We start from the raw sequence: 112,065 nt of genomic DNA, 5'->3' as shown, positions 1-112,065 counted from the left end.
CTTGGCCAGGATGTCGGACATGGCGCCCTCCGCTAATCAGCTGTTGGAGACGGCGATCAGCTGCTTCAGCCGCGCCGCGGCGGCGCCGCTGTCGAGCGAGTCGCGGCCGATCGCGACGCCGTCCTTGAGCGTCCTGGCGCGGCCTGCGACGACGAGGGCCGCGGCGGCGTTGAGCAGGGCCACGTCGCGATACGGGCTCGGCAGGCCGTCGAGTACGCTCTGCAGCGCCACGGCATTGGCCTCGGCGTCGCCGCCCTTGAGCCCGTCACTGCCACACAGGCCGAGCCCGGCTTCCTCAGGCGAGACCTCGAAGGTGCTGATACGGCCGTTCTCGAGCGCAGCCACGAAGGTCGGCCCGGTCAGGGTGATCTCGTCGAGCCCGTCGGAGCCGTGAACGACCCAGGCTGCTTCGGAGCCGAGATTCTTCAACACCTGTGCCAAGGGCTCGACCCACTGCCGCGAAAACACGCCGACCATCTGCCGCTTGACACCGGCCGGATTGGACAACGGTCCCAGCAGGTTGAAGATGGTGCGGGTGGCGAGTTCGACGCGGGTCGGGCCGACGTTCTTCATGGCCGGATGGTGGGCGGGCGCGAACATGAAGCCGATGCCGGCCTCGCGCACGCATTGCCCGACCTGATCCGGCTTCAGATCGATCCTGACGCCGAGCGCCGCGAGCACGTCGGCCGCGCCCGATCGCGATGACAGCGCGCGATTGCCGTGCTTCGCAACCGGTACGCCGGCGCCGGCCACGATGAAGGAGGCGCAGGTCGAGACGTTCACCGAGCCCGAGCCGTCACCGCCGGTGCCGACGATGTCGACTGCGGTTGCCGGCGCATCGACCCGTAGCATCTTGGCTCGCATCACGCTGACGGCGCCGGTGATCTCCTCCACCGTCTCACCGCGCACGCGCAGCGCCATCAGCAGCGCGCCCATCTGCGACGGCGTGGCCTCGCCCGACATCATGCTGTCGAAAGCGGACGCGGCCTCCTCACGGGACAGCGGCGCTCCCGTCGCCACCTTGCCAATGATCGACTTCAGATCGTTCATCACGCGTGCCCTTGGCGATCCGTCATTGATTGCTGCCGCCGCCGACCACCTGGGCCACCGCGGCTTCGTTGATCGACGTTCCGATATCCTTCTCGAGCTTCATGACATAGGCCGTGCCTTGCTCGTCGGCCAGCGCGCGTTGCAGCGTGTCCTTCAGCTTCTTGATGTCTTCGGACGCCAGGTCGACCTTCGGCTCGACGATGTCGGTCACCCGGAACACGATCCATTGCCGGCCACCATCTGCTTCGGTCTGGCCGACCCCATCCTTGGCGGTGCGGAACGCAGCCGTGATCGCCCCGGCGGGGACGCCGGGCAGCGAGGCGTCGCGCTTGAACGTGCTGGCGGTCTCGACCTTGAGGCCGAGCGACGCCGCTTCATCGGCGAGCTTGCCGCCGTCGTTCAGCTTCTTGACGAGCTCGGTGGACTTCGTGCGCAGTTTGGCCGCGACCTCGTCGTCGCGCCAACGGGCCGCGACTTGGTCCTTGACCTCGTCGAGCGTACGGTCACGCGGCGGGGTTGTGCCAAGGACTTCGAACCAGACGTAACCGCCACGGAACGAGATCGGCTCGTTGTCGACACCGACATCGCTGTTGAAGGCCTGCGCGACCACGTCTAGACCGAGCGGGATGTTCGGCACAGGCTGGCCATTCATCTGGCGCCCCGAACGGTCGACCGCCTCGAGCGTCACGGCATTGAGGCTGAGCTTCTTGGCGGCCTCGGCCACACTGGCACCGCCGCCACGCTCGTCTTCCATCTTATCGCGCAACGTCGCCACCTCGGAACGGGCGCGCTCAGCCGCGATCTCCTTCTTGATGTCGGCAGCAACGCTCTCGTAAGCCGGCTGCTGGCCGGGCTGGATCGCACTGACCTTCACCAGCGCCACGTTGAACGCACCCTTGATCGGCTGGCTGACCTCGCCGGTCGGCAGGGAGAAAGCGGCATCGGCAACGGCCGGGTCGAGAATGGCCGATTTCGTCACCAGTCCGAGATCGAGATCAGCCGGGTTGAGGTTGCGTTCCTTGGCCAACTCGTCGAACGTCACTTCGCCCGTTGCAATCCGTCCGCGTGCCGCCTGTGCCTCTTCCAGGCTCGGGAAGGTCATCTGCTGGACCTGGCGCTTCTCCGGCGTCCCCATCTGAGCCTTGCGCTGGTCGAACAGCTTCCTGGCGTCTTCGTCCGACACAGTCGTCCACTTGCCGATTTCCTCGGGCGTCACCAGGACGAAGGAGATCTTGCGATACTCCGGCGCCTTGAACTGGGCTTTGTGCTCATCGAAATAGGACGCGAGAACCTCGGGCGCCGGGGCGTCGATCGTACCGGCCTGCGCCGCGTCGAGCTTGATGTAGTCGATCGACCGCTGCTCGTTCTGGAAGCGGCTCAGCACATCGAGCATCGCGTTGGACGGTTCCAGCCCGGCCGAGATCGTACCGGTGATCTGCCGGCGCAGCGACACCCGGCGCTGATCAGCCAGATAGCGCTGCTCGGTGAAGCCGAAATTGCGGATGATGGCCTGGAAGCGCTGCGCATCGAACGCGCCGTTCGGGCCCTTGAAGTTGGGATCGCTGAGGATCACCCGCATGGTCTCGGCATCGGATTGGCCAAGACCGAGACGGCGGGCCTGCTCGTCGAGGGCGGCTTCCGCAATCGTCTGCTGCAGCACGGAGCGATCGAGCCCGAACATCCGGGCTTGGTCCGTCGTCAGGGGACGGCCGAGCTGGCGGCCGATCTGCTGCAGCCGGTCGGTGTAGATCTGGCGGAACTCGTTGATCGAGATCTCGGTGCGCCCCACGGTTGCAGCCGTCGACTGCCCGAAGCCCCGGAAGATGTCGGCGATGCCCCAGACGCCGAAACTGACGATCAAGACGCCCATGACCACCGCCATGATGGTCTTGCCGAGCCAGTTTGATGAGGCCTTGCGTAATCCTCGAAGCATGGGTCCAATCTGTCTGCAGGAAAAAGGATGAAGAGGACGCGCCTTAAAGCAGATTCCGCGAAAGGGCGTCACCGAGTTGAAACGGCTTATAAAGAGGCAGCCGCCCCGTCGCAACCTCGGCACTGAGGCGGATTGAAGCGGTGGGAAGACCGTTCGCGCTCTGGTACTCCTTGGAACGCTCTGCTAGCCGATGTCCGTCACAACGTTTGCTGGAATCCTGCCATGACCGACCGCATCCGGCCCCTGATTGCCGGCAACTGGAAAATGAACGGCCTGAAGGCGTCGGCCGCCGAGTTCGAAGCGATGCTGGCGGGAGCCGCCGAGGTGGCGGGGAAGGCCGATCTGCTGGTGTGTCCGCCGGCTACGCTGTTGGCGGCCTTTGCCGAGACGGCGCGCGGCACGAAGGCGATCGCCGTCGGGGCTCAGGATTGTCATGCCAAGGCTTCGGGTGCCCATACCGGTGACATCGCAGCGGAGATGCTGGCCGATGCCGGGGCGACTGCCATCATTGTCGGCCATTCCGAGCGGCGCGCCGATCATGGTGAGAGCGACGTCGTGGTGCATCAGAAGGTCGAGGCGGTGTGGCGCGCCGGACTGGTCGCGATTGTCTGCGTCGGCGAAACCCAGCATCAGCGCGATGCCGGCCAGACACTGGATATCCTGCGTGGTCAGCTGAACTTGAGCCTGCCGCAGAGCTCGCGGGCCGACAATCTCGTCGTCGCCTATGAGCCGGTCTGGGCGATCGGCACCGGGTTGACGCCGACCACCCAGGATGTCGAGCAGATTCATAGGTTTATCCGCGAATTGCTGATCGAACGCTTCAACCAGGAGGGCAGCCGGATGCGCATCCTCTATGGCGGCTCGGTGAAGCCCTCGAATGCCGCCGAGCTGATGGCGGTCGCGAATGTGAACGGCGCGCTGGTCGGCGGCGCCAGCCTGAAGGCGTCGGACTTTCTCGCGATTGCGAAAGGCTGTTGAGAGGCAATCTGAGGAATCAGCGCGAATGCGCTGGTGTCAGATCGTTTCCCCAAGGCGTTTCCAATAGATCTTTGTCCCGGTGAGGCCGCCATGCGGCTTCAAGGCATAGTCCGGAATGATTCCGGTAAGCTGGAAGCCCAAGCCCTCATAGAGCTGTGAGGCTCCTCCATCGACGGCGGTATCGAGCACCAGCATCATGCGCCGGTGCTCGCGGGCCATGCTCTCGGCCGCGTGCAACAGGGCGGTTGCGATCCCGCGGTTGCGATGGCTGACCCGCGTCATCATTTTCGCGATCTCGGCGCGATGCGGCTGGTTCGGCGGCAGCTTGAGCTGCAGCGTCACTGTGGCGACCAGGTCCTGGCCGTCATGGGCGCCGAGCACGATCCGCTCGCCGCGTTCGGCGGCCGCGAGCGAATCCTGCCAGAACGCGTCCGCATCCTGCTCCGTGAGCGGATGCATGAAGCTGACCGAGCCGCCATGGGCCACCGTCTCGATCAGCATCGCGCTCAGCGCGGCCCGGATCGGGGGCGAATCTGCCAGGGCCGCAATTCGAATCGGGGCCATTCTCAACTCCGGGCGAGGGCGACGACGTAGACGCAGGGCGCGTCCGTCTCATTGGCGAAGGTGGTGTCGATCGGGGGGCCGAAACCGAGGCAGTCGCCCGGGCCGAGCAGGTGGCGCTCGGCCCCCTCCGTAATGGTCAGGCGGCCGCTCTGGACCCAGACGAGCTGGCGGATGTGGACGTAGGACGAAGTCGGAAGCGTTACGCTGCGCCTGGCGGGCATCTCGACGGTCACCAGCTCGATCGGATGATCTGGCCGCAGGAAGACCTGCCGCCTGATGTAACCAGTGTCCGGATCGCGCCAGATCGGCTGATCGCTGGCCCTGGACAGGCGCTCGGACTGTGCCTCCGCGCGCAGCATCAGGCCTGCCAAGGTGAGATCGAAGGCGCTCGCCAGCTTGACCAGGATGACCGCGGTGGGGCTGACCTCGGCCCGCTCGATCTTGCTGATGGTTGCCTTCGAGACGCCGGACCGCTCGGCGAGGTCGGCCAGCGACCAGCCCCGGCTGTCCCGTTCCAGGATCAGCCGACGCGCGAGACGCTGGCTGAAATCGTCCACAATTTGATCCATTTGTCTATAATACTGGAAATTGCTCGATCCAGCAAGCGAGCATGTCCAGGGTGAAATCGGCTGCTTGTGTGGAGCGTGCTTGCGATTATCTGCGGGGGTGGCGTTGCCCGGTCCGATCGTGTAACACCGCGCAAATTTCCGAATAGCCCGCGAAGCTCTCGCGATCCCGGCCGTGCGGTCGGGGCCTGTGCGAGCTTGTGACGGAAGGTCACCATGCAGACTGTCTTGATCGTCATTCACCTCATGATCGTCACCGTCCTGATCGGCGCGGTGCTGTTGCAGAAGTCCGAAGGCGGAGGCCTCGGCATGGGCGGCGGCGCCGGCTTCATGTCCAGCCGCGGCACGGCCAACCTGCTGACCCGGACCACGGCGCTGCTGGCGGTCGGCTTCTTCATCACCAGCCTGGCGCTGACCTGGCTGGCCGGCTACGACCGCAAGCCGACCTCGATCCTGGGCAACATGCCCGGCCAGACTCAGTCGGGCGGAGCGACCCCGGTGGCGCCGACCGGCGGTGGCGTCCTCGATCAGCTCAAGAAGGCCGATGAGCAGCAGGCGCCCGCGGCCCCGGCCGCGCCGCAGGCCCCACAGTCGCAATAACGCGGGGAAGCCATGCAGGAACGCAATTGGCGCCCTGCATCATGAGGCGGTCTCAAGCAACTGAGACTATTCATGTTTTGACGTAACCCACAGGCCCGCGACAGCGTTGCGGGCTGCAAGCGATTCGTTTTGGCGAATCGAGCGCGCGGCATTAAAGGTAGGGTCCCATGGCGCGGTACATCTTCATCACCGGCGGCGTGGTTTCCTCGCTCGGAAAGGGTCTGGCTTCAGCCGCGTTAGGCGCGCTGCTGCAGGCCCGCGGCTACAAGGTCCGGCTTCGCAAGCTCGACCCCTATCTCAACCTCGATCCCGGCACGATGTCGCCGTATCAGCACGGCGAAGTGTTCGTGACCGATGACGGTGCCGAGACCGATCTCGATCTAGGCCATTACGAACGCTTCACGGGCCGGCCGGCGACCAAGGCCGACAACATCACCACAGGGCGCATCTATCAGGACATCCTGACCAAGGAACGCCGCGGTGACTATCTGGGCGCGACCATCCAGGTCGTGCCCCACGTCACCAATGCCATCAAGGATTTCGTGCTGTCGGGCAACGATGAGTACGACTTCGTCCTGGTCGAGATCGGCGGCACCGTCGGCGACATCGAGGGCCTGCCGTTCTTCGAGGCGATCCGCCAGCTCAAGAACGAGCTGCCGCGCGATCATGCGATCTACATTCACCTGACCTTGCTGCCCTACATTCCGAGTGCCGGCGAGTTGAAGACGAAGCCGACGCAGCATTCGGTGAAGGAGCTGCGCTCGATCGGCATCCAGCCGGACATCCTGCTGTGCCGCACTGACCGCGCGATTCCGAAGGAAGAACGGCGCAAGCTCGGCCTGTTCTGCAACGTGCGCGAGAGCGCCGTGATCGAGGCGCGCGACGTCGACAACATCTATGCCGTGCCGGAGGCCTATCATGCCGCCGGCCTGGACGACGAGGTGCTGGCTTCATTCGGCATCGAGCCTCGGGTGCCGCCGGCGCTGGCGAGCTGGCACACGATCAACGAGCGTGTCCGCAATCCGGAAGGCGATGTCACGATCGCGATCGTCGGCAAGTACACCGGCATGAAGGATGCCTACAAGTCGCTGATCGAGGCGCTGTCGCATGGCGGCATCGCCAACAAGGTGCGCGTCAAGCTCGACTGGATCGAGAGCGAGGTGTTCGAGAACGAGGACCCCGCGCCGTTCCTCGAGCACGTCAACGGCATCCTGGTGCCCGGCGGCTTCGGCCAGCGCGGCGCCGAGGGCAAGATCCGCGCGGCGCAGTTCGCCAGGGAGCGCGACGTGCCGTATTTCGGCATCTGCTTCGGCATGCAGATGGCCGTGATCGAAGCGGCGCGCAATCTGGTCGGCATCTCCGGAGCGAACTCGACCGAGTTCGGTCCGACGCCCGAGCCGTTGGTCGGTCTGATGACCGAGTGGCTGCGCGGCAACGAACTGGAGAAGCGGTCCAAGAGCGGTGATCTCGGCGGCACGATGCGGCTCGGCGCCTATCCTGCGGCGCTCAAGCGCGGCAGCCGCGTCTCCGACGTCTATGGCGGCGCGACCGAGATCTCCGAGCGTCACCGCCACCGCTACGAGGTCAACACCGCCTACAAGGACCGGCTCGAGCAGCATGGCCTGAAATTCTCCGGCCTGTCGCCAGACGGCGTGCTGCCGGAGATCGTGGAATACGAAGACCATCCCTGGTTCATCGGCGTGCAGTTTCACCCCGAGCTGAAGTCGCGGCCGTTCGAGCCGCATCCGCTGTTCGCGTCGTTCATTCAGGCCGCGATGGTGCAGAGCCGGCTGGTTTGAGCCGGCTCACGGCACCGATGGCGCTGACCGCGGCGGCTCAGGCGGGCGTGGCGCAGTCCTCGCAGGCGTCGTGCTCCTTCGCGACCGAGGAGACGCCTGCATCGGCCGCCGGCGCGGCGTCGCGCATCAACAGCCTGTATTGTGGCCGTCGCGTCAGCCGGTAGACCGCGGCCGGCGGCACATTGAGAAGCGCGCGATCGACCAACGTGGCGCGCAGGCCGAGCCGGTCGAGGATCGGCCGCGGCACCGGGCAGCGCATCCCGTAGGTGAATTGATAGAACGTGCCGCCCGGGCGCAGATAGCTGAAAGCGCCGCCGACGATCGAGATGATCTTGCGCGGCGACATGTTGAGCAGCGGCAGTCCGCTGATCACGGCGCCGACTGGGGAGCCCTGGTAGAGCTGCTCAGAGCCCAAACGCGCCGCATCCATCCACAGCACGCGCGCGCCGGGAAAGCGAAGCTGCAGCAGCCGCATGAAATCGGAGCCGTACTCGATCAAGGTCAGATCCTGCTGGCGCACGCCGCGCTTCAGCAGCTGGTAGGTGAACGCGCCCGTGCCCGGACCCAGCTCGAGGATCGGGCCGGTGTTGGCGGTGATATCCCGCGTGATCAGCTCGGCGAGCGCTGTGCCCGAGGGCGCGATGGCGCCGACACGGCGCGGCGCCGCCATCCACGCCGTGAAGAAGGAGAGGAAGTCGTGTGACATTGGCATTCCCAGCAAGGTGTCATCGCGCCTCGGCTCGATTGCGAAGCGTGCTCTCTTCTTTGCGGGGGTTGCGTTGCGACAACATTGCGCGTGTGCGCGTCACTGCACGAAGGGGGCCGGCGGCAGCGTCAGGCGGAAGCAGGCGCCGCCCTTCGGCCCGTCGAGCACCGACACGTGGCCGCCGTGCAGCCTTGCGATCTCGCGCACCATGTTGAGGCCAAGGCCGGCGCCGCGATCGAGCGACGTCAGGCGGTAGAACGGATCGAAGATCCTGTTACGTTCGCTGGGCGGAACGCCGTCGCCTTCGTCGGTGACGTCGATCGTCGCGGCGGAGCCGACATGAATGGTGATGGGGCCGCGCCGGCCGCCGTGCTGGATGGCGTTCTGCACCAGATTGGTCAGCGCGCGCTCGAGCGCGGCGCGGTCGCCGAGCGTTTCGGTGTGTTGGGACGCCGTATCGAGCGACAGCTCATAGCCGGCAGCGATCGCAAGCGGCGCAAGATCCGCCGCGACACTGCGCGCCACGGCGACGAGATCGACGCGGACGAACGGATTGCGGCACTGGTCGAAGCGCTGAATATCGAGCAGTTGCTCGGCCAGCGTCGCCAGCCGCGCCGAGTCTTCGAGCAGCCGGATCTTGTCGGGGCCTGCGGGCAGCGATTCCAGCCGCGTGTTGAGGATCGCGATCGGCGTGCGCAACTCGTGCGCAGCATCGGCCACGAAGCGCTGGTGACGGGAGTAGCCGTCATCGAGCCGCTTCAGGGCATCGTTGACGGCGGCCACCAGCGGCGCCACTTCCAGCGGCAGGTGGTTTGCGGACAGCCGGCTGCCGTGCCGGCGGAAATCGATCCGGCGCGCTTGCTCTGCCGTGGTGTCGATGCCGGCGAAGGCGCGCTTGATCACCATCGGCGTCGCCACGAAGGTCGCGGCGGCCATCAGCAACAGGCCGGGTGCGGTGACGGCGAGGAAGGTCAGGGATGCCGCAAACAGCGCCTTGGCGCCGGACAAGCGCCCCTGTGCTGCGGTGATGATCTGGACGTTGCCGACATCGGTGTTGACGCGCTTCATGCGCGCAGGGGATTTGCGCGGATCGTCCTCGAACATCTGCCAGCCGAGCCGCGCCTGGCTGATATGGTCGAGCGCGCCGCCGATCTTCGTGAACTCGTCCGGCACCTTGCCTTCGGAAAGCGTGTCGCCCTGCCGGTCCCGTACGAAGAACCAGAGGTCGGACGTTTCGTCGCGCAGTTGCTTCAGCTCCGCGGTCGGGCGCAGCACTAGTCTGCCGCTGCCGTCACGCCCGAGCGACCCCTGCACGACGTCCATCACGCGGTCTTCGTCGCGGTCGAGGACGGGCAGACCACTTCCCCACAGCCCACCCAGCACAAGTGCCATCGTGGCGATCAGCAGCGCAGCCTGCAGCATCACCAGCCGCCAGGTCAATTTCGAGCGCAGGCAATAGTGATCGGCCGTCTCGCTCATGGCGTCTGCTTCAACAGGTAGCCGACGCCGCGGATGCTGTGGATCTCGACGCCGCCATCGGCGTCGGCGAGTTTGCGCCGCAGCCGCGAGACATGCGCATCCAGCGCGTTCGATTGGATCTCGTCGTCGAAATTGTAGACCGCTTCCTCCAGCGTCGCGCGCAGCACGGTGCGGCCCATCCGCCGCAGCAGCGTCTCCAGCACCAACAGCTCGCGCCGCGGCAGCTCGAGCGGGCGGCCGTCGACGCTGGCCTCGCGATGGCCGCAATCGAACGCGACGCGGCCGGCCTTGATGATATCGAGCTGCAGGCCGGCGGGGCGACGCAACACGGCGCGCAGCCGCGCCATCAGCTCCGCAATCGCAAACGGCTTTGCCAGGTAGTCGTCGGCGCCGCCGTCGAGGCCGGCGATGCGGTCGACAAGATCGCCGCGGGCCGTCAGCACGATGATCGGGACGCCATCGGCTTTGGCGCGCAGTTTCGGGATCAGCGTCAGACCGTCGCCGTCGGGAAGCTGGCGGTCGAGCAGGACCGCGCCGTGGACATCGGCGCAGATCGCCTCCTCGGCCTCGGCAAGGCTCGGCACATGGTCGACCACCATGTCATAGCCCTTCAGCGCCTGTGACAGCGCCGTCGCCATTTCGGCCTCGTCTTCCACCAGCAAGATCCGCATGTCCTCGATATCCAGGTCCTGGAACGGCCGGCCCTCGTGTCGTTGAGTTCGAGTCCGATGCCGCGTCGGGCATGCGTTCGGAAACGGAGTTCTAGGCCCATTAACATTGCAGCAACATTGCGGGAATGGTCCGGCCGTGGGGAACAAGGGTGCCATGTCGTCACCCCCTCAAGACATCCCGAGACCCGCTCGCTATAACCGCCGCACAACAACCGGGAGGACCGCCAATGATCTACGAGAGCCGCATCTATCGCTGCATTCCGGGCCGGCTGCCGGCGCTGCTGAAGCGCTTCGAAACGACGACGCTGAAGCTGTGGGAGAAGCACGGCATCCGCCCGGTGGGCTTCTTCACGACCCTGATCGGCGAATCCAACCAGGACCTGACCTATTTCATCGCCTGGGAATCGCTCGCCGAGCGCGAGACGAAGTGGGCCAAGTTCATGTCCGATCCCGACTGGATCGCCGCACGCGCCAAGAGCGAGGAGGACGGCCAGATCGTTGCCAACATCACCAGCCAGTTCCTGGTGCCGACGGCGTTCTCGGCGCTGAAATAGAGCCCGGGCAGGGGCGGGGATGACCGATCCCCGCAACCCTGCTATTCGCAGGCAAACGCCGGTTGATCCGGCAACCGGCGCTGGGCCATGGTCGCGCGCTCTCATGAGGATGATGTCGTGAACGCTTCGATCTCTGCCGCGCCGGTCGTCACGCTGGGCTCCGTCAGCTTCGGCAATCAGCTGCCGCTCGCAGTCATTGCGGGGCCGTGTCAGCTCGAGAGCCGCGCCCACGCGCTCGAGGTGGCCTCGGCGCTGAAGGAGATCGCGACGCGCCTGAACATCGGCCTCGTCTACAAGACCTCGTTCGACAAGGCCAACCGCAGCAGCGGGTCGGCTGCGCGCGGCCTCGGGCTTGCGCAGTCGCTGCCGATCTTCGCCGAGATCCGGTCCTCGCTCGGTCTGCCCGTGCTGACCGACGTTCATGACGCCAGCCAATGCGCCGAGGTCGCGCAGGCCGTCGACGTGCTGCAGATCCCGGCCTTCCTGTGCCGGCAGACCGATCTGCTGCTCGCAGCCGCCGCGACCGGCAAGGTGGTGAATGTGAAGAAGGGCCAGTTCCTGGCGCCGTGGGACATGGCCAATGTGGTCGCCAAGATCACAAGCTCCGGCAATCGCAACGTGCTGGTCACCGAGCGCGGCGTCTCGTTCGGTTACAACACGCTGGTCTCGGACATGCGGGCGCTGCCGATCATGGCGCGCACCACCGGCGCGCCTGTCGTCTTCGATGCCACTCATTCGGTGCAGCAGCCGGGCGGCAAGGGCACCTCGTCGGGCGGCGAGCGTGAGTTCGTGCCGGTGCTGGCGCGCGCGGCTGTCGCGGTCGGCGTCGCCGGCGTCTTCATCGAGACCCATCCCGATCCCGACCATGCGCCGTCCGATGGGCCGAACATGGTGCCGCTGGCCGAGTTCGAGGGTCTGTTGCGCACGCTGATGGGCTTCGACCGGCTGGCCAAGGCGCAGACGGCCGCGGACGCCGCGCGCTGATGCACCAGACCGTGGCCAAGCCGTCGCAGCAGCGCTTTCCTCCCGCCGTCAACATCATCGCGCTGGCCGGCTTCTCGGCGGCGCTGTCGACGCGCGCGCTCGATCCGGTGCTGCCGCACGTCGCCGAGGATTTTGCGATCAGCATCACGACCGCGGCCGGAATCGCCGCGGGCTACGCGCTGATCTATGCGCTGATCCAGCCCGCAATCGGCGCCGCCGCCGATCTGTTCGGCAAGGCGCGGCTGATGACGCTGTGCCTGGCGCTGCTCGGTGTCGCCAGCATCCTCGGCGCGCTCGCCACCTCGTTTCCGCTGCTGTTCGCCTCGCGCATTCTCGCCGGCATCGCCTCGGGCGGCGTGTTTCCGGTGGCACTCGGGCTGACCAGCGACCTCGTCGCGCCCGACAAGCGCCAGGTCGCGATCGGCCGCACCTTGGCAGGCTCGATGGCCGGCAATCTGCTCGGCGCCACGGCATCGGGCATCATCGGTGATCTCGTCGGCTGGCGCGGCGTGCTCGCCATCCTCGGCGCGCTCGGCCTGATCGCCTCCTTCGCGGTCGCTGCCGGCTTCCGCGGCGCCAGCGTGACGCACGTGCCGACCACCGATCTCGCCGCGCTGAGGAAGGGCTACCGCACCATCTTCACCAACCCGAATTCGCGCTTCTGCTTCTCGGCCGTGTTCGTCGAAGGCTGCTGCGTGTTCGGGCTGTTTCCGTTCATCGCCTCGTTCCTGTTCGATCTCGGCGAGACCTCGCTGTCGATCGCCGGCATCGTGATCGCGGGCTTCGCGGTCGGCGGCCTGTTCTACACCTTCACGGTGTCGAACTTCCTGCCGCGGCTCGGCGTCAAGGGCATGATGATCACAGGCGCGAGCCTGGTCGGCCTGCAGCTCGCCGCGCTCGCCTTCGGTCCCGGCTGGAAGCTGCAGATCGGCTGCATGCTGCTGATGGGCTGGGGCTTCTACATGATCCACGGCTGCCTGCAGGTGTTCGCCAGCGAGCTGTCGATCGAGGCCCGCGCGACCGCGATGTCGCTGCACTCGTTCTTCTTCTTCATGGGCCAGACGGTCGGCCCGATCGCCTATGGCTTCGGCCTGGTCCATGGCGGCAAGCAGCCGACGCTGATCATCGCTGCCGCGCTCATGGTCGCACTCGGCTTCGCCTGCGCCGCGCTGCTGCGGCAGCGCCCGCCGGCGGATGCGGCAACGACGTCGCAGCCCTCTCGAAGCTGAGCCGGGAAATCCGCTTTCGAAGTCGGTGCTGAAGCTGCGCGGCTGACACATGTCGGGATTGGCACTTTCGTTGCCGGCGGATGCGATGCCGCCGTCTCGCGGCGCATGTGCGTCCGAGCTTTGCTCTGACGTCATTGCGAGCGAAGCGAAGCAATCCAGAATCGTGTGCGCGACTCTGGATTGCTTCGTCGCCGGAGCCTGTCATCGGGCTCGCCGGAGGCGAGACCCGGTGGGCTCCTAGCAATGACGGCTGTGAGACATGAGTTCACCTTCTCGCGGCGCATGTTGCGTCCGAGTCTTGCTTATGGGCCGCCCTCTTCAAGGCAGAGGGCACGGGGAATGCCGGGAGCTGGCCGCCCCCATGGCCCGCCTGCGAAAAAAATGCAGGCGGCAGGTACCACAGGTTCAGCCGAGACATCCCGGCATTCCCCGCGCGATGGTTGGGCGGCTTATACGTACTCTCCCCGGGGACCGGGCTGTCTTGCCCCCGTGACCGGCGGATCATCACCGCCAGCGTGGCCTCAGCGTCGGGAGGCCAGGACCATACGATTTCGCCGGCGCATCAGGCTCGTTCGTCCGCATGAATGATCACGCTGCGACCCGACACACCCACCGCATCCCGCCTCAACGTCCGTGACGACCGCGAAGCGCCCCTCTGATCGAGACGGGACGGACGCATCAAAGCACATATTCTGAAAAAAAGAAAGAAAAAATTTGGGCTGCAGCACCCTCTGGACATGCCTCAGTTGCTCGCCAAATTCGCACTCAGTCGGATGCCGGTGGCACCTAGGGGCCTCACGGGGATGGGCAGTGGGCTCGTGACGCATTAAGATCTCCCCCGGCGGGAGTGTGAGATGATGAAAGACATCCGGACGACCACGATGCGACAACGGCTCGTATGCGAATTCGCCGCGGCATCAGAGTCTTCGAGTGGATCGAGGTCGAGCCTGATTAGGTCGCTCGTGAGCTGTTTGGTCTGTGTTGTCCTGATTGGGGCCGCGACGATCTCGAAGGCGACAGCCGATGGCTTGCTCACCTACTTCTCGGACGACGTGCCTCAAGAGATACGGAAACCCAAGGCTCTGGCAGACGATCACGTCGTGTTGGCCAGAGTGCGGGTGTTGAACCGGCCTGCATATCTCATCGGGGAAAACCAATCTGGGCAGCCCCCGCGTAACGTTCCCCACGAGCGCTGGTCAGCCTGGTTGCAAGTGCTTGACGTGATCCGCGGCAAGCGACCGGAGTTGGAGCGCATAAACGTGACCTTCGGAGGTGATGTCACCTATGCTCGAGGTCCCAGAACACCGTATCAGCTCGCGCAGGAGTATTTTGTTGCGATGTACGAAGATTCATCGGGCTATCATCTGATCGGCGTTCCCATCAGCCCCGCAAAGTATAACGAGTGGCAGCGAGTGATTACTGAGTCCGATCTGGAGCGAGCCGGGTCGCCTTTGAAATGATCGGCTTGTTTTAATCTGTCGGAAACAGGAAATGGCCTAGGCGTTACGTGGCAGTGCCACTTGACCTGCCACCGGGCCTCCCATCGCTCCGGTCGGATTACGGTGACACGGATTACGGTGACAGTGCACTCAGCCTGTCGCCGGGCGTCCCATCGCTCGGGTCGAATTTGTGTGTACTGTCACCGTATTCCCGAGATTATCGTGTCTCAGTTGAGGGGGGCAGTCCAGTACTGTCACCGTAATCCACCAGTCTCACCCGCTTCGCCTCATCGTTGTGAGTCAAGGCGACACACCAGCTTATCCCGTCATCGAAGATGCAGACGTCAAAATCTTGCCAAGGCTCCCGAGCTTTCAGAAACTGAAGCACGGCCGGCGCGGTGGTACGAATCATGGTTTCGTAGTTCTCCATATAGACGATCACAGCTTGAACTCCAGAGAACCAACTTTCTTGAAGTTCATCAGCACGCTCCGTTGGCTCAATTCTGCAAGCGATCGGAATTGCATCCGAGCGGTCCGAAAAGAAATAGCCCTCAAGGCGCGCCAGAAGACGTGCACGTATTTGCTTCGCTTCCGTATCGGGCACCAACGGCCCCAGATGACTGAAGTCCATGCTAGAAGCCCCCGTTGACAGAATCGAAGTAGACGTGCCCTTCGGCACCGGCTCCCTTGCCCCCCTGACCAATCCCACCACTTGATATGCGGTAACTCGACCTGCCGCCCAGGCGCAATGCCGCTTCCATCCACAGGGTGAACTCCTGCTCCGACCTTGGTCTTCGGGGATCACGGTGACAGTGCACTCAACCTGTCGCCGGGCGTCGCATCGCTCGGGTCGAAATCGTGTGCACTGTCACCGTATCGTTCTCGCCTTTGAAGGACCGGACGCAAAACAATCTCGAGATTCCGGGTTCAAGGCCTGCGGCCTTGCCCCGGAATGACGGTGGTTGTGACGCAGGTGGGCGAGCAATCGGCCGCCTCACCCCCGCCCGCGATACGGCGCCACACCCTGGTCCGGCACCCACAGGCCCTTCGGCAGCTTGCCCGTCTGCCAGAACACGTCGATCGGGATGCCGCCGCGGGGATACCAGTAGCCGCCGATGCGCAGCCATTTGGGCTTGATCTCGGCCGCCAGGCGTTTGCCGATGGCGACGGTGCAGTCCTCGTGGAACGCGCCATGGTTGCGGAAGCTGGCCAGGTAGAGCTTGAGTGACTTGGATTCCACCAGCCACGGGCCGGGCGCATAGTCGATGACGAGATGGGCGAAGTCCGGCTGGCCCGTCACCGGGCATAGCGAGGTGAACTCCGGCACCGTGAAGCGGGCCAGATAATCCGTGTCCTTCTGCGGATTGGGCACGCGGTCGAGCTTCGCCGTATCCGGACTGTCGGGCTGAGGCACCTCACGGCCAAGTTGAAGCCCCGCTGATGTCTCGGATTTGGTGGGTCTTTTCGCCATGTGTCACGTCACGGATGCCGGGAGGCGCCGTCTTAGCCAATCGGGAGGCCGGCGTCATCCGCTTCGTGATCTCGCCGCGACTTGATTTCAGCGCGACTTCATTTCAGCGCGACTTGGCCTTTTCGCCCCCGCGGGCTTGCGGTAGAAGCAGCGCAACAACGCTCACCCAGAAAAGCCTGCGAGAGGACCTCATGACCGCCATCGTCGACATCATCGGCCGCGAAATCCTGGACAGCCGCGGCAACCCCACGGTCGAGGTCGACGTCGTGCTGGAGGACGGCTCGGTCGGCCGCGCCGCCGTGCCGTCGGGCGCCTCCACCGGCGCCCACGAGGCGGTCGAGCTGCGCGACGGCGACAAGCACCGCTATCTCGGCAAGGGCGTGCTGAAGGCGGTCGAGGCCATCAACGACGAGATCTATGAAGCCTTGAGCGACATGTCGGTGCAGGACCAGGTCCAGATCGACCAGATCCTGATCGAGCTCGACGGCACCGAGAACAAGAGCCGGATCGGCGCCAATGCCATCCTCGGCGTCTCGCTCGCCTGCGCCAAGGCGGCGGCGATCTCCTACGACATGCCGCTTTATCGCTATGTCGGCGGCACCTCGGCGCGCACCTTGCCGGTGCCGATGATGAACATCGTCAACGGCGGCGTCCATGCCGACAACCCGATCGACTTCCAGGAATTCATGATCATGCCGGTGGGCGCGCCGAGCTTCGCCGAAGCGCTGCGCTGCGGCTCGGAGATCTTCCACACCTTGAAGGCCGAGCTGAAGAAGGCCGGGCACAACACCAATGTCGGCGACGAGGGCGGCTTCGCGCCGAACCTGCCGTCGGCGGATGCCGCGCTCGACTTCGTCATGAGCGCGATCGGCAAGGCCGGCTACACTGCCGGCGAGGACGTCATGCTGGCGCTCGACTGCGCCGCGACCGAGTTCTTCAAGGACGGCAAGTACGTCTACGAGGGCGAGAACAAGTCCCGCTCGCGCTCCGAGCAGGCCAAGTATCTCGCCGACCTCGCCGCCCGCTATCCGATCTGCTCGATCGAGGACGGCATGTCCGAGGACGACATGGACGGCTGGAAGGAGCTGACCGACCTGATCGGCCACAAGTGCCAGCTCGTCGGTGACGATCTGTTCGTCACCAACGTCGATCGTCTGGCCGACGGCATCAGGAACGGCCGCGCCAATTCCATCCTCATCAAGGTCAACCAGATCGGCACGCTGACGGAGACGCTGGCCGCCGTCGAGATGGCCTACAAGGCCGGCTACACCGCCGTGATGTCGCACCGCTCCGGCGAGACCGAGGATTCGACGATCGCCGATCTCGCGGTCGCCACCAATTGCGGGCAGATCAAGACCGGCTCGCTGGCGCGCGCCGACCGCACCGCCAAGTACAATCAGCTGCTGCGCATCGAGCAGGAGCTCGACGCGCAGGCCAAATATGCGGGCAGGGCGGCGCTGAAGGCGCTGGCCTGATCGCGCGCCATACGTCACGCACCAAGGGAGATCGGCATGAGCGACGCAAGCCATGGTCTGCAACTGCGCACGTTGATCAAGCGCAGCGGCGAGCTCGAACTCTCGCTGGTCGACGTGCCGACCCCGGAGCCAGGACCGGATGAGGTCGTGGTCCGCATCGCGGCGGCGCCGATCAATCCGTCCGATCTCGGCCTGCTCGTCGGTGCCGCCGACCTGTCGACCATGCAGGCGTCCGGCACCAAGGACCTGCCCGTGATAACGGCCAAGGTGCCGGAGGCAGGGATGCGGGCGATGGCCGGCCGGCTCGACGAGTCCTTGCCGATCGGCAACGAGGGCGCGGGCGTCGTGGTCAAGACCGGATCGTCCGACGCCGCCAAGGCGCTGATGGGCCGCACGGTCGCCGCCATCGGCGGCGCAATGTACAGCCAGTATCGCTGCATGAAGGTCTCCGAATGCCTGCCGCTGCCGGCCGGGACGACCGCGGCGGAAGGCGCATCCTGCTTCGTCAATCCGCTGACCTCGCTCGGCATGACCGAGACGATGCGGCGCGAAGGTCATACGGCGCTGGTGCACACCGCGGCGGCATCCAATCTCGGGCAGATGCTCAACAAGATCTGCCTCAAGGACGGCATTGCGCTCGTCAACATCGTGCGCAGTGCAGCACAGGCCGAGCTGCTGCGCGGCATCGGCGCCAAATACGTCGTGGATTCGACGTCGCCGACCTTCATGGATGACCTGACCGCGGCGCTGGTCGAGACCGGCGCCACCATCGCCTTCGACGCGATCGGCGGCGGCAAGCTCGCCGGCCAGATCCTCAATGCGATGGAGGCCGCGATCAACAAGTCCGGCAAGCATCCCTACAGCCGCTACGGCTCGAACGTGCACAAGCAGGTCTACATCTACGGCGGCCTGGACACGCGCCCGACCGAGATCACGCGCGGCTTCGGCATGACCTGGAGCGTCGGCGGCTGGCTGCTGTTTCCATTCCTGATGAAGATCGGCATGGCGGATGCCGGCGGGCTGCGCCAGCGCGTGGTCGACGAGCTGAAGACGACCTTCGCCAGCCACTACACCAAGGTCGTCTCATTGGCGGAGGCGCTCGATCCGGCCAACCTCGCTGTCTACGCCAAACGGGCCACGGGCGAAAAATTCCTCATCGACCCGAACAAAGATAAGTGACGTAACGTCGCTCCTCCGGTCCGGCCGACAGGCTTGCGTTTGGCCCGCGGCCGGAGACAATCCGCCCGTTTTGGTTTTGGGGGGCGGTGTCCGCCGCAAAGCGCTGAGGAGAGATTTGTCATGACCAGTATTGATCGTCGTCGTTTTATGGCCGGCGCAGCCCTTGCCGGGGCGGCCGTTACGTTGCCACCCCTCGCGGGCCGTGAAGCGCGCGCTGCGGTTGCGCCCGCCGGCGCCCAGGCGCCTGGCTTCTACCGCTACAAGGTCGGCGACTACGAATGCACCTCCGTCAATGACGGCGCGCGCACCCTCCCGATGCCCGACAAGTTCGTCGTCAACACGGCCAAGGACGACGCGCTGGCTGCCGCCGAAGGCGCCTACATGCCGAAGGGCATGATCACGATTCCCTTCAATCCGCAGCTGATCAACACCGGCTCGAAGCTGATCCTGATCGACACCGGCAACGGCGTCGCCAACCTCGAGCCGAGCAAGGGCGCGGTCGGCCGCACCCTGCAGAATCTCGCCGCAGCCGGCGTCGACGCCAAGAGCATCGACATCGTCGTGCTCTCGCACATGCATGGCGACCACATCAACGGCCTCAAGCTCGCCGACGGCTCGCTGGCGTTTCCGAACGCGGAGATCAAGGTGCCGGCCGTGGAGTGGGCGTTCTGGAACAGCGACGACAACGCCGCCAAGGCCCGGTCCGAGCTGATGAAGGGCAATTTCGCCAACTTCAAGAAGGTGTTCGCCGGGCTCGAGAACAAGGTCACGCAGTACGAATGGGACAAGGAGGTTGCGCCGGGCATCACCGCGCTCGCAACGCCCGGTCACACGCCGGGCCACACCTCGTTTGCCGTCGCTTCGGGCAACGCCAGGGTCCTGATCCAGTCCGACGTCACCAACGTCCCCGAGCTGTTCCTGCGCAACCCCGATTGGCACGTGATGTTCGACACCGATGCCGAGATGGCGCAGGCGACGCGGCACAAGTTCTACGACATGGCCGCGGCCGAAAAAGCCAAGGTGATCGGCTTCCACTTCTCCTTCCCCTCGATCGGCTATGTCGAGAAGGACGGAGCCAGCTACCGGCTGATTCCCGCGCCGTGGAATCCGGTGATCTGAAGCCGAGCGGGGTCATGCTTGCGGGCCATTGTTTCATGCAGTGGCCCGTTCGCATCCGCGCTATGGATTCGCGGCTTTGCTTCCTGTACATTCGCTCAGAGGTTGAGCGCCGCGGCTGATGGGGCAGGGCGATGAAGGGGTGGTCGAAACCGGTGCGCGGGCTCCGCAGCAGATTCGACCATCTCCGGATGTCCGCCTTCAGCCTCGCCTTGCTTCCACTCCTGCTGGTCGGCGCATCGTGGCCCGCTTGGGCCGACATCAAGATCGGCATCATCGGCGACCAGACCGGAGCCGCCGATCTCGACAAGTCCTATGCCGTGCTCCAGCAAGGCGTGGACGCGCTGCGGCGCGAGCTGCCCGACGTCGTCCTGCACGCAGGCGATCTCATCGAGAGTCTGCAGACGCCGGAGCAGATCGCGGCGCGGTTCGCGCAGGCCTCTGCCATTCTGGGCCGGCTTGGCGCGCCCTGGTATCTGACGGCGGGCGATCACGATGTCAGCCCGCCGAACTTCGTGCAGGATTCTCCTGACAGATCGCGCGAGGTCCTGTTTCGGCAATTGTACGGGCGGCTCAATCCGTCGGTTCAAAAGCGCCTCTATTACAGCTTCGACGTCAAGGACTATCATTTCATCGTGCTGTATTCCTCCGAGGCGCTCGACACCGATCCGCGCTGGGGCAACGTGTTCTACGCGGGCATCTCCGATGAGCAGTATGACTGGCTCGCCAAGGATCTTGAGCTGCACGCCGGCTCTCGCGGCATTTTCGTGCTGCTGCACCAGCCGCTCTGGTACATGTGGTCGACATGGGACCGCGTGCACCGGCTGCTCGCAGGCTATCCCACGCGCGCGGTCATCGCCGGACATTTTCACTACCATCAGGCCGACCTCCGGATCGACAACATCGCCTATCAGGTCGTCGGCGCGACCGGTGGCGACACCAAGCAGGGCAGTGCCAACGCCGGTCAGCTGCAGCACGTGACCATGCTGACCGCACGTGACGACGGCAGTCTGGATTTCCGCATGATCCCTCTGGCGCCATACACGCAGATCGGCTGGACCAGCCGCACAATCATGGATCGCATCCAGGCGCAGGATGTGCTGCTCGGCAATCTTTTCAGCTTCGCCACTGATAGTCCGGTCTTCATCAAGAACGGTCAGCTCGTTGCCAATTGCGACAGTGCCGCGCCCGCGCGCCTGGTCCTCGGTCATCTCGGCAATGCCGACGCCGTTCCCGTCGACGTCAGCCTTGACATCACGGCTCCCGATATGTCCGTGACCGGCACGTTCGATCCGCAACTCTGCGCGCAGATGCTGGGACCGCTGAGCTGCAGGATGAAGGCGTCGGCGGGAGTTGCCGTGTCGAACAATTCCGTCGTCCAGCTTGCCGAATTCCCACCGCCGCCGCCGTTGTGGACCGGGGTTGTCAAGACATCTGGAGCCGCGCCGCCGCCGACGACGCCGATCGGCGTGACGGTCACGATGTCCTTCGTCGCGGACAACCAGCGGTTCGCGCTGTCTCGCGCTGCGGCGACCACCGTGAAAGCGTGCAACTGAGGCCCGGATTGAACCAGATCGATGTCCCCTGACCGGCCATGATCTCGATCATCACAGGCTCGGACGCCTTTTGCCTTTAGGACTTCTTGGCATTCGAGCTACAGCCTCTAGAAGACTATTTGGCAAAAAGCATACGATACTGATCTACAAAGGAGAGAATCTTATGGCTCTCGACGATGCAGTAATCTTCAAGATTGAAGAGTTGAAAGAGATTGGCCATGAGCAGCGGTACCGTGAACAACTCATGGTACAAGAATTTGGGCTATCGATGACAGCAACGGCCGTCCTGGCGGGCGTGATTTCTGCAAAATCAGGAACGATCTTTGCTTTTGTTGTTCAGATGTTTGGCCTCGCATTTCTTCTATTACTTACTCTGCACCTTCGAAATATAAACCAAGACCGCCACGAGGCCCTCAAACTTAAAGAGAGTGTTCGTGAGGCGCTCGGTTTTCAACCTATCCATCAGAATATTGGAGGAAGGGAGCGGAAGTTGATTTCCCTGAGCGCGCCTAGAATGATGGTTTGGTACGCGTTCGCCCTGAGTGTTGGTTGGGCGATTTGGACGTTCATCGAAGGCACGGCCGTCCACTAAATTTCAAACTGAAACACTACCCGGCCGGGGCGGTCCCCGCGGGAAGGCCGGTATGCCGTGGTGTCTGTTCTCGGGCCGCCAAAGGCTGATGTAAGCTGGCCTGAATCAGCTAGGTCCTGCATGTCGAATCCTCCACCTCCCTCCAGCGCCGATCTCTCCAACTGGCGCACCGCGCCGTTCAGCCGCTGGGCCTTCCACAACATCCGGTCGATCCTGCCGGTCGCCGACATCGAGAGCGCGCCGGGCAGCGCCTGGCCGCTGCCGGCCAGTCCGGTCTCGTTCGACGGTTTCAGCCTGCGACTGCCCAAGGGTGGCACGCTCGATCTGGACGGCTTCCTGAAGGCGACAGCCACTGACGGGCTGCTGGTCCTGCATGACGGCCGCATCGTGTTCGAGTTCTATGACGGCGGCACCGACCGCGACACGCCGCATATCCTGATGTCCGCGACCAAGTCGATCACCGGCCTCATGATCGGCATTCTGGCCGGTCGTGGCGAGCTCGACGTCGACGCCGAGGTCACACGCTACGTGCCGGAAGTGGCAGCCACGGCCTATCGCGGCGCCACGATCCGCCAGCTCGTGGACATGCGCGCCGGCATCGTGCTCGACGGCGCGGGCCTGCAGGCCTATGCCGATGCCAGCGGCTGGGAGCCGGTGGCTACAGGCACGACGCCGAACCTGCACGACTTCTACGAGACGATGCGCGCGCGGGCCGAGCCGCATGGCGGCGCCTTCAGCTACGTCTCCGCGAACACCGATCTGCTCGGCTGGGTGGTCGAGCGTGCCACCGGCCGCAGCTTCGCAAGCCTCGTCAGCACGCTGTTGTGGAAGCCGATGGGGGCGAGCGGCGAGGCCTTCATCACGGTCGATCGCAAGGGCGCCCCGCGCTGCACCGGCGGCTTCTGCGCCACGCTGCGGGATTTCGGTCGCCTGGGTCAACTCGTGCTGTCCGGCGGCCGGCGCGATTCGAACCCGATCATCCCCTCGTCATGGATTGACGACGTCAGGCACAATGGCGACGCGCAGGCCTGGCGCGATGGTCAATGGCGCGACAGTTTCGCCGCCATCAGCCGTAACATGCACTACCGCGGCGGCTGGTATGTCATCGACGACGAGCCGCAGCTGATGTTTGCGATGGGCATTCACGGCCAGAACCTGTTCGTCGATGCGGCCAACAAGATCGTCATCGCGAAGCTGTCGTCATGGGCCCAGCCGGTCGATGGCCAATCGATCTGGCTCACGCATCAGGCCGTGGCAGAGTTCACCCGCTGCCTCAAGACAACGGATTGAGTTCGCCGAAGCGATAAGGCGAGGAACATTCGTGCGTTTCTCACGATGAAACGCTGAGTTTCCTGCCACGCATGGTTCATGCACTTGCATGTTCCTGCCGCCGCCCCTTAAGTGCTGCCCACACGTCATCCTCAAAGGACAGTCTCATGCCAGCTCCGTATTCCGTCGTCGCGCTCGTCGGGAGTCTCCGCAAGGAGAGCTTCACCCTCAAGATCGCCAAGGCGGTGGCCAAGCTGGCTCCGGCCGACCTGAAGATCGACGTGGTGACGCTCGAAGGCCTGTCGTTCTTCAACCAGGACCTCGAGGGCAATCCGCCGGCCGACTGGCTCGCGCTGCGCGAGAAGCTGAAGGCCTCGAGCGGCGTGCTGATTTTGACGCCCGAATACAACCGCTCGATTCCCGGCGTGTTGAAGAACGCGATCGACATCGCCTCGCGGCCCTATGGCAAGAGCTCGTTCCTCGGCAAGCCGGTCGGCCTCATCGCCAACTCCCCGGGCCCGCTCGGTGGCGTCGCCGCCGCCAAGCATCTGCAGAACATCATGCCTGGCATTTCCGGCCCGGTCATGGGGCAGCCGGAAATCTACCTGAACGGCGTCGGCGATGCCTTCGATGAGAAGGGTGAGCTGGTCAAGGATTCGCTGAAGACGGTGCTGCAGCAATATCTGGACGCGTTCGCCGCCTTCGTGGCCAAGCAGAACGGCTGACCACGTTCGCTGCCGGGCGCCTGCCGCGGCCCCGGTCGCCATCTGCATGACGGGTATGATCCGGGCAGGGCGTTGACGCGCCTTGCCCGATCCGTTTCAAGGCAATGCCGGACCTGCGCAAGGATGCGCGTTGCCAAGGAAGCACGATGGCCCATTCGTTCACACCCGTGTCGTCGTCGAAGCCCGGCCCGAACCAGCCGGATCTTGAATCGGAGGCGGTCTGGCAGGCACGGGTCGACCTTGCGGCCTGCTTCCGGATGGCCGCACGGCACGGGCTCGAGGAGGGGATCTGCAACCATTTCTCAGCCCTGGTGCCCGGTTACGATGACCTCTTCATCGTCAATCCCTACGGCTACGCCTTCCGCGAGCTGACGGCATCGCAACTCCTGGTGTGTGACTTCGACGGCAACGTCATTGCCGGTGAGGGCCGCCCGGAGGCGACCGCCTTCTACATCCATGCCCGTATCCACAAGGCGCTGCCGCGGGCCAAGGTCGCGTTCCACACGCATATGCCGTATGCGACGGCGCTCTCGATGACGGAAGGCGCGCCGCTGATCTTCGCCGGACAGACCGCGCTGAAGTTCTACGGCCGCACCGTCGTCGACGAAAACTACAACGGCCTCGCGCTCGACGAGCGGGAAGGCGATCGGATTGCCGGCGCGATCGGTGATGCCGATATCGTCTTCATGAAGCATCACGGCGTCATGGTGTTGGCGCCGACGATCGCGGAGGCCTGGGACGATCTCTATTATCTCGAACGTGCCTGCCAGGTGCAGTGCCTGGCGCTGTCGACCGGGCGCAAGGTCGTCGCGGTCGAGCCGGCCATCGCGCAAGCCGCCTCTCGGCAGATGCGCGAAGGCGATGCGGAATCGGCTCGGTTGCATCTCGAGGCCGTCAAGCGCATGCTCGACGGCGAGGAGCCGGTCTACCGGAGCTGAGGACTGATCGTCTGGACGCTGGTTCGATGCCGACATTGGATCTCACTGCCGAGCAGCGCGCAGCGTTGGATCGCCCCGTCTGGTCAGCCCTGACCACCGGGCACCGGACGCTTGCGGAAGGCGCCGCGCATGCCCGTCGCTATCCGGCGGCGATCGCACCATTTGCCGCCATGTCGGACGAGAGCGATGCCGCGTGGTCCGAGCTCGCCGACCTCGCCAAGGATGCTGTGGTTGCGATCGTGACCCCGGCTCCGCCGGGCGATCTGCGGGGCCTTGAGGCCCGGCTCCGCGCCGACATCCGCCAGATGGTCGCCGTAGAGGCTGTCGACCCTGTCGGAGATGCCGCGGTCGAGATGCTGGACCGTCGCGACGTTCCGGCGATGCTGGAGCTGACGGCGTTGACCAAGCCCGGGCCGTTCCTGGCCAGGACCCACGAGCTCGGCCGCTACATCGGCATCCGCGACGGGGAGCGCTTGGCTGCCATGGCCGGGGAGCGCATGCGCCTGGACGGGTTCACGGAAATCAGCGCCGTCTGTGTCCATCCAGACTATCGCGGCCGTGGCTACGCTCAGCGGCTGGTGCTGACCTTGATGGCAGCGATCAGGGGCAGGGGCGAGACGCCGTTCCTTCACGTCATCGACGACAATCATGCGGCGATCGCGCTGTACGAGCGCCTCGGTTTCGTGTCGCGAACCAGCTTGTGTTTCACCGTGCTACGACGATCCGCCGCGCCAGCGACGGGCGATGGGACCTTCGGGAAGAAGCCGTCAGGCGCAGATTAGCAGATCCTTAACCAAGGCGTTCCATCTTCCGGCCCATGGTCTCCCGCGCGCGGCTCAAATCGTTTCTCACGGGGCTCGCCCTCTACACGATGGCGGCGGCCATCATCGGCTATTTCGGCATCAACGCCTACACCGGTCGCTATGGCCTCAATGCGCGCCAGGAGCTCGACCAGGAGATCATCTCACTGACCTCCGAGCTCGCCCGTCTCAAGCAGGAGCGGACGGAGGGCGAGAAGCGGGTGTCGCTGTTGCGCTCCGACCGGGTCGACCCGGACATGCTGGACGAGCGTGCGCGCTTTCAGCTCGGCTATGCCAACCCGCATGATTTGATCCGGATCAACCGCCCGCAGTGACGGGGTGCGACGTCGCGGGCGACGGCCTGACGCTGCACAATTTTTGACGGGGCGCCTCAAATTTCAAAAACGCGCGATATCGATATTGAATATTTCGCGCTTGGTTGCAGTGCGGCAAAGCAAAGCCGCGGCGGAAGAGGCGTGATGTCACGCAGTGCTTTTACGTCCCCTGGAGTTGAGCTAGAGAGGGCTACTTTTTTCTCTCATCCGGAATTGCCATGGCCGCACCCAAGAAAACCGTCGCAAAGGAACAAGGGCAGGACAGGGACAACGGCCCGCCGCCGGAATTCACCAGAGAACAGGAATTGGCTGCGCTGCGCGACATGCTCTTGATCCGTCGCTTTGAGGAGAAGGCGGGTCAGCTTTATGGCATGGGTGCGATCGGTGGCTTCTGCCACCTCTACATCGGCCAGGAGGCTGTGGTCGTCGGCATGCAGATGGCGCTGAAGCCCGGCGACCAGGTCATCACCGGCTATCGCGACCACGGCCACATGCTGGCGACCGGCATGGACGCCAAGGGCGTCATGGCCGAGCTCACCGGGCGCCGCGGCGGCTATTCCAAGGGCAAGGGCGGCTCGATGCACATGTTCAGCATCGAGAAGAATTTCTTCGGCGGCCACGGCATCGTCGGTGCGCAGGTGTCGCTGGGGACGGGCCTGGCGCTCGCCAACCGCTATCGCGGCAACGACTCGGTCAGCATCGCCTATTTCGGCGACGGCGCGGCGAACCAGGGGCAGGTCTATGAGAGCTTCAACATGGCGGAGCTCTGGAAGCTGCCGGTGATCTACGTGATCGAGAACAACCGCTACGCGATGGGCACGGCGGTGTCGCGCGCCTCGGCGCAGACCGACTTCTCCAAGCGCGGCATCTCCTTCAACATTCCGGGCGAGCAGGTCGACGGCATGGACGTCCGCGCGGTGAAGGCCGCCGGCGAGAAGGCGGTCGCGTGGTGCCGCGAGGGCAAGGGTCCGTACATTCTGGAAATGCAGACCTACCGCTATCGCGGTCACTCGATGTCGGACCCGGCCAAGTATCGCACCCGCGAGGAGGTCGAGAAGGTTCGCCACGACCAGGATCCGATCGAGCAGGTCCGTAACCGCCTGCTGGCGGCAAAGGTGAGCGAGCAGGATCTCAAGGCGATCGATGCCGACGTCCGCAAGATCGTCAACGAAGCCGCCGATTTCGCGCAGGCCGATCCCGAGCCTGATGTCGCCGAACTCTACACCGACGTCTATCGCTAAAGCGCGCGCAAGCTGTTTTCTCTGGAGCTGATATGCCAATTCAAGTTTTGATGCCTGCGCTGTCGCCCACGATGGAGAAGGGCAATCTCGCCAAATGGCTGAAGAAGGAAGGCGAGGCGATCAAGTCGGGTGACGTGATCGCCGAGATCGAGACCGACAAGGCCACGATGGAGGTCGAGGCGACCGATGAAGGGACGCTCGGCAAGATCCTGATTCCCGAAGGCACCGCCGACGTCGCGGTCAACACGCCGATCGCCACCATCCTCGCCGACGGCGAAAGCGCCGCCGATCTCGGCAAGACCGCAGCACCCGCGGCCGAGACGAAGGCCGCGCAGTCGGCTCCTCCGGCTGCTGCTGATGCAATTCCGGCCTCGCCGGCCGTTGCCGCGCCGCAGAGCGTGGCGCAGCCCGATCCGGATGTGCCCGCCGGCACCGAGATGGTGACGCAGACCATCCGCGAGGCGCTGCGCGACGCCATGGCGGAGGAGATGCGCCGCGACGGCGACGTCTTCATCATGGGCGAGGAGGTTGCCGAATATCAGGGCGCCTACAAGGTCACGCAAGGGCTGCTGCAGGAGTTCGGCGCACGCCGCGTGATGGACACACCGATCACCGAGCACGGCTTCGCCGGCATCGGCGTTGGTGCGGCGATGGCCGGCCTGAAGCCGATCGTCGAGTTCATGACCTTCAACTTCGCCATGCAGGCGATGGACCAGATCATCAACTCGGCGGCCAAGACCTTGTACATGTCCGGCGGCCAGATGGGCTGCTCGATCGTGTTCCGTGGCCCGAACGGTGCTGCCGCCCGTGTCGCCGCCCAGCACAGCCAGGACTACTCGTCATGGTTTTCGCACGTGCCCGGCTTGAAGGTCGTCGCGCCGTATTCCGCGGCCGACGCCAAGGGCCTGCTGAAGGCTGCGATCCGCGATCCGAATCCGGTGATCTTCCTCGAGAACGAGGTGCTCTACGGTCATTCCGGCGAGGTGCCGAAGCTCGACGACTACGTGATCCCGATCGGCAAGGCGCGTATCGCGCGTGCCGGCAAGGACGTCACGCTCATCTCCTGGTCGAACGGCATGACCTATGCGCTCAAGGCCGCCGATGAGCTTGCCAAGGAGGGCATCGAGGCCGAGGTGATCGACCTGCGCACGCTGCGTCCGATGGACACCGAGACCATCATCGCGTCGGTCAAGAAGACCGGCCGCGCGGTCACGGTGGAAGAGGGCTGGCAGCAGAGCGGCGTCGGCGCCGAGATCGCTGCGCGCATCATGGAGCACGCCTTCGACTATCTCGATGCGCCGGTCGTGCGCGTCTCGGGCAAGGACGTGCCGATGCCCTATGCCAACAATCTCGAGAAGCTCGCGCTGCCCTCGGCCGCCGAGGTCGTGCAGGCCGCCAAGTCCGTCTGCTACCGGTAACGCCGCCGAGGAATCCCGAAAATGGCCGGACCCAAGGAGCAGCCGCTGCCGCCAGACGTGATCGGCCGCGAGGACGCCACCGAAGTGTTGCGCGCCTTCGTGCTCGATGGCGGGCTCTCGATCGCCTTCCAGCGCGCCTTCGAGGAGCCTGACGTGTGGGGGCTGCTCCTGGTCGACGTCGCCCGTCACGCCGCGCGCGCCTATGCGCGCGAGAGCGATTATTCCGAAGACGAAGCGCTGCAGCGTATCGTCGAGATGTTCGAAGCCGAGCTGGCTCGGCCGACCGATATGGGCACCACCAGCCCCAGGTCGAAACAAGGTCACTGATCATGCCGATCAACATTCTGATGCCCGCGCTGTCGCCGACGATGGAGAAGGGCAACCTCGCCCGTTGGCTCAAGAAGGAAGGCGACCAGGTCAAGTCCGGCGATGTCATCGCCGAGATCGAGACCGACAAGGCCACCATGGAGGTCGAGGCGGTCGACGAAGGCACGCTCGCCAGGATCGTGGTCCCGGAAGGCACGCAGGACGTGCCCGTCAACGACGTCATCGCGGTGCTCGCGGGCGACGGCGAGGACGTCAAGGCCGCCGGAAGCGCGCCGGCGGCGGCGCCCAAGTCTGAGGCGAAGCCCACCGCGTCAGCAGCCCCCGCCGCGGCGACCCCACCGGCCGCAGCGCCGGCGCCGAAGCCGGCTGCAGCTCCGGCTGTCGCGGCGCTGGCGGCCGCGCCGCAGCCGGACGGCCAGGCCCGCGTGTTCTCGTCGCCGCTGGCGCGCCGGCTTGCCAAGGATGCCGGCATCGATCTCGGCCGCATCACCGGCACCGGTCCGCATGGCCGCGTCATCGCCCGCGACGTCGACGAGGCGAAGTCGGGCAAGGGCCTCAAGGCCGCGCCGTCGGCCGCTCCCGCCGCTGCAGGCGCCCCCGCGCTGGCGCCGTCGATGTCCGACAAGCAGGTCCTGGCGCTGTTCGAGCCGGGCTCCTACGACATCGTGCCGCATGACGGCATGCGCCGGACCATCGCGCAGCGCCTCACCGCCTCGGTGCAGACTGTTCCGCACTTCTATCTCACGATCGATTGCGACATCGGCAAGCTGCTGGCCGCGCGCGAGGAGATCAATGCGGCGGCCCCGAAGGACAAGGAGAAGAAGCCGCTCTACAAGCTCAGCGTAAACGACTTCGTCATCAAGGCGATGGCGGTCGCGCTGCAGAAGAAGCCGGACTGCAACGTCAGCTGGACCGAAGGCGGCATGCTCAAGCACAAGCATTCCGATATCGGCGTGGCGGTGGCGATGCCGGGCGGCCTGATCACCCCGATCATCCGCAAGGCCGAGACCAAGACGCTGTCGGCAATCTCGGGCGAGATGAAGGACTTCGCCGCGCGCGCCCGGGCCCGCAAGCTCAAGCCGGAGGAATATCAGGGCGGCACCACAGCGGTGTCCAACCTCGGCATGTACGGCATCAATCATTTCACGGCGGTGATCAACCCGCCGCACGCGACGATCCTCGCCGTCGGCACGTCAGAGGAACGCCCGGTGGTGCGGGGCGGCAAGATCGAGATCGCGAGCATGATGAGCGTGACCTTGTCGTGCGATCACCGCGCAATCGACGGCGCGCTCGGTGCCGAGCTGATCGGCGTCTTCAAGCAGCTGATCGAGAATCCCGTGATGATGATGGTGTGATCTTGCTTTCCGGAACGGAATGGCAAACGGGGCCAGCGCATGCGGATCAGAACGCGATGGCCCTGGATCACGGCGCTGGCGAGCGCCGCGTTGTTCGCCAATCCGCTCGGGATCGACGTTATCTATTCTGCCTTCTTCTCCGGCGAAGCGCTGTCGCGCGGCATCTGGGCGCCGATCGCGCTCGCCGGATTCGCTATCTGCGCCGTGCTGATGCTGCTGGAAGCCGTGATGCGAGCCATGATCTGGCGACGCTCCGTCCGCAGCATCACCACCGTCTGATTTCCGACTGCTTAAGTTGAACGGGAGCCGTCATGGCCGACACATCCTTCGACATCATCATCATCGGCTCCGGCCCGGGCGGCTATGTTGCCGCGATCCGCGCCGCGCAGCTCGGGTTCAAGACCGCAATCATCGAGAAATCCTATCTCGGCGGCATCTGCCTGAACTGGGGCTGCATCCCGACCAAGGCGCTGCTGCGCTCGGCCGAGATCTACCACTACATGCAGCACGCCAAGGATTACGGTCTCTCTGCCGAGAAGATCTCCTACGATCCGAAAGCGGTGGTGGCCCGCTCGCGCGGCGTGTCGAAGCGGCTGAACGACGGCGTCGGCTTTCTGATGAAGAAGAACAAGGTCCAGGTGATCTGGGGCAAAGCGGCGATCGACGCGCCCGGGAAGATCACCGTGACCAAGTCCGACGTCGAGTCGCCTAAGGGCGCGCTGGGCGAGGGCACCTATCAGGCCAAGCACATCATCGTCGCGACCGGCGCGCGCCCGCGCGTGCTGCCGGGCCTGGAGCCTGACAAGAAGCTGGTCTGGACCTATTTCGAGGCGATGGTGCCGGACAAGATGCCGAAGTCGCTCTTGGTGGTCGGCTCCGGCGCCATCGGCATCGAGTTCGCCTCGTTCTTCCGCACCATGGGCTCGGACGTGACGGTGGTCGAGGTGCTGCCGCAGATCCTGCCCGTCGAGGACGCCGAGATCGCCGGCCTGGCCCGCAAGCAGCTCGAGAAGCAGGGCCTCAAGATCATGACCGGCGCCAAGGTCACCAAGCTCGACAAGAAGAGCGACAGCGTGGTGGCGACGATCGACGACGGCAAGGGCAAGACCGAGGCGGTCGAGTTCGACCGCGTGATCTCGGCGGTCGGCGTGGTCGGCAACATCGAGAGTCTCGGGCTCGAGAAGCTCGGGGTGAAGACCGATCGCGGCTGCATCGTCATCGACGGCTACGGCAAGACCAACGTGCCCGGCATCTATGCCATCGGCGACGTCGCCGGTCCCCCGATGCTGGCGCACAAGGCCGAGCATGAGGGCGTGATCTGCGTCGAGGCGATCAAGGGCCTGCATCCGCATGCGATGGACAAGAACCTCATTCCCGGCTGCACCTATTGCCATCCGCAGGTCGCCTCCGTCGGTCTCACCGAGGCCAAGGCGAAAGAGCAGGGCCGCGACATCCGCGTCGGCCGCTTCCCCTTCGTCGGCAACGGCAAGGCGATCGCGCTCGGCGAGGACCAGGGCCTCGTCAAGGTCATCTTCGACAAGAAGACGGGACAGCTGATCGGCGCCCACATGGTCGGCGCCGAGGTCACCGAGCTGATCCAGGGCTACGTCGTGGCGATGAACCTCGAGACCACCGAGGAAGAGCTGATGCACACGGTGTTCCCACATCCGACGCTGTCGGAGATGATGAAGGAAGCCGTGCTCGACGCCTACGGGCGTGTGCTGAACATGTGACGTGGGATAAAACAGGAGCATCGACATAAAAGCTCTCGAAAGCCCCGACGGCAATGAGCGTGTGCTGATTTTGCAGCGCCCAGATGGCCACTATACATATCGCAGGCAATGGCGTTCCACTGCCTCACAGTTCACGAACCTGGATGAAGAAGGGTGGGGACCGCCAGGTCCCGATTGCGGAATTTATGACTCGGCGGATACAGCCGAGACCGAGGCACGACAACGTGTGCCGTGGCTCAAGCGCCAATTTCATTGAGGCGTGAGCTGAAGTCAGACTTAAGCGAGAGGCCACGATCTTGAAATCCAGCGACAACCTCACCATCGAACGCCCGACCTTCGTCACCCATCTCGAATGCGCGATGGAAGGTGATCATTATCCGGCGGACCAGATTCACAACCTGTCCAAGGCCGGCAAGCCGCTGCTGGTGCGCTACGACCTCGCCGGCGTGAAGCAGGCCCTCACCAAGGATGCGCTGGCCGCGCGGCCGGCCGACATGTGGCGCTATCGCGAGCTGCTGCCGGTGCGCAAGTGCCAGGACATCGTCAGCCTCGGCGAGGTCATGACGCCGCTGATCAGCCTGCCGAAGCTGTCGAAGAAGCTCGGCGGCGGCGAGATCATCGTCAAGGATGAGGGCCGGCTGCCGACCGGCTCGTTCAAGGCGCGCGGTCTCGTCATGGCGGTGTCGATGGGCAAGGCGCTCGGCATCCGGCACATGGCGATGCCGACCAACGGCAATGCCGGGGCTGCGCTCGCGGCCTATGCGACCTCCTGCGGCATCAAGACCACGATCTTCTGTCCAGCCGATACGCCCGAGGTCAACGTCAGCGAAATCGAGCTGCAGGGTGCGACGGTCTACCGCGTCAACGGCCTGATCGACGATTGCGGCAAGATCGTCGGCGAAGGCAAGGCCAAGGTCGGCTGGTTCGACACCTCGACCCTGAAGGAGCCGTACCGGATCGAGGGCAAGAAGACGATGGGGCTCGAGCTCGCCGAGCAGCTCGGCTGGGACGTGCCCGACGTGATCTTCTATCCGACCGGCGGCGGCACCGGCCTGATCGGGATGTGGAAGGCGTTCGACGAACTCGAGAAGATCGGCTTCATCGGTTCGAAGCGCCCGCGCATGGTGGCGGTGCAGGCGTCCGGCTGCGCCCCGATGGTGCGCGCCTTTGAGGCGGGCGTCGAGCATGCGCCGCGCTGGGAGGACGCTCACACCATCGCCTCCGGCATCCGCGTGCCGCAGGCGATCGGAGATTTCCTCATCCTGCGTGCCGTCAGAGAGAGCAAGGGTTTCGCTATTGCCGTCGATGACGAGAAGATTTCTCTCGCGCTCAGCGAAGTCGCCCGCGAGGAAGGGCTGTTGCTCTGTCCGGAAGGTGCTGCGACCTACGCCGCCTACAAGCAGAGCCTGGCTGACGGACGCGTCACGAAAAACGACCGTGTGATGCTGTTCAATTGCGCCACGGGACTTAAATATCCGCTGCCGCCGGTCAACCGCGCGCTCGATCGTCACCAGCCGATCGACTACGGGCAATTCTAACGACGATTTGCACCGCGGCCTCGAGCTGGTCTGGCGGCGAACGCGCACAGCGTTGGCACGTCAGGCCGCGCCATAAGGGGGAAGCGATGCGACGTTGCGTGTGCGCCGTTCTGTTGATGCTGCTCGCTGTCATCCCGGCGCGGGCCGAGACGTATCCGGCGCGCCCGATCACCGTGATCGTGCCGTTCGCCGCCGGTGGTCCGTCGGATGCGATGATGCGCATTCTTGCCGAGCACATGAAGCAGACGCTCGGGCAGGCCGTGCTGGTCGAGAACGTGACCGGCGCGGGCGGATCGATCGGCGTCGGCCGCGCGGTGCGGTCCAAGCCCGACGGCTACACCGTGAGCTTCGGACATCTCGGCACCCACGTCGCCAACGGCGCCGTCTATCGGCTCGGCTATGATCTCGTCGCCGATCTCGAGCCCGTCGTGCTGCTGCCGAACAATCCGATGATCATCGTCAGCCGCAGCAACGTGCCGGCGAACTCGCTGCCGGAATTCCTCGCCTGGCTGAAGTCGCAGCCGAACCCTGCATCCGCGGGCACGGCCGGCAACGGGTCCGGCAGCCACATCGCGGGGCTCTATTTCGAGCAGGTCACCGGCCTCAAGCTGCAATACGTGCCCTATCGCGGCACGGGTCCGGCGATGAATGACCTCATCGCGGGGCAGATCGATCTGATCGTCGACCAGACCTCGAATGCGATCAACCAGGTTCGCGCCGGCACGATTCGGGCCTATGCGGTCACCGACGACAAGCGCCTCGACGGTGCGCCGGAGATTCCGACCACCGACGAAGCCGGGCTGCCCGGCTTCCACATGACCTTGTGGTCGGGGCTTTGGCTGCCGAAGGGCACGGCCAAAGAGATCGTCGCCACGCTGAATGCCGCCGCCGTTGCCGCCCTGAACGAGCCGGGGGTGCAGGAGCAGTTGAAAAACCTGGGGTTGCAGATGCCGCCGGCAGATCAGCGCACGCCGGAGGCCCTTGGAACCTTGCAACGGGCCGAAATCGGCAAGTGGTGGCCGATGATCCGAGCGTCCGGGGTGGTGCCGGAGTAAGCCGACGGTATCCCTGGCTTTCCAGGATGGTGGCGCAACAGTCACGATTGTTGCGACCTCGCCACAGTTTACGAAGTTTTGGTAACAATCTCGGGCGCTCCGCAACTGCGCCGCTTTTTGGCCACACCTGATCGTGAAATACTTTGATCAGAAGAGTACCAGTGCGTGTGAGGCTGCAGAAAATCCCTTTCTAGGAAGTGGTTTCGAAGTCTCGGCGGCACCGGGGAAGGCCAGAACAGCGATGGACGCGAAGACCGACCTCAAGCGCAGGCTGCCCAGCCGTCACGTGACGGAAGGGCCCGAGCGTGCGCCGCATCGGTCCTATCTCTACGCGATGGGCCTGACGACGGCGCAGATCCATCAACCCTTCGTCGGTGTCGCATCGTGCTGGAACGAAGCCGCGCCCTGCAACATCGCCCTGATGCGACAGGCCCAGGCGGTCAAGAAGGGCGTGGCGCACGCCGGCGGCACGCCGCGCGAGTTCTGCACCATCACCGTGACTGACGGCATCGCCATGGGCCATGACGGGATGCGCTCGTCGCTGCCGTCGCGCGAGGTGATCGCGGATTCGGTCGAGCTCACGATTCGCGGCCATGCCTACGATGCGCTGGTTGGCCTCGCCGGCTGCGACAAATCGCTGCCGGGCATGATGATGGCGATGGTCCGGCTCAACGTACCCTCGATCTTCATCTATGGCGGCTCGATCCTGCCCGGCAATTTCCGCGGCCAGCAGGTCACGGTGCAGGACATGTTCGAGGCCGTGGGCAAGCATTCGGTTGGGCAGATGTCGGACGACGACCTCGACGAGCTCGAGCGCGTCGCCTGTCCGTCGGCCGGCGCCTGCGGCGCTCAGTTCACCGCCAACACGATGGCGACCGTCTCGGAGGCGATCGGGCTGGCGCTGCCGTATTCCGCCGGCGCGCCGGCACCCTACGAGATCCGCGATGCCTTTTGCATGACGGCCGGCGAGCAGGTGATGGAGCTGATCGCGGCCAACATCCGTCCGCGCGACATCGTCACCCGGGCCGCCCTCGAGAATGCGGCGGCGGTGGTCGCGGCATCCGGCGGATCGACCAATGCTGCGCTGCATCTACCTGCGATTGCGCATGAGGCCGGCATCAAGTTCGACCTGTTCGACGTCGCCGAAATCTTCAAAAAGACACCTTATATCGCGGATTTGAAGCCGGGTGGCCGCTATGTCGCCAAAGACATGTTTGAGGCTGGTGGCATTCCGCTGTTGATGAAGACGTTGCTCGACCATGGCTATTTGAACGGCGACTGCCTCACAGTCACCGGCCGGACGATCTCCGAAAACCTCAAAGGCGTGAAGTGGAATCCGCACCAGGACGTGGTGAGGCCGGCCGATCAGCCGATCACTGCAACCGGAGGTGTCGTCGGTTTGAAGGGTAATCTCGCGCCAGAGGGCGCGATCGTGAAAGTCGCGGGCATGTCGAACTTGAAATTCTCCGGGCCGGCCCGCTGCTTCGATCGCGAGGAGGACGCCTTCGAGGCCGTCCAGAAGCGCACCTACAAGGAAGGCGAAGTCATCGTTATTCGCTACGAGGGACCGCGCGGCGGACCGGGCATGCGGGAAATGCTGCAGACCACGGCTGCGCTGACCGGCCAGGGCATGGGCGGCAAGATCGCGCTCGTCACCGACGGTCGGTTCTCGGGCGCGACCCGTGGCTTCTGTATCGGCCATATCGGACCGGAGGCGGCCATCGGCGGGCCGATCGCCCTGGTCGAGGATGGCGACATCATCGAGATCGACGCAGTCGACGGTATCCTTAACGTCAAGTTGAGCGATGCCGAATTGGCTGCACGCAAGACCAAGTGGACGCCGCGTGAGACCCATCACACGTCAGGTGCACTTTGGAAATATGCCCAGCAGGTCGGGCCGGCCGTCGCAGGCGCCGTGACCCACCCAGGTGGTGCGCAAGAGAAGTATTGCTATGCGGACATCTGATCGGATCATTTTCGCATTGATGCTGGGCGTTGCCCCGCTCGGATGGGCGGCGCCGTCGTTCGCGTTCGATGGCGCGCCGGTCAACCAGGAGCCGGCAATTGCGGTTGCTGGACCGCAGTCGGGCGTCGGCGCGTTGCGCAAGGCTGTTCCCGCGACGACGTCCTCCACGTCGCCGACGCAGTCCCTCACGGCTCTGCAATACGCGGCTGAGGAAGGTCACCCGGTTGCGCAATGGAAGCTCGGCCGGATGTATGCCGCCGGTGACGGCGTCGCGCGGGATGATATCCGCGCCTTCGACTATTTCAGCCGCATTGCCAATGCGCATGCCGAGGACTCGCCGTCGGCGCCGCAGGCGCAGATCGTGGCCAACGCCTTCGTCGCGCTCGGCCGCTATTATCTCAGCGGCATCCCGAACTCGAAGGTCAAGGTCGACCCGGATCGCGCGCGGGAGATGTTCTCCTATGCCGCCTCCTATTTCGGCAATGCCGATGCCCAGTACGATCTGGCGCGGATGTACCTGAAGACCGCGGACGCCTCGCGCGACGACTTCCGCTATGGCGCACGCTGGCTCGGGCTTGCCGCGCAGAAGGGCCAGCATCAGGCCCAGGCGCTGCTCGGGCAGATGCTGTTCAACGGCGACCGGCTGCCGCGCCAGGCCGCGCGCGGCCTGATGTGGCTCACCTTGGCGCGCGACAGCGCCGGTCCGGACGAAGCCTGGATCAAGGAGAGCTACAACCGTGCCTTCTCCAAGGCGTCGGATGACGACCGCGCAACGGCGCTGCAGATGCTCGAGAGCTGGGTGCAGGGCAAGCGCGAGTAGCAGGGCGGCAATGCATCGCGTTCCGCCGATCGAGGTGGGAACGCGATGATCATCCGGGACGCGACAGCCGACGACGCCGAGGCGGCCTGCGCCGTGCTGCGGGCCTCGATCTCCGAATTGTGCTTGGCCGATCACCGCGCGGACGCGGAGATTCTCCGGCGCTGGCTTGCCAACAAGACGCCGGCGAACGTCGCCGCCTGGGCCAATGAAACAGGGCGCTCGCTGCTCGTCGCGGTCGAGGATGATGCGATTCTCGCCGTCGGTGGGCTTGCGCATCCCGGCGAGATCACGCTGAACTACGTCGCGCCCGATGCCCGCTTTCGCGGCATCAGTTCCGCCATGCTCGCGGCGCTGGAGCAACGCGCGATGGAGCAGGGCGCCACCCGGTGCACATTGCTGAGCACCGAGACCGCGCACCGATTCTATCTCGCGCGCGGCTACGTCGACGCAGGCGCGCCGGCGGGAAAGTTCGGCACCACCTCGTCCTATCCGATGACAAAGCCGATCCGCGGGCCGGTTCGCTCCGGAGCGTGCTGATCCGCGGCCCCCAGCGGACGAGCGCATTCGAGGGATGACGCCGGTTGCCTAGGGAATGGGCGGCTGGCCGCCGCTCTCTTGATCATGCGCGGCCAGCCATCCTCGATTCGGCGATCTCTCGTACACAAACGACCTGCCCGGCGGGGAATCGGCTGTTGGCATGATTCGTGAGTGCAGCTTCCGGGAAACAGCGGAGGCGCCACGGTTTGCGCAGCGTTCGGATCGGTCTTCTCGTTCCCTTGAGCGGCTCGGCGGGCCTGTGGGCGCCCTCCGCCGAGGCCTGTGGGCGACTGGCCGTGTCGGAGCTGAACCACGCCTCCGGGATCCTGCGGCGCCCGATCGAGCTGCTCGTCATCGATGCCGGCGAGACCGGGCGGAGCGCGGGGTGCGCCGCGCGCGAGGCGGTGGATGACCTCGCCGTCGACGGCCTGGTCGGCATGGTGCCGAGCTATGCGCGCGATCCGATCGCTGCTGCAACCCGCGGACGGGTTCCGTTCGTCTACACCCCGCAATTCGAAGGGCTCGCGCCGGACGGCGACGTGATGACGACGGGGGAGACCGCGGACGAACTGATGGCGCCCGCCATCCAATGGTTGTCCGAATTCAAGCGCGCCCGGCGCTTCTTCCTCTGTGGCAACGACTACATCTGGCCGCGCTCGTCGCTCCAGATTGCCAAGCGGCTGATCGCCCGTTTCGGCGGCACGGTCACCGGCGAGTGCTACGCGCCGGTCGGCGTCCACGACTTCGACGAGATGCTCGATCGTATCAAGGCCACGCGCAGCGACGTGGTTGTGCCTGTCTTCCTCGGGTTCGACTGCATCGCGTTCAGTCGCGCCTTCTGTGCCGCAGGTCTCAGTCGCCATGTGCTGCGCTTCTCCCCGGCGTTCGACGAGACCATCGTCTACGGTCTGGACAGCAGCGAGACCGAGAACCTCTTCGTCGCGTCGAGCTATTTCGCGTCGCTGCGGTCGCGCAACAACGGCGCGTTCCTGGAACGCTACTACACGGCCTTCGGCGACAATCCTCCGCCGGCCAATGGCTACGGGGAATCCTGCTACGAAGGCATCCATGCGCTTGCGGCACTGATCGAGCGGGCCGCGAGCTTCGATGCGCGTCATCTGAAGCGCTTCTACGGGCGCACCCTCCAGGGACGGACCGCCCGCGGCGTCGAGGCGCAGCCGGTGGTCGGTGGCCGGCATCCCGTCTACCTGGCCGAGCTCGACGGCTACGATTTCGCCGTCGTCGCGTCGCGCTAGGGCCGGGCTCGCGCCAGAAATAGCTTGCCTTTTCAAATATTGTAATTTTAAACTTCGCGCGGCTCGTGAAACAGCATCATCAACCCATGGGGAGCTTTATGACCTTTACCCGCCGTCGTTTCCTGCAGCGCTCGGCCATCGCGACGTCGACCTTGATCGCGGCACCTGCGGTGTTCCGTTCGGGTGCGCTCGCGGCCGAGAACCCGATCACGGTCGGCAGCCTGCACGACCAGTCCGGCCCCATCGGGACCTCCGGTACGCCGATGGTCTATGCGCTGCAGCTTGCCGTCGACGAGATCAATGCCGGCGGCGGCCTGCTCGGACGGCCGCTGAAGGTGATCCATTACGACACCCAGTCCAACATCCAGCTCTACTCGCAATACGCCCAGCAGCTGGCGGTCAAGGACAAGGTCGACGTCGTTCATGGCGGAATCACCTCGGCCTCGCGCGAGGCGATCCGGCCGACCTTCGATCGCTTCAAGGTGCTGTATTTCTACAACACGCTGTACGAAGGCGGCGTCTGCGACCGCAACACCTTCTGCACCGGCACGACGCCGGCGCAGACGGTGGAGAAGCTGGTGCCGAGCGCAATGAAGAAGTCCGGCAAGAAGGCCTACATCATCGCGGCCGACTACAATTACGGTCAGATCACCGCGAAGTGGATGACCAAATACATGAAGGACAATGGCGGCGAGATCCTCTCGACCGACTTCTTCCCGCTCGACGTCACCAATTTCGGCTCCACCATTTCGAAGATCCAGGCGGCGAAGCCCGATCTCATCCTGTCGGCGCTGGTCGGCGGCAACCACACCGCGTTCTACCGGCAGTGGACCGCGGCCGGCATGAAGGGGAAGATCCCGATCGCCTCGACCACCTTCGGGCTGGTCAACGAGCCCTCGACGCTCGATGCGGCCGAAAGCGACGCGGTGATCGGCGCCTACGGCTATTTCGAGGAGCTCACCACACCGGCCTCCAAGAGCTTCGTCGAGAAGATCAAGAAGGCGCATCCGGATACGCCTTACATCAGCGAGCTCGCCGCGTGCACCTATGAAGGCGCGATGCTCTGGGCTGCCGGCGTCAAGAAGGCGGGCAGCATCGACCGCATGAAGGTGATCGAGGCGCTCGAAAGCGGCATCGTCTTCGACGGTCCGAGCGGCAAGGTCTCGCTGGACAAGCCGACCCATCACACCGTCCGCAACGCGTTCCTCGCCGAGGTGAAGGACCGCAAATGGTCGGTTCTGGAAACCTACACCGATGCCAAGCCGGCCGACACCGCGAGCGTCTGCGACCTCGTCAAGAACCCGAACGACGTCAAGCAGTACATCATCAATCTCTGACGCCTGCCGGGTCCCGCCGTCCGGCGGGGCCCGGTTTCATTGCACTGCCTTGAAAGAATCTGACGCATGGCGATCTACGTCATCCTCGCGCTCGACGTCCTCAACGGAATCTCCTCGCTGTTCCTGTTGTGCCTCGGGCTTGCGATCATCTTCGGCATGATGAAGATCATCAATCTCGCCCATGGCGAGTTCATCATGCTCGGGGCCTATGCCACCGTGATCTCGGCGAATGCCGGGGTGAACATCTGGATCGCGATGCTCGTCGTCGCACCATTGTTCGTCGGCGTCGTCGGCCTCGTCATCGAACGCTGCCTGATCCGCTTCCTGTACGGGCGCCTGGTCGATTCGATGCTCGCGACCTGGGGCCTCAGCCTTCTCATCATCGGCATCATCACCACGATCTACGGCAACACCCAGCAGGGTGTGCCGACGCCGCTCGGCGGCTTCTCGATCGGGTCCTATCAATCGAGCTACTATACGCTGTTCCTCGCCCTGATGGCGGCGGTGATGATGGCCATCGTCTACGGCGTGATGCGTTACACCCGCTTCGGCCTCGTCGCGCGCGCGACGATGCAGAACCCGGCGATGGCGGCCACGCTCGGCGTCAATCCGGCGCGCGTCTACATGAGCACCTTCGCGCTCGGTGCTGCGGTCACGGGCTTGGCCGGCGGGCTGCTGGCGCCGGTCTCCGGCATCACGCCGGGCATGGGCGGCGCCTATGTCGCCAAGGCCTTCATGACGGTGGTCGGCGGCGGCGCCGCCATCCTCTCCGGCACGCTATCGGCGGCGAGCCTGTTCGGCTCGGTCAACCAGATCGGTGCCTATTTCACCACGCCCGTCTACGGCGAGGTCATCGTCTTCACCACCGCGATCGTGCTCATTCGCTTGCTGCCGCAGGGCATTTCCGGGCGCTTCTTCAAGGGGAACCTGTGATGCCCAAGCGCTACCGTCTCATCGCCCAGGCCATCGCGGTCCTCATCGCGATCGTCGCCATCGCGATGATGCCTGGAGTCATCGAACTGTTCGCGCTGATGCAGCTGACGCTGTTCGCCGCGATGGCGGTGCTGGCCTTGAGCCTCGCCTTCATCTGGGGCTTTGGCGGCATCCTGTCGTTCGGCCAGACCGCGTTCTTCGGCCTCGGCGGCTACGCCTATGCGATCGCGGCCATCAACTTCCAGGACTCGACGCCGGCGATCCTGCTGGCCATCGTGATCCCGGCGCTGTTCGCGGCGATCCTCGGCTACTTCATCTTCTTCGGCCGCATCTCCGACGTCTATCTCGGTGTCATCACCCTGACCGTCACCTTGATCCTGTTCAACTCGGTCAACTCGACCTCCGGCGACGCCTACAAGATCGGCACCGCGCTGCTCGGCGGCTTCAACGGCATGCCGGCGGTGCCGACCTTCAACATGCCGTTCGATCCATCGACGGTGCTGTCGCCGGAGCAGTCGTGGTGGACCACCGCAGGCGTGCTGCTCGCCGTGTTCCTGATGCTGCGCTTGCTGTTGGCGTTGCCGGCGGGGCGCATCATCGTCGCCGTGCGCGAGAACGAGGTGCGGGCCTCGTTGCTCGGCTACGATCCGCGGCTGGTGAAATGCCTGACCTTCATCCTCGGTGGCGCCGTCGCAGGGCTCGCGGGCGCGCTCTATGTCAACTGGGGCGCCTTCGTCAGTCCGACCATCTTCAGCCTGTCGCTGTCGGCGGAGATCATCATCTGGATCACGGTTGGCGGTCTCGGCACCTTGCTCGGGCCGATCATCGGCTGCGTGGTGATCGAATACATCGTCGCCTATATCGGCTCGCAGCAGCTGCTGAATTCCAACCTCGTGCTCGGCGGCGTGCTGGTCATCTTCGTGCTGCTGCTGCCCAAGGGCCTGGTGCCGACCGCGCGCGATCTCCTGTTGCGGCTGATCCCGGAGTCGAAGCGGAAGACCAATGGTCCCTCGGTTCAATCCGCGGTGGCGCCGCACCCTGCTGGAGCCGAATGACGATGGCCGAACTCGTTCCCCTGCTCAAGGCCGAGCACCTGACAATGCGCTTCGGCGGTGTCGTGGCCAATGACGACATCACCTTCACCTTACAGGAGATGGAGCTGCGCTGCCTGATTGGCCCGAACGGCGCCGGCAAGAGCACGTTCTTCAAGACGCTCACGGGACAGCTGGTGCCGACCTCGGGCAGCATCGCGTTTCGCGGCGTACCGATCGCAGGCAAGGCGTCGCACGAGATCGCGCGCATGGGCATCGGCATCAAGACCCAGGTGCCGAACGTGTTCAACGGCCTGTCGGTGCGCGAGAACATCTGGATGGCCGTGCGCCGCAAGGCGACGCCGCGCCAGCAGGGCCCGGCGGTCAATGCCGTGCTGGAGATGATCCGGCTGACCGACTACGCCGACAGCATTGTCGCAACTCTGTCGCACGGCCAGCGGCAATGGGTCGAGATCGGCATGGTGCTCGCCGCCGAGCCGGAGCTGATCCTGCTCGACGAGCCCGCCGCAGGGATGACCGACGAGGAGACGTTCCACACGGCCGCGATCATCCGCGAGATCAACCAGACCCGCGCCATCGTCGTCGTCGAGCACGACATGGAGTTTATCAAGCAGATCGCCAAGCGCGTGACTGTGTTTCATCAGGGACGCGTGCTGGTCGAGGACACTGTCGATAAGGTGCTCGCAGACCAGCGCGTGCGCGACGTCTATCTCGGGAAGAAGGTGGCCGCATGAGTGCGCTCCTTGAGGTCAAGGGTCTCAAATCCGGCTACGGCCGGATCCCGATCCTGTTCGGCATCGACATGACGGTGCAGGACGGCGAGTATCTCGGCATTCTCGGCCACAACGGCATGGGCAAGACCACCGCGCTGCGCACGCTGATGGGGCACCTGCCGACCACCGACGGTTCGGTGGTGTTTGCCGGCAAGACCATCACCCATCTGAAGCCGCACGAGCGCTCGCGGCTCGGCATCGGCCTCGTGCCGCAGGGCCGCGAGATCTTTCCTGATCTGTCGGTGCTGGAAAATCTGCGCATGGGTCTCGCATCCGCGCCCAAAGAGGACCGCGGCGTCATCGACACCGTGCTGCAGGATTTTCCGCGGCTCGTGCGTCTGCTCGACCGCCGTGGCGGCGCGCTGTCCGGCGGCGAGCAGCAATTGCTGGCGCTGGCGCGCTGCCTGTGCACCAAGCCGAAGCTGATCCTGCTCGACGAGCCGACCGAAGGCATCCAGCCGTCGATCATCGAGGAGATCATCGAGACCCTGCTGGCGCTGAAGACGCGCTGGAAGATGTCCTTGATCGTGGTCGAGCAGAACCTCGAATTCATCACGTCGTTGTCGGATCGCATCCTGCACATCCAGAAGGGACGTATCACCGAGGAACTCGACCGTGAGACTCTCCTGGCCCGGGAAGGTCAGATGGTCCCGAGCTAGAGCCCGTACCGGCGCGCCAGCGCCGGCCCATTGAACTGACAATTTGCTGTCTCTGCCCAGCTTGTCCTCACAAGAAAGGATGACTCATGTCCATCAAACGCCCGAATGCCGAGGAAGTCGCCGATCTCGCCGCCAGCCTGCACATGAACATGACGGTCGAGGAGGCCGCCGAATATCTGTCGCTGATGGGCGGCATGTTCGATCAGTACGACATCATCGATGAATTGCCGAACCCGTTGCCGCCGGTGAAATATCCGCGCACGCCCGGCGCCAAGCCGCCGGCGAAGGAGAACAAGTACAACGCCTGGGCGATCAAGACCGAGGTGAAGGGCGCGCCGTCCGGTAAGCTCGCCGGCCGCACCGTCGTGCTGAAGGACAACGTCGCGCTCGCCGGCGTCCCGATGATGAACGGCTCGACCACGCTCGAAGGCTTCATTCCAGCCGCTGATGCCACCATCGTCTCGCGTATCCTCGATGCCGGCGGCACCATCGTCGGCAAGGCCGTGTGCGAGCACTTCTGCCTGTCCGGCGGCAGCCACACCTCCAATCCCGCGCCTGTGCACAATCCCTGGAAGATGGGCTATTCGGCCGGCGGCTCGTCCTCGGGCAGCGCGGCGCTGGTGGCGGCCGGCGAGGTCGACATGTCCATTGGCGGCGATCAGGGCGGTTCGATCCGCATCCCCGCGTCCTATTGCGGCATCTACGGCATGAAGGCGACCCATGGTCTCGTGCCCTACACCGGCGTGATGCCGATCGAGTCGACGATCGACCACACCGGACCGATGACCAAGACGGTCGCCGACAATGCATTGCTGCTCGAAGTGCTGGCCGGCGCCGACGGTCTCGATCCGCGCCAATACGCGCCGAAGGTGTCGGCCTACACCGAGGCGCTCGGCAAGGGCGTCAAGGGTCTCAAGATCGGCGTGCTCAAGGAAGGCTTCAGCGCACCGAACATGGAAGAGGGCGTGGTCGCCAAGGTCAAGGCGGGTGCGGAGCGCTTCGCCAAGCTCGGCGCATCCGTGTCCGAGGTCTCGATCCCCGAGCACATGCATGCGCTGGCGGCGTGGAATCCGATCACGCTGGAAGGCTTCCTGGTGCAGATGATGCTCGGCAACGGCATGGGCTTCAACTGGAAGGGCCTCTACGACGTCGGCCTGCTCGATGCGCATTCCGGCTGGCGCACCCGCGCCGATGATCTGTCGGTGACCTTGAAGCTGACCATGCTGGTCGGGCAGTGGGGCCTGGAGCACTATCGCGGCCGCTACTACGCCAAGTCGCGCAACATCGCGATCCAGGCCAAGGCCGCCTATGACGCCATGTTCGGCTCCTACGATCTCCTGCTGATGCCGACCTTGCCGTGCGTGGCGACGCCGATTCCGGCCAAGGGCGCGCCGCTCGCCGAGGTCGTTCAGCGTGCCTTCGAGATGACGGCGACGACGAGCCCGTTCGACGTCACCGGTCATCCGGCGATGACCCTGCCGTGCGGCCTCTCGGACGGCTTGCCGGTCGGCCTGATGTTGATCGGCAAGGACTACGGCGAGTCCACCATCTACCAAGCGGCGAGTGCGTTCGAGGCCGATGGCGACTGGAAGAAGTTCTGATGATCACGATCACCGCGGTCATCAGGGCCAAGGCGGGACATGAGGCCACGATGCGCGACGCTCTCGTCGCCGTCGCGGCCCATGTTGCGGAGAGCGAGCCGGAGACGATCGGGTTCTTCATCTCGCAGAGCGAGACCGAGCCCGCTCTGTTCACCACCTACGAGCGCTTCGCCGACAAGGCCGCGATGGACCGCCACAACGGCTCCGCCGCGGTGGCGACCTTCTTCGGCATCGCCAAGCCGATCCTCGACGGCGAGGTCATCCTTGTGACCTCGCAGGAGGTGTCGGCGACGTTGCGGTAGCGCGCGGCGATAGCGAATCCACCAACCGTCCTTCGAGACGCCCGCCAAGTGGCGAGCTCCTCAGGACGAGGGCGGAGGGTGTGGCGAGGTGGCGCTTGGTGCGAGAGGGCTTCGTGTCGCTGGGGAGTGCGAGCATACACCGCCAGCGCCATGCGACCTGGGACACTCTTAACCCTCATGGTGAGGAGCCCGCCACTTGGCGGGCGTCTCGAACCATGAGGCCCCAATGCTGTGAACTGACGAACAAAGAGGACCACCGCCGATGCTCCGTCTGCACGGCATCATGGGACGCGCCGACGACAGGGCTTATGCCCGGCAGCTCCACGCGCTCGAGCACCGCGGTGGCATCGAGCTGTTGTTCGTGCCGCCGGAGGACGCCGGCCGCAAGCGGTTCCGCCTGACCACCGATCGTGGCACCGACTGTGCCGTCAGCCTCGACCGCGACGAAGAGCTGATCGACGGCGCGCTGCTCCATCTCGACTCCGATCGCGCCATCATCGCCCGGTTCGGCGAGCCGCAGGTCTGGCGCCTGCGCGCGCGCGACGAAGCGAGCGCGCTCAAGCTCGGCTGGCACGCCGGCAATCTGCATTGGCGCGTGCGCTTCGAAGGCGACTGCCTGGTGGTGCTGCTCGATGCGCCGCTCGCGACCTATCGTGCGCGTATTCGGCCGCTGCTCGACGCCGGCGAGGTGGTGGAGCGCGACCATGTTTGATCGGGCCGAGGCGCTCGCGCTGCTGCAGCTCGGTGACAGCGCCTTTCCGGCCGGCGGTTTTGCATTCTCCTGGGGCACCGAAGGCCTCGCCGCCGACGGCATGGTGTCCGATCGCGATGATCTCGACTGCGTCATCGCCGATCACCTCGCGCAGCGCTGGGCCTCCATGGACCGCATTCTGCTCCGGCGCGCCTGGCGCGCGAGCGACGTCGCCGCGATCACGGCGGTTGATCGCCTGGCGGAGGCCACGACGCCATCGGCCGAAATGCGCGAGGGATCGCGGCGCGCGGGCAGGGCGCTGCTCGGCGTCTGGGTCAAGCTCGCCGGTCCCTTGTCGGTTTCCTATCGCGCCTGCGTTTCGGCGGACGCCCGGCTCGGCCATCTCGCCGTCGTGCAGGCCATCGCTGGCCGCGATGCCGGCCTCGGTCTCGATGCGGCCGAACTTGTCTCCGGCTGGACGCTCATCACGGGCCTCGTCAGCGCCGCCGTGCGGCTTGGCCTGATCGGCCATATCGATTCCCAGCGCAGCCTCGCGCGCGCCCGCGCGCTGCTCGCTGATCTGCTCACCGAGACGCCCAACGACGACGCGATGCCGTCGAGCTTCACGCCCTTCATCGACATCGCCGTGTCGCGCGGTCCGCTGCGGCACGTGCGCATGTTCACGACCTGACCGAGGTATTACGCATGATGAACCTGTCGCCGACCGAGATGGATCGTCTCGTGATCTTCAACGCCGCGCAGATGGCGCGGCGCAACCGCTCGCTCGGCATCAAGCTCAGCCATCCCGAGGCCGTCGCCTACATCACTGACGAAGTGATGACTGCGGCGCGCCGCAATCTGCCCTATGCCGATATCCGCGACATGGCGGGCCGGCTGCTGACATCAGATGACGTCGAGCCTGGCGTCGCCCAGATGATCCCGATGCTCTATGTCGAGCTGATGTTCGCCGAGGGCACCAAGGTGATGGCGCTGTTCGAGCCGATCCAGCCGGCCGAAGGTGCTGCGCCCGATGACATCGTGCCCGGCGAGATCATCGCCGGCGGTGCCGACATCGAGATGTTCACCGAGCTGCCGTTCGTCACACTCGACGTCGTCAACACCGGAGATCGCGACATCCAGGTGCGCAGCCACACCCATTTCTTCGAGATCAATCGTGCGTTGTTGTTCGACCGCGCCGCCGCCTGGGGCATGAAGATCGACCGTCCCGCGGGCCTCGGCATCCGTTTCGAGCCGGGGGTTACGAAGTCGGTACGGCTGGTGCCGATCACGGGCGACCGCATCGTGCGCGGCCAGGCCGGGCTCGTCAACGGCCCGCTCGATGCGGCCGGCGCGCGCGACGAGGCGCTGAAGCTGGCGCAGTCGCGCGGCTATCTGGGAGCTTAGACCATGGCCACGCTGACCCGCCGCGCCTATGCCGAGCTCTATGGCCCGACCAAGGGCGATCTGGTTCGGCTCGCCGACACCAGCCTGCTCGCCGAGATCGAGCACGACTACACGACCTATGGTCATGAGCTCCTGGTCGGCGCCGGCAAGAATCTGCGCGATGGCGAAGCCATCGCCGGCCATCGCACGTCGTCCCACAAGATTCTCGACGTCGTCATCAAGAACGCCACCATCATCGATGCCGTCGCCGGCATCGTGAAGGCCGACATCGGCATCCGCGACGGCCGCATCGTCGGTATCGGCAAGGCCGGCAATCCCGACGTGATGCCGGATGTGCACCCGGACATGGTGGTGGGTCACACCACCGCACCGATCGCCGGCGGCCCGTTCATCGTCACCGCGGGCGCGATCGAGAGCCACGCGCATCTGATCTCGCCCGAGCAGTCCGATCATGCGCTGGCCGGCGGCACCACGACCCTGGTCGGCAACGGCTCCGGGCCGGTGTTCGACGTCGGCAGCGGCTCCGGGCCGAACTTCGGTCACTTCCTCAAATCCATCGAGTTCTCTCCGCTGAACTACGCGCTGTTCGGGCGCGGCGGCTCCAACCTCGAAGCGGTTGAGGAGGCCGTCGCCGCCGGCGGCATGTCGGTCAAGATCCACGAGGATTTCGGCGCCGCGCCTGATGTCATCGACAAGAGCCTGATCGCCGCCGATCGCAACGATTTCGCTGTCCACCTCCACACCGACTCGATCAACGAATACGGCTTCTGCGAGGATACGATGGCCGCGGTCGATGGCCGCACCATCCACATGTATCACGTCGAAGGCGCCGGCGGCGGCCATGCGCCCGACCTGCTCAAGGTCGTGTCGTGGGACAACGTGATCCCGTCCTCGACCAACCCGACCAATCCCTATACTTCGTATGGAATGGAAGAGGGCGTGCCGATGACGATGATCTGTCATCAGCTCAACTACAACGCGCCCGAGGACGTCATGTTCGGCGAGGCGCGGGTGCGGGCGCAATCGATGGCCGCCGAGGACTTCCTCCACGACATGGGCGCGATCTCGATCTTCGGCACCGACACGCAAGGGATGGGCCGGCTCGCCGAGAACGTCGCCAAATGCTGGCAGCTTGCCAGCGTGATGAAGGACCGCATCGGCCGGCTGCCGGAGGAGGCGACCGCGCGCGCCGACAATGAGCGCATCAAGCGCTACGTCGCCAAGCTGACGATCAATCCCGCGATCGCGGTCGGCATCGACCATGTCGTCGGCTCCATCGAGGTCGGCAAGATGGCTGATCTGGTGCTGTGGCCACGCGCCTCGTTCGGCCTCAAGCCCTACATGGTGATCAAGGACGGCTTCCCGGTGTGGGCCGCGATGGGCGACGGCAATGGCAGCCTCGGGCTGTCGGAGCCGATGATCCAGAAGCGGATGTGGGGCGCGCTCGGCGCCGCCCCGCAGCGGCTCGGCGTCAACTTCATGTCCAAGCTCGCGGTCGAAGCCGACATCCGCCGCAAGCTCGGGCTGGGACGCGAGACCGTGCAGATCAGGAACGTCCGTCGCTTGCGCAAGACCGACATGGTGCGCAACGCGGCCATGCCGCAGGTCGAGGTCGATCCACAAACCTTCGAGGTCCGTGCCGACGGCAAGCTCCTGATATGTCCGCCGGCCACCACCGTCCCGCTCGCCCGGAGGTTCATGCTGCGATGAGCCGTCTCGCTCTCACGGGTTATGCGCCTGACCACCCGATGACCGCCGCGCGCGTCGGCATCGGCGGTCCCGTTGGCTCCGGCAAGACCGCGCTGGTCGAGCGCTTGATCCCGGCGCTTCAGGCGCGCGGCATCGACATCGCCATCATCACCAACGATCTCGTCACCGCCGAAGATGCCGAGCGCGTCCGCCGCTCCGGCTTGATTGATCCTGCGCGCGTCTCGGCGGTCGAGGCCGGCGCCTGCCCGCACACGGTCATCCGCGAGGATCCGACGCTCAACATCGAGGCCGCCGACGAATTGGAGCGGCGCTTTCCCGGCGTCGAGCTGATCCTGTTGGAGAGCGGCGGCGACAATCTCGCCTCGACCTTCTCGCGCGACCTCACCGACTTCTGGATGTTCGTGATCGACGTCGCCGGCGGCGACGACATCCCGCGCAAGCGTGGTCCTGGCGTGATCCGCGCCGATCTGCTCGTCATCAACAAGGTCGATCTCGCTGTTCATGTCGGCGTCGATCTCGATCGCATGCAGCGCGAGGCCATGGACGTGCGCGGCGGGCGGCCGGTGCTGCTGACGAATTGCCGGCGCGGCGAGGGGATCGATGCGATCGTCGACCTGCTCGAGCGGGAGGTGCTGTTCCGCACGTGAGCGATCTCGTCCCAGATCGGCTGCGGCTCGATCTCGCCTTCGTCCGGCGCGGCGGCCGCACCGTCATCGACCGCCGGCTGTTTGCCTGGCCGTTCGTGCTGACGCGCAGCTTCCACACGGATGCAGAGCGGCCGGATCGCCTCAGCGTCATCCTGCAGACCGGCAGCGGCGCCGTGCATGGCGAGGACCGGCTGACGCAGCGCTTCACGCTCGGTCCCGGTGTCGCGGTCTCGGTCACGACACAGGGGGCGACCTCGGTGCATCGCGCCGAGGAGGGCATGCGCGCCGTGGAGCGGGTGCAGTTGCACGTCGCGGCCGGCGCGTCGCTCGACTACCGGCCCGAGCCGCGCATCCTGTTTCCGGATGCGGCCTTGTGCCAGGTGCTCGAACTGGACTGCGCGCACGATGCTTCGGCGCTCGCCACCGATGCCTTCACGATGCACGATCCGGACGGGCGAGGGCGCCTGTTCCGTGAGTTCGACTCCACGCTGATCGTCCGCCGGCCGGGGGAAGATCCGTTCCTGATCGACCGCATGCATCTTAGCCGTCCGGACGCCGCGCTGTTCAAGGGCCACCGCGCCTTCGGCTCGGCGCTCCTGGTGCTGCCACCGGGGCATGATCCCGGCGGGGTGAGCCGGCGCCTCGGCGGCGCGCTCGCGCGCATCGATGGCCTGTACGCTGCGGCGAGCCTGTTGCCGGCCGGCGCGGGCATCGGCGTGCGGCTGGCGGCCCGGGAGATGCGGCGGCTGCGCGCCGGCTTCGATCAGGTCGCGGCTGTCTATCGCGAGATCGAGATCCGCGCACGTGGGATTGCGGTGACCGGTGCTCAAGCCCCGAGCGCGGTTGCCACGGCGCGGCCGACCGCCGCGTGAACGGCGTTGCGCTTGTCGTCGCTTGCCGTGCTCTCGGTCAGATAGCTGCTCACGATCACCGGCGCGCGCCCCGCGGGCCAGATCACCGCGACGTCGTTGCTGCTGCCGTGCGCGCCCGTGCCGGTCTTGTCGCCGATGCGCCATTCCTTGGGCAGGCCGGCACGCAGCCTGGCACCGCCGGTCTGGCAGCCGATCATCCAGCCCGTCAGCAGATCGCGCGACGCGGCTGACAGCGCATGGCCCGTCGTCAGCGTCGCCAGGGTCTGCGCCATCGCTGCCGGCGTCGTCGTGTCCCTGACGTCGCCCGGCTTGGCTTCGTTGAGGTCGGGCTCGGTGCGATCGAGCCGGCTGATGGCATCGCCGAAGGCGCGGATCGCGCGGGTGAGGCCGGCGGGACCGCCGAGCGTCGCCAGCAGCAGGTTCGCCGCCGTGTTGTCGCTGACGGTCACGGCCGCCTCGCACAGTTCGGCGACCGACAGGCCCGATGTCCCGACATAGATCTTGGTGACCGGCGCGTAGGCCAGGATGTCCGCCTGCGTGATCGGAATGCGCCGCGCCAGCTGTTCGGTGCCGACGTCGACCTTTGCGAGCACGGCCGCCGCGAGCAGCGCCTTGAACGTGCTGCACATCGCAAACCGCTCGTCGAGCCTGTGACCGCTGAGGCTGCCGCTCGCGGTGTCCAGCAGCGCAACGCCGAGCCGCGCGCCGCTATACGCCTCGATCTCAGCGATGTCGGCCTGCAGATCGGCGGCATTTGCCGGGGTGGTGGCTGAGCTCAACCCCAACAATGGCGCCAGCGCCACCGGAAACAATTGCCGCCGTGTGTACATCGTCATGTCCGGCCTCCGTAGGGCCTTGCGGATCACGCCGTCTCGAGATCGAAATCGGCCCACACCGGCACGTGATCCGACGGCTTCTCCCAGGCTCTCACATAGCTGTCGATGCCGACCTCGACCAGCCGGTCGGAGGCTTGCGGCGACAGCAGCAGGTGATCGATGCGGATTCCCATATTCTTCTGCCAGGCCCCGGCCTGATAGTCCCAGAACGTGTATTGCCCGGGTGCATCCGTTACCGCGCGCAGCGCGTCGGTGAGGCCGAGGCCCAGCAGTGCCTGGAAGCTCTCCCGGGTCTCCGGGCGGAACAGCGCATCCTCGACCCAGGCTTCGGGATTTGAGACGTCGGCGGCCTGCGGAATGACGTTGAAGTCGCCCGCCAGGATCAGCGGCTCCTCGGTCTTCAGCCGTTCACGCGTGTAGTCACGAAGCCGCGACATCCATTTGAGCTTGTAGGGATATTTATCGGTGTTCGCGGGGTTGCCGTTGGGCAGATAGAGGCAGGCGATGCGGACCACGCCGCTCTTGAGACTGACCACCCCCTCGATGAACCGCGCATGCACGTCCTCGGCATCGCCAGCGAGTCCCGACCGGGTCTCGTCGAACGGCAGCTTCGACAGCAGCGCGACGCCGTTGAAGGTCTTCTGGCCGTGGGTGACGACGTTGTAGCCGAGCGCCTCGATCTCCAGCCGCGGAAACGCGTCGTCCGTGCACTTGATCTCCTGCAGGCAGACAATGTCCGGCGAGCACTCCTTGAGCCAGGTCACGAGGTGCTCGATCCGTTGCCGGACCGAATTGACGTTCCAGGTGGCGATGCGCATGGTGAAGTTCCCGGGCACTGGCGAAGCTCGTCCCGCTTAGACCAAGCCGCGGGGCGCGCGGTCAAGGGCGTCGGCACCGCAATCCAGATGACGACCGCAAGGTTTCCTGTGGAGCGCCGGCCGGAGGCGCCGCGCCCGCAGCGCCGACACGTTTGACGGCGACATCCGACCAGCGGTAGCATCGCCATCGATCGTCACGTGGCCGCGCTCCGGTCATTCTGGAGCCGCCACAACGGGGGGCATCGACCCCGGACCGATCGGCGGTTGAGCCTCACGACTGTGCCGGACCCGCAGTCTTCAATGTGACGATGTTTGGCTCACTAAGTCGTCCCGGCGGACCGCGTTCTCTTCCTGTTGAACCATAGGGTAGGCCAGGGCGCGAAGCGACGTGCCCACCGCGCCACGCCCATCAGATCGTCCAGCCCTCGGCAGGATAGGCCAGCGCGTCGCTCGGCAAAATCTCGGCGCCCAATCCGTTGCGGAAGCGGCTCGCGTAGAAGGCGAGGGGCAGGCCGTCCTGGTGCCGGCACCAGCGCACCTCGCCGATGAACAGCGTGTGGTCGGCGATCTCGATGGCGCTGACGACCTCGCAGCCGAACTGCGCGATCGCCTGCGGCAGCAGGAAGAAGCCCTCGCAGTCAATCAATGATGGTGCGCCTTGCGACAGCGGCGCCCCGGCGAAATGCCGGCAGATTGCGACGTCGTCCGCGCCCAGCACATTGACCGCGTAGCGGCGGGACTCGGTCACCGCCTGCCACGTCCGGCCGCGCTTCAGCGAGACCAGGACGGTTGGCGGCTGCATCGAGACCGTGGTGAAGCTGTTCGCGGTCATGCCAGCCGGCGCGCCATCGGCGGATCTGCTGGTCACGACGGTGACCCCGGTGGAGAACCGCGACGCCGCCGCGCGAAAACCGGCGGGGTCCGGATGATGGCTCATGTCGCGGCTCCCGTCGTATGACGTCAGGCTGCGAGCCTGGTCCTGTCGTCGATCCAGGCATGAATGCGCCGGTCGCTCGCCAGCCGGTCCCACTGCCGTTCCGGATAGTTGAAGTTGTCGGTGAACTCGTCGCAAAGCTCGCGATTCCCAGCCATGGTGAAGATCAGCCGGCCCATCGCCTCGGACGGCGGCTGCAGCATCAGGTTGGTCCAGCGCGCGGCGGCGAGCACCCGGTTCTCGCGCGCGCGATCGACCGTCTCGACGAAGCGGTCGTCGAACGCCACCGCCTCGGTGATCGCCTTGCCGAGTTCGAATGCGGCATAGGACGCCATGTTGGCGCCCTGGCCCATCAGCGGATCGACCACCGAGTGCACGTCACCCAGCGCGACGGCGAGCTTGCCGTCATCGAAGCTGACCGAGGAGCGCCGCACCGTCGGCACGACCGCGCCCTGCAGCAGGTCGAGCGGCTGCACCAGGTCGAAGCGGTTGATATCGATGCGATTGTAGGTGTGCGGATGGTGCGTCTCGAGCTTGTCGAGCAGCGTCTGCCGGAAGGCCGCCGGATCGGCGTCGTAGTTGAGCGACACCAGATCAGCCATGTCGCCGCCGGGAATATTCTCCATCAAGAGCGCGGTCTTCATGCCGCCGAACGTCAGGGTCGGGATCACGATCATCTCGCCATGCCCCGGCGAGACCGACAGCGTGACGCCGCGCGGGTCGCCGCCATCCGGACTGCCGTGATCGACGCCGTCATAGAGGCCGACGCAGAGCAGGCGCTGCGGCTGATTGTAGGGTGACAGCTCGGGCCGGTGATTGAACATACGGCCGAGCGCGCCCTTGCCGGTCGACACCACCAGCAGATCGAAGCGCGCGACCAGCGCCGGAACGTCGTCGTCCTGAATGCTGGCATATTCGATCGCGCCGCCGCGATCCTCGAAATCCTTCATCAGCGCCGGCAAATAGATCCGATAGTCGACCGCGCGGCTCGGCTGCTTGAACGCGCCGCGGAACAGCAGGGGGCTGCCCGGGAAATTGAAGAAGTGATCATGGTGATGATAGACGACGTCAGGATCGTCCCAATGGTTCACGCCCAGCTCGTTCTCGCGGGCGACCGTGACGCCGTGGTGCGCCACCGTGTTCATCAGCCGCGTTGCTGCATACTGCTCGGGGGCGCGGTCGGTCAGGACGGTCGGCTTGATGCCGTGCTGCTGCAGATAGAGCGCCAGATGCAGCCCGCCGATGCCGGCCCCGACGATGCCAATCGACTTCTCCATGGTCTCCCTCCCGTATTTTTTTACAGGCTAGACCAGTCCTCCTCCTGACGTATACGGAATGGCAAGAATAAAACTCATTCCGGGGAGGAATGGATGGACCGGATCGACGCGCTGCAGACCTTCATCCGCGTCATGGAGGCCGGCAGCTTCACCCAGGCCGCGGCCGATCTCGGCTTGGGACAGCCGGCGATCACCAAGCGGATCGCGCTATTGGAGGAGCAGTTCGGCTGCCGGCTGTTCGTCCGCACCACGCGTAAGCTGCGTCCGACCGCGGAGGCCGATCGGGTCCTGAAGCTCGCCAAGGACATCGTCACCCTGTTCGAGAGCGCGGGTGTGCCGGCGCCGCGCCGGGCCGGCGCTCCCTCGGGCACCCTGCGAATGACGGTGCCGACCTCGTTCGGCCGCTATTTCTTCAGCGACATCTTTGCCGAGTACGGCCGCCGCTATCCCGGGGTGCGGCTCGACATCCGGTTCACCGAGCAGTTCGTCGACCTCGTCGAGACCGGAACGGAACTCGCCATCCGCATCGGCGTGCTCAGCTCTAGCTCGCTGGTGGCGCGACGTGTCGGCACCGTGAAGCGACTGCTGGTCGCGGCGCCCACGCTGCTCGCCCGGCACCGTCAGCCGCGACTGCCCAACGATCTGCGTCAGCTGCCGTGCGTGACCTATTCGCGGCTGTCGCCGAAGAACGAGTGGAGCTTCGAGTCCGAGACCGGCCGTCACGTCGTCGGCATCACGCCATCGCTGACCTGCGACGATGCCGACATCATGACCCTGGCCGCGCTCGAGGGTCTGGGCGTCGCCGTGCTGCCCGACTGGTGCGCGGTCGGCCACATCGCGTCGGGCAAGCTGATCCATCTGCTGCCCGACTACGACGTGCCGTCGCTGCCGCTCCACGTCGTCTATCCCGACCCGCAATGGATGTCGCACCGCGCCCGCCTGTTCCGCGACCTGATCATCGAGCGCGCCGACGTGTTCGCGATCGCCGCGCCGCAATGAGAGAATCGTAGGGTGGGCAAAGGCGCGCAGCGACGCGCCAGCGTCGCGAGCACCGTGCCCACCGCGACTGGGCGTGACCCAAGTTGGTGGGCACGCGATCGCCTGCGGCGCTCGCTTTTGCCCACCGACTGATTAGCTTAGCCAGTGTCACGCTGCACGATACAGCGCCCTCTCCCCTTGTGGGAGAGGGCATCGCCGACCCATCCACGCACGCGGTCGGGTGAGGGGTATCTCTCCGCAGACAACGCGCGCGGAGGCAGACCCCTCACCCGAACGAGCTCGCCGCGCTGTCCTGCATGCCCTCTCCCGCAAGGGGAGAGGGCGCAGTCACGAGCACCGCATGCCATGCGTTTAATGGTTGCTACGAACGACGACGATTGGTCCGACTGCGTCATATCCACCGTCAATACGGGGCAAGGCCTTGAACCCGGAATCTCGACATTGTCTTGCGTTCATTCCGGGCATCAATCGTCAACACGCCTTCGCATTGACGATTGCCCTGGAATGACGGCGGACATCGCGACCGCTCGGCTCGCTGGAATCAGTAAGATCAGTGATGGTTACCGCCTCCAGCGGCATCGCTGCTGACGTGATGACCATCGCCGCCGTGATCCATCGACGCTGAATCGCTGTGAAAAAAGCTCCAACGCTCCGCATCGATCACCATCGACGTGTAGAGCGCTCTCACCGTGTTGTATTCAGGGTCCGATGGATTGTAGCGAGCAAGCAGCTCGCGCACGCGTGCCAGCTCTCTCAACCTGACATGCTTGTTGAACAGCCAGTAGACGGCGATGCACAGCATACCCAGCGCAGCGAGGCCGAACAGCGTAACGAAGGCGGCGGCGGGTCCGGCGAACACTCCCACCATGCTTCTGTCTCCTCAGGGGGGCGACGATAAGGTGCCTCGCGGCGAGATTGGCATAGCTTCAATTGCTCTTCAACGCGAACGGGGCGTCTCGAGCGCGGGTGCCGACGGGGTCTCGTGCCTCATCAATAGATACGTTCAAACTCTCATTAACGCTGAGCACGAATTCGTCGGCAGTTCGATTGACGCGCCGGCCCGTCTCCGCACAATCTCCGCGCGATTGCGAAACAGTCATATTGCAGGGACAGGGGATCGATGGACACGGTTGCTAAGGCTGGCATTCCGCTGTGGTTCAAGCTCGCCTACAGCGCGTTCTGCGCGGTGCTGGTACCGACCTATCTCATGGCCTACGGCCCCACCAACTTCCTCTATTTCTGCGACGTTGCGCTCTTGACCACGCTCGCCGCGGTCTGGCTGGAGAGCCCGCTGCTGGCGTCGGCGCCCGCCGTCGGCATCCTCTTGCCGCAGGCGCTGTGGGTCGTCGACTTCCTCGGCACCGCCGCGGGCGTGCCGCTGACCGGCATGACGTCCTACATGTTCGACGCCAAGCTGCCGCTGTTCACGCGCGGCCTGTCGTTCTTCCATTTCTGGCTGCCGTTCGTGCTGGCCTGGCTGGTGTGGCGGCTCGGCTACGACCGGCGCGCCTTCGCGGTCTGGACGGTCGGCGCCTGGGCGCTGCTGTCGGTCTGCTACTTCCTGATGCCGCCGCCGCCCGCCGCGGGCAATCTGCCCGTCAACATCAACTACGTGTTCGGACTGAGCGATGCCGCGGCGCAGAGCTTCATGCCGGGGACGGCGTGGTTTGCGCTGCTGTTGATCGGCTTGCCTCTGGTGATCTTCTATCCGACGCATCGGTTGCTGCTGCGCTATGCTGGAAGGACTCCGATGCTGGCGACCGTCTCCACGCGTGCTTGATAGGCGCATTCCGTAGGGTGGGCAAAGGCGTGCAGCGACGCGACGGCGTCGCGAGCACCGTGCCCACCGTTCCATAGTCGGACAGATGGTGGGCACGCGCCGCCTTCGGCGGCGCTTTGCCCACCCTACGTTTGCGCCGTCATTGCGAGCGAAGCGAAGCAATCCAGGGCGACGCAAGGATTCTGGATTGCTTCGCTTCGCTCGCAATGACGAAAGATGATAGAGCTTTGTCCCAACTGATTCAGATACGAATTGCGGGCGTAGGAGTTGTCCAATGAGGCTGGCCGTGATTTCCGACGTGCATGGCAATCTGCCCGCTTTGGAGGCCGTGCTCGCCGACATCGAAACGCGCAGCGTCGATGCCACGGTCAATCTCGGCGACTGCGTGACCAGCCCGCTATGGCCGCGCGAAACCTTCGAGCTGCTGCAGTCGCTGGCGCTGCCGACGGTGCGCGGCAATCACGACCGCTGGATCGAGGAATGGCCCGAAGAGAAGCTGTCGCCGGCAGGGCGCTTTGCGCGCGCGGCGCTCACCGTCGAGCAGCGCCGTCGGTTGCATGCGCTTCCCGCGCGAGTCGCGCTGGAGCAGGGCATCCTCGCGGTTCACGGCACACCCGACGACGACAGCACCTGCCTTCTGGAAGAGATGCTCGACGACGGCCGCTACGTCCCAGCGCGCCGCGACGTGCTGACCACACGTCTCGTCAACCTGGATGGCGCCGCGCTCGTGCTGTGCGGGCACAGCCATCGGCAGGCGGTGGTGCAGGTGCCCCGCGGACCCATGGTCGTCAATCCCGGCAGTGTCGGCTGCCCGGTGTTCGGCGACATCCCGGTCGCGGCCCAGCTCGAATATCGCTCGCCACACGCGCGCTATGCCGTGCTGACGGAGCGGCGGGGGCATTGGCAGGCGGAGCTGCTGGCGCTGACCTACGACTGGGATCGCGCAGCCGCGCGCGCGATGGAGAACGGCTTTCCGCACTGGGCCTGCGCCTACGCATCGGGTGCCGTGATCTGAGGGATCTGCCCAGGCGCGGCGCGACGCTGCGCCGTCGTGCGTGCCCGTCGCGCAAATCCAATTGGTGCGGCATTGTTTGTCTTGCGAACTTCGGCCGGTGCCGACGACGTCGAATCCGTCTGCGCGCACAAACGATTTTCATCAGCTCCTTCAAGCTGATTTGGCCTGTCCAGTCCCGTGGCGAAAAATATCGCGCTTTCTTTTTATCAGAAATTGTGGTTGTCTCATGCCGTCCCGCCCCGGCACGAGGGGCGTATCGCGATCGTCACGGAACGCGGGGTGGGATGCGGTGGGCGCTTCGGGTCGCAGCATGGCTTTGCCGTGCGGACGAACGGCACGAGGCGCACGTCGAAAACGTATGGTCCTGGCATCCCGACGCTGATGCTACGCCGGTGGTGATGATGATCCGCCGGTCACGGGGGCAAGACAGCCCGGTCCCCGGGGAGAGTACGCATAAGGCGTAAATCCATCGCGCAGGGAATGCCGGTTGACCGGCTGGACCTGTGGTGACTGCCGCCTGCTTTTTTTCTGCAGGCGGGCCATGGGTTGCGGCCAGCACCCGGCATTCCCTGCGCCCTCGCTTGTCATGAGGGTGAATTCAACACGCAAGACCTCGGGCCGATCATGCCGCGAGAATGCGGACCCGCGTTCGGTGGCCCGTCAGCTCACGGTCGAACCGGAGCAGACCGCGGCAATTGCGTTGCGCTGACGATCGCAGAGGGTCGCAGATCGTCTTTTCCGTAATTCTACGGGCGAGACAATTAACGTGGCTGAAGCAGCCGATGAGGCATTGGCAAGAGGATCACACGGAAGGTTCTGCACCCTCATGAATTGGCCTGGGGATCCCTCGACCTCGAAGCGAACTGCCGGCGGCAGTCCGCTGGGTGCCTTCTTTCTTTGGATCGGCGGCTTCGGCGCCATCGAAGGTCTCGACGACGAAGCTCTGACCGAGCGCGACCGCCGTCGCATCCGCGCGCGGCAGATCGATGCCGTCGCGCGCCTCGTCCCGGTGACCATCGGTATCAATTTCGCGAACGCCGCCATCATTCTCGGCGTGTTCTGGAACACCGTCTCCAATCCCTTTCTCATCGCATGGGGTACTGCGATCGCCGTGGCGGGCGGCATGGCGATGCGTGGCTGGTGGCGCGCGCGCAAGTCGCGGCCGCAGGAGGCGTCGGAACGCGCCATCCGTCGCATGACGCTGCAGGCGTTCTTCCTCGCCTGCATCTGGGGATCGCTGCCGCTCATCGTGATGCCGCAGGTCGATGCGCATCTGCAGATCATCGTGGGCTCGCTGATGACCGGGATGATCTCCGGCGGCGCCTTCGCGATGTCGAGCGTGCCGCGGGCAGGCCTCGCCTACACCTGGACCTTGATGCTCGGCTCGGTGGGGTCGCTGTTTCTGTGCGGCGGCGCGCCCTATCTCGTGCTCGTCGTGTTCCTGCTGCTCTACACGTCCTTCATGGTGCGTCACCTGGTGTCGCACGGCAACGTGTTCCTGGAGAACCTGAAGGCGCAGATCCGTCACGAGCGGCAGAACGAGACGATCTCGCTGCTGCTCAAGGAGTTCCAGGAGAACGCCTCGAGCTGGCTGTGGCAGACCGACTCCGAGGGCCGCCTGATCGACGCGCCGCAGCGCTTTGCCGATGTGGCGCAGCTCCCGCTCGATCAGCTCAAGGGCGAGCGGCTCATCGACACGCTGAAATATCTCTGCCCGACGGATACGGCGACGCTTTCCACGTTTGCCGACCGCATGACCAAGCGGCTCTCGATCCCTGAGATCCTGATCCATGTCGTCGTGGCCGGCGGCGAGCGCCGCCGCTGGGCGCTGACCGCGCGGCCGGCGCGCGACTATGACGGCAAGTTCGCCGGCTATCGCGGCTTCGGACGCGACGTCACCGAGCGCTGGCGGGCCGAGCAGGCGGAGGCCGAGAGCAGGGCCAAGTCCGACTTCCTGGCGATGATGAGCCACGAGATCCGCACCCCCATGAACGGCGTGCTCGGGCTCGCCTCGACCTTGCTGGAGACCAAGCTCGACGACGAGCAGCGCCACGCCGTCATGACCATCCGTGAGTCCGGCGACAATCTGCAGCGCATCCTCAACGACATCCTCGATCTGTCCAAGCTCAACGCCGGCAAGCTGGAGTTCGAGACCGTCGATTTTTCGCCGGCCGCTCTGGTCGAGGCGGTGACCGCCATCATCGGCGTCAACGCGAAATCGAAGAGCCTGCTGGTCAATTCGGACATCGATCCGAAGCTGCCGCCGGCGCTCAAGGGCGACGTCGCGCGCATTCGCCAGGTGCTGATCAACCTCGCCTCCAACGCGGTGAAGTTCACCGAGCAGGGCGGCGTCACCATCGCCGTTGCCTGCCGCACCCGCGACGATCACAAGGCGACGATCGAGTGGCGCGTCTCCGACACCGGCATGGGCATTCCCGCCGATCGTGTCGGCAAGCTGTTCACCGATTTCGCCCAGGCCGATGCGTCGATCAACCGTCGCTTCGGCGGCACCGGGCTTGGGCTGGCGATCTCCCGGCGCATCATCGAGCAGATGGGCGGATCGATTGCGGTGTCGTCGGTCGCGGGCGAAGGTTCGACCTTCCGCTTCAGCCTGACCTTGCCGTGGAGCGACAAGCAGGTGTCCGATCAGCGCGGCGACCGGGTCGGCGCCGGTGACCTCAAGGCGCGGATCGAAGCGCTCGGCCGTCCCTTGCGCGTGCTGATCGCGGAGGATGACGCCACCAACCGCATGGTGGTGTCGAAGATGCTGCAGGAGTTCGCGGTCGACAAATGCATCGTTCCGGATGGCTTGCAGGCGGTGAAGGCGGCGGACGAACAGGAGTTCGATCTGGTGCTAATGGATGTCCGCATGCCGGAGATGGACGGCATCACCGCGACCCGGACCATCCGGGCCAAGGGTGGGCGGCTTGCCGAGCTGCCGATCATCGCGCTCACCGCGAACGCCTTCCCTGACGACATCAAGCAGTGCCGCGAGGCCGGCATGACGGACTTTTTGGCCAAGCCGCTGCGCAAGCCGGCCATGGTCGCGGCGATACTGAAGGCGATCGGGACGCCTGCATCGAGCGTCGAGGCGCCCAGTCTTGCGCCGTCCGACAGCCCTGTCGTGGCCGCCGAGGCCTGAGCCGAGACGAAGGGGAGTTTAGACCGAAAAGCTGGTGCCGCAGCCGCACGAGGCGGTGGCATTGGGATTGTTGATCCGGAACGAGGCGCCCATCAGGTCATCGACGAAATCGACCTCGGAGCCGGCGAGAAACGGCACCGAGGCCGGATCGACCAGGACGACCGCGCGGTCGCGCTCGATCACCAGATCGTCGTCGGCCTTGGCGCGGTCGACGTCGAACTTGTACTGGAAGCCGGAGCAGCCGCCGCCTTCGACCGAAATGCGCAGCATGGCGCCGGCCGTCTCCTTGCCGAGGATTTCCCCGATGCGGCGGGCGGCGCGTTCGCTGATGGTGACGGGGCCGGTCGAGGCTTCAGTCATGGCAAATGGTCTCCGGGAGGCTCGTCATGCCCTATTCATTTGGTGTCGGGCACTCCCCATAGTTAAGTGGCTCGCGTCGAGGAATCAAATCTCAAAGGGAACAATCGCCCGTGTCGGTTGGAATGGCTGCCCCCCGCGCTCCTTATTCCTGCGATCCCGATCGCAGCCGGGGCCGGTTGTTCGCCGAGCCGCCGTCCCGCACCCGCAGCCCCTTTCGCCGCGATTGCGACCGGGTCATCCATTCGACCGCCTTCCGGCGGCTCAAGCACAAGACCCAGGTGTTCGTCTTCCACGAGGGCGACCATTACCGGACCCGCCTGACCCATTCGCTGGAAGTCGCCCAGATCGCCCGCGCGCTGGCGCGCCAGCTCGGGCTCGACGAGGATCTCACCGAGACCCTGGCGCTGGCGCATGACATCGGCCATCCGCCATTCGGTCATGCCGGGGAGCGGGCGCTCAACCGCTGCATGGAGGCGCATGGCGGCTTTGACCACAACGCCCAGACCCTGCGAATCGTCACCGCGTTCGAGCAGCGCTATCCGGATTTCGATGGCCTCAATCTGACCTGGGAATCGCTCGAGGGCATCGTCAAGCACAACGGGCCGTTGCAGCAGCCGGTCCCGCAAGGGATTGCCGAGTTCAATGCCCGCTTCGACCTGGAGCTGCGGAGCTACGCCTCGCTCGAGGCCCAGGTCGCGGCCTTGTCCGACGACATCGCCTACGACGCCCACGACATCGACGACGGCCTGCGTGCCGGCCTGTTCACCGTGGACGACCTCAGGGAGGTTCCGCTGCTCGCCGCCATGATCGCTGAGATCGACCGCCAGTATCCGGGCCTCGACGACATCAGGCGCGGCGCCGAACTGGTGCGCGAGCTGATCTCCTATCTGATCGCGGCCGTCGCCGCCGAGGCCCAGAGCAGGATCGAGCGGACGCAACCGCTGTCGCCGCACGACGTGCGGCGGCACGCCGGCCCGCTGGTGGCGTTTCCGGGCGAGGTCGCCGGGCACGAGGCCACGATCAAGGCCTTTCTCTGGCAGCGGATGTACCGGCACGAGCGGGTGATGCGGGTGATGCGCGACGCCGAGCGAATCGTGGCCGACCTGTTCGGCCGCTATCAGGAGGACGGCGCGACGCTGCCGGCCGGCTGGCTGGAGGGCTGCGAGGGCGAGGGGGATCGCGCCCGCCGCATCAGCCATTTTATCGCCGGGATGACGGACCGTTTCGCCCTAACCGAGCACCATCGTCTTTTTGACTCGACCCCGGATTTGCGTTAGGCGGCGGCATGGTCGAACAAGCTTCCAACCTCCACCTTTTCGCGGACATGCTCGCGCGCGTGCATGCCGTCTGCGCCGCGCTCGCCAAGGACGGCGGCTGGCCGGAGGGCATCGATTTTTCGCGCGTGGTCGTCGAGCCGCCGCGCGATCCGAGCCACGGCGACATGGCGACGAATGCCGCCATGGTGCTTGCCAAGGAGGCAAAAGCCAAGCCGCGCGATCTCGCCGAGCAGATTGCCGAGCGGCTACGCGCCGACGCGCTGGTTGCGAAGGTCGACGTTGCCGGCCCTGGCTTCATCAATTTGACCCTGCAGCCGGCCGTCTGGGCGGCGGCGCTGCGCACGATCCTGCGCGAAGGCGAGGGATACGGCCGGATCGCTCCGGTTCCGGGCGCGCCGAAGGTGAACGTGGAGTACGTCTCCGCCAATCCGACCGGGCCGATGCATGTCGGCCATTGCCGCGGCGCCGTGTTCGGTGATGCGCTGTGCAGCCTGCTGCAGTTCGCCGGCCGCGACGTCACGCGCGAGTACTACATCAACGATGCCGGCGCCCAGGTCGACGTGCTCGCGCGTTCCGCCTTCCTGCGCTATCGCGAGGCGCTCGGCGAGGACATCGGCGCCATTCCGGAAGGACTTTATCCCGGCGACTATCTGAAGCCGGTCGGGCAGGCGCTCGTGGCCGAGCATGGCGACAAGCTCAAGGCGATGCCGGAAGCGCAATGGCTGCCGGTGGTGCGCGACAAGGCGATCACGATGATGATGGCCGAGATCAAGGACGATCTCGCGGCGCTCAACATCAGGCATGACGTGTTCTTCTCCGAGCGCTCGCTCATCAAGCAGGGAAACAACAAGGTCTCCGAGACCATCGATTTCCTGCGCGAGCGCGGCGACGTCTATGAAGGCCGCCTGCCGCCGCCGAAGGGCGCGGCGGTCGAAGACTGGGAGGATCGCGAGCAGCTCCTGTTTCGCGCCACCGCATATGGCGACGACGTGGATCGTCCGCTGATCAAGTCGGACGGCTCCTACACCTACTTCGCATCCGACATCGCCAATCACCGGCACAAGTTCGAGCGCGGCTTCGCCGACCTGATCGACGTGTTCGGCGCCGATCATGGCGGCTACATCAAGCGCATGCAGGCGGCGGTGAAGGCGGTGACGGCCGGGCAGGCGGTGCTCGACGTCAAGGTCGTCCAGCTCGTCAAGCTGTTGCGCAATGGCGAGCCGGTGAAGATGTCGAAGCGCTCCGGCGACTTCGTGACGCTGCGGGAAGTTGTTGATGAAGTGGGGCGCGATGCGGTCCGTTTCATGATGCTCTACCGCAAGAACGACGCCGTGCTCGATTTCGACCTCGCCAAGGTCATCGAGCAGTCGCGCGACAACCCGGTGTTCTACGTCCAGTATGGCCACGCGAGGGGACATTCGATTTTCCGCAATGCGCGGGAGATCTTCCCCGACGTTCCCGAGGATGCCGGCGCGCGGTTCGCGTTCCTTGGCCAGGCCAGCCTCGAAAAACTGTCGGATCCGGCCGAATTGAACCTCTTGAAACAGTTGGCGCTGTACCCACGTATTGTTGAGAGCGCGGCTCTGGCTCACGAGCCGCATCGGATCGCCTTCTATCTTTATGATCTTGCAAGCGAATTTCACGCCCTCTGGACTCGGGGGCGGGATTTGCCCTATTTACGCTTCATTATCGATGATGATGCAGAATTGACCAGGGCGCGCTTGGCCATGGTTCAGGGCGTCATCTCGGTTCTGGCGTCGGGACTTGCGATCTTGGGCGTTAATGCTCCTAATGCAATGCGCTGATTGGGGGAAACACGCGACTTCAGTTGGGCGCCTCGATCTGGCAGGGTCCGCCTTAGAACGCATGTGCGGCTCACCCGCAGGGACGCTTCATTACGATGGCTGATCGTTACCAGGACAGACCCTTTCCCGCAGATGGTTACGGCCGCGGTGGAAACCAGCAGGCCGATGCCGATCCGCTCGCCGAGCTTGCCCGCCTGATCGGGCAGAATGATCCTTTTGCGCAGTCGGGCCGCGCTACCCCGCGTGCGGCCGCCCGGCCCGCGGCTCCTCCCCCTGAACAGCCGGCCGCCGGCATGCCTCCCGCTGGTGCACCGGCATGGATGCAACGTGCGCCGAACCTGCCGCCGCAGCCCGCGGCCGCCAACCCCTTCGCCGATATGGGACGTGAGCCGCAGGCCGCACCCGCGCAATCCTTCCAAGGCGGCTATCAGGATCCGCGCGGCCGGGAGCCAGGCTATCCCGACCAGAATTTCGCACCGGGCGCAGGCTCCCGGCAGCAGGGCTATCCGAACCAGGAGTTTGCCGACCAGTTGTCCAAGCTCGATGACAGCGTCGGCGAGCAGCGTCACCGGTTTGCCGAGAACGACGCCGATTACAACCGCGGCTTCGATGACAACGAGCAGGACTCCACGCGCTATGACGATGCGCTGTTCGGGCAGGTGGGCTCCGATCAGCAGGGGTACCAGGGCGACAACGAGTTCCAGGACGGTCAGTACGGCTACCAGGACGGCTACGACGAGGGCGAGGAAGAGGAGCGTCCGCGCCGTCGCGGCGGGATGAGCACGGTCCTTGCGGTGCTGGCTCTGGCGGTCGTGGGTACCGGCGGTGCCTATGGCTACAAGACCTATCTGTCCTCTGCCCGGACCGGCGAGCCTCCGATCATCAGGGCCGATAACAGCCCGACCAAGATCATGGCGCAGCAGGATACGACACCGAAGGTGCCGGACCGGCTGCTCGGAAACGACGGCGGCGAGAAGCTGGTGTCGCGCGAAGAGGCGCCGATGGACCTCAATACCCGCGGCGGCAATCCGCGGGTCGTGTTCCCGCAGCTGAGTCAGAATGGAGCTCCGACGTCGCCTTCAAGTGCTGCATCGAACGGGATGCCCTCGCAAATGGCGAACGCGAACGGCATCCTGCCGAATAGTGATCCGCGGCCGATCAAGACGCTGTCCGTGAGCGGTGGCAATCAGCCGGCGGCCGATCCGGGCGGTGCTGCCATGGCGACGCCGCCTGCCACCAGGCCGGCGAAGGCAGGCAAGAAATCACCTGCCAATGCCAATGCGTCCGCGACCAACGACACCCCGATGTCGCTCACGCCGCAACCATCGATGCCGGCGACCACGCCCGCCCGCATCGCCACCGCGGTTCCGGTGACGGAGCAGACGACGAGCGGCGCCACCGGCGGCTATCTGGTGTCGATCTCGTCGCAGGCCAGCGAGACCGAGGCGATGACGTCGTACAAGGCCGTGCAGGACAAGTACGGCGCCGTGCTCGGCAAGTACGAACCGATCATCAAGCGCATGGACCTGGGCGAGAAGGGCGGTGTCAAGTACCGCGCGGCTGTCGGCCCCTTCGCGACGAAGGAAGAGGCCAACAAGATGTGCGGAACGTTGAAAACTGCCGGCGGACAGTGTTTCCCGTTTAGCAACCAGTAAGGCTTGCTTGACCGCCCCCAAGGCGGGGTCTATGCGGCCGGCATGACCATGCGGGCTTTCATTACCGGCACCTCCGGGCTGCACCTCAGCGAGGCCGAGCGCGACTTCATCCGCGACTTCAGGCCCTGGGGTTTCATCCTGTTCAAACGCAATGTGCAGTCACCGGAGCAAGTGACTGCACTCGTTCAAGAATTGCGGAATTGTGTCGGCCGTGCCGATGCCCCGGTCCTGATCGACCAGGAGGGCGGGCGGGTGCAGCGGCTGGGCCCACCGCACTGGCCGAGCTATCCCGCCGGCCGCGTGTTCGACCGGCTCTACGATCTTGATTCGGCGCTCGGCCTCCGCGCGGCCTGGCTCAGCGCCCGCCTCATCGCCGACGATCTGCATCGACTGGGGATTACGGTGGATTGTCTGCCGCTGGCCGACGTGCCGGTCGCCGGCGCCGATGCCGTGATCGGGGATCGCGCTTATGGCACGACGCCCGACAAGGTGGCGGCGATCGCCCGGGCGGTCACCGAAGGGCTGGCGCAGGGCGGCATCCTGCCGGTGCTGAAGCACATTCCGGGGCACGGCCGCGCCACCGCCGACACCCATGTCCGGCTGCCGACGGTGGACACGCCGGAAGCGGAGCTCGACGCGACCGATTTCGCCGCCTTCAAGGCGCTCGCCGACCTGCCGATGGCCATGACTGCACATGTTGTGTTTAGCGCGATCGACGGCGCCCATCCGGCCACGACTTCTGCGACAATGATCGAACGCGTGATTCGCGCACGGATCGGGTTCCAGGGTTTGTTGATGAGTGATGACGTCTCCATGAATGCCTTGGCTGGATCGATCGCCGAGCGCACGCGCGCGATCTTCACGGCCGGATGCGACATGGTTCTGCATTGTAACGGAAAGCTCGACGAGATGCAGGCCGTGGTGGCCGAAACGCCGGAGCTTGCCGGGGAGGCCCTGGCTCGGGCCGATCGCGCACTTGCGGCGCGCAAGGCACCCGCAGGTTTCGACCGGAGCGCCGTACGTGCCGAGCTCGATGCCTTGATCAACCGGCTGGGACCAGCGAGCGTATGACTGCGGAAATTCTGTCGTTTGAGACCGGCCGGCCCGCTGAGCTGGCCGAGGCCGAACCCTCATTGGTCGTCGATGTCGAGGGCTATGAAGGTCCGCTGGACCTGCTGCTCGCACTGGCGCGGCAGCAGAAGGTCGATCTCGCCAAGATGTCGATCCTGGCGCTCGCCGACCAATATCTCCAGTTCATCGAGGCAGCCCGCAAGATCCGGCTCGAACTGGCGGCCGACTATCTGGTGATGGCAGCGTGGCTCGCGTTCCTGAAATCGCGCCTGTTGCTGCCGGAGCCGCCGGCCGCGGAAGGGCCGAGCGCCGAGGAGATGGCGACCGCGCTGGCCAACCGCCTGCGCCGGCTGGAGGCCATCCGCGAGGCTGCCAACCGCCTGATGAACAGGCCGCAGTTCCAGCGCGACGTGTTCCCGCGCGGCAATCCGGAAGCGATCGCGGAAGTCCGTCATCCGAAGTTCACCGCGACCCTGTTCGACCTGCTGTCGGCCTACGCCATTCAGCGGCAGTCGCGCGTCGTCACGTCCGTCCATATGGCCAAGCGCACCGTCTGGTCGCTCGCCGAGGCGCGCGCCTCGCTCGAGCGGCTGGTCGGCATGACTGAGGTGTCGGACGACTGGGGATGTCTCGACGACTACCTTTTGGACTACGTCGCCGAGCCTGCGCAAAAGGCCACCGTCTTCGCATCGAGCTTTGCAGCCGTGCTGGAGCTGGTCCGCGAAGGCAAGCTTGAGCTGAACCAGAAGCAGGCGTTCGCGCCGCTGTATTTTCGTAAGCGTCCACCGATCCAGTCCGGCGCCATGGCTGCGCCGGACTTGACGGTTGAGTAACGAACAAGGAGACCCTGCCATGGCAAGCTTGGCGGAACTGCGCATGGAAGAGCCCGACGAGATCGTGGCAAACGAGCCGGAGGCGCGCCCCGAAGAATTGCGCATCCTCGAGGCGCTCCTGTTCGCCTCGGCGGAGCCGCTCGAGCAGGCCACGCTCGCCAAGCGCATGCCCGACGGCGTCGACATCAAGGCCGCGCTGGCGCAGCTGCAGGCAGAGTATGCCACCCGTGGCGTCAACCTCGTGCGTGTCGCCAACAAGTGGACCTTTCGTACCGCCGGCGATCTTGCCTGGTTGATGACGCGTGAGAGCACCGAGACGCGCAAGCTCTCGCGCGCGGCGATCGAGGTTCTGGCGATCGTCGCCTATCATCAGCCGGTCACACGGGCCGAGATCGAAGAGATCCGCGGCGTCGTCACCTCCAAGGGAACGTTGGATGTCCTGCTGGAGACCGGCTGGATCAAGCCGCGCGGTCGCCGCAAGAGCCCGGGCCGGCCGTTGACCTTCGGAACCACCGATGCCTTCCTGACCCAGTTCAGCCTGGAGACGCTGGGTGACCTGCCCGGCCTGGAAGAGCTGAAGGGCACGGGCCTGCTGGATTCGCGGCTGCCGACCGGCTTCACGGTTCCCACGCCGTCGGACGATCCGACCCTGCGTGAGGACGAGGAACCGCTTGATCCGGGTGATCTCGATCTGGCGCTCGCGCCAGCTGTCGAGATCGAGTCCGGCGAAGCCGGGACCGCAGAGGGCGAAACGGCACCAGTGGAAGCCGCCATCGCCGAAACTGCGGAGGTGGGAACAGCAGGGGCGGACCTGGCCGCTAAGGAAGACGAGGCCGCCTCGCAATTTGCCGTCGGCGATGTCGAGGTCTCGAGCGTCGACGCTGAAGCCGAGATCGCCGAGGTGAGCGTTACCGTCGAGGAGTTCGTCGCCGATCAGGATGACGAGGCCGTTGCCGAGCTGGTTGATCTTTCGGCCGAGGCTGAAGCTCCGGTTGAGGAAGAAGCCGAGGCCGAGGTTGAGGTCGACGGAACTGATGACGGCGGCGACCTCGATACCGACGAGGACGGTTCGTCGCACCAGGAAGGGTAGCGGCGCCGCGGCCGTTAACACTCGCGTTATTGCGTAGGTTCGGCCGCGATTTGACGGGGCTGAAGTGCTTGTTTTTGGGGGCGCCGACGCCTACCTTCCGGGCCAGAATGGGCTATCCGCGAGCTGATTTTGGTCCAGTTCGTGTTGCTGTTTCGCAACCGAATGCTAGAAGCGAAATGACGCGGTCAAGTCCATGGGATATGGCGCGACTTCGGCGGTAACTTCGACGAGCAGTCGTCGAAGGGCCGTGCCGATGTTTGGAGGGTTGCAGGATGGGTTCGCTTAGCATTTGGCACTGGATCGTGGTGATCGCGGTCGTCCTGCTCCTGTTCGGGCGCGGCAAGATCTCCGATCTGATGGGCGACGTCGCGCAGGGGATCAAGGCCTTCAAGAAAGGCATGCAGGACGACGACAAGGCGCCGGAGAAGACCGAGCCGGTCAAGTCGATCGATCATGGCGCGACGCCTTCGGCCACCCGCACGGATGTCGGCAGCAAGGCCGTTTGATCTGCGCGTGAAGGGCGCGGGCGGCGCGCGCTCCCGCACGGACGGGACCTGCTCGGACAGGCCCGGGCAAGGCGGGATGTTAGGGCGTCGTCGCGTAGGCGGATTGTTTCATGTTCGATATCGGGTGGAGTGAACTGCTCGTCATTGGGGTCGTCGCGTTGATTGCGATCGGTCCCAAGGAGCTACCGGGCGTTCTGCGCATGGTCGGGCAATGGATGGGCAAGGCCCGCCGGATGGCGTCCGAGTTCCAGGGCCAGTTCCAGGAAGCCATGCGCGAGGCCGAAATGGCCGACCTCAAGAAGAGCTTCGATGAGGTCAAGGAGGCTGCGAGCGGTTTCTCCCCCACCGGCCTGATGACGTCGCTGCAGCGTGATGTCGACAAGGCGCTCGACATCGAGGGGGTCGACAAGCCCGCCGAGGCGTCTGCGCCCGCCACGGACGCGGTCGCCGCTTCGCCCGAGACCCCTGTGATTCCCACCACTCCTGAATCTGCGCGTCCCGAAACCTTCGTGGAAGCCGAGGCTCATCAGGCGGCGAGCGAGCCATTGGCGATCGTGCGCGAGATCACCCCGGAGCCGCAGCCGGAAGTGCCGGCACCGGCAGAGGCCGAACGTCTGAAGGACGCCAAAGCGTCATGACCGTCGACGACATCGAGGCCAGCAAAGCCCCATTGATGGACCACCTGATCGAGCTGCGCTCGCGGCTGATCAAGGCGCTGCTCGGCTTCGGCGTGGCCTTCATCTTCTGCTTCTTCTTCGCCAAGCAGATCTACAACATCCTGGTGCTGCCGTTCGTCTGGGTTGCAGGACCGGAGAACAGCAAGTTCATCTACACGCAGCTGCTCGAATATTTCATCACGCAGCTGAAGCTCGCGATGTTCGGCGCCGGCTTCATTTCGTTCCCGATCGTGGCCGGGCAGATCTACGCGTTCGTCGCGCCCGGGCTGTATCGCCACGAACGCAATGCGTTTCTACCCTACCTCATTGCGACCCCCGTCTTCTTCGTGCTCGGCGCCATGCTGGTCTATTTCGCGGTATGGCCGATGATTGTGCGCTTCTCACTGGGCATGCAGCAGCTTGGCGGCCCCGAGACAGCGCAGATCGCGCTGATGCCCAAGGTCGGCGAATATCTGTCGCTGATGATGTCGCTGATCTTCGCCTTCGGCATCGCCTTCCAGCTGCCGGTGATCCTGACCCTGCTCGGCCGCATCGGCATCGTCACCTCGAAGATGCTCAAGGAGAAGCGGCGCTATTTCATCGTGATCGCCTTCATCATTGCTGCGGTGCTCACGCCGCCGGACGTGCTGAGCCAGGCCTCCTTGGCGATCCCGCTGCTGGCGCTCTACGAAGGCGCCATCATCGCGGTGGGCTTCGTCGAGAAGCAGGCAGCTGCCGCCAAGTCCGGCTCCGGGTCCGGCTCTGGCCCCACGTCCGGCTCCGACAACCCGCCGACCAATCCGGCCGGGTAGGCGCCAAGCGTAGCGGGCTCGGCTCGCGCCCGGTCCCGGGCGTTGCCTGTTCCCATCCGCGGCCATTCGCGGTAGTGCAAGCCGCTCCGCGCGCCGGGGCGACTCGCCCCTATTTTTCGTTCCCAGGACCGAACGACCATGCACGACATCAGATCGATCCGCGACAATCCGCAAGGTTTCGATGCGGCGCTGACGCGCCGGGGTCTGTCGCCCCAGTCGTCGCAACTGCTCGCCATCGACGAACGGCGTCGTGCCGCGATCCTGGCGTCGGAGCAGGCGCAGGCTCGGCGCAACGCCGCCTCGAAGGAAATCGGCGAGGCCAAGAAGGCCAAGGATGACGCGCGCGCGTCAGCGCTGATGGAGGAGGTTGCCAAGCTCAAGACGACGATGCCGGAGCTCGAAGCTGCCGCGAAGCAGGCCGACGATGAGCTGGCGCGCGAGCTGTCGGCGATTCCCAACCTGCCGCTCGACGAGGTGCCCGACGGCAAGGACGAGCACGACAACGTCGAGCGCCACGTGTTCGGCGCCAGGCGCAACTACGCCTTTGCGCCGAAGCCGCACGACGATCTCGGCGCAGGTCTCGGCACCATGGACTTCGAGTCCGCGGCGAAGCTGTCGGGCGCCCGGTTTGTCGTGCTGAAGAAGGGATTGGCGCGGCTCGAGCGTGCGCTCGGGCAGTTCATGCTCGACCTGCATACGACCGAGCATGGCTACACCGAAATCAATCCGCCGCTGCTGGTGCGCAACGAGGTCATGTTCGGCACCGGGCAATTGCCGAAGTTCGAGGACGATCAGTTCTGGGCCGTGAAGGGCGAACTGATTGCGGCGCCGGATGAGCGCCTCAAGACCGAGCGGCTCGGCCTCATACCGACGGCAGAAGTCGCGCTGACCAATCTGGTGCGCGAATCGATCGTCGACGACAAGGAGCTGCCGATGCGGCTCACGGCGCTGACGCCGTGCTTCCGCGCCGAGGCGGGCGCGGCCGGCCGCGATACCCGCGGCATGATCCGCCAGCACCAGTTCACCAAGGTCGAGCTGGTGTCGATCACGACGCCGGAGACCAGCAAAGACGAGCATGAACGCATGCTGGCCTGCGCCGAGGAGGTGCTGCGCCGGCTCGATCTGCACTATCGCGTCATTACGCTGTGCACGGGCGACATGGGCTTCTCCTCGCAGAAGACCTACGACATCGAGGTCTGGATGCCCGGGCAGGGCGACGGCGGCGCTTTCCGCGAGATCTCCAGCTGTTCGGTCTGCGGCGACTTCCAGGCCAGGCGCATGAATGCGCGCTATCGCGGCAGCGACGGCAAGCCGCGTTTCGTGCACACATTGAACGGCTCCGGTACCGCGGTCGGCCGTGCGCTGATCGCGGTCATGGAGACCTATCAGCAGGCTGACGGTTCGATCGCGGTGCCCGATGTGCTGCAGCCCTACATGGGCGGCCTCAAGCTGGTTGCTGCGGAGCCATAAGGCCGCGACAAATCGCGTCCGGGCCGATCGCCGCCGTTGCGCGGCGACCGGTGAGTCGTATCCTCTGGTTCTGTTCAGCCATCGCTTTTCAGAAACCGGCGCCATGGCCCTGCATCGGGATATCTTCTGGATCGGACGCCAGTGGGCCGTGACCGGCCATGGCCTGCAGGCGGTCGATCAGCGCCTCAAGGGAGCGTTCGATATCGATCGGTCGAGGGTCTGGGACGACGGTCTGCTCGACCCTCTGCGGAAGCAGGCCTGGTTCAACGAGGTCGATTTCGAGAAGGCGCTCGGCACCGCGCGGGCGCGTTTTCCGGCGGCAGAGCAACCGGGGCAGGCGCAGCCTCCCGCAGCACCCGACCAGCCTGTCTCAGCGCTCCGCCTGTGCACGCGGGGACGGCTCGCAAGATTCCTGCCGCAGTGGCGGATTCGGTACTGAACCGCGAATTCGGCCGGGGCGGCAGGTTTGCCTCGATGCTGCGCAGCAGATAAGACACCGCGGCAATTGTTTCGAACGGGGATGGATAAAGGTGGCCATGCGGATTCTCTGCACCAACGACGACGGGATCCATGCGCCGGGCCTCAAGGTGATCGAAGAGATCGCGCGCGCTTTGTCCGACGACGTCTGGATCGTCGCTCCCGAACTCGACCAGAGCGGCGTATCGCATTCGCTCTCGCTGAATGATCCCTTGCGGCTGCGCGAGGTCGGTCCGCGGCATTTCGCGGTGCGCGGCACGCCAACGGACTGCGTCATCATGGGAGCGCGCCATATCCTGGGGGCCAAGCTGCCCGACCTGGTGCTGTCCGGCGTGAACAAGGGCCGCAACGTCGCCGAGGACGTGGTCTATTCGGGCACGATCGCCGGCGCACTCGAAGGCACGATCCTCGGTCTGCCGTCGTTTGCGCTGTCGCAGGAATTCAGCATTGCCACGCGCGACAAGCCGTCCTGGGATACTGCGCTCAAATTCGGCCCGCAGATCGTGCGTAAGGTGCTCGAGGCCGGTGTGCCCCGGAACACGGTGATCAACGTCAACTTCCCGTCCTGCACGCCCGACGAGGTCAAGGGGATCGTGGTGACCCGCCAGGGCAAGCGCAATCTCGGTTTCCTGAAGGTCGACGAGCGCCGCGACGGTCGCGGCAATCCCTATTTCTGGATCGGCTTCGACCGCGCTGCAGCATTGGACGTGCCCGATGAAGGGACCGATCTGGCGGCGCTGGCCGCGCACTACGTGTCGGTGACGCCGTTGCGGCTGGATCGCACGGACGAGGCGTTCTCGGGCAAGCTCAGCGACATTCTCGGCTGAAGGCGCTGTCTTCTCTACCGCGGCGGCTCCGCGCCACGCAGCGCGTGATCGATGGCCTTGCTGAGCGTCTCGAGCTGGAATGGCTTCTGCAAAGCCGGCCGGTCGCGATACTCCTCGGGCAATCCCGACGAGCCATAGCCGGTTGCGAAGATGAAAGGCCGGTTGCGCGCCTTGATCACATCGGCCACCGGCGAGATCACCTTGCCGTTGACGTTCACGTCCAGGATCGCGAGGTCGAAATAGGTACTCTCGGCCAGCCGCATCGCTTCGCCGATCTCGCCGGCTTCGGCCGCGACCGTGTAGCCGAGCTCCTCGAGCATGTCGGCGACCATCATCCTGATCATGACTTCGTCTTCAACCAGAAACACGGAGCCGCGTGGCGGCCGTGGTGCAGTCATGATGTCAGTCCTTGCCCATACCGATTCGACGTTCGCAAATAACGGCTTATGGCGCAACGTCAACAATCTCGTCTGGTTCGCCATAGCCTCGTCGCGCGGGGACATAACCGCCCCTTGTTTAACAAAACCGTTCTGCAATGGTTCCGCTTCAGGAGGAGCTTCCGGGGCGATGTCCGGCGCGTACCATCCGTAGTCGCGGGGGATGAACGGAAAACCTGTGCGCAACGCGCGGATGATGATCTAGATTGCGCAGAGGTGAACAACCGATAGCGTGATGGCCAGCCCTCCTCCCGAGAAGATGATGTTTCAGCTGACCCTGCGTCGGCGCGGGATCAGTGATCAGGCGGTCCTGCGCGCGATGGAGGAGGTGCCGCGGGAGGAGTTCGTTCTGCCGGGCGATCGTGTGCACGCCTACCGCGACAGCGCAATGGCGATCGCCTGCGGGCAGACCATCAGCCAGCCCTTCGTCGTCGCCTACATGACCGAGCAGCTGAAGCTGCAGAAGAACCACCGCGTGCTCGAAATCGGGACCGGGTCGGGATACCAGGCCGCGATCTTGTCCCGGCTCACTGCCAACGTCCTGACGGTGGAACGATTCCGTACGCTTGCCGACAAGGCGCGTGAGCGGCTGGAGAAGCTCGGCTGCTTCAACGTGGAGGTGATGCTGGGCGATGGCTTCGCGCTCCCCCCCGGGGCCGGCCAGTTCGACCGCATCATCGTGACCGCCGCGATGGAGGAGATTCCCCAGAGCCTGCTCGATCGGCTGGAGCCTGACGGTATCCTGATCGCGCCGGTCGGCCCTCATCATGGGGTGCAGACGCTCGTGCGGGTGACGCGAACGGGCGATCGTTTCGATCGCAGGGAGCTCGTCGACGTGCGATTTGTGCCGGCAATTCCAGGGATTGCGCGCGAACTTTAAACGAGCGGATCAGCAGGTCCCACAACGCTTTATTTGCGGCTTAAGCGCTTATTTACCGCGGCTGTGTTTACTCGAATTCGTTGTTTGTTGCGTACGAGTGAGTAACCATGCCCGTCATCGTCGAGTTGCCTCGCTCGCGCCGCCTGCCGCAGATCGCGGCGCTGGCGCTGATGTCGTTCGGCGTTGCCGGCTGCAGCGCCGACATGTCGACGCGGTTGTCCCAGGCGCAAAGTCCGTTTTCGAATCCCTTTGCATCGGACGCGACCGGTTCGGTGCAGGCGCCGCCGGCCGCGGCACGGCCGCAGCCGCAATACGCTCCGGCCCCGGCGCCCGCCTATTCGTCCTCCGCGCTGCCCCCGCCAGCTGTCGGGGCACCCCAGTCCTATCCATCCGGCGGCGGCGTATCGTCGGGAGGGCGCGGCGTCGCGTCTTATGCGCCACCGGCCTCGGTTCCGGTGCCTCAGACCTACGCAGCGCCAACGCGCGCCTATGCGCCACCGGCACAACCGCAGCTCGAGACCACCGGCGCCGTTCCGCCGCGCTCGGTCGTAGCCGCGCGTCCGGCCGGCGGCACCAAGATCATCGTAGGCACCAGCGATACGCTCGATATCCTCGCCAAGCGTTATCGTGTGACGCCGGCTGAGATCATGGCCGCCAACGGCTATAAGGGGCCACGTGCCCTGTCGCCCGGCCAGCAACTGATCATTCCGCATCCGGGCATGGTCGCCGCTGCGCCGGCAGCGCAGCCCGTCGCCGCGGCGCCAATGGTGGCGCCGAGGCCGGTTGCGGTCACGGCACCCGTGACGCCCGCCACCGTTCATTTCGTCAATCGCGGCGAAACGCTGGCCGGTATCGCGCGCCAGAACCACGTCTCGCCGGCTGAGCTCGCGCGCGCCAACAATCTCGACCAGGCTTCGCCTCTGAAGCTCGGTGCCAGGCTGACCGTCCCTGGCAAGACCGCAGCGGTCGCTGCGCCCGTGGCTCCGGTCGCGACCGTTCCCCAGGCGGTTGCGACCGTCCCGGCGCCGGCGCCGACCACGCGGGTGGCGACGGCAGGCCAGGTCCAGAGCGTCCGTCTGGCCCAGGCCAATCCGGCACCCGAAAAAGAAGAGGAGCCGGTGCGGCCGGCCGAGACCACGAGTTCGTTGCCCACCTTCCGCTGGCCGGCACGCGGCAAGGTGATCACGAGCTACGGCGCGAAGACCAACGGCAAGTCCAATGACGGCATCAACATCGCAGTGCCCGAGGGCACGCCGGTGAAGGCTGCCGAGGATGGCGTCGTTGCTTACGCCGGTAATGAATTGAAGGGCTACGGCAATCTGGTCCTGGTGCGGCATTCCAACGGCTACGTCACCGCATATGCCCATGCGAGTGAGCTGATGGTGAAGCGCGGCGATCCGATCAAGCGCGGCCAGATCATTGCCAAGTCGGGTCAATCGGGAGAAGTCGGATCGCCGCAGCTCCACTTCGAGATCCGCAAGGGGTCGTCGCCGGTTGACCCGCTGCAATTCCTCAACGGGGCGTGAGGCCGAAGAGGTCATCCCATCTGGGGCAAGCTGTCGCGTCAGAGACGCTGTCATCGCCCGCGAAGGCGGGCGATCCAGTAAACACTGGCTTCTCGAGTCTCACGAACGCCCCCGGCGTACTGGATGCCCCGCCTGCGCGGGGCATGACGATCTTGGTGCGGAGATCACCGCCTGCGCGGGCATGGCGGCAGAGATTGTTATTTTGTGCTCAGCCGCACGCCGAGCCGGCCTGCGAGATCCTGCGTGAACTGCCAGGCGACGCGACCTGATCGTGAGCCGCGCGTCGTGGCCCATTCCAGCGCCTCGCGCTCCAGCTCGTCCTCGGCCACCGCAATGCCGAAATGGCTGCAATAGCCTTTGACCATCGCGAGGTACTCGTCCTGGCTGCAGCGGTGGAAGCCGAGCCACAGACCGAAGCGGTCGGACAGTGAGACCTTCTCCTCGACGGCTTCGCCCGGATTGATCGCGGTCGAGCGCTCGTTCTCGATCATGTCGCGCGCCAGCAGATGGCGCCGATTCGAGGTCGCGTAGAGGATGACGTTTTCGGGACGCCCCTCGATGCCGCCTTCGAGGACGGCCTTCAGCGACTTGTAGGACGCGTCGTTGCCGTCGAACGACAGGTCGTCGCAGAACACGATGAAGCGGAACGACGACGCGCGCAGGATGTCCATCAGTGCCGGCAGGCTCTCGATGTCCTCGCGGTGAATCTCGATCAGCTTCAACCGGTCGGCGGGCTTGCGCGCGACGTTCAGGCTGGCGTGGGCGGCCTTCACCAGCGACGATTTGCCCATGCCGCGCGCGCCCCATAACAGGGCGTTGTTGGCGGGCAGGCCGTTGGCGAAACGCTCAGTGTTCTCGATCAGGATGTCGCGCATCCGGTCGATGCCCTTGAGCAGATCGATCTCGACGCGGCTGACGCGCGGCACCGTCGACAGCCGGCCGTTCGGATGCCAGACGAAGGCATCGGCTGCATCCAAATCCAGAGCTTGTGCTCCACCCGCACCGGTTGCTGCCAGGTGCGCCGCAATCGCCTCCAGCGCACGGGCGATCCGCCCAGCGGTGTCGTCGGAAGGAGGGGCGGCGGGACGTTTTGCCGCGACCTTGGCCGGCTTTTGCACGGAGGGCTTTGCGACGGGCCTGAAGACGGTCTTGGCGGAGGTTCGGGAGGGGGCTTTGGCTGGTTTTTTCGACATGCTGCAAGTTCCTGATGGGGCAGCCATATCGGGCCTCGCCGGCGGCCGCAAGCGGGGGTGAAATGGCGGGGCCGGACGCATTGCAATTAGGGCCGCGGCAGCTATATTCCGCGCGAAATTCGCAAGAGGCCGGCCCGCGCCGAGAAAAGCGTGGTTCGCCGGCTATTCCCGTCTCACGAGGCACAGGCCTACGAGGATCGACCGCATGCTGTTTACCCCTGCCTATGCCCAGGCCGCCGCCGGCGCCGGCGACACCAACAGCATGCTGATGTCGCTGCTGCCCTTCGCGCTGATCTTCGTGATCATGTATTTCCTGATCCTGCGGCCGCAGCAGAAGAAGGTCAAAGAGCACGCCGACCTCGTCAAGAACGTGCGCCGGGGCGACACGATCGTGACCCAGGGCGGTCTGGTCGGCAAGGTCACCAAGGTCGTCGACGACGATCAGGTGGAGTTCGAGATCGCCGACGGCATCCGCGTGCGGCAGATGCGGCAGATGATCACGGGTGTCCGCGCCAAGGGCGAGCCGGCAAAGGCCGAGGTCGCCAAGGACGACAAGAAGGACGAGAAGGCGGCGAGCTGATCGCGGCTTGGCCGATCTATCGCTTTCTTTCGGCTGATCTTTTCTTCGAAGTCCCGATTTGAAGGGCCGCCTGCGGCTCTGACCGACCACCTCACGGACCCACTCTCATGTTGTATTTCACGCGGTGGAAGGCGCTGGGCATCATCCTCACGGCGCTCGTGGTGTGCCTGTGCGCGGTGCCCAATTTCTTCCCGGAAGCGACGGTCAAGACCTGGCCGGCCTGGGCACAGCGTCACCTCGTGCTCGGCCTCGACCTGCAGGGCGGCTCCTATCTGCTGCTCGAGATCGATGCCAATTCGGTAAAGAAGGACCGGCTCCTGGCGATACAGGATGATGCGCGCCGCACGCTGCGCGACGCCAAGATCCGCTTCACCGGGGGTGTGGTCGTACGCAACGACGCAGTCGAGGCGCGCATCGCCGACCCGGCGGACGTGCCAAACGCGCTCGCCAAGCTACGCGATCTGTCCCAGCCGCTCGGCGGCCTGCTTGGCTCCAGCGGCCAGCGGAGCCTAGAGCTCACTGACGCTGGCGGTGGCTTGATCCGGATGACGATTCCGCAGGCCGCGATCACGGAGCGGATTCGTCTGGCCATCGAGCAGTCGATCCAGATCGTCGAACGCCGCATCAACGAGCTCGGTACTGTCGAGCCGCTGATCCAACGCCAGGGCACCGATCGTATCCTGGTGCAGGTCCCGGGTTTGCAGGACCCGACCCAGCTGAAGGAAATCCTTGGCAAGACCGCCAAGATGGAATTCCGTATGGTCGACTCGTCGGTGCCGCCCGACCAGGCGCTGCAGGGCAGGGTGCCGCCTGAATCCGAAGTGCTGCAGAGTGCGACGTCGCCCAACCAGCCCTATGTCGTGAAGAAGCAGGTGCTGGTTTCCGGTGGCGACCTCTCCGACGCGCAGACCGGTTTCGACCAGCGCAGCAACGAGCCGATCGTCAGCTTCCGCTTCAACAGTGCCGGCTCGCGCAAATTCGCGCAGGCCACGACCGAGAACGTCGGACAGCCCTTCGCGATCGTGCTCGACAACAGGGTCATCTCGGCGCCGGTCATCCGCGAGCCGATCACCGGCGGCTCGGGGCAGATCTCGGGCAATTTCACCGTGCAGTCCGCCAACGAGCTCGCGATCCTGCTGCGCGCCGGCGCGCTGCCGGCGCCGCTGACCGTGATCGAGGAGCGCACCGTCGGACCCGGTCTCGGCGCGGACTCGATCGCCAAGGGCGAGCTCGCGGCCTATGTCGGCTCGATCCTCGTCATCGTGTTCATGCTGGTGACCTACCGGCTGTTCGGCGTGTTCGCCAACATCGCCGTCGCCATCAACGTTGCCATGATCTTTGGCGTGCTGTCCCTGTTGAATGCGACGCTGACCCTGCCGGGCATCGCCGGCATCGTTTTGACGGTCGGTATCGCGGTCGACTCCAACGTGCTCATCTATGAGCGCATCCGCGAGGAGCTGCGCGGCGGCCGCAACGCGATCTCGGCGATCGACGCCGGCTTCAAGCGCGCGCTGTCGACCATTCTCGACTCCAACATCACGACCTTCATCGCCGCGGCGGTGCTGTTCTACATCGGCACCGGTCCGGTGCGCGGCTTCGCTGTGACGCTCGGCATCGGCATCCTCACCACGGTCTTCACCGCCTTCACGCTCACCCGCCTGATTGTGGCGGCCTGGGTGCGGTGGAAGCGGCCGCAAAGCGTGCCCATCTAGGAGCTAAAGTGACACATTGGATTCTCATCGGGCTTGGCATCCTGATCGCGGTGCTGACGGTGGTCAGCGCGCTCGGCCTGCTGCCGTCGCTGCGCATCGTTCCCGACGACACGCATTTCGATTTCACGCAGTTCCGCCGCATCAGCTTCCCGATCTCGGCGATGCTGTCGATCGTCGCGATCGTGCTGTTCTTCACGCATGGCCTGAACCTCGGGATCGACTTCAAGGGCGGTACCTTGCTCGAGGTCCGCGCCAAGTCGGGCACTGCCGACATTGCCGGCATGCGCTCGACGCTGGGCGGCCTCAATCTCGGCGAGGTGCAACTGCAGCAGTTCGGCGGTCCCGCCGATGTTCTGATCCGCGTCGCCGAGCAGCCGGGCGGCGAGAACGCGCAGCAGGAGGCCGTCAATAAGGTGCGTGCCGCCCTCGGCGATGCTGTCGAATACAGGCGTGTCGAGGTCTTAGGCGCCCGCGTCTCCGGCGAGCTGCTCGCCTACGGCATGCTCGGCCTGATGCTCGCGATCGTCTCGATCCTGATCTATCTCTGGTTCCGGTTCGAATGGCAGTTCGCGCTCGGCGCCATGATCGCCAACGTCCACGACATCGTGCTGACGATCGGCTTCATGTCGGTCAGCCAGGTCGATTTCGACCTCACCAGCATCGCGGCGCTCCTGACCATTCTCGGCTATTCGCTCAACGACACCGTCGTCATCTACGACCGGATCCGCGAGATGCTGCGGCGCTACAAGAAGATGCCGATGCCGCAGCTGCTCAACGAGTCCATCAACTCGACGCTGTCGCGCTCGATCATCACCCACGTCACGGTGACCCTGGCGCTGCTCGCGCTGCTGCTGTTCGGCGGAACCGCGATCCACAGCTTCACCGCCGTGATGATGTTCGGCGTCGTGCTGGTCGGCACCTACACCTCGATCTTCATCGCCGCGCCGATCCTGATCTATCTCGGCGTCGGAGCCGTTCGCGGTGATCAGGCCGACGAGCCGAAGAAGAAGTCGTGACCAGCCGTTGGACCCGAACCGGGGCTGAAAGGTTGGTCTCGGATGGCAGCTTCTGACGATACACCGCATTTCCCGCGATCGGCGTCGATCGACGGCTACGGCAACGGTGGCTTCGCCTTTGCCGACATGTCGCATCGCGGCTCGCTGTTGTGCCTGCCCGATTCGATCTGGGCCTGGGACGTCACTCAGCCTGGTCAGATCGACCGCTACTCGCTGCAGCGGATCTTCGACGCCGCGAACAGAATCGACACGCTGATCGTGGGAACCGGAACCGAGGTCTGGATTCCGCCGGCGCCGCTGCGCGCGGCGCTGCGCGGCGTGAACGTCGTGCTCGATGCCATGCAGACCGGGCCTGCGATCCGCACCTACAATGTCATGATCGGCGAGCGTCGGCGGGTTGCGGCGGCGCTCATTGCCGTCCCATGATCGAGAAGAGCTTCGGCAGCGACGCCGCATTCTGTGCGGGCCTGGTGCGCGAGCATGATTTCGACCGCTATGCATCGACGCTGTTCGTCGCGCCGGAGATCCGGCGTGCCTTGCTGTCGCTGTATGCATTCAACGTCGAGGTGACCCGGATTCGTGATCTCGTGTCCCAGCCGCTGCCGGGTGAAGTCCGTCTGCAATGGTGGCGCGACACGCTGGCCGGCGACGAGCATGGTGGGGTCGAGGGCAATCCGGTGGCTGCCGAACTGCTGCTCACGGTGCAGCGCTTCTCGCTGCCGCTTGAGCGCCTGACACGCCTGATCGACGAACATCAGTTCGATCTCTACAACGATCCGATGCCGACCATGGCCGCGCTGGACGGCTATCTCGGCGACACTCGAGGAGCCCTGTTCGCGCTCGCTGTGCGGATCGTCGCGCCGCCCTCGGCAGATACAGACCATCTGGCCCACCACGCCGGCATCGCGCAGGGAATTCTGCAGGTGATCGCCTCACTTGCGCGGGATGCTGCGCACCGGCAGCTCTACGTACCGCTCGATCTTCTCGCGCGACACGATGTCAAGCAGGAGGAGATCTTCGCGGGCAAGGCAACGCCCGCGATCCGGACGATGTTGACCGACCTGCGCGGCGAGGCGCGCCAACATCTCGATCGCGCGCTGGAGCTGGCGAGCGAAGCGCCGCCCTCGGTCCGCACCATCCTGCTGCCGCTCGCACTCGTGCGTCGTGATCTCGCACGCGCCGAGCGACATCGCGATGATGACCCGTTTCAGCACCAGGCACGCTCGCACCTGGCGACGCTATGGACGCTGTGGCGCGCCGCGAGGACGGCGCGTTTTCAACGGCGTTGAGGCTCCGATCACTCAAGCTGATGGGATCGAATCCCACAGTGGCGGGCTGTGCCGCAGCATCGGCATCTCCGGCTGCTCCCTCCGGTGGATCGTGCAGCGGGTGTCCCACACGACCAGATCCCCGGGGCGACACGCATAGGCCCAAGTGAATTCGGGCCGCTCGGCAAGCTGCCAGAGGTCGTCGAGCAATGCGTCCGATTCGGCGAGCCCGAGTCCGACGGCATAGGCGTTGCGGCGTTGACCGAGTGCCAGCATCGAGCGGCCGGTGTCGGGATGAAGGCCGACGAGCGGATGAACGGCACCTGCGAAGGTGGTGCGGCGACCGTCATCGGAGACGTCGCTCGACAAATGGCGAATTTTCAGATGAGCCACTTGGCTGCGCAATGCGGGCGACAGCGCATCATAGGCGGCGTAGAGGCTGCAGAACGATAGCCTGTCGCCCTGCATGGTGCCGTGGGGCGTGTAGAGCAGGTCGGCATGACCGAAGCGCCGGCTGAACGCGGCGATGTCGCGATCGCTGAGACGCTGGCCGCGCACGAGCAGGACCTGGTGCTTGAGCAGGGCGCGCATGAACGAGGCGAACGCCCAATCGTCGAACGATCTGAGATCGACATTGCAGACTTCGGCACCGAGCGACTTTCCTGTCGGGATGACCTTGATGAGGCTGCTTTCGGCGCTTCGAGCAACGTTGCTTCTGAGACTCACTTGCGTCATCTCCCAAGTTTCACCAGCGCTGCAAATCAACCACCGTAATTTGTCGGGGTTGTTTCGGCTCGGAGGCAATTCGCGGAAGGATCGCGGCACGATCTGCCGATTGTCGGCACAGTCTGCCGCTCTGAGTCAGAAGTTGGACGCTTCAAGGCGGCGCTCGGAGAAATATCGAGCAACCTGCAACTCAATCGCAGGCAACGTGCTGCGCGAACGGGCGCCAAGCCTCGCTCTGACGAATCAGTGTGGGCGCTCGGCGCCCTTGATCTGGGTTCGATGCATGATTCGCCGCGCATGATCATCGAACGGATCACGCCGATGCATCGTGCAGCGGTTGTCCCAGATGACGAGATCGCCGACCTTCCACGCATGCTCCCAGGCGAATTCCGAGCGCGCGACATAGGTCCACAACTCGTCCAGCAGCGCTTCCGATTCGGCGAGGTCGAGACCCACCAGATACGCGTTGCGCCGGCGGCCGAGATAAAGCATCTGGCGGCCGGAATCGGGATGGGTGCAGACGAGCGGATGGATCGCGCCCGGCGAGGTCCGCGGATCGTCGGTCGGCGTCACGCCCTGGCGCACGAAGCCGCCGCTGTTGTAGGTGCCGTCGTGCTTGATCTTCAGATCTGCGATACGGCGCTTAAGGTCAGATGGAAGTGCATCGTACACGGCGTACATGCTGCAGAACGAAGTGTTGCCGCCGACCGGCGGAATCTCCAACGCATACAGCGCGCTCGCGATCGGCGGGGTGTCGAGATACGACATGTCAGTGTGCCACACGGCCTCTCCCGCGCCCAGACTGCCGATCGCCTCGCCATCCACCTTCACATTCGAGACGATGTAGATTTCGGGCAGACCGTCGACGAAGCGCCGGCCGTTCTCCTGCACGGGCGCCCAGTCGAGATCGCCAAAGCGGCGGCTGAAGGCGATGAGATCCTGATCGGAGAGACTCTGTCCGCGCACCAGCAGCACCGAGTGCGCGTGGAAGGCGCCGAGAAGGGCTGTGAACGCCGAATCGTCCAGATGCTTCAGATCGACGTTGCGGATTTCGGCGCCCAACGGTCCGCCCGTCTGGACAATCTCGACAGGTGAGGAATGGGAGGCTGCTTGCACGCTGGTCTCAATGTCCATCGCCCGTGTCCTCGCCAATCGATGCCGTGTGGTCTGAATATATAGCGGCTTCTCCCCGAAATCACAGGCCGCCGGATCATCGGGGCACGTCGCTCAGGCCGACGGCAGCTTCAGGTCCGCTTCGAAATTGAACCGGTCGCGCAGGTTCTTCCGGGAGTCGAGGATGTCCTTGAGGAACGCGCGATCGCTGTCGCTCGTGATCATCGGCTCGATCAGGTCGAGCTGGTTCATCGCGACCAGTTGCAGGAGCTCGGTGCGCGGCCGGCCGCTGGCGTCGCGCGGCAGGGCGTGCACCACCTGGATGTGCTCCGGCGGTTTTGGGCCCTTGGCCGACGCCAGCTCGTTTTGCAATTGAGTTTCAAGCGCAGACTGTTCCGCCTCGACGAAGGCATAGAGGCCCACGCCGGTGCGGCGGTCGGCGAAGGCGACGATCGCGGCATCGCGCACGCCGGGATTTTTGCGAATCATTTCCACCAGGACCGGTGCGTCGTTCACAAGGCGCCGTCCTCCGCCCTCGCGGTCGGTGAAGTTGAAGATGCCGCGCGTGATCCCGCGGTAGACCTTCTTGCCGGTCATCAGCCAGATCCGCGCGAACAGCGATTTGCGCGCCAGGATCTTGCGTTCCCTCGGCGTCAGCGCTTCGGGCGCGTAAGTCCGCTTGTGCTTGAGGAGATGGCGCAGGTCCTCATAGGCCGCGATCCGGAACAGCCGGCTGCGGCTCGAGAAGCACGCCGCCAGTTGAAAGTCCGTCACGTAGCAATGGCCGTCATGGCCGACCAACCAGTTCTGTTCCTTCGCAAGGTCGTTGTGCGTGATGCCGGCGCGATGCAGCCGGCGCATCATCTGCTTGGCCGAGCGGAAATAGGCGACGTTGCCGTGCGGCTTGGCGAGATGCAGCGCCACGCCGTTGATGAAGCCGCGCACCAGGGCACGATCTCCCGCCCACAACAGATCGGGACCGGCATTCAGCCCCTTGGCGCGCGTCAGCGCTTTGCGCTCGCGTGCGAAGAGATGGCGCGCCAGCACGAACGACCACCACGGCACCTCGTCGAGCCGGCGCAGCACGGCGTCCACCGCGCCGCTCTCGCGGACGAAACGGCCGCGCTCGACGGTCGAGAACACGTCGCGCTTGAGCAGCACACCTTCGCTCCAGCGCGCCGCCAACAAGGCAGAGTCATTGTTCGGCAAGCTCATCGTACTCTCACGCAGCGGCCGCGACACGCAGATGGTCGGCGATCCAGCGATCGAGATCCGCCAAGGCGCGGGCACTCAGCGCCTGCTTCTTGGCGACCGTCTTCTCGTTGCCTTTCAAGCGCGTGCCGTCCGGCTTTTTGGTGGGGGCCGCCGCCAGCGGCGGGAACAGGCCGAAATTGATGTTCATCGGCTGGAACGAGCGTGTCGCGCCATCGATCGTCTCGATATGGCCGCCGGTGATGTGGCCGAGCAGGGCGCCGAGCGCCGTGGTCGGCGGCGGCGGCAGCAGATTTGTGCTGCGCGACTCAGCAGCGGCGTAGAGGCCCGCAATGAGGCCGATGCTCGCCGACTCGACGTATCCCTCGCATCCCGTCATCTGGCCGGCAAAGCGCAGCCGCGGCTGCGCGCGCAGGCGCAGCTGCACGTCGAGCAGTTTCGGCGAGTTGAGGAAGGTGTTGCGGTGCAGGCCGCCGAGCCGCGCGAATTCCGCGTTTTCGAGACCGGGGATCGTTCGGAAGACCTGCTGCTGCGCGCCGTATTTCAGCTTCGTCTGGAAGCCGACCATGTTGTAGAGCGTGCCGAGCTTGTTGTCCTGGCGCAGCTGCACGATCGCGTAAGGTTTGACCGTCGGATTGTGCGAATTGGTGAGGCCTACCGGCTTCATCGGACCATGGCGCAGCGTCTCGTGACCGCGCTCGGCCATGACCTCGACCGGCAGGCAGCCGTCGAAATAGGGGGTATTAGTCTCCCAGTCCTTGAAGTCGGTCTTCTCGCCCGCGAGCAGTGCCGCGACGAAGGCGTCGTACTGCTCCTTGGTCATCGGGCAGTTGATGTAGTCAGCGCCCGTGCCGCCCGGGCCGACCTTGTCATAGCGCGACTGGAACCAGGCGACCGACATGTCGATCGTGTCCTTGTGCACGATCGGCGCGATCGCGTCGAAGAAGGCGAGTGCGGTCTCGTCCGTCAGCGAGCGGATCGCTTCGGCCAGTGGCTGTGCGGTGAGCGGCCCGGTGGCGACGATGACGTTGCCCCATTCCGCAGGCGGCAGGCCTGTGATTTCGCCGCGGCGCAGCTGGATGCGCGGATGCGCCTCCAGCGCCGCTGCCACGGCTGCCGAGAAGCCCTCGCGGTCGACTGCCAACGCGCCGCCGGCCGGGACCTGATTGGCGTCAGCGGCGCGCATGATCAGCGAACCGAGTCGGCGCATCTCGGCGTGCAGGAGGCCGACCGCGTTATTTGCGGCATCGTCGGAGCGGAACGAGTTGGAGCAGACGAGCTCTGCCGGAGAGGCGGTCCGGTGCGCCTCGGTCATGCGCTCGGGCCGCATTTCGTGCAGAACGACGTCGACGCCCGCTTCAGCCAGCTGCCACGCGGCTTCGGATCCGGCGAGTCCGGCGCCCACCACGTGAACGGAATTGGAAGGTGATTTGGTCCCTGTCATGCGCGGGACAGGTAGCGCTTTTCCTGACCGGTGCAAATGCGCCAGTGACTTCCAGCGCCAAGAAAGCGGGGCCGCCTGCCAGCCGCTTCGCGCGAGGCCTAGAAACGGCAACGCCCGCAGCGAGGCGGGCGATGTCGGGTAGAAATCGGAAACGGGCTGATCAGCCGTTGTAGTGTCCGGCGGCAACGCGCGGAATGTCCGACCGGTCGAGACCGATGTCGGCAAGTTCGCGGTCGCTGAGCTGCGACAGCTCGGCAACGTTGCGCTGATACTCACGGAACGCCTGAACCATGCGGATGAGCGAGAGCAACATGGGAATTTCTCCTTAGATTCACGATTCAACTCTTCGTCAGAGCCTCATCGTTGGAATGAACATAGGAGAGATTGTTGCGATGCAGAAGCGCTGATGTTGCGATGCAGCTAAACCGTCGACGCATAGCTTGCGTAACTCTTGAGTAAGAATCGGGCAGGGGCGCCCGGCGGCTGGGCTGGGCCCGAAAAGCCCCGTATTCATGCGTATTTGCAATCGTGAGATCGCATTTGCTGATGGAGCGACTGTCTCCTGCGCCCTGGAGCGGTGAGGACTTACCGACTCTCCGGGCCACACGGGCGCATGGGTATGCGCGTATGAATTATTATTCACTCTTTAAGCCTGCGCCTTTGAACAACTGTTCCTGATCACGCATTTCTCGCGGCGAGTTCATTCGTGATCCTCGGTTGGGCATGCGACAAAGTGTCGCGGCGTCCGGCAATGATGCCGACGCCGTCGCACCAGCGAGGAAGAACAATGATGAGGAAACTGTTGGGGGCCGCGCTCGTGACCGCGGCGATGGCCGCGTTCGGGCCGGTCCAGGCGGCGAAAATGCACAGCGCCGGCTGCAGCGGGGCCAATCTGGAAAAGACCGAGACGGCCATCGAGGCGATGGCCGATGGCGATGCCAGATATACGGCACAGAAAGAGATCGCGGCTGCCCAGGACGCGCTGCTCAGCGGCAAGATGGGCGCCTGTGGCATGCACCTCACCAAGGCCATGCACGCCGGAGAGATGAAGTAGCAGCTGCATCTCGCACATCATCGAACGACCGGCCGGTCGCGCCAACGCGATCGGCCTCTTTCATGGATGATCCAGCTACGGCGCGCGCGCCAGTTGGGTCGCGAAGGTCGCGATCGTTCGCGCATAGACGTCGCTCTTGTTCCACTGCTGGATGACTGCGAAGTTGGGGCTGCCGGGCTCCCAATCCTTGCCGCGCTGCCAGCCGTAGCCCTTCAGATAGTTCGCCGTCGAAGCCAGCACGTCGGGCGCGCTGCGGATCAGGTCGCGCCGCCCGTTGCCGTCGAAATCGACCGCGTATTTGATCCAGGATGATGGCATGAACTGCGTCTGGCCGATCTCGCCAGCCCAGGCGCCGCGCATCTCTGACGGCGCCAGATCGCCGCGATCGAGGATGCGCAGCGCATCCAGCAACTCGCCGCGGAACTGCTCCGCGCGACGGCAATCATAGGCCAGCGTCGCCAGCGCGCGGATGGTCGGAAACTTGCCGACATTGACGCCGAAATCGGTCTCCAGTCCCCAGATCGCGACCAGCACCTCGCCGGGCACGCCGTAGCTCTGCTCGATCCGCGACAGCACGGAGCCATACTGCTTCAGCATGTTGGAACCCCGGGTGAGGCGCGGCGGCACCATGCGGCCGGAGAACTCCTCGAAGGTCTGGCTGAATACCTTCTGGCCATGGTCGCGGTTGAGCACGGTCTGGTCGGGCGTCAGGCCGGTCAGCGCCGCGTTCAGCGCGTTTTGCGAGATGCCCTTGCCCGCGGCCTCAGTCTTGAAGTCGGCGAGCCAGGCATCGAAACCGCCGGTTCCGCAGGCACCAGCCGCACGCGCCGGCACGGAGAAGGTCATCAGGACAGCGAGGCAGGCAAACGCAGCGGCGGAGCGAGCGGAAATCATCGAAACACCTGGACGGCAATGGATTCAAAAAGGATATGGGGAGAACTCCATGTCGGGCGTAACCGCGGCAGCAACAAGGCCTTTCGATCACATTGGCGTCGGTTTTCGTGAGGCCCTGCGCGCCCTGCGGCTTCCAGCATCCTTTTCGAGGGCCGGTATGGCGACCGCCGGCCCATGGGCCGGCGGCAACCACGACTCCGTCCGTTGATCTTGCTCACATCCGGTCGCGCGACCGCCACGGGAACAGGTTCGCCGGGAAATCGGCCGCGGGCTTGGATCCCCGTGGGGCCGGCGGCAGCATCGGCGCGGCGTCGGGATGGATCGCGATGGCCTCGCGATAGAGATGCCAGGTGGCGTGGCCGAGGACCGGGATCACGACGGCCAGTCCGAGGAAGAACGGGATCGTGCCTGCGACGAGCAGCGCGGCCACGATGAGGCCCCAGGCTGCGACCGGTATCGGATTTTGGGCCACCACCCGCAGCGAGGTCACCATGGCCTCGAGCGCGCCGGCATGGCGGTCCAGCATCAGCGGAAACGAGACGACGCTCAGGCACAGGGCCAGCAGTGCAAACAGGAACCCGGCGCCGCAGCCGACCGCGATCAGCCACCAGCCTTGCGGCGTCGTGAACACGCGTACCAGGAAGTCGGTGGCGCTGGTCGCGCCGCCATAGCCGAACACCGCCACGTAGATGGCCTGCGCCGTCGCCACCCAGGTGACGAACAGGGCGAGGAGCAGCGTGCCGAGCCCAAGCATCGAGCCGAACGACGGCGAGCGCACCACCTCGAAAGCATCCCAGGCGCTGGCCTCCTCGCCGCGGTCGCGGCGGCTGCTGAGTTCGTAGAGGCCGAGTGCCGCGAACGGACCGAGCAAGGCAAAACCGGCCGCCAGCGGGAACAGCAGCGGCACCACCGCATAGCCGAACACTGCGCGCGCCAGCACGAGGCCGAGCACGGGATAGATCGCGCACAGCATCACGGCGTGGCTCGGAACGGCCTTGAAGTCGTCCCAGCCGAGCCGCAGCGCGCGCATCAGGCTCGAAAAGTCGATCGTGCGGATCGTGATCTCGGCTGCGACCTCGTCCGCAGGCCGAACGTGTGCAGCGACATTGCTGTGATAGGTGGCCATCGTCGTTCGCTCCCTCATGTGTCATGGGGCGCTTCCCAACCACGCAAGCCGGGCTGCGCTTGTCGTTGGACGGAGTCGCGAACGGCCAGACGCGACGAACCTCGGGACGGCCATTCGCGAACGGAAGCTATAAAGATAGTGACAAACGGTGCTGCGCCTACTCACGCCTCGGTGAGCGCTGTGAATGCCGCAGTGCATTAGACCGGCGCACCCGCGCAGAAGCGGCCCATGGCCCGATAAAGTCATTCCGCCGTCATTCCGCCTTGGGTAAGCTTCACATTCGTCGCCGTGTTCGCGTTGGCAGGCCACGGCGGTGGGCGGAGAGGCTCCGACGGGCGTCTCTGCAACGGAACACCGCCGGCCGAGTTCTTCATACGATCACTATCCATTGGGAGCCATTGATGAGCGTTTTCGGAAAGATCATGGGCGCGATTTTCGGCCATCACGCCGAGGCTGCGCCGGCTGGCGGCAGCACGCCGGCCGCGGGCGGCAGCGCGCCGACGGCGGACAGCACGGCTGCTGCAGCGCAAAACGTCGACGTGGCTGCGATCGTGGACAAGGCCGCGGCCGCCAAGCACGAGAAGCTGGAATGGCGAACCTCGATCGTCGACCTGATGAAGGCGCTCGACATCGACTCGAGCCTCGCGGCGCGCAAGGAGCTCGCCAAGGAGCTCGGCTACAGCGGCGACACCAACGATTCCGCCAGCATGAACGTGTGGCTGCACAAGCAGGTCATGAGCAAGCTCGCAGCCAATGGCGGCAAGCTGCCGCCCGAGATCAAGCACTGATCCGGCGCGCGCCGGAGCCGAAAAGCGAAAGGCCCGCCATCGCGCGGGCCTTTGTTTCGTGTCGCGTCGTTTCCTGTCGCGTCGTGTTGTGCAGCGTCGTTCAGTCCGACCGTGCCCGAACGTCTCAGGCGTGCACGAATCCGGCGCGCTGCCAGGCCTCGGCGTGCAACTGGTCGCGGCTGAAGCCGATGTCGTACAGGGTGCGCTCGTCGAGCTGGTCGAGATAGGCGAGCTGCGTGCGGTAATGAACGTAGCGCTTGAGAGCGTCGAAAATAGCGGCGATGAACATGAGCCTCTCCCCATTGGTCTGGTTGTTTGTACGGCGGGGAATTGCTGATCCATGCAGGTAGCCATTGCGTTAAAGACCGGGCTGCAATCGCGCCGGTCGGTAGTTCTACGGCCCCGTCAGGCCATGATGTCCCTGTTTTCGGGATGCTCGTGAAGGTAATCGGCGACGAAGCCGCAGCCCGCGATGACCTTGCGCCCGTCGGCGCGGATGAGTTCGAGCGCGCCCTTGACGAGCTCTGAGCCGATGCCGCGGCCCCGCAGGGGCAGCGGGGTCTCGGTATGGGTGATGACGACCGCCTGCGGCGTCACGCGGTAGTTCGCGAAGGCGATCCTGCCCTCGATGTCGAGCTCGAAGCGGCTCTCGGCCCTATTGTCGCGAACGGTCGTCATGGTCCTCTACTTTCGTCCGGGCTTCCCTGTGATCTTCAGGAATTCCGACAACATCGCGCGGATCGACCACGGCTTGCCGTCGACCGCACCCCGGATATCGTCGATCTTCCACTGGCCTGTTTCGCGCACGAGGTCGTAACGGATGACGCTGTCGGCCTGGTCCTTGCGCTCGTTGCGATGGCCGGTGATGGTGACGGCGATCGTCGTCTTGTCGGCCTCCTGCTTTTCCGGCGTCACCTTGAACGAGGCGACATCCGGATCCTGCGAGTTGGTGATCGGATCGAAGTCGACCGCGCCGACCTCGCCCTTGGGCGTGCGGGCGTCCATTTTGGCCCATTGGGCGGCCAGCGACTTCGACAGATATTTGGCGCGCGCCGCCTTGTCCTCGATGACGAAGTTGCCGCCGTCCTCGCCCTTGCCCTTGGCCACGCGGGCGTAGATCGCGGTCATGATGCCCACGGGATCTTGGGCGGGGACCTGCGCATGCAGGGGCGCGGAGGCGAGCACGCCAGCGAGGCTCAGGAGCAAAAGACGACGGTCGATCATGGGTGTCCTCAAATCAGATTCGGCGTGCCAGGGATGAAGGAATTGGGATGAATGACTGCGCTGCCGGCCACGGGTTTGTCGCACGGCGGATGCAATCGTTCGAATGAAGCTGCGCATGGGTGCGATGGGCCGGGCGATCTTGCGACGGCTTGCGGTACCACGATAAACAGGAATGTGGAGTAGGGCGGCCGAGATCGCCCGAGGATCGATCGAGGGGATGTTGCCATGGTTCTGTTCATCCGCTGCAGAGAGGTGAGGGTCTGTCGATGACCACCGCCACCGCCCCCTTGCGCATGTCGCGGCGGGTCATGAACCTCGCGCATATCGTGACGCAGAACGGCCGCCGGCTCGGCGACCGCATCGGCTTCGTGTGGGGCGACAAGTCCTGGACCTGGCGCGAGATCGACGCGATGGTTTCGGCGCTCGCCGCGGCGCTTGCCGAGCAGGGCATCGCCAAGGGCGACCGCGTTCTGGTGCACTCCAAGAACTGCGAGGAGATGTTCGTCTCGATGTTCGCCGCGTTCCGGCTCGGTGCGGTCTGGGTGCCCACCAATTTCCGCCTGATGCCGGACGAGGTCGCCTATCTCGCCACCGCGTCCGGCGCGAAGGCCTTTCTCTGCCACGGCGATTTTCCCGACCATGCCGCGGCGGTGACGACCACGTCCTTCACCTGGCGCATCGGCGAGACCGACGGCTTCGGCACGCGCTCCGTGAGCGAGGCGATCAAGGCGAATGCCGGCGCTGACGTTGCGAACGCTGCTGTCGAGCACGACGATCCCTGCTGGTTCTTCTTCACCTCGGGCACCACGGGCCGGTCCAAGGCCGCGGTGCTGACTCATGGCCAGATGGCCTTCGTCATCACCAATCATCTCGCCGACCTGACGCCGGGCACGACCGAGCACGACGCTTCGCTCGTCGTGGCGCCGCTGTCGCACGGCGCCGGCGTGCACCAGCTGATGCAGAGCGCGCGCGGCGCCAAGACGGTGCTGCTGCCGAGCGAGAAGTTCGACATCACCGAAGCCTTCCGCCTGATCGAAACGCATCGCGTCAGCAACCTCTTCACCGTGCCGACCATCCTGAAGATGATGGTCGAGCATCCCGCCGTCGACCAGTTCGACCACGCCTCGCTGCGTCACGTCATCTACGCCGGCGCGCCGATGTATCGCGAGGACCAGAAGCGCGCGCTGGCGCGACTCGGCAAGGTGATCGTGCAGTATTTCGGGCTCGGCGAGGTCACCGGCAACATCACCGTGCTGCCGGCCGCAGCGCACGAGGAGGAAGACGGCCCTGAGGCGCGGATCGGCAGCTGCGGCTACGAGCGCACCGGCATGCAGGTCTCGATCCAGGATGATGGCGGACGCGAGCTGAGGCCGGGCGAGACCGGCGAGATCTGCGTCATTGGCCCTGCCGTGTTCGCGGGCTACTACGACAATCCGGAAGCCAATGCGAAGGCGTTTCGCGACGGCTGGTTCCGCACCGGCGATCTCGGCCATATGGATGCGCAAGGCTTCGTCTACATCACCGGCCGCGCGTCGGACATGTACATCTCCGGCGGCTCCAACATCTATCCGCGCGAGGTCGAGGAAAAGATCCTGACCCATCCCGATATCGGCGAGGTCGCCGTGCTCGGCGTGCCCGATCCAGTCTGGGGCGAGGTCGGTGTCGCCGTCTGCGTGGCGCGCGAGGGCGCTGCGGCGCCGAGCGAGAGCGACATGGCCGGCTATCTCGCCACCAAGCTGCCGCGCTACAAGATGCCGAAGCGCTTCTTCTTCTGGGACGCGCTGCCCAAGTCGGGCTATGGCAAGGTTCCCAAGCGCCTGGTGCGCGACGAGCTCGAGGCGCGCGGGCTGCTCGATCTCACCAAGCAGGGTTGAGCACTGATGCGATTCATCAAACAGCCCGGCGCGCCCGTGGCCGACTGCATCCAGTGGGTTGAGGCGCGCGGCCGCGCTTTCACGTTCACACTCGAAAGGGGCGTACCGTTGCTGGAAGCCGTACGCCGCGGCTTTGCGGCGCACGGCTTTGCCGGCGGCGTGCTCGACATCAGAGGCGGCGCGCTCTCGCCCTTCGCCTACGTGATGCCGGCGCTGTCGAAGACGCCGGATCATGCCGCATTCTACAGCGAGACCTATCGGCCCGCTGGTGTCACGCAGCTCTCGACCGGGACCATGACGCTCGGCGTGCGCGATGGCGCGCCGTTCTTCCATTGTCACTCGCTGTGGACGGAAGAGGGCGGCCGCGCCGGGGGCGGGCACCTCCTGCCGGAGGAGACGATCGTCGCTGAGGGCTTCGCGGTCGAGGCTTTCGGTCTCGACGGCGCGATCTTCACGGCCGAGCCGGACGCTGAGACCGGCTTCAAGCTGTTCGGGCCGGTGGCGGCTGCGCCGAGCGCGGCCACCACGGATCGCCGGGCGTTCGCGCTGCGGCTGCGGCCGAACCAGGATTTCGCCGGCTGCCTGGAGGAGTTCTGCCGCGCGCAGGGTATCGGCAGAGCGCGCATCCGGGGCGGCGTCGGCTCGACCATCGGCGCACGCTTCGAAGACGGCGTTGTCGTCGAGCCGTTCGCGACCGAGCTGACCATCACCTCCGGCGCCATCGCACCAGGCGCTGACGGACTCGAAGCCACGCTCGACGTCGCGCTGGTCGACTACACCGGCGCGCTGGCACAGGGACGCCTCGTCCGCGGCGACAACCCGGTGCTGATGACCATGGAGCTGGTGCTGGAGGTCGTGGCGTAGGTGCGAGAGCCGGTGATCGCCTGATGCAGCGCTTCGGGCGAAGCGTGTTGATTGCTCTCTGCGGGCATCGCAGTCGAGTTGGGCACACCCTCTCCACATCGTCATTCCGGGGCGCCGCGGAGCGGCGAGCCCGGAATCCATACTCACGATCGTGGTTATGGATTCCGGGCTCGTCCGCCGCGCGCGAAATGGCTGGACGCCATTTTGCGCGCGTCGAACGCCCCGGAATGACGGATGAGAGAGTTTGCCACTCTCGGGATTCTGTCGCTTGAGGTCTGCGCGCTGGAGTAGTCCACTTGCAGCAGTGGCCGATGCGGCCGCCATGTGCGAGATTGCCCGCGATGTCACCGAGGTTGTGAAGGCGTCATGGCGAGGAACCAACGCGCGATCAGGCTGCCGGCACCCTATCTGAAGCGGCTGTGGCTCGACCCGGACAAGATCGAGGATCGGGCCGTCTATCCGTTTTGCCTGCCGTTCCTGCAGGATGATTTCGAGCTCAGCTTCTCCCGTGCGATCACCATCATCGTCGGCGAGAACGGCACCGGCAAGTCGACCTTGCTCGAAGGCATCGCGTCGCTCGCCGGCTATGACGAAGCCGGTGGCGGCAAGGGCTATAGGCCGGTCGATCATGGTCGTGCGGTCGAGCGCATGGGCGGCGCGCTCGGCGCTGCGTTGCGCGCCAGCTGGCTGCCCAGGATCACGCAGGGCTGGTTCTTCCGCGCCGAGAGCTTCTTCTCGGTGGCGCGCTATCTCGACCAGGCCGCATTGGACGATCCGCTCGGAGGGCCGCCGCCCGATTTCCTGTCGCATTCGCACGGCGAGGGTTTTCTGCGCTTCTTTCAGGAGCGCTGCCAGCGCCAGGGCATCTACATCTTCGACGAGCCGGAATCGGCGCTGTCGCCGGCGCGCCAGATCGAGTTTCTCAAGCTGATGCGGCGGATGGACGAGTCCGGCCACTGCCAGGTGCTGATGGCGACGCATTCGCCGGTGCTGATGGCCTATCCCGGCGCCATGCTGCTGCGGCTGACCAAATACGGCCTCGAGAAGGTCGCGGTGCAGGACACCGATCACTTCAAGGCCCTGCGCGAGTTCTGCGCCGACCCTGACGGCTTCGTGCAGGCGGTGCTCGCGGAGTGAGGGGCGTCGCTCGTATTCACGACAATAGCTGTCATCGCCCGGCTTGACCGGGCGATCCAGTATTCCGCGACGGCAGTGCTTGATCGAGAGGCCGCGGCGTACTCGATCGCCCGCCTGCGCGGGCGATGACAGTTGAGGATGAGGCGGCGACGGCGTGTAAGCGGCGGACATGCTGAGATCTTCTCGCGATGCATTTGCATCCGAGCTTTGACATTCATGTCGCCCTCATCAAATGAGAGGGCGCAGGGAAGGCCGGGTGCAGGCCGCACCCATGGCCCGCCTGCGAAAAAAATGCAGGCGGCAGGAACCACAGGATTGGCCGAACAACCGGCCTTCCCTGCGCGACGGTTTCTACCGGCTTATACGCGCTCTCCTCGGTGCACCGGGCTTTCTGGCCACCGTCATCGGCGCGATGCTTTGGGAGCATCGACACCCACTTGACCTCAGCGTCGGGAGGTCAGGACCACACGATTTCGCCGTCCGCCACGAGACCCGTCGTCGTGCGCAAGCGCACCGGGGCCGTGACGTCCATCGCATCCCGCCCTCAACGCCCGTGACGACCGCGAAGCGTCCCTCTCGTGAGGACAGGACGCGCACAGAAAAACAGAAATTCCGAAAAAAAGAAAGAAGAATATTTTCCGCGGCAGGACTGGACATGGGTGATGCCGCTGATCCCGCGCGGAAATTTAGGTTTTGCGCGCACGGCTGTTTTGGTGTCAAAACGGCCGCGTCACGCCTTTCTGCCTTGCGCAGCGTGCGCGTCGGGCAAATCAGGCTGCGACGACGATGAGGCAAGAGCAAGGGTTGCAGCATGCCGGAAGAGACCAGCCATCACGACGAGCTCGACCAGGCGCTGCTGGCGCTCGATGAAGGCGCCATGGTGCTGGAGGAGCTCGACGGCTTCATCGCCGGCCTGTTGATCCTGCCGGAGCCCGTCCCGCCGGGCGAGTGGTTCGCTGCGGCGTTCGGGCTCGGCAAGCGACGGCGCTCGGTGTTTGCAAGCATCGGCCATGCCAACGCGGTGCTCGACCTCGTGATGGCGTATTACGACGAGATCGCGCGGACGCTGACGCGCGACCCGGAGCTGTACCAGCCGCTCTATCCGCTCGATCCCGTGAACGGCGATGTGATCTGGGAGCTGTGGATCGAAGGCTTTGCTGCGGCGGTGGACCTGCGTCGCGAGCGGTTCGAGGCCTATCGGCAGGTCGGCGGCGACGTGGCCGCGGCGGTCGCGATCCTGATGCAGGCGATCGATGTGGCGCTGGAGGAAAACGTCGAATCTGTCGAGCGCGCCAATCTCGGCCGCGATGTGCCCGCTGATATCCGCGACGCGGTGCTGGCCCTTTACCGGTACCGGCAGAGCGGGGCACCGGTGCCCGGTTCGCTCGACTTCGCCGAGCAGCCCAATCCGTTCGCATCGTTCGGCAAGATCGGCCGCAACGCCCCCTGTCCGTGCGGTTCCGGCCAGAAATACAAGCGCTGCTGCGGCGCGAATTGATCGGCCGCCGATCGTCACGACACGGTCTTTTTTGTTGCAACAATCGGGAGCGGTGCAAAGATGGCTCCGCCGCGCGCCAGATGCGCGAGCCAAATGAGAATGGTTGAGGAAACGAGATGAGGATGGTGTTCGGCAAGGCGCTAGTCGCGATGGCTGCGCTCGCGATCGCAACGACGGCCCTGACCACAGCTGATGCGCATGGTCCGACCCGGCGCAAGGTCCAGGAGCATGTCGAGATCAATGCCGCGCCCGCGAAGGTGTGGGCCGTGATCGGCAGCTTCCAGGACATGAGCTGGCTCGGCGTCGTCGACAAGACCGAGGGCGACAAGGGCAACGAGATCGGCGCCACGCGCAAGCTGACCCTGAAGGGCGGCGCCACCGTCGACGAGGAGCTCTACAAGTTCGATGCCGAGAAGATGAGCTATTCGTACCGCATCACCGCCGTCGACGTGAAGGTGCTGCCGGTGACGAACTACTCGTCGACCATCGCGGTCACGCCGAGCGCGGACGGCAAGGGCAGCGTGGTCGAATGGATCGGCGCGTTCTACCGCGGCTTCCCCAACAACGACCCGCCGCCGGAGCTGAGCGACGAGGCCGCGGTCAATGCGGTGAGCGGGCTCTATAAGGGTGGGCTCGAGGGATTGAAGAAGAAGGTGGAGAGCGGGAGCTGAAGGGCTGGATTGGTCGTTTGGAATCGATCATGTCGCCCGGCGGGCGCTGCGCTCCCTCTCCCCGTTCTTCACGGGGGCGCGACGAGCTTCGCTCGCGCTGTGAGGGTTGGGGTGAGGGGCAGACGCACGGGGAGTGTCAGCGGTTGGACCTGTACCCCCTCACTCGGATTGCATCTTCGATGCAATCCGACCTCTCCCCGCAGGCGGCAGGGCGATCGCATATGAGAGATAAGGGCGCGCGCCGAGTGAGCCCGCCAATGAGTTACTCCGTCATGCCCGGGCTTGACCCGGGCATCCACGCCTTTCTTTCCAGGCCAAACAGACGTGGATGGCCGGGACAAGCCCGGCCATGACGATGTGGAAAGAGACGGGCGCAAAACAGAAATCGCCATATGCGATCGCCCTGCCGCAGGCGGGGAGAGGCTCGCACCGAGTTCACCGCTGCAGTGCTCGCCATCGCTCACACCGTATCGGTGGTCTTCTGCTCGCAGCCTTGCTTTCCTGCAGCGCCAGCGCCCACGCCGAAGAAGCTTTCGTCACCAATCAGCTGAGCGACGATCTCACGATCGTCGACCTCACGACCTCGAAACCGGTGGCGACGATTCCGATCGGCGGCAAGCCGGCTGGCATTGCTGTCGCCGCGGACGGGCGCTTCGCCTATGTGGCGAGCCCGGACGACAAGACCGTCAGCGTCATCGACGCCGCCGCGCGAAAGGTGGTCGGACGGATCGAGGTCGGCGGCGGGCCGCTCGGCATCGCCGTCACGCCGGACGGCGCGACCGTCTATGTCGCCGACTGGTACAACGCCGCAATCCGCGTCATCGACGCCAAGGCGCGCACAGTCACCAGCAGCATCGCGGTCGGCGCCTCGCCGTCGGGACTCGCGGTGACACCCGACGGCAAGCTGCTGCTCTCGGCCGACCGCGACGACGACATGGTCTCGGTGATCGACACCGCCACGCGCCAGCGCCTTGCGACCATCAAGGTCGGGGCGCGACCGTTCGGCGTCACCATCGAAGCGGAAGGCAAGCGCGCCTATACAGCCAATGTCGGCTCCAACGACGTCTCGGTGATCGATCTCAGCGAGCGCCGCGAGATCGGCCGGGTCAAGACCGGCCTGCGACCTTATGCTGTCGCACTGGCGCAGGGCAGGGGCTTCGTCACCGACCAGTATGACGGCACGGTCAGCGTGTTCGACCTGGCAAGCCTGCAGCCGCTCAAGCGCATTACCGTCGGCGACTATCCGGAGGGCATCGAGGCGACGGCCGATGGCCAGCGCATCATCGTCGCCAATTGGGAGAGCAACATTCTGAGCGTCATCGACGTCGCGACGCTCAAGGTGACGGCCGAGATCAAGGTCGGCGACGGCCCGCGTGCGTTCGGCGCGTTCTTGCGGCGGTAACAGCGTTGCTGTCATTCAGAGATGGTGTCGGGAAGATCGTGAAGCGCGCAGGCCGGTCAGACAATCCGAGCTGTCATGCCACGCGTAGGCGGGGCATCCAGTACGCTGCGGCATTTCCGTTGACCATTGCTGTCTCCAAGTACTGGGTCACCCGCCTTCGCGGGTGACGACGGCGGAATGCAATGACGGAAATCACGCATGTGCTGTCATTGCCAATAATCGCTCCGCAATCTCCTCCATCCGCGTGAACACCAGATCGGGCTGATGATCGCGCAGCGCCTTCTCGGCGGCGTAGCCCCAGGTCACGGCGCCGCAGGCGATGCCGGCGGCGCGTGCCGCCTCGATGTCGCGGGTCTCGTCGCCGATCGAGATCACCTCGCCCGGCGCGATGCGCGCACGCTTCAGCACGCGGCGAAATTTCCGCGCCTTGCCGAACACCGAGGCCGAGCAGTCGAAATCAGCGAACAGGCCGGCGCGCGATCCGAGCTTCTGACGCGCATTGGCCTCGCTGTCCGACGAGACCAATGCGAGCTTGGTGCCGTTGCCGGCAAGCGTGTCGAGCATGATGTCGACGCCGTCAAACAGCGGGATGCTCGCTGCATGCGCCGTCTTCAGTTGGCGCACGTAGCGCGCGATGAAGGGCAGCTTCCAGCGCGGCACCTCGAGGAAATCCAGGATCTCGCGCGTCGAGGCGTGGCGCAGCCCGTCGATGTCCTCGTCCTGCACCTGGCGAAAGCCGAAGCGCTCGGCGACCGTATTCACGTGGAGCCGAAACCACGGGAAGCTGTCGGCGAGCGTGCCGTCGAGATCGAAGATGACAAGGGAGTAGGGCATCGGCTCGCGTTGTGGTGAAGTCGCCTGCTTGACGATTGATGATGGTAACCGAAGAGTGTCGCCGTGCGACAGCCCGCGCCATAGCAATGGAACCATGATGACGCAATGAGGTGCGGCGTACAGGTCGCGCAACTCCGTCGCGGGGTCGACGATCTTGGGTTGAAAATGTTGTGATGTGCACCCGGAGAGCCAGGCGCCTATGGTGATGGGGGGCTGACCATGGAGTCAGTCCGCTCGCACATGATTTGATTGAATTTTTTTCATCGTTCAAAGTCAGAGAGATTTCAGATGGCGCTCAACAAGGTCGCTGCGGCGTATTTGTCCTACTTCGCCTATATCGATGACGCGCTGGACACAGTCCAGCCGAACGACTTCAAGAAGCTGCTCGGCGCGGTGCCGTCAGGCACGGCGAACGGCCCGTGGTCGCTGTGCTGGGGTCCGGCGGTCAACAACGGCGTGCTGGCCTATGTCGCGCAAGGCAAGGACGGCAGCTACGCGCTGGCGTTCCGCGGCACGGATGTCGACGGCTCGGTGGCCGGAGCCTTCGAGAACGTGCTCGCCGATGCCGACGCGTTCTTTCTCGTGCCGTGGCTATATCCGCAGCAGGCCGGCGCGCCACAGCAGATCAGCGCGGGGATCAACGATGCGCTGGCGCTGGTCATCGCGCTCACCGATCCGACGACCGGCCTCTCTCTGCTGGACTATCTGCGCGGCCTTGCGGCCAAGCAGAATCTGCAACTCATGGTGACCGGGCACAGTCTCGGCGGCGCGCTCGCTGTCGTGGCCACGGCGTGGCTGAAGGACCAGTTGCCCAAGCTGACGCCATCGCTGAAATTCACGCTGTGGCCGCACACCTTCGCCTCGCCGACGATGTGGAACGCGGGGTTCGCGACGACCTTCGCAAAGACCTACACCTATTACGCCGCCGTCAACAGCAACGACATCGTGCCGATGGGCTGGGCCAACCTCAAGGGCGTGCTCGCGACCTATTCGCCACCGGCGCCGGTCCTGAAGGATACCAACTATTATTCGATCTATGTTCCCATCGAGATCCTCAGGGCCACGATCCCGACCTACACGTCGATCGTGCCCAGCAATCCGGATCCGTTCACGATCGCGCCGATCGCGGAGCAGAACGATTCCTGGACCGCCGAAGCCGGCTACATGCATTCGATGCAGCTGCAATACTTCCCGCACGCGACCGGCACGACCGCGCCGCCACTGCCCGGCGTCACCAAGAGCGGTGTGGCACGGTCGCGCGCGGTCGCCGCGGCCGCGTAAGCTCGCGTCAGGGCGGCGTCGCGACGCGAGTTGCACTTGCGGGTCTGCCGCCGGCCGATCCGCAAGTGGGGCTCGGACACGAGCGGCGGGTTGATCGTGCCCGCCGCGCGCACTGCTCGCGGCCGCGCCGGTGATTTCCTGATCAGGCCGGTCGCGGGAAAATGAGCGCTGCGTTGTGTCGCACAATTGTGCAGGCGAGCGCCGGAACTCGCGGGCATCCCTGTGGTTTGTTCCTCGATAATTAGGAACAAGGGAGCAAGTTCATGACATCGAGGTTTGGATTCGCTGCGCTGACGGCCGTCACGCTGGTGGCCGGCACGGTCGGCGCCTCCGCCGGTGAGTACGGGCCGGGCGGTAATGGCTATGGTGGGCAGACGACCAGCACCTACGCGTATCGCGAGTCCTACGCCTGGGCGCCGGGACCGGTCTATGAGGAGGGCTACGTCGCCGTCGCGCCGGGCCCGTACTACGGCCCCGGCTGGGGCGCCGGCTACAACGGCACCAACCATCCGACCCCGAGCTCGACCCAGGGCGACGTCGGCCCGGGCGGCAACAACAACGGCACGCGGAGCGGGTATTACCGGCAGTGGTAGGCTGAGGCCAGTGCCAAACGATCGAGCCCGCCGCTCAGAGCGGCGGGCTTTGCTTTGATGGGCTACAGCTGCGTCTCAGCGTCATTGCGAGCGAAGCAATCCAGACTCACCGGATTGCGTCGTTTCGCGCACTACTCCGCCGCCTCGCTGGCGGCGCCGCGGCCGCGTTTCTTCGGCTTGGCTGACTTTTCCAGCACCGGCTTCAGGAACTGGCCGGTGTAGCTGCGCGGCGCCTTGACGATGTCCTCCGGCGGGCCCCAGGCGACGATCTCGCCGCCGCCGTCGCCGCCTTCGGGGCCGAGGTCGATCACCCAGTCGGCGGTCTTGATGACCTCGAGATTGTGCTCGATCACGACCACCGTGTTGCCCTGCGCGACCAGCTCGTGCAGCACCTCAAGGAGCTTCTTGACGTCGTGGAAATGCAGCCCGGTGGTCGGCTCGTCCAGGATGTAGAGCGTGCGCCCCGTCGCGCGCTTCGACAGCTCCTTGGCGAGCTTGACGCGCTGGGCCTCGCCGCCGGACAGCGTGGTGGCCTGCTGGCCGACATGGATGTAGTCGAGGCCGACACGGCGCAGGGTCTCGAAGGTGTCGCGCACGCGCGGCACCGCCTTGAAGAACTCGGCGGCCTCCTCGACCGTCATGTCGAGCACGTCGGCGATCGACTTGCCCTTGAACAGCACGTCGAGCGTCTCGCGGTTGTAGCGCTTGCCCTTGCAGACGTCGCAGGTGACGTAGACGTCGGGCAAAAAGTGCATCTCGATCTTGATGACGCCGTCGCCCTGGCAGGCCTCGCAGCGGCCGCCCTTGACGTTGAACGAGAACCGGCCGGGCTCGTAGCCGCGCGCCTTGGATTCCGGCAGGCCGGCGAACCATTCGCGGATCGGCGTGAACGCGCCGGTATAGGTCGCGGGATTGGAGCGCGGGGTGCGGCCGATCGGCGACTGGTCGATGTCGATGATCTTGTCGATGTGCTCCAGGCCCTCGATGCGGTCGTGCGGCGCGGCGCCTTCGCTGGCGCCGTTGAGCTTGCGCGCGATCGCCTTGTAGAGCGTGTCGATCAGCAGCGTCGACTTGCCGCCGCCGGAGACGCCGGTGATGGCCGTGAACAGGCCGAGCGGAATCTCGGCCGAGACGTTCTTGAGATTGTTGCCGCGGGCGTTGACGACCTTGATGGTGCGGCGATGGTTCGGTGGCCGCCGCTCCGGCACCTCGACCTCGAGCTCGCCGGTGAGATATTTGCCGGTCAGCGAGGCCGGATTGCGCATGATCTCGGCCGGCGTGCCCTCGGCGACGATGTGGCCGCCATGGGTGCCGGCGCCGGGACCGATGTCGAGCACGTAGTCGGCGAGGCGAATGGCGTCCTCGTCATGCTCGACCACGATGACGGTGTTGCCGAGGTCGCGCAGCCGCTTCAGGGTGTCGAGCAGCCGCGCGTTGTCGCGCTGATGCAGGCCGATCGACGGCTCGTCCAGCACGTAGAGCACGCCTGTCAGCCCCGAGCCGATCTGCGAGGCCAGGCGGATGCGCTGGCTCTCGCCGCCGGACAGGGTGCCGGAGGAGCGCGCCAGGGTCAGGTAATTGAGGCCGACGTCGAGCAGGAAGGTCAGGCGGTCACGGATCTCCTTGAGGATGCGGGTCGCGATCTCGGTCTGCTGCGCGTTGAGCTGCTTCGGCACCTCCGCGAACCATTCGCCGGCGGCCTTGACGCTGAGCTCGCTGATCTCGCCGATGTGCTTGGCCCCGACCTTGACGCATAGCGCCTCGGGCTTGAGCCGAAAACCACGGCACGCCGCGCAGGGCACGTCGTTGAAGTACTTGCCGAGCTCCTCGCGCGCCCATTCGCTCTCGGTCTCGCGGAAGCGGCGCTCGATGTTGGTGATGACGCCCTCGAACGGCTTCTTGGTGTCGTAGGCGCGGACGCCGTCCTCATAGGTGAACTTGATCTCGTCGTCGCCCGAGCCGTGCAGCAGCGCGTTCTGCGTCTTCTTCGGCAGGTCCTTCCACTTGGTGTCGAGCGTGAACTTGTAGAACTTGCCGAGCGCGGTCAGCGTCTGCAGATAATAGGGCGAGGACGACTTGGCCCACGGCGCGATCGCACCCTTGCGCAGGGTGACCTCCTTGTCGGGGATCACGAGATCGGCATCGACATGCTGCTCGACACCCAGGCCGCCGCATTCCGGGCAGGCGCCATAGGGATTGTTGAACGAGAACAGCCGCGGCTCGATCTCGGGGATGGTGAAGCCGGAGACCGGGCAGGCGAACTTCTCCGAGAACAGGATGCGCTCGGGTCCGCTCTTGTCGTGGATCTTCGCGGTCTTCTTCTTTTCTTCGGCAGGCGCTGCCGAGGCGGGGGTGTCGGCGAACTCGATCACGGCCAAGCCCTCGGCGAGCTTCAGCGCGGTCTCGAAGCTCTCGGCAAGACGCTGGCCGATGTCGGGGCGCACGACGATGCGGTCGACGACGACGTCGATGTCGTGCGGGAACTTCTTGTCGAGCGTGGGCGCCTCGGCGAGCTCATGGAAGGTGCCGTCGATCTTGACGCGCTGAAAGCCCTTCTTGAGATATTCGGCCAGCTCCTTCTTGTACTCGCCCTTGCGGCCACGTACGACCGGCGCCAGCAGATAGAGGCGGGTGCCCTCGGGAAGCGCCAGCACGCGATCGACCATCTGCGACACGGTCTGGCTCTCGATCGGAAGTCCCGTGGCCGGCGAGTAGGGCACGCCGACGCGGGCCCACAGCAGGCGCATGTAGTCGTAGATCTCGGTGACGGTGCCGACGGTGGAGCGCGGGTTCTTGGACGTCGTCTTCTGTTCGATCGAGATCGCCGGCGACAGGCCGTCGATCTGGTCGACGTCGGGCTTCTGCATCATCTCCAGGAACTGGCGCGCATAGGCCGACAGCGATTCGACGTAGCGGCGCTGGCCCTCGGCATAGATCGTATCGAAGGCGAGCGAGGATTTGCCGGAGCCCGAGAGCCCGGTGAACACGACGAGCCTGTCACGCGGGATCTCGACGTCGATGTTCTTGAGATTGTGCTCGCGGGCGCCGCGGATGGTGATGGCCCGCAGGCTCGACGAGTTGGCTTGCGCGCGCTGCTTGGCCTTGAGCACTTCATCCATGACGATCGTCCCACGGCGCGGCATCAGCGCCATCGTTGCAAGGCGCGTTCGCCGGAAACCGGCCATCGGACGCCAGAGGGAAAGGTATCGTCAGAACGTAGGAAGAACGAGTGCGGATTTCCAGTGCCGTCAGCGAATCATCAACAATGCGTTCGGGGAATGGCAGCGATTGGCAGGAGCGAGGCCGGTTCCGTCATGCCGCGCGCCTGATCCGGCAAAGAAAAAGCCTCCGCTCTGGCAGAGCGGAGGCTTTGTGCGTTGGCCCGGAGGCGTAGATCTTAGAAGTGGTAGTTCACGCCCACCTGCACGGTGTGCAGGTTGATGGTGCCCGACGGCAGCAGTCCACCCGCGGCGTAGTTCTCGCTGCCGAAGCTCTTGTAGAGGTATTCGGCTTTCACCGACCAGTTCGGGACGAACATGTATTCGGCGCCGGCACCGAGGGTCCAGCCGTTGTGGAACTGGCGACCGAAGTCAGTAGCGCCGAAGCCGGAGAGGGTGGCCTTGTTTTCCATCCACGCGTAACCGCCGGTGGCGTACAGCATGGCGGGACCGAAGGTGTAGCCCAGGCGACCGCGCACGGTGCCCATGTCCTCGATCTTGCTCGAGAAGGTGGCGCCACCCGCAGTTACAGAGCCGTTGATGTCGGCCCAGGCTGCATCAGCCTCGACGCCGAACACGACCGGACCCTGCTGCCAGTTGTAGCCGATGGTGCCGCCGGCGAAGCCGCCCTTCTGCGACAACGAAAAGGGTGCAACGAAGCCAGCGAAGCTGTTGTTATCCTGGCTGGCATAACCACCCATCGCACCGATGTAGAAACCGGCCCAGGTCGGGAGCGGCGCGGCAACCGGCGCCTTGGTGTAGGGACGCGCAGCAAGATCGGCAGCGGCAGCGGGAGCGGCCAGGGCGGCCAGGGCCACGGTCGCAAGCAGGATCTTCTTCATTCTTCTTCTCTCCAGTTTAGTCCTAGAAGTCCGCGTCGCACCGAAGCTTTCACGCACGAAACAGACTCACCCGTTCAAGTTGACGAACCTCCTATAGCCGGGTTCCGCGCGGATTGCCGTCACCTCAAAGCCACAGTCGCGGCGAAACCGGGGATCTACGGGGTAGCGCAGAAAGCCTTTGTTGCTCAGATGCTTGGGTTCCGCCTGTCACGCAAAAGCCAGCATTGTCCGCAGCGCAACAAAAAGGCCGGCTTGCGCCGGCCTTTCAGGACTAGACTTGTAGAAGCTGATCAATACTTGGCGATGACCGGGCCGCCGAACCGATAGTTCAGGCGAGCCGTGAACAGATCGACATCCTGCTTGATGTTATCGGTCTGGGTGAAGACCGCGCCGCGGAACGGGACGTTCGTGTTGCCCATGAACAGGTGGTCGTATTCGAAGCCCACCGACCAGTTCGGCGAGAAGGCGTATTCGACGCCAGCGCCGACGGTCGCGCCCCACTTGTGTACCGTCGTGGTGGCCAGCACGGTGTTGATCACGCCGGAAAAGATCTCGTACTTGGTGTCGGTGACGGCCGCGCCGCCCTTGGCGTAGAGCAGGACGTTGTCGAAGGAATAGCCGATCTGCCCGGTGAACAGGCCGAAGGCGCTGAGCTTGGTGCGGTTGCGATCGGGCGCGAATAGCGGGGTGACGTTGTTGCCGGTCAAGTCGGCCCAGTTGCCCTGCGCCTCAAGGCCGAACACGACCGAGTTCATCTGCCAGCGATACCCGAACTGACCGCCGATGGTGCCGCCGGTGGCATTGTGGCAGCCCTCGGCTCGACCGTCCGCGAGAGTCCAGCAATTGCGGCTCGATCCATAACCGCCGTTCAGGCCGAGATAGAATCCGCTCCAATCGTTGATGGCGACCATCATCGGCGGTGCCTTGGTGTAGGGGCGCGCCGCCATGTCGGCCGCCGAGGCGGATGTGGCGGTCGCGATGGCGACGAGCGCCGTCGTGATCACAAGCAACTTCTTCATCAATGTTCCCCCAGGGAGTTGGAATGACAAGCGATGGAAATGTTCATACACGCGGCCCCCCGGGGGCGCTGTAACGCAGGGGCCACAACCGGTAAAAAGCGTTATATATCAAATATTTAACACAAAAGAGCCGCATCGATGCCGAGCTGCGGACACGAAAAAGGCCGGCGCGAGCGCCGGCCTTTCTGATGGGCTCCGAGGAGCGGCTCTTCGTCAGTAGCGCGCGGTCACCGGCGCGCCGAATCGGTAGTTGACCCGAACGGTCGCCATGTCGATGTCCTGCTTGATCGTGTCGACCCGCGACAGCACGGTCGCGGTGGCCGGGAAGGTGATGTCATGTGAGCCCATGAACAGGTGGTCGTACTCGACCGCGACCGACCAGTTCGGCGCGAAGCCGAACTCGACGCCCGTGCCCACGGTGCCGCCCCAGCGGGTTTCGCTGGCGGAATCGAGCAGCGTGCCTACGGCGAAGGGGGCGGCTGCATTGGCGGTGCCGGTGTATTTGTTGTGCGTGACCGCCGCGCCGCCCTTCACGTACCAGAGCACGTTGCCCCAGGCATAGCCGACCTGGCCGGTGAACAGGCCGATCGCGTCGGTCTTGGTGGTGTTGGTGGTGTTGGTGATGCCGGTCGCGAGCGCCGCAGCACTCGCATTGGACGACTTCAGGTCGGTCCAGTTGCCTTGGGCTTCGAGGCCGAACACCCAGCTCGCGGCCTGCCAGCGATAGCCGACCTGGCCGCCGATGAGGCCGCTCGTCGCGTTGTGGCAGCCTTCGGATTGTGTCGGCACGACGGCTACGCCGGCGACCCGATTCAGCGTCCAGCAATTGTGGCTCCAGTCGGCGCCGCCGTTGGCGCCGAGATAGAAGCCGGCCCAGCTCGGCAACGGCGTGACATAGGCGGGCGCCGGTGCCTTGCCATAGGGGCGCGTGGCGAAGTCGGCTGCCGAGGCGGGAGCCAGTCCCAGCGCTGCGACGCCCGCGGTCATGATCAGAGTTGTCTTCATTGCTGTCTCCCCAGTCCCAAATGTCCTCGCGCCGGATCCCTCCGATCCGGGGTCCACGCTCGCGTGGCCTGCCATTGGTTGTAGGGGGCACTGATTTCTAAAGCTGTGAGCGCTCCGACGCGTGCGTCCGGATCTGCGGATCGTGCTTAAGCGGGGGTTAAGGATGGTCGCCCGCGGGTTGGCTCGCACCGGTCATGGCGGGCAGACGTGGTGAGCTTCGGCCGCAGCCGAAAATGATCTCGGCCACACCCGGCCGCGGGCCACCAGCCGAATGATCACGCGAGTCGGGCGAAGTCAGTCCCTCGAGGAGACCTGCAGACCTCAGGACGTCGGATGTCAGTGCTTGGAGACGTCAGTGCTTGGAGACGACAGGGCCGCCCCAGCGATAGTTGACACGGACCGTGGCCATGTCGACATCCTGGCCGACCGTATCGGTCCGGGTCGCCGCACCGGCCGGAACGCCGGAGAAGTTCAGGGCCTTGTTGCCCATGAAGATGTGCTCGTATTCGGCGCCGACCGACCAGTTCTTCGCAAAGCCGACCTCGACACCGGTGCCGACCGCAGCCCCCCAGCGCGTCGCGCTCGACTGGTCGAACGCCGTCCCCGTCGCCGTGGCAAGGCCGTTGTACTTCTCGCCTGCGACCGCGGCGCCGCCCTTCACGTACCAGAGCACGTTGTTCCAGGCGTAGCCAATCTGGCCGGTCAGCACGCCAACGCTGTTGATCTTGGTCTGGTTGGTCACGGCCGGGACGAGCTGGCTGGTGTTGCTGCCCTTCAGGTTGGCCCAGTTGCCCTGGCCTTCGACGCCAAACACCCAGCCGCCCGCCTGCCAGCGATAGCCGATCTGGCCGCCGGCCAGCGCACCGGTCGCATCATGGCAGCCTTCGGCGTTCGTCGCAGTGACGCCGGCAAAGGAGACGTTGTTGGTCCAGCAGCTGCGGGCCGAGGCGCCACCGGCATTCAGGCCGAGGTAGAAGCCGCTCCAATCATAGATCGTCGCGATCATCGCGGGCGCCTTGGTGAAGGTGCGCGCGGGCAAATCGGCTGCGATCGCCGGCGCAAACCCCAGCGCCAGCGAAGTTGTCGCCCCCAGCAACAGCCTTCTCATCGCAGTCCCCAAACCAAGCCCGATGCCCGCACGCACACTCTCACCAACGCCCACCCGCCGGACCTTGATAGCCCCTTCCGCCGCGAAAAGCCGTCACCCAAACGACACATCGGCCCAGCAAGTGCCGGTTTTGGCACACAAAAAAAGGCCGGCGCAAGGCCGGCCTTTCGACATATTCAATTCGCGCGTGCAATCAGTAGCGCGACATGATCGGGCCGCCGAAGTGATAGGAGATGCCGGCCTTGACGGTGTGCACGGTGTCCTTCCACTCGGAGCGGTTGGTCGTGACGAGCGGATTCGTGTACTGAATCGTGCTCTCGCCAAAATCGATGTAGTTGTACTCAACCTTCGCCGACCAGTTGGCGGCGAACATGTATTCAGCGCCGGCGCCGATGGTCCAACCCCAGCGCCAGTCGTTCTGCACCGCACCGGCCGGAGGAGGCGCGATGCCCGGATCATAGCGGTGCTGCAAGTCGCCAACCGAGGCGCCGCCGCTGACGAAGAGCAGCGCCGGACCTGTTGCCCAGCCGAGCCGGCCCTTGATGTCGCCGAAGCCGCGCAGCTTAGTGAAGTAGGTATCGCCGAAACCGGCGCCGGAGCTGATCACCGCTGAGCGACCGTTGATGTCGGCCCAGTGATAGTCGCCTTCGAGGCCGAACACGATATTGTCGACCTGCCAGTTGTAGCCGACCACGCCGCCGACGAAGCCGCCGCTGATGTCGTACCGCTGCGTCGGTGTAAAGCCGACGACATTCGGCGCAAAGAAGTAGGTCTCATCACTGCGACCCCAGCCGCCGCCGCCCTGGAGACCGAGATAGAAGCCGGTCCAGGTCGGAAGCGGTGCGGACGCTGCCACCGGCGCCTTGGTGTACGGGCGGGCGGCGAGATCGGCGGCTCCCGCCGGCGCCAGTGCACCCAGAACCATCAGGCTGGCGGCTCCAAGAAAAATTCTCGTCATCGGATGTCTCATCCCAAGTCTCCCGCGTTGGGCGTCCCCCAATTTGTCCCCGGAGGCGCGCTTCTGATGAACTGTTGCGACCGCCATCGCGGCCCCAATCCATCCGCAAATATAGACGATTCAACCTGGAATACCGTCGCCCAAAAGCCACATCCGAGGAGGAAGTGGGGCTTTCTAAGTTGATGAAAGTTAATTACTTTTACGTGATTTTTGGAACTTTTTGAGGGTTCCATTGCGGGAACTCTGAGTTCCCTCCGGTTCCACGGAACTCGACGTATGGTTGTGGGATTATGGCGCGAACAAACCTGGAACAATCCGTGACGGCTTGCTATATGTGGATAAGCGATGGAGAGGACGGGTGGCGGGCGCGGCAACCGTATAGGGTCCGCCGCGAGAGGAAGGGTTTAGCCACCTGATGCCGAGAGGCCGGTGCGCGCGGCCGGTCCGGTGAAGTGAGAACCGCGGGAGAGTGGTGATGGCGGGTAGCGTGAACAAGGTGATTCTGGTCGGCAATCTCGGGAAAGACCCGGAGATCCGGCGCACGCAGGATGGGCGGCCGATCGCCAATCTGAGCATTGCGACGTCGGAAACATGGCGCGACAAGGCGACCGGCGAGCGCAAGGAAAAGACCGAATGGCACCGTGTGGTGATCTTCAACGAGGGGCTCTGCAAGGTTGCTGAGCAGTATCTGAA

Annotated in this window: 111 protein-coding genes (2 of these 111 cut by a window edge); 76 read left to right on the top strand and 35 right to left on the bottom strand. The window is 65.1% G+C overall.

Features of this window, described 5'->3' with window-relative positions:
- The 3 genes in view from trpC to LQG66_RS06610 are tightly spaced (at most 22 nt apart) and all read right to left on the bottom strand, a layout consistent with a single transcriptional unit that may run on beyond the window.
- A protein-coding gene (gene trpC, locus LQG66_RS06620; RefSeq protein WP_231324624.1) for an indole-3-glycerol phosphate synthase TrpC crosses the window boundary here: on the bottom strand, positions 1–21 show its 5' end (the start). Its footprint begins 795 nt before the window's first position; 21 of the gene's 816 nt are visible here — the first part of the coding sequence; its start codon is at positions 19–21; its stop codon lies beyond the left edge, outside the window.
- Between the two features lie 15 nt (positions 22–36).
- Positions 37–1,050, bottom strand: a complete 1,014-nt coding sequence (trpD, locus tag LQG66_RS06615; RefSeq protein WP_231324622.1) for an anthranilate phosphoribosyltransferase — start codon at positions 1,048–1,050, stop codon at positions 37–39.
- 22 nt (positions 1,051–1,072) lie between these two features.
- On the bottom strand, positions 1,073–2,983 hold the full coding sequence (locus LQG66_RS06610) for a peptidylprolyl isomerase (RefSeq protein WP_231327710.1): 1,911 nt from the start codon (positions 2,981–2,983) through the stop codon (positions 1,073–1,075).
- Positions 2,984–3,205: 222 nt separating this feature from the next.
- Between LQG66_RS06610 and tpiA the strand changes: the two genes are divergently transcribed.
- The gene (gene tpiA / locus LQG66_RS06605; RefSeq protein WP_231324620.1) at positions 3,206–3,961 is read left to right on the top strand and encodes a triose-phosphate isomerase; all 756 of its coding nucleotides are present in this window, start codon (positions 3,206–3,208) and stop codon (positions 3,959–3,961) included.
- 36 nt (positions 3,962–3,997) lie between these two features.
- Here the strand turns inward: tpiA and LQG66_RS06600 are convergent, their stop codons facing one another.
- The gene (locus LQG66_RS06600) at positions 3,998–4,525 is read right to left on the bottom strand and encodes a GNAT family N-acetyltransferase (protein ID WP_231324618.1); all 528 of its coding nucleotides are present in this window, start codon (positions 4,523–4,525) and stop codon (positions 3,998–4,000) included.
- A 2-nt stretch (positions 4,526–4,527) separates the two neighbouring features.
- Positions 4,528–5,094 carry a helix-turn-helix domain-containing protein gene (locus tag LQG66_RS06595; RefSeq protein WP_231324616.1) on the bottom strand — a complete coding sequence of 189 codons (567 nt, stop codon included), beginning with the start codon at positions 5,092–5,094 and terminating at the stop codon, positions 4,528–4,530.
- Positions 5,095–5,307: 213 nt separating this feature from the next.
- On the opposite strand from LQG66_RS06595, the gene secG reads away from it, so the two are divergent.
- Complete coding sequence (gene secG, locus LQG66_RS06590; RefSeq protein ID WP_231324613.1) at positions 5,308–5,691, top strand: preprotein translocase subunit SecG; 384 nt, start codon at positions 5,308–5,310, stop codon at positions 5,689–5,691.
- A 167-nt stretch (positions 5,692–5,858) separates the two neighbouring features.
- On the top strand, positions 5,859–7,490 hold the full coding sequence (gene pyrG, locus LQG66_RS06585; RefSeq protein WP_231324611.1) for a CTP synthase: 1,632 nt from the start codon (positions 5,859–5,861) through the stop codon (positions 7,488–7,490).
- A gap of 37 nt (positions 7,491–7,527) precedes the next feature.
- Here the strand turns inward: pyrG and LQG66_RS06580 are convergent, their stop codons facing one another.
- From LQG66_RS06580 to LQG66_RS06570, 3 genes are all read right to left on the bottom strand, one after another.
- Positions 7,528–8,196: a class I SAM-dependent methyltransferase gene (locus LQG66_RS06580; RefSeq protein WP_231324609.1), complete on the bottom strand. Its 669-nt coding sequence runs from the start codon at positions 8,194–8,196 to the stop codon at positions 7,528–7,530.
- Between the two features lie 99 nt (positions 8,197–8,295).
- Positions 8,296–9,675 (bottom strand): sensor histidine kinase, encoded by a 1,380-nt coding sequence (locus LQG66_RS06575; protein ID WP_231324593.1) that lies wholly within the window; start codon positions 9,673–9,675, stop codon positions 8,296–8,298.
- Positions 9,672–10,346, bottom strand: coding sequence for a response regulator (locus tag LQG66_RS06570; protein WP_231327709.1), 675 nt, complete (start codon positions 10,344–10,346; stop codon positions 9,672–9,674). The genes LQG66_RS06575 and LQG66_RS06570 overlap by 4 nt, the downstream gene beginning before the upstream one ends.
- Positions 10,347–10,573: 227 nt before the next feature.
- On the opposite strand from LQG66_RS06570, the gene LQG66_RS06565 reads away from it, so the two are divergent.
- The 4 genes from LQG66_RS06565 to LQG66_RS06550 all read left to right on the top strand — a co-directional run bounded on the left by LQG66_RS06565 (position 10,574) and on the right by LQG66_RS06550 (position 14,573).
- Positions 10,574–10,900, top strand: coding sequence for an NIPSNAP family protein (locus tag LQG66_RS06565; protein WP_231324591.1), 327 nt, complete (start codon positions 10,574–10,576; stop codon positions 10,898–10,900).
- Between the two features lie 117 nt (positions 10,901–11,017).
- Positions 11,018–11,884 carry a 3-deoxy-8-phosphooctulonate synthase gene (gene kdsA / locus LQG66_RS06560; protein ID WP_231324589.1) on the top strand — a complete coding sequence of 289 codons (867 nt, stop codon included), beginning with the start codon at positions 11,018–11,020 and terminating at the stop codon, positions 11,882–11,884.
- Complete coding sequence (locus LQG66_RS06555; protein ID WP_231324586.1) at positions 11,884–13,113, top strand: MFS transporter; 1,230 nt, start codon at positions 11,884–11,886, stop codon at positions 13,111–13,113. The genes kdsA and LQG66_RS06555 overlap by 1 nt, the downstream gene beginning before the upstream one ends.
- 854 nt (positions 13,114–13,967) lie before the next feature.
- Positions 13,968–14,573: a hypothetical protein gene (locus LQG66_RS06550; RefSeq protein WP_231324584.1), complete on the top strand. Its 606-nt coding sequence runs from the start codon at positions 13,968–13,970 to the stop codon at positions 14,571–14,573.
- A gap of 196 nt (positions 14,574–14,769) precedes the next feature.
- Here LQG66_RS06550 and LQG66_RS06545 read toward each other — a convergent pair whose 3' ends face one another.
- Both LQG66_RS06545 and queF read right to left on the bottom strand, forming a co-directional pair.
- Complete coding sequence (locus tag LQG66_RS06545) at positions 14,770–15,183, bottom strand: hypothetical protein (RefSeq protein WP_231324582.1); 414 nt, start codon at positions 15,181–15,183, stop codon at positions 14,770–14,772.
- A gap of 363 nt (positions 15,184–15,546) precedes the next feature.
- Positions 15,547–16,023, bottom strand: a complete 477-nt coding sequence (gene queF, locus LQG66_RS06540) for a preQ(1) synthase (protein WP_231324580.1) — start codon at positions 16,021–16,023, stop codon at positions 15,547–15,549.
- 191 nt (positions 16,024–16,214) lie between these two features.
- Here queF and eno point away from each other — a divergent pair, with 191 nt between their 5' ends.
- The 35 genes from eno to LQG66_RS06365 all read left to right on the top strand — a co-directional run bounded on the left by eno (position 16,215) and on the right by LQG66_RS06365 (position 51,235).
- Positions 16,215–17,498 carry a phosphopyruvate hydratase gene (gene eno / locus LQG66_RS06535; RefSeq protein WP_231324578.1) on the top strand — a complete coding sequence of 428 codons (1,284 nt, stop codon included), beginning with the start codon at positions 16,215–16,217 and terminating at the stop codon, positions 17,496–17,498.
- A 36-nt stretch (positions 17,499–17,534) separates the two neighbouring features.
- Positions 17,535–18,677 carry a zinc-binding dehydrogenase gene (locus LQG66_RS06530; RefSeq protein ID WP_231324576.1) on the top strand — a complete coding sequence of 381 codons (1,143 nt, stop codon included), beginning with the start codon at positions 17,535–17,537 and terminating at the stop codon, positions 18,675–18,677.
- A 120-nt stretch (positions 18,678–18,797) separates the two neighbouring features.
- Complete coding sequence (locus tag LQG66_RS06525; RefSeq protein WP_231324574.1) at positions 18,798–19,796, top strand: MBL fold metallo-hydrolase; 999 nt, start codon at positions 18,798–18,800, stop codon at positions 19,794–19,796.
- Between the two features lie 188 nt (positions 19,797–19,984).
- Positions 19,985–21,349, top strand: coding sequence for a metallophosphoesterase family protein (locus LQG66_RS06520; RefSeq protein WP_231324572.1), 1,365 nt, complete (start codon positions 19,985–19,987; stop codon positions 21,347–21,349).
- Between the two features lie 163 nt (positions 21,350–21,512).
- Entirely contained in the window at positions 21,513–21,941 is a 429-nt protein-coding gene (locus LQG66_RS06515) for a hypothetical protein (protein WP_231324570.1), read from the top strand.
- A gap of 120 nt (positions 21,942–22,061) precedes the next feature.
- The gene (locus LQG66_RS06510; RefSeq protein ID WP_231324568.1) at positions 22,062–23,231 is read left to right on the top strand and encodes a serine hydrolase domain-containing protein; all 1,170 of its coding nucleotides are present in this window, start codon (positions 22,062–22,064) and stop codon (positions 23,229–23,231) included.
- Between the two features lie 146 nt (positions 23,232–23,377).
- Positions 23,378–23,935 carry an NADPH-dependent FMN reductase gene (locus LQG66_RS06505; RefSeq protein WP_231324566.1) on the top strand — a complete coding sequence of 186 codons (558 nt, stop codon included), beginning with the start codon at positions 23,378–23,380 and terminating at the stop codon, positions 23,933–23,935.
- 146 nt (positions 23,936–24,081) lie between these two features.
- Entirely contained in the window at positions 24,082–24,873 is a 792-nt protein-coding gene (locus tag LQG66_RS06500; protein WP_231324564.1) for an aldolase, read from the top strand.
- Between the two features lie 26 nt (positions 24,874–24,899).
- Positions 24,900–25,655, top strand: a complete 756-nt coding sequence (locus LQG66_RS06495) for a GNAT family N-acetyltransferase (RefSeq protein WP_231324562.1) — start codon at positions 24,900–24,902, stop codon at positions 25,653–25,655.
- A gap of 35 nt (positions 25,656–25,690) precedes the next feature.
- The gene (locus LQG66_RS06490) at positions 25,691–26,008 is read left to right on the top strand and encodes an FtsB family cell division protein (RefSeq protein WP_231324561.1); all 318 of its coding nucleotides are present in this window, start codon (positions 25,691–25,693) and stop codon (positions 26,006–26,008) included.
- A 218-nt stretch (positions 26,009–26,226) separates the two neighbouring features.
- On the top strand, positions 26,227–27,249 hold the full coding sequence (gene pdhA, locus LQG66_RS06485; protein WP_231324559.1) for a pyruvate dehydrogenase (acetyl-transferring) E1 component subunit alpha: 1,023 nt from the start codon (positions 26,227–26,229) through the stop codon (positions 27,247–27,249).
- Positions 27,250–27,281: 32 nt separating this feature from the next.
- A complete protein-coding gene (locus tag LQG66_RS06480) occupies positions 27,282–28,667 on the top strand; it encodes a pyruvate dehydrogenase complex E1 component subunit beta (RefSeq protein WP_231324557.1) in 1,386 nt (461 codons plus the stop codon).
- A gap of 21 nt (positions 28,668–28,688) precedes the next feature.
- The gene (locus LQG66_RS06475) at positions 28,689–28,994 is read left to right on the top strand and encodes a DUF5076 domain-containing protein (protein ID WP_231324554.1); all 306 of its coding nucleotides are present in this window, start codon (positions 28,689–28,691) and stop codon (positions 28,992–28,994) included.
- Positions 28,995–28,996: 2 nt separating this feature from the next.
- Complete coding sequence (locus LQG66_RS06470; RefSeq protein ID WP_231324552.1) at positions 28,997–30,349, top strand: pyruvate dehydrogenase complex dihydrolipoamide acetyltransferase; 1,353 nt, start codon at positions 28,997–28,999, stop codon at positions 30,347–30,349.
- Positions 30,350–30,388: 39 nt separating this feature from the next.
- Positions 30,389–30,628 carry a hypothetical protein gene (locus LQG66_RS06465; RefSeq protein ID WP_231324549.1) on the top strand — a complete coding sequence of 80 codons (240 nt, stop codon included), beginning with the start codon at positions 30,389–30,391 and terminating at the stop codon, positions 30,626–30,628.
- A 32-nt stretch (positions 30,629–30,660) separates the two neighbouring features.
- Entirely contained in the window at positions 30,661–32,082 is a 1,422-nt protein-coding gene (lpdA, locus tag LQG66_RS06460) for a dihydrolipoyl dehydrogenase (protein WP_231324547.1), read from the top strand.
- A gap of 296 nt (positions 32,083–32,378) precedes the next feature.
- Entirely contained in the window at positions 32,379–33,620 is a 1,242-nt protein-coding gene (locus LQG66_RS06455; protein WP_231324545.1) for a threonine synthase, read from the top strand.
- A gap of 86 nt (positions 33,621–33,706) precedes the next feature.
- Positions 33,707–34,675, top strand: coding sequence for a tripartite tricarboxylate transporter substrate binding protein BugD (locus tag LQG66_RS06450; protein WP_231324543.1), 969 nt, complete (start codon positions 33,707–33,709; stop codon positions 34,673–34,675).
- A 241-nt stretch (positions 34,676–34,916) separates the two neighbouring features.
- A complete protein-coding gene (gene ilvD, locus LQG66_RS06445; protein WP_231324541.1) occupies positions 34,917–36,641 on the top strand; it encodes a dihydroxy-acid dehydratase in 1,725 nt (574 codons plus the stop codon).
- Complete coding sequence (locus tag LQG66_RS06440; RefSeq protein WP_231324539.1) at positions 36,628–37,461, top strand: tetratricopeptide repeat protein; 834 nt, start codon at positions 36,628–36,630, stop codon at positions 37,459–37,461. The genes ilvD and LQG66_RS06440 overlap by 14 nt, the downstream gene beginning before the upstream one ends.
- Positions 37,462–37,506: 45 nt before the next feature.
- A complete protein-coding gene (locus tag LQG66_RS06435; RefSeq protein WP_231324537.1) occupies positions 37,507–37,998 on the top strand; it encodes a GNAT family N-acetyltransferase in 492 nt (163 codons plus the stop codon).
- A 206-nt stretch (positions 37,999–38,204) separates the two neighbouring features.
- On the top strand, positions 38,205–39,254 hold the full coding sequence (locus LQG66_RS06430) for a substrate-binding domain-containing protein (RefSeq protein ID WP_231324535.1): 1,050 nt from the start codon (positions 38,205–38,207) through the stop codon (positions 39,252–39,254).
- Positions 39,255–39,352: 98 nt separating this feature from the next.
- Entirely contained in the window at positions 39,353–40,591 is a 1,239-nt protein-coding gene (locus LQG66_RS06425) for an urea ABC transporter substrate-binding protein (protein WP_231324533.1), read from the top strand.
- A 66-nt stretch (positions 40,592–40,657) separates the two neighbouring features.
- Positions 40,658–41,524 (top strand): branched-chain amino acid ABC transporter permease, encoded by an 867-nt coding sequence (locus LQG66_RS06420; RefSeq protein WP_231324531.1) that lies wholly within the window; start codon positions 40,658–40,660, stop codon positions 41,522–41,524.
- Positions 41,524–42,579: a branched-chain amino acid ABC transporter permease gene (locus LQG66_RS06415; RefSeq protein ID WP_231324529.1), complete on the top strand. Its 1,056-nt coding sequence runs from the start codon at positions 41,524–41,526 to the stop codon at positions 42,577–42,579. Before LQG66_RS06420 ends, LQG66_RS06415 begins: the two co-directional genes overlap by 1 nt.
- Before the next feature lie 2 nt (positions 42,580–42,581).
- The gene (locus LQG66_RS06410; protein WP_231324527.1) at positions 42,582–43,310 is read left to right on the top strand and encodes an ATP-binding cassette domain-containing protein; all 729 of its coding nucleotides are present in this window, start codon (positions 42,582–42,584) and stop codon (positions 43,308–43,310) included.
- Positions 43,307–44,008, top strand: a complete 702-nt coding sequence (locus LQG66_RS06405; RefSeq protein ID WP_231324525.1) for an ABC transporter ATP-binding protein — start codon at positions 43,307–43,309, stop codon at positions 44,006–44,008. Before LQG66_RS06410 ends, LQG66_RS06405 begins: the two co-directional genes overlap by 4 nt.
- An 86-nt stretch (positions 44,009–44,094) precedes the next feature.
- Entirely contained in the window at positions 44,095–45,609 is a 1,515-nt protein-coding gene (locus LQG66_RS06400) for an amidase (RefSeq protein WP_231324523.1), read from the top strand.
- Positions 45,609–45,911, top strand: a complete 303-nt coding sequence (locus LQG66_RS06395) for a putative quinol monooxygenase (protein ID WP_231324521.1) — start codon at positions 45,609–45,611, stop codon at positions 45,909–45,911. Before LQG66_RS06400 ends, LQG66_RS06395 begins: the two co-directional genes overlap by 1 nt.
- A gap of 262 nt (positions 45,912–46,173) precedes the next feature.
- Positions 46,174–46,623: an urease accessory protein UreE gene (gene ureE / locus LQG66_RS06390; protein ID WP_231324519.1), complete on the top strand. Its 450-nt coding sequence runs from the start codon at positions 46,174–46,176 to the stop codon at positions 46,621–46,623.
- Positions 46,616–47,293 (top strand): urease accessory protein UreF, encoded by a 678-nt coding sequence (locus LQG66_RS06385; protein ID WP_231324517.1) that lies wholly within the window; start codon positions 46,616–46,618, stop codon positions 47,291–47,293. Before ureE ends, LQG66_RS06385 begins: the two co-directional genes overlap by 8 nt.
- 14 nt (positions 47,294–47,307) lie before the next feature.
- The gene (ureB, locus tag LQG66_RS06380) at positions 47,308–48,006 is read left to right on the top strand and encodes an urease subunit beta (protein ID WP_231324515.1); all 699 of its coding nucleotides are present in this window, start codon (positions 47,308–47,310) and stop codon (positions 48,004–48,006) included.
- A 3-nt stretch (positions 48,007–48,009) separates the two neighbouring features.
- Positions 48,010–49,716 carry an urease subunit alpha gene (gene ureC, locus LQG66_RS06375; RefSeq protein ID WP_231324513.1) on the top strand — a complete coding sequence of 569 codons (1,707 nt, stop codon included), beginning with the start codon at positions 48,010–48,012 and terminating at the stop codon, positions 49,714–49,716.
- The gene (gene ureG, locus LQG66_RS06370; protein WP_231324512.1) at positions 49,713–50,363 is read left to right on the top strand and encodes an urease accessory protein UreG; all 651 of its coding nucleotides are present in this window, start codon (positions 49,713–49,715) and stop codon (positions 50,361–50,363) included. Before ureC ends, ureG begins: the two co-directional genes overlap by 4 nt.
- Entirely contained in the window at positions 50,360–51,235 is an 876-nt protein-coding gene (locus tag LQG66_RS06365) for an urease accessory protein UreD (protein ID WP_231324510.1), read from the top strand. The genes ureG and LQG66_RS06365 overlap by 4 nt, the downstream gene beginning before the upstream one ends.
- Here the strand turns inward: LQG66_RS06365 and bla are convergent.
- The 4 genes from bla to styA all read right to left on the bottom strand — a co-directional run bounded on the left by bla (position 51,190) and on the right by styA (position 55,100).
- Positions 51,190–52,071, bottom strand: a complete 882-nt coding sequence (bla, locus tag LQG66_RS06360) for a class A beta-lactamase (protein ID WP_231324508.1) — start codon at positions 52,069–52,071, stop codon at positions 51,190–51,192. The two genes, LQG66_RS06365 and bla, sit on opposite strands and share 46 nt — an antisense overlap.
- Positions 52,072–52,097: 26 nt before the next feature.
- Positions 52,098–52,889, bottom strand: coding sequence for an exodeoxyribonuclease III (xth, locus tag LQG66_RS06355; protein ID WP_231324506.1), 792 nt, complete (start codon positions 52,887–52,889; stop codon positions 52,098–52,100).
- 409 nt (positions 52,890–53,298) lie between these two features.
- Positions 53,299–53,826, bottom strand: coding sequence for a flavin reductase family protein (locus LQG66_RS06350; RefSeq protein WP_231324504.1), 528 nt, complete (start codon positions 53,824–53,826; stop codon positions 53,299–53,301).
- Positions 53,827–53,849: 23 nt separating this feature from the next.
- Positions 53,850–55,100: a styrene monooxygenase subunit StyA gene (gene styA, locus LQG66_RS06345; RefSeq protein ID WP_231324502.1), complete on the bottom strand. Its 1,251-nt coding sequence runs from the start codon at positions 55,098–55,100 to the stop codon at positions 53,850–53,852.
- A gap of 93 nt (positions 55,101–55,193) precedes the next feature.
- Here styA and LQG66_RS06340 point away from each other — a divergent pair, with 93 nt between their 5' ends.
- Positions 55,194–56,099, top strand: a complete 906-nt coding sequence (locus LQG66_RS06340) for a LysR family transcriptional regulator (RefSeq protein ID WP_231324500.1) — start codon at positions 55,194–55,196, stop codon at positions 56,097–56,099.
- A gap of 550 nt (positions 56,100–56,649) precedes the next feature.
- Here LQG66_RS06340 and LQG66_RS06335 read toward each other — a convergent pair.
- A complete protein-coding gene (locus LQG66_RS06335; RefSeq protein ID WP_231324498.1) occupies positions 56,650–56,967 on the bottom strand; it encodes a hypothetical protein in 318 nt (105 codons plus the stop codon).
- 252 nt (positions 56,968–57,219) lie between these two features.
- On the opposite strand from LQG66_RS06335, the gene LQG66_RS06330 reads away from it, so the two are divergent.
- The 3 genes from LQG66_RS06330 to LQG66_RS06320 all read left to right on the top strand — a co-directional run bounded on the left by LQG66_RS06330 (position 57,220) and on the right by LQG66_RS06320 (position 62,036).
- Positions 57,220–57,879: a hypothetical protein gene (locus tag LQG66_RS06330; RefSeq protein ID WP_231324496.1), complete on the top strand. Its 660-nt coding sequence runs from the start codon at positions 57,220–57,222 to the stop codon at positions 57,877–57,879.
- A 274-nt stretch (positions 57,880–58,153) separates the two neighbouring features.
- Entirely contained in the window at positions 58,154–58,894 is a 741-nt protein-coding gene (locus LQG66_RS06325; protein ID WP_231324493.1) for a metallophosphoesterase family protein, read from the top strand.
- 826 nt (positions 58,895–59,720) lie between these two features.
- Complete coding sequence (locus tag LQG66_RS06320; RefSeq protein WP_231324491.1) at positions 59,721–62,036, top strand: PAS domain-containing sensor histidine kinase; 2,316 nt, start codon at positions 59,721–59,723, stop codon at positions 62,034–62,036.
- An 18-nt stretch (positions 62,037–62,054) separates the two neighbouring features.
- Here the strand turns inward: LQG66_RS06320 and erpA are convergent, their stop codons facing one another.
- Positions 62,055–62,396 (bottom strand): iron-sulfur cluster insertion protein ErpA, encoded by a 342-nt coding sequence (gene erpA / locus LQG66_RS06315; protein ID WP_231324489.1) that lies wholly within the window; start codon positions 62,394–62,396, stop codon positions 62,055–62,057.
- 110 nt (positions 62,397–62,506) lie between these two features.
- Here erpA and LQG66_RS06310 point away from each other — a divergent pair, with 110 nt between their 5' ends.
- The 12 genes from LQG66_RS06310 (at position 62,507) to surE (ending at position 74,875) form a co-directional block, all read left to right on the top strand.
- Positions 62,507–63,673 carry a deoxyguanosinetriphosphate triphosphohydrolase gene (locus LQG66_RS06310; RefSeq protein WP_231324487.1) on the top strand — a complete coding sequence of 389 codons (1,167 nt, stop codon included), beginning with the start codon at positions 62,507–62,509 and terminating at the stop codon, positions 63,671–63,673.
- 8 nt (positions 63,674–63,681) lie between these two features.
- Positions 63,682–65,478, top strand: a complete 1,797-nt coding sequence (gene argS, locus LQG66_RS06305; RefSeq protein WP_231324485.1) for an arginine--tRNA ligase — start codon at positions 63,682–63,684, stop codon at positions 65,476–65,478.
- A gap of 95 nt (positions 65,479–65,573) precedes the next feature.
- Positions 65,574–67,133, top strand: a complete 1,560-nt coding sequence (locus LQG66_RS06300) for an SPOR domain-containing protein (RefSeq protein ID WP_231324483.1) — start codon at positions 65,574–65,576, stop codon at positions 67,131–67,133.
- Positions 67,134–67,175: 42 nt separating this feature from the next.
- On the top strand, positions 67,176–68,204 hold the full coding sequence (nagZ, locus tag LQG66_RS06295; protein WP_231324482.1) for a beta-N-acetylhexosaminidase: 1,029 nt from the start codon (positions 67,176–67,178) through the stop codon (positions 68,202–68,204).
- Positions 68,201–69,037, top strand: a complete 837-nt coding sequence (locus tag LQG66_RS06290) for a segregation and condensation protein A (RefSeq protein ID WP_231324479.1) — start codon at positions 68,201–68,203, stop codon at positions 69,035–69,037. The genes nagZ and LQG66_RS06290 overlap by 4 nt, the downstream gene beginning before the upstream one ends.
- Positions 69,038–69,056: 19 nt before the next feature.
- Positions 69,057–70,127 (top strand): SMC-Scp complex subunit ScpB, encoded by a 1,071-nt coding sequence (gene scpB / locus LQG66_RS06285; RefSeq protein ID WP_231324477.1) that lies wholly within the window; start codon positions 69,057–69,059, stop codon positions 70,125–70,127.
- Between the two features lie 272 nt (positions 70,128–70,399).
- Entirely contained in the window at positions 70,400–70,633 is a 234-nt protein-coding gene (locus LQG66_RS06280) for a twin-arginine translocase TatA/TatE family subunit (RefSeq protein WP_006614346.1), read from the top strand.
- Between the two features lie 110 nt (positions 70,634–70,743).
- Positions 70,744–71,271, top strand: coding sequence for a Sec-independent protein translocase protein TatB (tatB, locus tag LQG66_RS06275; RefSeq protein WP_231324475.1), 528 nt, complete (start codon positions 70,744–70,746; stop codon positions 71,269–71,271).
- Positions 71,268–72,101, top strand: coding sequence for a twin-arginine translocase subunit TatC (gene tatC, locus LQG66_RS06270; RefSeq protein ID WP_231324473.1), 834 nt, complete (start codon positions 71,268–71,270; stop codon positions 72,099–72,101). Before tatB ends, tatC begins: the two co-directional genes overlap by 4 nt.
- A 138-nt stretch (positions 72,102–72,239) precedes the next feature.
- The gene (gene serS, locus LQG66_RS06265; RefSeq protein WP_231324471.1) at positions 72,240–73,571 is read left to right on the top strand and encodes a serine--tRNA ligase; all 1,332 of its coding nucleotides are present in this window, start codon (positions 72,240–72,242) and stop codon (positions 73,569–73,571) included.
- Positions 73,572–73,674: 103 nt separating this feature from the next.
- Positions 73,675–74,010, top strand: a complete 336-nt coding sequence (locus tag LQG66_RS06260; protein WP_231324469.1) for a hypothetical protein — start codon at positions 73,675–73,677, stop codon at positions 74,008–74,010.
- A 97-nt stretch (positions 74,011–74,107) separates the two neighbouring features.
- A complete protein-coding gene (gene surE, locus LQG66_RS06255) occupies positions 74,108–74,875 on the top strand; it encodes a 5'/3'-nucleotidase SurE (protein WP_231324467.1) in 768 nt (255 codons plus the stop codon).
- Positions 74,876–74,889: 14 nt separating this feature from the next.
- On the opposite strand, the gene LQG66_RS06250 is transcribed toward surE, so the two are convergent.
- Positions 74,890–75,273: a response regulator gene (locus LQG66_RS06250; RefSeq protein ID WP_231327708.1), complete on the bottom strand. Its 384-nt coding sequence runs from the start codon at positions 75,271–75,273 to the stop codon at positions 74,890–74,892.
- Between the two features lie 274 nt (positions 75,274–75,547).
- Here LQG66_RS06250 and LQG66_RS06245 point away from each other — a divergent pair, with 274 nt between their 5' ends.
- Both LQG66_RS06245 and LQG66_RS06240 read left to right on the top strand, forming a co-directional pair.
- Complete coding sequence (locus LQG66_RS06245; RefSeq protein WP_425601293.1) at positions 75,548–76,192, top strand: protein-L-isoaspartate(D-aspartate) O-methyltransferase; 645 nt, start codon at positions 75,548–75,550, stop codon at positions 76,190–76,192.
- A 107-nt stretch (positions 76,193–76,299) separates the two neighbouring features.
- Positions 76,300–77,718: a LysM peptidoglycan-binding domain-containing M23 family metallopeptidase gene (locus LQG66_RS06240; protein WP_231324465.1), complete on the top strand. Its 1,419-nt coding sequence runs from the start codon at positions 76,300–76,302 to the stop codon at positions 77,716–77,718.
- 197 nt (positions 77,719–77,915) lie between these two features.
- Here the strand turns inward: LQG66_RS06240 and LQG66_RS06235 are convergent, their stop codons facing one another.
- Positions 77,916–78,911 carry an ATP-binding protein gene (locus LQG66_RS06235; RefSeq protein ID WP_231324463.1) on the bottom strand — a complete coding sequence of 332 codons (996 nt, stop codon included), beginning with the start codon at positions 78,909–78,911 and terminating at the stop codon, positions 77,916–77,918.
- A gap of 205 nt (positions 78,912–79,116) precedes the next feature.
- On the opposite strand from LQG66_RS06235, the gene yajC reads away from it, so the two are divergent.
- The 5 genes from yajC (at position 79,117) to LQG66_RS06210 (ending at position 83,508) form a co-directional block, all read left to right on the top strand.
- A complete protein-coding gene (yajC, locus tag LQG66_RS06230) occupies positions 79,117–79,491 on the top strand; it encodes a preprotein translocase subunit YajC (protein WP_231324461.1) in 375 nt (124 codons plus the stop codon).
- Positions 79,492–79,598: 107 nt separating this feature from the next.
- Complete coding sequence (secD, locus tag LQG66_RS06225) at positions 79,599–81,203, top strand: protein translocase subunit SecD (protein WP_231324459.1); 1,605 nt, start codon at positions 79,599–79,601, stop codon at positions 81,201–81,203.
- An 8-nt stretch (positions 81,204–81,211) separates the two neighbouring features.
- The gene (gene secF / locus LQG66_RS06220) at positions 81,212–82,219 is read left to right on the top strand and encodes a protein translocase subunit SecF (RefSeq protein WP_231324457.1); all 1,008 of its coding nucleotides are present in this window, start codon (positions 81,212–81,214) and stop codon (positions 82,217–82,219) included.
- Positions 82,220–82,261: 42 nt separating this feature from the next.
- Positions 82,262–82,645, top strand: coding sequence for an Mth938-like domain-containing protein (locus LQG66_RS06215; RefSeq protein WP_231324454.1), 384 nt, complete (start codon positions 82,262–82,264; stop codon positions 82,643–82,645).
- The gene (locus LQG66_RS06210) at positions 82,642–83,508 is read left to right on the top strand and encodes a phytoene/squalene synthase family protein (protein WP_231324452.1); all 867 of its coding nucleotides are present in this window, start codon (positions 82,642–82,644) and stop codon (positions 83,506–83,508) included. The genes LQG66_RS06215 and LQG66_RS06210 overlap by 4 nt, the downstream gene beginning before the upstream one ends.
- A 12-nt stretch (positions 83,509–83,520) precedes the next feature.
- Here the strand turns inward: LQG66_RS06210 and LQG66_RS06205 are convergent, their stop codons facing one another.
- The 5 genes from LQG66_RS06205 to LQG66_RS06185 form a co-directional block, all read right to left on the bottom strand.
- On the bottom strand, positions 83,521–84,213 hold the full coding sequence (locus LQG66_RS06205; protein WP_345778935.1) for a TauD/TfdA dioxygenase family protein: 693 nt from the start codon (positions 84,211–84,213) through the stop codon (positions 83,521–83,523).
- 243 nt (positions 84,214–84,456) lie between these two features.
- Entirely contained in the window at positions 84,457–85,347 is an 891-nt protein-coding gene (locus LQG66_RS06200) for a TauD/TfdA dioxygenase family protein (protein WP_231324448.1), read from the bottom strand.
- Between the two features lie 93 nt (positions 85,348–85,440).
- Positions 85,441–86,541, bottom strand: coding sequence for an AMP-binding enzyme (locus tag LQG66_RS06195; RefSeq protein WP_231324445.1), 1,101 nt, complete (start codon positions 86,539–86,541; stop codon positions 85,441–85,443).
- Positions 86,542–86,548: 7 nt separating this feature from the next.
- Positions 86,549–87,982, bottom strand: coding sequence for a methylenetetrahydrofolate--tRNA-(uracil(54)-C(5))-methyltransferase (FADH(2)-oxidizing) TrmFO (gene trmFO / locus LQG66_RS06190; protein ID WP_231324442.1), 1,434 nt, complete (start codon positions 87,980–87,982; stop codon positions 86,549–86,551).
- Positions 87,983–88,142: 160 nt separating this feature from the next.
- Positions 88,143–88,295 (bottom strand): DUF1127 domain-containing protein, encoded by a 153-nt coding sequence (locus tag LQG66_RS06185; protein ID WP_006614327.1) that lies wholly within the window; start codon positions 88,293–88,295, stop codon positions 88,143–88,145.
- Positions 88,296–88,769: 474 nt separating this feature from the next.
- Here LQG66_RS06185 and LQG66_RS06180 point away from each other — a divergent pair, with 474 nt between their 5' ends.
- A complete protein-coding gene (locus tag LQG66_RS06180; RefSeq protein WP_231324440.1) occupies positions 88,770–89,036 on the top strand; it encodes a hypothetical protein in 267 nt (88 codons plus the stop codon).
- Between the two features lie 75 nt (positions 89,037–89,111).
- Here LQG66_RS06180 and LQG66_RS06175 read toward each other — a convergent pair whose 3' ends face one another.
- Together LQG66_RS06175 and LQG66_RS06170 are read right to left on the bottom strand one after the other, a co-directional pair.
- On the bottom strand, positions 89,112–89,882 hold the full coding sequence (locus LQG66_RS06175; RefSeq protein WP_425601330.1) for a lytic murein transglycosylase: 771 nt from the start codon (positions 89,880–89,882) through the stop codon (positions 89,112–89,114).
- A gap of 262 nt (positions 89,883–90,144) precedes the next feature.
- Positions 90,145–91,056, bottom strand: coding sequence for a DUF2189 domain-containing protein (locus tag LQG66_RS06170; RefSeq protein WP_231324435.1), 912 nt, complete (start codon positions 91,054–91,056; stop codon positions 90,145–90,147).
- 401 nt (positions 91,057–91,457) lie between these two features.
- Here LQG66_RS06170 and LQG66_RS06165 point away from each other — a divergent pair, with 401 nt between their 5' ends.
- Positions 91,458–91,844: a DUF3597 domain-containing protein gene (locus LQG66_RS06165; RefSeq protein ID WP_231324433.1), complete on the top strand. Its 387-nt coding sequence runs from the start codon at positions 91,458–91,460 to the stop codon at positions 91,842–91,844.
- Between the two features lie 124 nt (positions 91,845–91,968).
- Here the strand turns inward: LQG66_RS06165 and LQG66_RS06160 are convergent, their stop codons facing one another.
- The 3 genes from LQG66_RS06160 to LQG66_RS06150 all read right to left on the bottom strand — a co-directional run bounded on the left by LQG66_RS06160 (position 91,969) and on the right by LQG66_RS06150 (position 93,068).
- Complete coding sequence (locus tag LQG66_RS06160) at positions 91,969–92,133, bottom strand: YjiS-like domain-containing protein (RefSeq protein ID WP_231324431.1); 165 nt, start codon at positions 92,131–92,133, stop codon at positions 91,969–91,971.
- A 116-nt stretch (positions 92,134–92,249) separates the two neighbouring features.
- Positions 92,250–92,522, bottom strand: a complete 273-nt coding sequence (locus LQG66_RS06155) for a GNAT family N-acetyltransferase (protein ID WP_231324429.1) — start codon at positions 92,520–92,522, stop codon at positions 92,250–92,252.
- A 6-nt stretch (positions 92,523–92,528) separates the two neighbouring features.
- Entirely contained in the window at positions 92,529–93,068 is a 540-nt protein-coding gene (locus LQG66_RS06150) for a DUF3828 domain-containing protein (protein WP_231324426.1), read from the bottom strand.
- A gap of 266 nt (positions 93,069–93,334) precedes the next feature.
- Between LQG66_RS06150 and LQG66_RS06145 the strand changes: the two genes are divergently transcribed.
- The 6 genes from LQG66_RS06145 to LQG66_RS06120 all read left to right on the top strand — a co-directional run bounded on the left by LQG66_RS06145 (position 93,335) and on the right by LQG66_RS06120 (position 100,514).
- The gene (locus LQG66_RS06145) at positions 93,335–94,942 is read left to right on the top strand and encodes an acyl-CoA synthetase (protein WP_231324423.1); all 1,608 of its coding nucleotides are present in this window, start codon (positions 93,335–93,337) and stop codon (positions 94,940–94,942) included.
- Between the two features lie 6 nt (positions 94,943–94,948).
- Entirely contained in the window at positions 94,949–95,806 is an 858-nt protein-coding gene (locus LQG66_RS06140; RefSeq protein ID WP_231324421.1) for a PCC domain-containing protein, read from the top strand.
- Positions 95,807–96,172: 366 nt separating this feature from the next.
- Positions 96,173–96,943, top strand: coding sequence for an AAA family ATPase (locus LQG66_RS06135; protein ID WP_231324419.1), 771 nt, complete (start codon positions 96,173–96,175; stop codon positions 96,941–96,943).
- An 811-nt stretch (positions 96,944–97,754) separates the two neighbouring features.
- A complete protein-coding gene (locus LQG66_RS06130; protein ID WP_231324418.1) occupies positions 97,755–98,441 on the top strand; it encodes a YecA/YgfB family protein in 687 nt (228 codons plus the stop codon).
- Positions 98,442–98,557: 116 nt separating this feature from the next.
- Positions 98,558–99,112, top strand: coding sequence for an SRPBCC family protein (locus LQG66_RS06125; RefSeq protein WP_231324417.1), 555 nt, complete (start codon positions 98,558–98,560; stop codon positions 99,110–99,112).
- A 469-nt stretch (positions 99,113–99,581) separates the two neighbouring features.
- Positions 99,582–100,514: a YVTN family beta-propeller repeat protein gene (locus LQG66_RS06120; RefSeq protein WP_231327706.1), complete on the top strand. Its 933-nt coding sequence runs from the start codon at positions 99,582–99,584 to the stop codon at positions 100,512–100,514.
- Between the two features lie 192 nt (positions 100,515–100,706).
- On the opposite strand, the gene LQG66_RS06115 is transcribed toward LQG66_RS06120, so the two are convergent.
- Positions 100,707–101,348 (bottom strand): HAD-IA family hydrolase, encoded by a 642-nt coding sequence (locus tag LQG66_RS06115; RefSeq protein WP_231324416.1) that lies wholly within the window; start codon positions 101,346–101,348, stop codon positions 100,707–100,709.
- Positions 101,349–101,636: 288 nt separating this feature from the next.
- Here LQG66_RS06115 and LQG66_RS06110 point away from each other — a divergent pair, with 288 nt between their 5' ends.
- Both LQG66_RS06110 and LQG66_RS06105 read left to right on the top strand, forming a co-directional pair.
- Entirely contained in the window at positions 101,637–102,629 is a 993-nt protein-coding gene (locus LQG66_RS06110; RefSeq protein ID WP_231324415.1) for a lipase family protein, read from the top strand.
- A gap of 263 nt (positions 102,630–102,892) precedes the next feature.
- Entirely contained in the window at positions 102,893–103,222 is a 330-nt protein-coding gene (locus LQG66_RS06105; RefSeq protein WP_231324414.1) for a hypothetical protein, read from the top strand.
- 131 nt (positions 103,223–103,353) lie between these two features.
- Here LQG66_RS06105 and uvrA read toward each other — a convergent pair whose 3' ends face one another.
- The 6 genes from uvrA to LQG66_RS06075 form a co-directional block, all read right to left on the bottom strand.
- Positions 103,354–106,341: an excinuclease ABC subunit UvrA gene (uvrA, locus tag LQG66_RS06100; RefSeq protein ID WP_231324413.1), complete on the bottom strand. Its 2,988-nt coding sequence runs from the start codon at positions 106,339–106,341 to the stop codon at positions 103,354–103,356.
- Between the two features lie 278 nt (positions 106,342–106,619).
- A complete protein-coding gene (locus tag LQG66_RS06095; RefSeq protein WP_231324412.1) occupies positions 106,620–107,282 on the bottom strand; it encodes an outer membrane protein in 663 nt (220 codons plus the stop codon).
- 290 nt (positions 107,283–107,572) lie between these two features.
- Positions 107,573–108,301 carry an outer membrane protein gene (locus LQG66_RS06090; protein WP_231324411.1) on the bottom strand — a complete coding sequence of 243 codons (729 nt, stop codon included), beginning with the start codon at positions 108,299–108,301 and terminating at the stop codon, positions 107,573–107,575.
- A gap of 213 nt (positions 108,302–108,514) precedes the next feature.
- On the bottom strand, positions 108,515–109,306 hold the full coding sequence (locus LQG66_RS06085) for an outer membrane protein (RefSeq protein WP_231324410.1): 792 nt from the start codon (positions 109,304–109,306) through the stop codon (positions 108,515–108,517).
- 352 nt (positions 109,307–109,658) lie between these two features.
- On the bottom strand, positions 109,659–110,414 hold the full coding sequence (locus LQG66_RS06080; RefSeq protein ID WP_231324409.1) for an outer membrane protein: 756 nt from the start codon (positions 110,412–110,414) through the stop codon (positions 109,659–109,661).
- A 193-nt stretch (positions 110,415–110,607) separates the two neighbouring features.
- A complete protein-coding gene (locus LQG66_RS06075; protein ID WP_231324408.1) occupies positions 110,608–111,372 on the bottom strand; it encodes an outer membrane protein in 765 nt (254 codons plus the stop codon).
- 475 nt (positions 111,373–111,847) lie between these two features.
- Here LQG66_RS06075 and LQG66_RS06070 point away from each other — a divergent pair, with 475 nt between their 5' ends.
- Positions 111,848–112,065, top strand: the start of a protein-coding gene (locus tag LQG66_RS06070; protein WP_231324407.1) for a single-stranded DNA-binding protein. It continues 280 nt past the right edge of the window; the window shows 218 of its 498 coding nt (coding positions 1–218); the start codon lies at positions 111,848–111,850; its stop codon lies off the right edge, out of view.

Source organism: Bradyrhizobium ontarionense, assembly GCF_021088345.1.
Taxonomy (GTDB): Bacteria; Pseudomonadota; Alphaproteobacteria; order Rhizobiales; family Xanthobacteraceae; genus Bradyrhizobium; species Bradyrhizobium ontarionense.
Note: the sequence above shows the minus strand (reverse complement) of the source record. Positions and strands in the feature narration are given on the sequence as shown.

What these genes read in the sequence shown, in the direction of transcription:
- LQG66_RS06555 (WP_231324586.1), top strand. Translation starts at nt 11,884, where the DNA reads ATGCACCAGACCGTGGCCAAGCCGTCGCAGCAGCGCTTTCCTCCCGCC.
- LQG66_RS06210 (WP_231324452.1), top strand. Translation starts at nt 82,642, where the DNA reads ATGATCGAGAAGAGCTTCGGCAGCGACGCCGCATTCTGTGCGGGCCTG.
- LQG66_RS06425 (WP_231324533.1), top strand. Translation starts at nt 39,353, where the DNA reads ATGACCTTTACCCGCCGTCGTTTCCTGCAGCGCTCGGCCATCGCGACG.
- LQG66_RS06165 (WP_231324433.1), top strand. Translation starts at nt 91,458, where the DNA reads ATGAGCGTTTTCGGAAAGATCATGGGCGCGATTTTCGGCCATCACGCC.
- styA (WP_231324502.1), bottom strand. Translation starts at nt 55,100, where the DNA reads ATGGAGAAGTCGATTGGCATCGTCGGGGCCGGCATCGGCGGGCTGCAT.
- LQG66_RS06415 (WP_231324529.1), top strand. Translation starts at nt 41,524, where the DNA reads ATGCCCAAGCGCTACCGTCTCATCGCCCAGGCCATCGCGGTCCTCATC.
- LQG66_RS06200 (WP_231324448.1), bottom strand. Translation starts at nt 85,347, where the DNA reads ATGGACATTGAGACCAGCGTGCAAGCAGCCTCCCATTCCTCACCTGTC.
- LQG66_RS06240 (WP_231324465.1), top strand. Translation starts at nt 76,300, where the DNA reads ATGCCCGTCATCGTCGAGTTGCCTCGCTCGCGCCGCCTGCCGCAGATC.
- LQG66_RS06150 (WP_231324426.1), bottom strand. Translation starts at nt 93,068, where the DNA reads ATGATCGACCGTCGTCTTTTGCTCCTGAGCCTCGCTGGCGTGCTCGCC.
- LQG66_RS06385 (WP_231324517.1), top strand. Translation starts at nt 46,616, where the DNA reads ATGTTTGATCGGGCCGAGGCGCTCGCGCTGCTGCAGCTCGGTGACAGC.
- LQG66_RS06505 (WP_231324566.1), top strand. Translation starts at nt 23,378, where the DNA reads ATGCCAGCTCCGTATTCCGTCGTCGCGCTCGTCGGGAGTCTCCGCAAG.
- LQG66_RS06095 (WP_231324412.1), bottom strand. Translation starts at nt 107,282, where the DNA reads ATGAAGAAGATCCTGCTTGCGACCGTGGCCCTGGCCGCCCTGGCCGCT.
- LQG66_RS06145 (WP_231324423.1), top strand. Translation starts at nt 93,335, where the DNA reads ATGACCACCGCCACCGCCCCCTTGCGCATGTCGCGGCGGGTCATGAAC.
- LQG66_RS06125 (WP_231324417.1), top strand. Translation starts at nt 98,558, where the DNA reads ATGAGGATGGTGTTCGGCAAGGCGCTAGTCGCGATGGCTGCGCTCGCG.
- LQG66_RS06320 (WP_231324491.1), top strand. Translation starts at nt 59,721, where the DNA reads ATGAATTGGCCTGGGGATCCCTCGACCTCGAAGCGAACTGCCGGCGGC.
- LQG66_RS06245 (WP_425601293.1), top strand. Translation starts at nt 75,548, where the DNA reads ATGGCCAGCCCTCCTCCCGAGAAGATGATGTTTCAGCTGACCCTGCGT.
- LQG66_RS06250 (WP_231327708.1), bottom strand. Translation starts at nt 75,273, where the DNA reads ATGACTGCACCACGGCCGCCACGCGGCTCCGTGTTTCTGGTTGAAGAC.
- LQG66_RS06290 (WP_231324479.1), top strand. Translation starts at nt 68,201, where the DNA reads ATGACTGCGGAAATTCTGTCGTTTGAGACCGGCCGGCCCGCTGAGCTG.
- LQG66_RS06550 (WP_231324584.1), top strand. Translation starts at nt 13,968, where the DNA reads ATGATGAAAGACATCCGGACGACCACGATGCGACAACGGCTCGTATGC.
- LQG66_RS06435 (WP_231324537.1), top strand. Translation starts at nt 37,507, where the DNA reads ATGATCATCCGGGACGCGACAGCCGACGACGCCGAGGCGGCCTGCGCC.
- trmFO (WP_231324442.1), bottom strand. Translation starts at nt 87,982, where the DNA reads ATGACAGGGACCAAATCACCTTCCAATTCCGTTCACGTGGTGGGCGCC.
- LQG66_RS06185 (WP_006614327.1), bottom strand. Translation starts at nt 88,295, where the DNA reads ATGTTGCTCTCGCTCATCCGCATGGTTCAGGCGTTCCGTGAGTATCAG.
- xth (WP_231324506.1), bottom strand. Translation starts at nt 52,889, where the DNA reads ATGCGCATCGCCACCTGGAACGTCAATTCGGTCCGGCAACGGATCGAG.
- LQG66_RS06480 (WP_231324557.1), top strand. Translation starts at nt 27,282, where the DNA reads ATGCCAATTCAAGTTTTGATGCCTGCGCTGTCGCCCACGATGGAGAAG.
- LQG66_RS06350 (WP_231324504.1), bottom strand. Translation starts at nt 53,826, where the DNA reads ATGAGCCATCATCCGGACCCCGCCGGTTTTCGCGCGGCGGCGTCGCGG.
- LQG66_RS06405 (WP_231324525.1), top strand. Translation starts at nt 43,307, where the DNA reads ATGAGTGCGCTCCTTGAGGTCAAGGGTCTCAAATCCGGCTACGGCCGG.
- erpA (WP_231324489.1), bottom strand. Translation starts at nt 62,396, where the DNA reads ATGACTGAAGCCTCGACCGGCCCCGTCACCATCAGCGAACGCGCCGCC.
- ureC (WP_231324513.1), top strand. Translation starts at nt 48,010, where the DNA reads ATGGCCACGCTGACCCGCCGCGCCTATGCCGAGCTCTATGGCCCGACC.
- LQG66_RS06090 (WP_231324411.1), bottom strand. Translation starts at nt 108,301, where the DNA reads ATGAAGAAGTTGCTTGTGATCACGACGGCGCTCGTCGCCATCGCGACC.
- LQG66_RS06280 (WP_006614346.1), top strand. Translation starts at nt 70,400, where the DNA reads ATGGGTTCGCTTAGCATTTGGCACTGGATCGTGGTGATCGCGGTCGTC.
- tatB (WP_231324475.1), top strand. Translation starts at nt 70,744, where the DNA reads ATGTTCGATATCGGGTGGAGTGAACTGCTCGTCATTGGGGTCGTCGCG.
- LQG66_RS06075 (WP_231324408.1), bottom strand. Translation starts at nt 111,372, where the DNA reads ATGACGAGAATTTTTCTTGGAGCCGCCAGCCTGATGGTTCTGGGTGCA.
- LQG66_RS06340 (WP_231324500.1), top strand. Translation starts at nt 55,194, where the DNA reads ATGGACCGGATCGACGCGCTGCAGACCTTCATCCGCGTCATGGAGGCC.
- yajC (WP_231324461.1), top strand. Translation starts at nt 79,117, where the DNA reads ATGCTGTTTACCCCTGCCTATGCCCAGGCCGCCGCCGGCGCCGGCGAC.
- LQG66_RS06195 (WP_231324445.1), bottom strand. Translation starts at nt 86,541, where the DNA reads ATGAGCTTGCCGAACAATGACTCTGCCTTGTTGGCGGCGCGCTGGAGC.
- LQG66_RS06300 (WP_231324483.1), top strand. Translation starts at nt 65,574, where the DNA reads ATGGCTGATCGTTACCAGGACAGACCCTTTCCCGCAGATGGTTACGGC.
- LQG66_RS06115 (WP_231324416.1), bottom strand. Translation starts at nt 101,348, where the DNA reads ATGCCCTACTCCCTTGTCATCTTCGATCTCGACGGCACGCTCGCCGAC.
- LQG66_RS06140 (WP_231324421.1), top strand. Translation starts at nt 94,949, where the DNA reads ATGCGATTCATCAAACAGCCCGGCGCGCCCGTGGCCGACTGCATCCAG.
- nagZ (WP_231324482.1), top strand. Translation starts at nt 67,176, where the DNA reads ATGACCATGCGGGCTTTCATTACCGGCACCTCCGGGCTGCACCTCAGC.
- LQG66_RS06440 (WP_231324539.1), top strand. Translation starts at nt 36,628, where the DNA reads ATGCGGACATCTGATCGGATCATTTTCGCATTGATGCTGGGCGTTGCC.
- LQG66_RS06325 (WP_231324493.1), top strand. Translation starts at nt 58,154, where the DNA reads ATGAGGCTGGCCGTGATTTCCGACGTGCATGGCAATCTGCCCGCTTTG.
- queF (WP_231324580.1), bottom strand. Translation starts at nt 16,023, where the DNA reads ATGGCGAAAAGACCCACCAAATCCGAGACATCAGCGGGGCTTCAACTT.
- LQG66_RS06170 (WP_231324435.1), bottom strand. Translation starts at nt 91,056, where the DNA reads ATGGCCACCTATCACAGCAATGTCGCTGCACACGTTCGGCCTGCGGAC.
- scpB (WP_231324477.1), top strand. Translation starts at nt 69,057, where the DNA reads ATGGCAAGCTTGGCGGAACTGCGCATGGAAGAGCCCGACGAGATCGTG.
- LQG66_RS06575 (WP_231324593.1), bottom strand. Translation starts at nt 9,675, where the DNA reads ATGAGCGAGACGGCCGATCACTATTGCCTGCGCTCGAAATTGACCTGG.
- LQG66_RS06510 (WP_231324568.1), top strand. Translation starts at nt 22,062, where the DNA reads ATGTCGAATCCTCCACCTCCCTCCAGCGCCGATCTCTCCAACTGGCGC.
- LQG66_RS06490 (WP_231324561.1), top strand. Translation starts at nt 25,691, where the DNA reads ATGGTCTCCCGCGCGCGGCTCAAATCGTTTCTCACGGGGCTCGCCCTC.
- LQG66_RS06410 (WP_231324527.1), top strand. Translation starts at nt 42,582, where the DNA reads ATGGCCGAACTCGTTCCCCTGCTCAAGGCCGAGCACCTGACAATGCGC.
- LQG66_RS06395 (WP_231324521.1), top strand. Translation starts at nt 45,609, where the DNA reads ATGATCACGATCACCGCGGTCATCAGGGCCAAGGCGGGACATGAGGCC.
- LQG66_RS06580 (WP_231324609.1), bottom strand. Translation starts at nt 8,196, where the DNA reads ATGTCACACGACTTCCTCTCCTTCTTCACGGCGTGGATGGCGGCGCCG.
- LQG66_RS06475 (WP_231324554.1), top strand. Translation starts at nt 28,689, where the DNA reads ATGGCCGGACCCAAGGAGCAGCCGCTGCCGCCAGACGTGATCGGCCGC.
- ilvD (WP_231324541.1), top strand. Translation starts at nt 34,917, where the DNA reads ATGGACGCGAAGACCGACCTCAAGCGCAGGCTGCCCAGCCGTCACGTG.
- tpiA (WP_231324620.1), top strand. Translation starts at nt 3,206, where the DNA reads ATGACCGACCGCATCCGGCCCCTGATTGCCGGCAACTGGAAAATGAAC.
- LQG66_RS06465 (WP_231324549.1), top strand. Translation starts at nt 30,389, where the DNA reads ATGCGGATCAGAACGCGATGGCCCTGGATCACGGCGCTGGCGAGCGCC.
- lpdA (WP_231324547.1), top strand. Translation starts at nt 30,661, where the DNA reads ATGGCCGACACATCCTTCGACATCATCATCATCGGCTCCGGCCCGGGC.
- LQG66_RS06400 (WP_231324523.1), top strand. Translation starts at nt 44,095, where the DNA reads ATGTCCATCAAACGCCCGAATGCCGAGGAAGTCGCCGATCTCGCCGCC.
- LQG66_RS06155 (WP_231324429.1), bottom strand. Translation starts at nt 92,522, where the DNA reads ATGACGACCGTTCGCGACAATAGGGCCGAGAGCCGCTTCGAGCTCGAC.
- LQG66_RS06530 (WP_231324576.1), top strand. Translation starts at nt 17,535, where the DNA reads ATGAGCGACGCAAGCCATGGTCTGCAACTGCGCACGTTGATCAAGCGC.
- ureE (WP_231324519.1), top strand. Translation starts at nt 46,174, where the DNA reads ATGCTCCGTCTGCACGGCATCATGGGACGCGCCGACGACAGGGCTTAT.
- LQG66_RS06215 (WP_231324454.1), top strand. Translation starts at nt 82,262, where the DNA reads ATGGCAGCTTCTGACGATACACCGCATTTCCCGCGATCGGCGTCGATC.
- LQG66_RS06610 (WP_231327710.1), bottom strand. Translation starts at nt 2,983, where the DNA reads ATGCTTCGAGGATTACGCAAGGCCTCATCAAACTGGCTCGGCAAGACC.
- secD (WP_231324459.1), top strand. Translation starts at nt 79,599, where the DNA reads ATGTTGTATTTCACGCGGTGGAAGGCGCTGGGCATCATCCTCACGGCG.
- LQG66_RS06160 (WP_231324431.1), bottom strand. Translation starts at nt 92,133, where the DNA reads ATGTTCATCGCCGCTATTTTCGACGCTCTCAAGCGCTACGTTCATTAC.
- pdhA (WP_231324559.1), top strand. Translation starts at nt 26,227, where the DNA reads ATGGCCGCACCCAAGAAAACCGTCGCAAAGGAACAAGGGCAGGACAGG.
- LQG66_RS06260 (WP_231324469.1), top strand. Translation starts at nt 73,675, where the DNA reads ATGGCCCTGCATCGGGATATCTTCTGGATCGGACGCCAGTGGGCCGTG.
- LQG66_RS06600 (WP_231324618.1), bottom strand. Translation starts at nt 4,525, where the DNA reads ATGGCCCCGATTCGAATTGCGGCCCTGGCAGATTCGCCCCCGATCCGG.
- LQG66_RS06500 (WP_231324564.1), top strand. Translation starts at nt 24,082, where the DNA reads ATGGCCCATTCGTTCACACCCGTGTCGTCGTCGAAGCCCGGCCCGAAC.
- LQG66_RS06335 (WP_231324498.1), bottom strand. Translation starts at nt 56,967, where the DNA reads ATGGTGGGAGTGTTCGCCGGACCCGCCGCCGCCTTCGTTACGCTGTTC.
- LQG66_RS06565 (WP_231324591.1), top strand. Translation starts at nt 10,574, where the DNA reads ATGATCTACGAGAGCCGCATCTATCGCTGCATTCCGGGCCGGCTGCCG.
- LQG66_RS06570 (WP_231327709.1), bottom strand. Translation starts at nt 10,346, where the DNA reads ATGCGGATCTTGCTGGTGGAAGACGAGGCCGAAATGGCGACGGCGCTG.
- LQG66_RS06135 (WP_231324419.1), top strand. Translation starts at nt 96,173, where the DNA reads ATGGCGAGGAACCAACGCGCGATCAGGCTGCCGGCACCCTATCTGAAG.
- LQG66_RS06130 (WP_231324418.1), top strand. Translation starts at nt 97,755, where the DNA reads ATGCCGGAAGAGACCAGCCATCACGACGAGCTCGACCAGGCGCTGCTG.
- LQG66_RS06515 (WP_231324570.1), top strand. Translation starts at nt 21,513, where the DNA reads ATGGCTCTCGACGATGCAGTAATCTTCAAGATTGAAGAGTTGAAAGAG.
- tatC (WP_231324473.1), top strand. Translation starts at nt 71,268, where the DNA reads ATGACCGTCGACGACATCGAGGCCAGCAAAGCCCCATTGATGGACCAC.
- serS (WP_231324471.1), top strand. Translation starts at nt 72,240, where the DNA reads ATGCACGACATCAGATCGATCCGCGACAATCCGCAAGGTTTCGATGCG.
- LQG66_RS06595 (WP_231324616.1), bottom strand. Translation starts at nt 5,094, where the DNA reads ATGGATCAAATTGTGGACGATTTCAGCCAGCGTCTCGCGCGTCGGCTG.
- LQG66_RS06545 (WP_231324582.1), bottom strand. Translation starts at nt 15,183, where the DNA reads ATGGACTTCAGTCATCTGGGGCCGTTGGTGCCCGATACGGAAGCGAAG.
- LQG66_RS06470 (WP_231324552.1), top strand. Translation starts at nt 28,997, where the DNA reads ATGCCGATCAACATTCTGATGCCCGCGCTGTCGCCGACGATGGAGAAG.
- uvrA (WP_231324413.1), bottom strand. Translation starts at nt 106,341, where the DNA reads ATGGATGAAGTGCTCAAGGCCAAGCAGCGCGCGCAAGCCAACTCGTCG.
- LQG66_RS06520 (WP_231324572.1), top strand. Translation starts at nt 19,985, where the DNA reads ATGTCCGCCTTCAGCCTCGCCTTGCTTCCACTCCTGCTGGTCGGCGCA.
- LQG66_RS06080 (WP_231324409.1), bottom strand. Translation starts at nt 110,414, where the DNA reads ATGAGAAGGCTGTTGCTGGGGGCGACAACTTCGCTGGCGCTGGGGTTT.
- LQG66_RS06085 (WP_231324410.1), bottom strand. Translation starts at nt 109,306, where the DNA reads ATGAAGACAACTCTGATCATGACCGCGGGCGTCGCAGCGCTGGGACTG.
- ureB (WP_231324515.1), top strand. Translation starts at nt 47,308, where the DNA reads ATGATGAACCTGTCGCCGACCGAGATGGATCGTCTCGTGATCTTCAAC.
- LQG66_RS06525 (WP_231324574.1), top strand. Translation starts at nt 18,798, where the DNA reads ATGACCAGTATTGATCGTCGTCGTTTTATGGCCGGCGCAGCCCTTGCC.
- LQG66_RS06175 (WP_425601330.1), bottom strand. Translation starts at nt 89,882, where the DNA reads ATGACCTTCTCCGTGCCGGCGCGTGCGGCTGGTGCCTGCGGAACCGGC.
- LQG66_RS06180 (WP_231324440.1), top strand. Translation starts at nt 88,770, where the DNA reads ATGATGAGGAAACTGTTGGGGGCCGCGCTCGTGACCGCGGCGATGGCC.
- pyrG (WP_231324611.1), top strand. Translation starts at nt 5,859, where the DNA reads ATGGCGCGGTACATCTTCATCACCGGCGGCGTGGTTTCCTCGCTCGGA.
- trpD (WP_231324622.1), bottom strand. Translation starts at nt 1,050, where the DNA reads ATGAACGATCTGAAGTCGATCATTGGCAAGGTGGCGACGGGAGCGCCG.
- LQG66_RS06495 (WP_231324562.1), top strand. Translation starts at nt 24,900, where the DNA reads ATGCCGACATTGGATCTCACTGCCGAGCAGCGCGCAGCGTTGGATCGC.
- surE (WP_231324467.1), top strand. Translation starts at nt 74,108, where the DNA reads ATGCGGATTCTCTGCACCAACGACGACGGGATCCATGCGCCGGGCCTC.
- LQG66_RS06110 (WP_231324415.1), top strand. Translation starts at nt 101,637, where the DNA reads ATGGCGCTCAACAAGGTCGCTGCGGCGTATTTGTCCTACTTCGCCTAT.
- eno (WP_231324578.1), top strand. Translation starts at nt 16,215, where the DNA reads ATGACCGCCATCGTCGACATCATCGGCCGCGAAATCCTGGACAGCCGC.
- secG (WP_231324613.1), top strand. Translation starts at nt 5,308, where the DNA reads ATGCAGACTGTCTTGATCGTCATTCACCTCATGATCGTCACCGTCCTG.
- ureG (WP_231324512.1), top strand. Translation starts at nt 49,713, where the DNA reads ATGAGCCGTCTCGCTCTCACGGGTTATGCGCCTGACCACCCGATGACC.
- LQG66_RS06420 (WP_231324531.1), top strand. Translation starts at nt 40,658, where the DNA reads ATGGCGATCTACGTCATCCTCGCGCTCGACGTCCTCAACGGAATCTCC.
- LQG66_RS06105 (WP_231324414.1), top strand. Translation starts at nt 102,893, where the DNA reads ATGACATCGAGGTTTGGATTCGCTGCGCTGACGGCCGTCACGCTGGTG.
- argS (WP_231324485.1), top strand. Translation starts at nt 63,682, where the DNA reads ATGGTCGAACAAGCTTCCAACCTCCACCTTTTCGCGGACATGCTCGCG.
- LQG66_RS06235 (WP_231324463.1), bottom strand. Translation starts at nt 78,911, where the DNA reads ATGTCGAAAAAACCAGCCAAAGCCCCCTCCCGAACCTCCGCCAAGACC.
- LQG66_RS06330 (WP_231324496.1), top strand. Translation starts at nt 57,220, where the DNA reads ATGGACACGGTTGCTAAGGCTGGCATTCCGCTGTGGTTCAAGCTCGCC.
- LQG66_RS06450 (WP_231324543.1), top strand. Translation starts at nt 33,707, where the DNA reads ATGCGACGTTGCGTGTGCGCCGTTCTGTTGATGCTGCTCGCTGTCATC.
- bla (WP_231324508.1), bottom strand. Translation starts at nt 52,071, where the DNA reads ATGACGATGTACACACGGCGGCAATTGTTTCCGGTGGCGCTGGCGCCA.